103 protein-coding genes (2 of these 103 only partly in view) are annotated in these 114,997 nt (G+C 70.7%); 43 read left to right on the forward strand and 60 right to left on the reverse strand.

The window, feature by feature from the left end:
- The 3 genes from CLV68_RS11825 to CLV68_RS11835 all read left to right on the forward strand — a co-directional run.
- On the forward strand, positions 1 to 492 hold the 3' portion of the coding sequence (locus tag CLV68_RS11825; protein ID WP_121390397.1) for a methyltransferase domain-containing protein. It extends 531 nt beyond the left edge of the window; the window shows 492 of its 1,023 coding nt (coding positions 532-1,023); its start codon lies beyond the left edge, outside the window; it ends in the stop codon at positions 490 to 492.
- On the forward strand, positions 489 to 4,244 hold the full coding sequence (locus CLV68_RS11830) for a multicopper oxidase domain-containing protein (RefSeq protein ID WP_121390398.1): 3,756 nt from the start codon (positions 489 to 491) through the stop codon (positions 4,242 to 4,244). Before CLV68_RS11825 ends, CLV68_RS11830 begins: the two co-directional genes overlap by 4 nt.
- A 300-nt stretch (positions 4,245 to 4,544) precedes the next feature.
- Positions 4,545 to 8,336, forward strand: coding sequence for a response regulator (locus CLV68_RS11835; protein ID WP_246009771.1), 3,792 nt, complete (start codon positions 4,545 to 4,547; stop codon positions 8,334 to 8,336).
- 85 nt (positions 8,337 to 8,421) lie between these two features.
- On the opposite strand, the gene CLV68_RS11840 is transcribed toward CLV68_RS11835, so the two are convergent.
- Positions 8,422 to 9,237, reverse strand: a complete 816-nt coding sequence (locus tag CLV68_RS11840; RefSeq protein WP_121390399.1) for a hypothetical protein — start codon at positions 9,235 to 9,237, stop codon at positions 8,422 to 8,424.
- A gap of 211 nt (positions 9,238 to 9,448) precedes the next feature.
- Here CLV68_RS11840 and CLV68_RS11845 point away from each other — a divergent pair, with 211 nt between their 5' ends.
- From CLV68_RS11845 to CLV68_RS11855, 3 genes are all read left to right on the forward strand, one after another.
- Positions 9,449 to 11,719 carry an LPXTG cell wall anchor domain-containing protein gene (locus CLV68_RS11845; protein ID WP_147459953.1) on the forward strand — a complete coding sequence of 757 codons (2,271 nt, stop codon included), beginning with the start codon at positions 9,449 to 9,451 and terminating at the stop codon, positions 11,717 to 11,719.
- 140 nt (positions 11,720 to 11,859) lie between these two features.
- On the forward strand, positions 11,860 to 12,177 hold the full coding sequence (locus CLV68_RS11850) for a YciI family protein (protein WP_092782871.1): 318 nt from the start codon (positions 11,860 to 11,862) through the stop codon (positions 12,175 to 12,177).
- Between the two features lie 4 nt (positions 12,178 to 12,181).
- A complete protein-coding gene (locus CLV68_RS11855) occupies positions 12,182 to 14,041 on the forward strand; it encodes a sigma-70 family RNA polymerase sigma factor (RefSeq protein ID WP_121390401.1) in 1,860 nt (619 codons plus the stop codon).
- An 86-nt stretch (positions 14,042 to 14,127) separates the two neighbouring features.
- Here the strand turns inward: CLV68_RS11855 and CLV68_RS11860 are convergent, their stop codons facing one another.
- Both CLV68_RS11860 and CLV68_RS11865 read right to left on the reverse strand, forming a co-directional pair.
- On the reverse strand, positions 14,128 to 14,937 hold the full coding sequence (locus tag CLV68_RS11860; protein WP_121390402.1) for a class II aldolase/adducin family protein: 810 nt from the start codon (positions 14,935 to 14,937) through the stop codon (positions 14,128 to 14,130).
- A 28-nt stretch (positions 14,938 to 14,965) separates the two neighbouring features.
- Entirely contained in the window at positions 14,966 to 16,510 is a 1,545-nt protein-coding gene (locus tag CLV68_RS11865; protein WP_121390403.1) for an FAD/NAD(P)-binding protein, read from the reverse strand.
- Between the two features lie 343 nt (positions 16,511 to 16,853).
- Between CLV68_RS11865 and CLV68_RS11870 the strand changes: the two genes are divergently transcribed.
- Entirely contained in the window at positions 16,854 to 17,870 is a 1,017-nt protein-coding gene (locus CLV68_RS11870; RefSeq protein ID WP_170224230.1) for an AraC-like ligand-binding domain-containing protein, read from the forward strand.
- On the opposite strand, the gene CLV68_RS11875 is transcribed toward CLV68_RS11870, so the two are convergent.
- The gene (locus tag CLV68_RS11875; protein ID WP_211346468.1) at positions 17,833 to 18,321 is read right to left on the reverse strand and encodes a TIGR03618 family F420-dependent PPOX class oxidoreductase; all 489 of its coding nucleotides are present in this window, start codon (positions 18,319 to 18,321) and stop codon (positions 17,833 to 17,835) included. The two genes, CLV68_RS11870 and CLV68_RS11875, sit on opposite strands and share 38 nt — an antisense overlap.
- A 226-nt stretch (positions 18,322 to 18,547) precedes the next feature.
- On the opposite strand from CLV68_RS11875, the gene CLV68_RS11880 reads away from it, so the two are divergent.
- The 3 genes from CLV68_RS11880 to CLV68_RS11890 are packed head-to-tail and all read left to right on the forward strand — an operon-like array spanning position 18,548 to position 21,767.
- Positions 18,548 to 19,051, forward strand: coding sequence for a flavin reductase family protein (locus CLV68_RS11880; RefSeq protein WP_211346469.1), 504 nt, complete (start codon positions 18,548 to 18,550; stop codon positions 19,049 to 19,051).
- Complete coding sequence (locus tag CLV68_RS34680; protein WP_211346470.1) at positions 19,048 to 20,553, forward strand: FAD-binding oxidoreductase; 1,506 nt, start codon at positions 19,048 to 19,050, stop codon at positions 20,551 to 20,553. The genes CLV68_RS11880 and CLV68_RS34680 overlap by 4 nt, the downstream gene beginning before the upstream one ends.
- 17 nt (positions 20,554 to 20,570) lie before the next feature.
- The gene (locus tag CLV68_RS11890; protein WP_121390406.1) at positions 20,571 to 21,767 is read left to right on the forward strand and encodes an acyl-CoA dehydrogenase family protein; all 1,197 of its coding nucleotides are present in this window, start codon (positions 20,571 to 20,573) and stop codon (positions 21,765 to 21,767) included.
- A gap of 241 nt (positions 21,768 to 22,008) precedes the next feature.
- On the opposite strand, the gene CLV68_RS11895 is transcribed toward CLV68_RS11890, so the two are convergent.
- From CLV68_RS11895 to CLV68_RS11910, 4 genes are all read right to left on the reverse strand, one after another.
- Positions 22,009 to 22,500 carry a nuclear transport factor 2 family protein gene (locus CLV68_RS11895; RefSeq protein ID WP_121390407.1) on the reverse strand — a complete coding sequence of 164 codons (492 nt, stop codon included), beginning with the start codon at positions 22,498 to 22,500 and terminating at the stop codon, positions 22,009 to 22,011.
- A gap of 53 nt (positions 22,501 to 22,553) precedes the next feature.
- Complete coding sequence (locus CLV68_RS11900; RefSeq protein WP_121390408.1) at positions 22,554 to 24,050, reverse strand: AMP-binding protein; 1,497 nt, start codon at positions 24,048 to 24,050, stop codon at positions 22,554 to 22,556.
- A 67-nt stretch (positions 24,051 to 24,117) separates the two neighbouring features.
- Positions 24,118 to 25,596 carry an MFS transporter gene (locus tag CLV68_RS11905; protein ID WP_121390409.1) on the reverse strand — a complete coding sequence of 493 codons (1,479 nt, stop codon included), beginning with the start codon at positions 25,594 to 25,596 and terminating at the stop codon, positions 24,118 to 24,120.
- A 113-nt stretch (positions 25,597 to 25,709) separates the two neighbouring features.
- Positions 25,710 to 26,288, reverse strand: coding sequence for a TetR/AcrR family transcriptional regulator (locus tag CLV68_RS11910; RefSeq protein WP_092782904.1), 579 nt, complete (start codon positions 26,286 to 26,288; stop codon positions 25,710 to 25,712).
- 60 nt (positions 26,289 to 26,348) lie between these two features.
- Here CLV68_RS11910 and CLV68_RS11915 point away from each other — a divergent pair, with 60 nt between their 5' ends.
- Positions 26,349 to 27,317, forward strand: coding sequence for an LLM class oxidoreductase (locus tag CLV68_RS11915; RefSeq protein WP_211346471.1), 969 nt, complete (start codon positions 26,349 to 26,351; stop codon positions 27,315 to 27,317).
- Between the two features lie 152 nt (positions 27,318 to 27,469).
- Here the strand turns inward: CLV68_RS11915 and CLV68_RS11920 are convergent, their stop codons facing one another.
- The 4 genes from CLV68_RS11920 to CLV68_RS11935 all read right to left on the reverse strand — a co-directional run bounded on the left by CLV68_RS11920 (position 27,470) and on the right by CLV68_RS11935 (position 30,599).
- Positions 27,470 to 28,570, reverse strand: coding sequence for an amidase family protein (locus CLV68_RS11920; protein ID WP_211346472.1), 1,101 nt, complete (start codon positions 28,568 to 28,570; stop codon positions 27,470 to 27,472).
- 55 nt (positions 28,571 to 28,625) lie between these two features.
- A complete protein-coding gene (locus CLV68_RS11925) occupies positions 28,626 to 29,405 on the reverse strand; it encodes a coiled-coil domain-containing protein (protein WP_121390410.1) in 780 nt (259 codons plus the stop codon).
- Positions 29,406 to 29,417: 12 nt separating this feature from the next.
- Positions 29,418 to 30,029 carry a GAP family protein gene (locus CLV68_RS11930; protein ID WP_246009772.1) on the reverse strand — a complete coding sequence of 204 codons (612 nt, stop codon included), beginning with the start codon at positions 30,027 to 30,029 and terminating at the stop codon, positions 29,418 to 29,420.
- A gap of 84 nt (positions 30,030 to 30,113) precedes the next feature.
- The gene (locus CLV68_RS11935) at positions 30,114 to 30,599 is read right to left on the reverse strand and encodes a DUF1269 domain-containing protein (protein WP_121390411.1); all 486 of its coding nucleotides are present in this window, start codon (positions 30,597 to 30,599) and stop codon (positions 30,114 to 30,116) included.
- 171 nt (positions 30,600 to 30,770) lie between these two features.
- On the opposite strand from CLV68_RS11935, the gene CLV68_RS11940 reads away from it, so the two are divergent.
- Positions 30,771 to 33,962, forward strand: coding sequence for a S8 family serine peptidase (locus CLV68_RS11940; RefSeq protein WP_121390412.1), 3,192 nt, complete (start codon positions 30,771 to 30,773; stop codon positions 33,960 to 33,962).
- 56 nt (positions 33,963 to 34,018) lie between these two features.
- On the opposite strand, the gene CLV68_RS11945 is transcribed toward CLV68_RS11940, so the two are convergent.
- Complete coding sequence (locus CLV68_RS11945) at positions 34,019 to 36,085, reverse strand: ATP-binding protein (protein WP_121390413.1); 2,067 nt, start codon at positions 36,083 to 36,085, stop codon at positions 34,019 to 34,021.
- Between the two features lie 178 nt (positions 36,086 to 36,263).
- Between CLV68_RS11945 and CLV68_RS11950 the strand changes: the two genes are divergently transcribed.
- Together CLV68_RS11950 and CLV68_RS11955 are read left to right on the forward strand one after the other, a co-directional pair.
- A complete protein-coding gene (locus CLV68_RS11950) occupies positions 36,264 to 37,139 on the forward strand; it encodes a WD40 repeat domain-containing protein (RefSeq protein WP_147459954.1) in 876 nt (291 codons plus the stop codon).
- Positions 37,140 to 37,148: 9 nt separating this feature from the next.
- Positions 37,149 to 37,877 (forward strand): DUF899 family protein, encoded by a 729-nt coding sequence (locus CLV68_RS11955; RefSeq protein ID WP_121390415.1) that lies wholly within the window; start codon positions 37,149 to 37,151, stop codon positions 37,875 to 37,877.
- A gap of 44 nt (positions 37,878 to 37,921) precedes the next feature.
- Here CLV68_RS11955 and CLV68_RS11960 read toward each other — a convergent pair whose 3' ends face one another.
- Positions 37,922 to 38,722, reverse strand: a complete 801-nt coding sequence (locus CLV68_RS11960; protein ID WP_121390416.1) for a DUF1684 domain-containing protein — start codon at positions 38,720 to 38,722, stop codon at positions 37,922 to 37,924.
- Positions 38,723 to 38,814: 92 nt separating this feature from the next.
- Positions 38,815 to 39,630, reverse strand: a complete 816-nt coding sequence (locus CLV68_RS11965; protein ID WP_246009773.1) for an NHL repeat-containing protein — start codon at positions 39,628 to 39,630, stop codon at positions 38,815 to 38,817.
- A 389-nt stretch (positions 39,631 to 40,019) separates the two neighbouring features.
- On the opposite strand from CLV68_RS11965, the gene CLV68_RS34685 reads away from it, so the two are divergent.
- Both CLV68_RS34685 and CLV68_RS36065 read left to right on the forward strand, forming a co-directional pair.
- The gene (locus tag CLV68_RS34685) at positions 40,020 to 40,388 is read left to right on the forward strand and encodes a hypothetical protein (protein ID WP_211346473.1); all 369 of its coding nucleotides are present in this window, start codon (positions 40,020 to 40,022) and stop codon (positions 40,386 to 40,388) included.
- Positions 40,389 to 40,402: 14 nt separating this feature from the next.
- Positions 40,403 to 41,191, forward strand: a complete 789-nt coding sequence (locus CLV68_RS36065; protein WP_483902887.1) for a restriction endonuclease — start codon at positions 40,403 to 40,405, stop codon at positions 41,189 to 41,191.
- Positions 41,192 to 41,317: 126 nt separating this feature from the next.
- Here CLV68_RS36065 and CLV68_RS11975 read toward each other — a convergent pair whose 3' ends face one another.
- Genes CLV68_RS11975 through CLV68_RS11985 form a run of 3 tightly spaced genes read right to left on the reverse strand, consistent with a single transcriptional unit; the run spans position 41,318 to position 45,095 of the window.
- Entirely contained in the window at positions 41,318 to 41,941 is a 624-nt protein-coding gene (locus tag CLV68_RS11975) for a response regulator (protein WP_121390418.1), read from the reverse strand.
- Positions 41,938 to 43,008 (reverse strand): sensor histidine kinase, encoded by a 1,071-nt coding sequence (locus tag CLV68_RS11980; protein WP_121391133.1) that lies wholly within the window; start codon positions 43,006 to 43,008, stop codon positions 41,938 to 41,940. Before CLV68_RS11980 ends, CLV68_RS11975 begins: the two co-directional genes overlap by 4 nt.
- 5 nt (positions 43,009 to 43,013) lie before the next feature.
- Complete coding sequence (locus CLV68_RS11985; RefSeq protein ID WP_121390419.1) at positions 43,014 to 45,095, reverse strand: MMPL family transporter; 2,082 nt, start codon at positions 45,093 to 45,095, stop codon at positions 43,014 to 43,016.
- Between the two features lie 251 nt (positions 45,096 to 45,346).
- Between CLV68_RS11985 and CLV68_RS11990 the strand changes: the two genes are divergently transcribed.
- Complete coding sequence (locus CLV68_RS11990) at positions 45,347 to 46,540, forward strand: MFS transporter (RefSeq protein ID WP_121390420.1); 1,194 nt, start codon at positions 45,347 to 45,349, stop codon at positions 46,538 to 46,540.
- On the opposite strand, the gene CLV68_RS11995 is transcribed toward CLV68_RS11990, so the two are convergent.
- The 4 genes from CLV68_RS11995 to CLV68_RS12010 all read right to left on the reverse strand — a co-directional run bounded on the left by CLV68_RS11995 (position 46,528) and on the right by CLV68_RS12010 (position 50,356).
- Complete coding sequence (locus CLV68_RS11995; protein WP_121391134.1) at positions 46,528 to 48,228, reverse strand: serine/threonine-protein kinase; 1,701 nt, start codon at positions 48,226 to 48,228, stop codon at positions 46,528 to 46,530. The two genes, CLV68_RS11990 and CLV68_RS11995, sit on opposite strands and share 13 nt — an antisense overlap.
- A gap of 109 nt (positions 48,229 to 48,337) precedes the next feature.
- Positions 48,338 to 49,093 (reverse strand): dienelactone hydrolase family protein, encoded by a 756-nt coding sequence (locus CLV68_RS12000; RefSeq protein WP_121390421.1) that lies wholly within the window; start codon positions 49,091 to 49,093, stop codon positions 48,338 to 48,340.
- A 31-nt stretch (positions 49,094 to 49,124) separates the two neighbouring features.
- Positions 49,125 to 49,964, reverse strand: a complete 840-nt coding sequence (locus CLV68_RS12005; protein WP_121390422.1) for an NAD(P)H-binding protein — start codon at positions 49,962 to 49,964, stop codon at positions 49,125 to 49,127.
- On the reverse strand, positions 49,961 to 50,356 hold the full coding sequence (locus tag CLV68_RS12010; protein ID WP_147459955.1) for a hypothetical protein: 396 nt from the start codon (positions 50,354 to 50,356) through the stop codon (positions 49,961 to 49,963). Before CLV68_RS12010 ends, CLV68_RS12005 begins: the two co-directional genes overlap by 4 nt.
- Positions 50,357 to 50,439: 83 nt before the next feature.
- Here CLV68_RS12010 and CLV68_RS12015 point away from each other — a divergent pair, with 83 nt between their 5' ends.
- Positions 50,440 to 51,303, forward strand: a complete 864-nt coding sequence (locus CLV68_RS12015; protein WP_121390424.1) for a LysR family transcriptional regulator — start codon at positions 50,440 to 50,442, stop codon at positions 51,301 to 51,303.
- A gap of 79 nt (positions 51,304 to 51,382) precedes the next feature.
- Here the strand turns inward: CLV68_RS12015 and CLV68_RS33805 are convergent, their stop codons facing one another.
- From CLV68_RS33805 to CLV68_RS12050, 9 genes are all read right to left on the reverse strand, one after another.
- Complete coding sequence (locus CLV68_RS33805) at positions 51,383 to 51,532, reverse strand: hypothetical protein (RefSeq protein ID WP_170224231.1); 150 nt, start codon at positions 51,530 to 51,532, stop codon at positions 51,383 to 51,385.
- A gap of 1,152 nt (positions 51,533 to 52,684) precedes the next feature.
- The gene (locus CLV68_RS12025; protein ID WP_121391135.1) at positions 52,685 to 53,929 is read right to left on the reverse strand and encodes an RNA polymerase sigma factor; all 1,245 of its coding nucleotides are present in this window, start codon (positions 53,927 to 53,929) and stop codon (positions 52,685 to 52,687) included.
- A 103-nt stretch (positions 53,930 to 54,032) separates the two neighbouring features.
- Positions 54,033 to 54,488, reverse strand: coding sequence for a YciI family protein (locus tag CLV68_RS12030; RefSeq protein WP_121391136.1), 456 nt, complete (start codon positions 54,486 to 54,488; stop codon positions 54,033 to 54,035).
- 160 nt (positions 54,489 to 54,648) lie between these two features.
- Positions 54,649 to 56,067, reverse strand: a complete 1,419-nt coding sequence (locus CLV68_RS12035) for a lipopolysaccharide kinase InaA family protein (protein WP_121390426.1) — start codon at positions 56,065 to 56,067, stop codon at positions 54,649 to 54,651.
- 40 nt (positions 56,068 to 56,107) lie between these two features.
- Complete coding sequence (locus tag CLV68_RS33810; RefSeq protein WP_170224232.1) at positions 56,108 to 56,248, reverse strand: hypothetical protein; 141 nt, start codon at positions 56,246 to 56,248, stop codon at positions 56,108 to 56,110.
- Complete coding sequence (locus CLV68_RS12040; RefSeq protein WP_170224233.1) at positions 56,245 to 56,913, reverse strand: protein phosphatase 2C domain-containing protein; 669 nt, start codon at positions 56,911 to 56,913, stop codon at positions 56,245 to 56,247. Before CLV68_RS12040 ends, CLV68_RS33810 begins: the two co-directional genes overlap by 4 nt.
- A 34-nt stretch (positions 56,914 to 56,947) precedes the next feature.
- Positions 56,948 to 57,499, reverse strand: a complete 552-nt coding sequence (locus CLV68_RS34695; protein WP_211346475.1) for a vWA domain-containing protein — start codon at positions 57,497 to 57,499, stop codon at positions 56,948 to 56,950.
- Complete coding sequence (locus CLV68_RS34700) at positions 57,421 to 57,834, reverse strand: hypothetical protein (RefSeq protein WP_211346476.1); 414 nt, start codon at positions 57,832 to 57,834, stop codon at positions 57,421 to 57,423. Before CLV68_RS34700 ends, CLV68_RS34695 begins: the two co-directional genes overlap by 79 nt.
- A 133-nt stretch (positions 57,835 to 57,967) precedes the next feature.
- Positions 57,968 to 58,168, reverse strand: a complete 201-nt coding sequence (locus tag CLV68_RS12050) for a DUF397 domain-containing protein (RefSeq protein ID WP_121390428.1) — start codon at positions 58,166 to 58,168, stop codon at positions 57,968 to 57,970.
- A gap of 299 nt (positions 58,169 to 58,467) precedes the next feature.
- Here CLV68_RS12050 and CLV68_RS12055 point away from each other — a divergent pair, with 299 nt between their 5' ends.
- Both CLV68_RS12055 and CLV68_RS12060 read left to right on the forward strand, forming a co-directional pair.
- Positions 58,468 to 59,346, forward strand: a complete 879-nt coding sequence (locus CLV68_RS12055) for a helix-turn-helix domain-containing protein (protein ID WP_170224234.1) — start codon at positions 58,468 to 58,470, stop codon at positions 59,344 to 59,346.
- A 55-nt stretch (positions 59,347 to 59,401) separates the two neighbouring features.
- A complete protein-coding gene (locus CLV68_RS12060; protein ID WP_147459956.1) occupies positions 59,402 to 59,764 on the forward strand; it encodes a hypothetical protein in 363 nt (120 codons plus the stop codon).
- 940 nt (positions 59,765 to 60,704) lie between these two features.
- Here CLV68_RS12060 and CLV68_RS34705 read toward each other — a convergent pair.
- Positions 60,705 to 61,181 (reverse strand): carboxymuconolactone decarboxylase family protein, encoded by a 477-nt coding sequence (locus tag CLV68_RS34705; RefSeq protein ID WP_211346477.1) that lies wholly within the window; start codon positions 61,179 to 61,181, stop codon positions 60,705 to 60,707.
- A gap of 129 nt (positions 61,182 to 61,310) precedes the next feature.
- Here CLV68_RS34705 and CLV68_RS12070 point away from each other — a divergent pair, with 129 nt between their 5' ends.
- Together CLV68_RS12070 and CLV68_RS12075 are read left to right on the forward strand one after the other, a co-directional pair.
- Positions 61,311 to 62,168, forward strand: a complete 858-nt coding sequence (locus tag CLV68_RS12070; protein ID WP_121390432.1) for a sigma-70 family RNA polymerase sigma factor — start codon at positions 61,311 to 61,313, stop codon at positions 62,166 to 62,168.
- A gap of 52 nt (positions 62,169 to 62,220) precedes the next feature.
- A complete protein-coding gene (locus tag CLV68_RS12075; protein ID WP_121390433.1) occupies positions 62,221 to 64,194 on the forward strand; it encodes an FAD/NAD(P)-binding protein in 1,974 nt (657 codons plus the stop codon).
- Positions 64,195 to 64,263: 69 nt separating this feature from the next.
- Here the strand turns inward: CLV68_RS12075 and CLV68_RS12080 are convergent, their stop codons facing one another.
- The 4 genes from CLV68_RS12080 to CLV68_RS12095 form a co-directional block, all read right to left on the reverse strand.
- Complete coding sequence (locus tag CLV68_RS12080) at positions 64,264 to 65,784, reverse strand: FAD-binding oxidoreductase (RefSeq protein WP_246009774.1); 1,521 nt, start codon at positions 65,782 to 65,784, stop codon at positions 64,264 to 64,266.
- 99 nt (positions 65,785 to 65,883) lie between these two features.
- Positions 65,884 to 66,378: a dihydrofolate reductase gene (locus tag CLV68_RS12085; RefSeq protein WP_121390434.1), complete on the reverse strand. Its 495-nt coding sequence runs from the start codon at positions 66,376 to 66,378 to the stop codon at positions 65,884 to 65,886.
- Positions 66,375 to 67,187: a thymidylate synthase gene (locus CLV68_RS12090; protein ID WP_121390435.1), complete on the reverse strand. Its 813-nt coding sequence runs from the start codon at positions 67,185 to 67,187 to the stop codon at positions 66,375 to 66,377. The genes CLV68_RS12085 and CLV68_RS12090 overlap by 4 nt, the downstream gene beginning before the upstream one ends.
- A gap of 33 nt (positions 67,188 to 67,220) precedes the next feature.
- On the reverse strand, positions 67,221 to 67,697 hold the full coding sequence (locus CLV68_RS12095) for an RrF2 family transcriptional regulator (protein ID WP_092782959.1): 477 nt from the start codon (positions 67,695 to 67,697) through the stop codon (positions 67,221 to 67,223).
- A gap of 93 nt (positions 67,698 to 67,790) precedes the next feature.
- On the opposite strand from CLV68_RS12095, the gene CLV68_RS12100 reads away from it, so the two are divergent.
- The 5 genes from CLV68_RS12100 (at position 67,791) to CLV68_RS12120 (ending at position 73,827) form a co-directional block, all read left to right on the forward strand.
- Positions 67,791 to 69,038 (forward strand): MFS transporter, encoded by a 1,248-nt coding sequence (locus CLV68_RS12100; protein ID WP_121390436.1) that lies wholly within the window; start codon positions 67,791 to 67,793, stop codon positions 69,036 to 69,038.
- A gap of 68 nt (positions 69,039 to 69,106) precedes the next feature.
- Positions 69,107 to 70,306: an FAD-dependent monooxygenase gene (locus tag CLV68_RS12105; protein WP_121390437.1), complete on the forward strand. Its 1,200-nt coding sequence runs from the start codon at positions 69,107 to 69,109 to the stop codon at positions 70,304 to 70,306.
- A 55-nt stretch (positions 70,307 to 70,361) separates the two neighbouring features.
- Positions 70,362 to 71,981, forward strand: a complete 1,620-nt coding sequence (locus CLV68_RS12110; protein WP_121390438.1) for a class I adenylate-forming enzyme family protein — start codon at positions 70,362 to 70,364, stop codon at positions 71,979 to 71,981.
- Entirely contained in the window at positions 71,978 to 72,991 is a 1,014-nt protein-coding gene (locus tag CLV68_RS12115; protein WP_121390439.1) for a methyltransferase, read from the forward strand. The genes CLV68_RS12110 and CLV68_RS12115 overlap by 4 nt, the downstream gene beginning before the upstream one ends.
- Complete coding sequence (locus tag CLV68_RS12120) at positions 72,988 to 73,827, forward strand: AfsR/SARP family transcriptional regulator (RefSeq protein ID WP_121390440.1); 840 nt, start codon at positions 72,988 to 72,990, stop codon at positions 73,825 to 73,827. The genes CLV68_RS12115 and CLV68_RS12120 overlap by 4 nt, the downstream gene beginning before the upstream one ends.
- Here CLV68_RS12120 and CLV68_RS12125 read toward each other — a convergent pair.
- Positions 73,751 to 75,613, reverse strand: a complete 1,863-nt coding sequence (locus CLV68_RS12125) for a hypothetical protein (protein ID WP_121390441.1) — start codon at positions 75,611 to 75,613, stop codon at positions 73,751 to 73,753. The two genes, CLV68_RS12120 and CLV68_RS12125, sit on opposite strands and share 77 nt — an antisense overlap.
- Before the next feature lie 86 nt (positions 75,614 to 75,699).
- Here CLV68_RS12125 and CLV68_RS33820 point away from each other — a divergent pair, with 86 nt between their 5' ends.
- On the forward strand, positions 75,700 to 75,876 hold the full coding sequence (locus tag CLV68_RS33820; protein ID WP_170224235.1) for a hypothetical protein: 177 nt from the start codon (positions 75,700 to 75,702) through the stop codon (positions 75,874 to 75,876).
- A gap of 448 nt (positions 75,877 to 76,324) precedes the next feature.
- Here the strand turns inward: CLV68_RS33820 and CLV68_RS12130 are convergent, their stop codons facing one another.
- The 11 genes from CLV68_RS12130 to CLV68_RS12180 all read right to left on the reverse strand — a co-directional run bounded on the left by CLV68_RS12130 (position 76,325) and on the right by CLV68_RS12180 (position 86,779).
- Positions 76,325 to 77,059, reverse strand: a complete 735-nt coding sequence (locus CLV68_RS12130) for a S1 family peptidase (protein WP_170224236.1) — start codon at positions 77,057 to 77,059, stop codon at positions 76,325 to 76,327.
- On the reverse strand, positions 77,046 to 77,342 hold the full coding sequence (locus tag CLV68_RS12135) for a trypco2 family protein (protein ID WP_147459957.1): 297 nt from the start codon (positions 77,340 to 77,342) through the stop codon (positions 77,046 to 77,048). The genes CLV68_RS12130 and CLV68_RS12135 overlap by 14 nt, the downstream gene beginning before the upstream one ends.
- Positions 77,343 to 77,406: 64 nt before the next feature.
- Complete coding sequence (locus CLV68_RS12140) at positions 77,407 to 78,438, reverse strand: AMP-binding protein (protein WP_121390444.1); 1,032 nt, start codon at positions 78,436 to 78,438, stop codon at positions 77,407 to 77,409.
- A 73-nt stretch (positions 78,439 to 78,511) separates the two neighbouring features.
- Complete coding sequence (locus CLV68_RS12145; RefSeq protein WP_121390445.1) at positions 78,512 to 79,609, reverse strand: 3-dehydroquinate synthase II family protein; 1,098 nt, start codon at positions 79,607 to 79,609, stop codon at positions 78,512 to 78,514.
- Positions 79,606 to 80,469, reverse strand: a complete 864-nt coding sequence (locus tag CLV68_RS12150) for a 2-amino-3,7-dideoxy-D-threo-hept-6-ulosonate synthase (protein WP_246009775.1) — start codon at positions 80,467 to 80,469, stop codon at positions 79,606 to 79,608. The genes CLV68_RS12145 and CLV68_RS12150 overlap by 4 nt, the downstream gene beginning before the upstream one ends.
- A gap of 239 nt (positions 80,470 to 80,708) precedes the next feature.
- Positions 80,709 to 81,464, reverse strand: a complete 756-nt coding sequence (locus CLV68_RS12155; RefSeq protein ID WP_121391138.1) for an AfsR/SARP family transcriptional regulator — start codon at positions 81,462 to 81,464, stop codon at positions 80,709 to 80,711.
- 218 nt (positions 81,465 to 81,682) lie between these two features.
- Positions 81,683 to 82,912, reverse strand: a complete 1,230-nt coding sequence (locus CLV68_RS12160; protein WP_170224237.1) for an MFS transporter — start codon at positions 82,910 to 82,912, stop codon at positions 81,683 to 81,685.
- The gene (locus tag CLV68_RS33825) at positions 82,909 to 83,649 is read right to left on the reverse strand and encodes a class I SAM-dependent methyltransferase (RefSeq protein ID WP_170224239.1); all 741 of its coding nucleotides are present in this window, start codon (positions 83,647 to 83,649) and stop codon (positions 82,909 to 82,911) included. The genes CLV68_RS12160 and CLV68_RS33825 overlap by 4 nt, the downstream gene beginning before the upstream one ends.
- Positions 83,646 to 84,854, reverse strand: a complete 1,209-nt coding sequence (locus tag CLV68_RS12170; protein WP_121390448.1) for a JmjC domain-containing protein — start codon at positions 84,852 to 84,854, stop codon at positions 83,646 to 83,648. The genes CLV68_RS33825 and CLV68_RS12170 overlap by 4 nt, the downstream gene beginning before the upstream one ends.
- A 32-nt stretch (positions 84,855 to 84,886) precedes the next feature.
- Positions 84,887 to 85,975 carry a SagB/ThcOx family dehydrogenase gene (locus CLV68_RS12175; RefSeq protein WP_121390449.1) on the reverse strand — a complete coding sequence of 363 codons (1,089 nt, stop codon included), beginning with the start codon at positions 85,973 to 85,975 and terminating at the stop codon, positions 84,887 to 84,889.
- A 381-nt stretch (positions 85,976 to 86,356) separates the two neighbouring features.
- On the reverse strand, positions 86,357 to 86,779 hold the full coding sequence (locus tag CLV68_RS12180) for a VOC family protein (RefSeq protein ID WP_121390450.1): 423 nt from the start codon (positions 86,777 to 86,779) through the stop codon (positions 86,357 to 86,359).
- 211 nt (positions 86,780 to 86,990) lie between these two features.
- On the opposite strand from CLV68_RS12180, the gene CLV68_RS12185 reads away from it, so the two are divergent.
- The 7 genes from CLV68_RS12185 (at position 86,991) to CLV68_RS12215 (ending at position 94,608) form a co-directional block, all read left to right on the forward strand.
- A complete protein-coding gene (locus tag CLV68_RS12185) occupies positions 86,991 to 87,461 on the forward strand; it encodes a MarR family winged helix-turn-helix transcriptional regulator (RefSeq protein ID WP_170224240.1) in 471 nt (156 codons plus the stop codon).
- Positions 87,462 to 87,522: 61 nt separating this feature from the next.
- Positions 87,523 to 88,977: an MFS transporter gene (locus CLV68_RS12190; protein WP_121390452.1), complete on the forward strand. Its 1,455-nt coding sequence runs from the start codon at positions 87,523 to 87,525 to the stop codon at positions 88,975 to 88,977.
- A gap of 464 nt (positions 88,978 to 89,441) precedes the next feature.
- Positions 89,442 to 89,717 carry a hypothetical protein gene (locus CLV68_RS12195; protein WP_121390453.1) on the forward strand — a complete coding sequence of 92 codons (276 nt, stop codon included), beginning with the start codon at positions 89,442 to 89,444 and terminating at the stop codon, positions 89,715 to 89,717.
- Positions 89,710 to 90,318 carry a DUF6879 family protein gene (locus CLV68_RS12200; protein WP_121390454.1) on the forward strand — a complete coding sequence of 203 codons (609 nt, stop codon included), beginning with the start codon at positions 89,710 to 89,712 and terminating at the stop codon, positions 90,316 to 90,318. The genes CLV68_RS12195 and CLV68_RS12200 overlap by 8 nt, the downstream gene beginning before the upstream one ends.
- Before the next feature lie 92 nt (positions 90,319 to 90,410).
- Positions 90,411 to 92,741, forward strand: a complete 2,331-nt coding sequence (locus CLV68_RS12205) for an ATP-binding protein (RefSeq protein ID WP_211346478.1) — start codon at positions 90,411 to 90,413, stop codon at positions 92,739 to 92,741.
- 94 nt (positions 92,742 to 92,835) lie between these two features.
- The gene (locus CLV68_RS12210) at positions 92,836 to 94,002 is read left to right on the forward strand and encodes an L-histidine N(alpha)-methyltransferase (RefSeq protein WP_147459958.1); all 1,167 of its coding nucleotides are present in this window, start codon (positions 92,836 to 92,838) and stop codon (positions 94,000 to 94,002) included.
- A 6-nt stretch (positions 94,003 to 94,008) separates the two neighbouring features.
- Entirely contained in the window at positions 94,009 to 94,608 is a 600-nt protein-coding gene (locus CLV68_RS12215; protein ID WP_121390456.1) for a hypothetical protein, read from the forward strand.
- Positions 94,609 to 94,774: 166 nt separating this feature from the next.
- Here CLV68_RS12215 and CLV68_RS12220 read toward each other — a convergent pair whose 3' ends face one another.
- Together CLV68_RS12220 and CLV68_RS12225 are read right to left on the reverse strand one after the other, a co-directional pair.
- A complete protein-coding gene (locus CLV68_RS12220) occupies positions 94,775 to 95,431 on the reverse strand; it encodes a response regulator (protein WP_121390457.1) in 657 nt (218 codons plus the stop codon).
- Complete coding sequence (locus tag CLV68_RS12225) at positions 95,428 to 96,591, reverse strand: sensor histidine kinase (protein ID WP_170224242.1); 1,164 nt, start codon at positions 96,589 to 96,591, stop codon at positions 95,428 to 95,430. Before CLV68_RS12225 ends, CLV68_RS12220 begins: the two co-directional genes overlap by 4 nt.
- 256 nt (positions 96,592 to 96,847) lie before the next feature.
- On the opposite strand from CLV68_RS12225, the gene CLV68_RS12230 reads away from it, so the two are divergent.
- Complete coding sequence (locus tag CLV68_RS12230) at positions 96,848 to 98,296, forward strand: multicopper oxidase family protein (RefSeq protein WP_121390459.1); 1,449 nt, start codon at positions 96,848 to 96,850, stop codon at positions 98,294 to 98,296.
- A 137-nt stretch (positions 98,297 to 98,433) separates the two neighbouring features.
- Here the strand turns inward: CLV68_RS12230 and CLV68_RS12235 are convergent, their stop codons facing one another.
- The gene (locus CLV68_RS12235; protein WP_121390460.1) at positions 98,434 to 98,955 is read right to left on the reverse strand and encodes a DUF4386 family protein; all 522 of its coding nucleotides are present in this window, start codon (positions 98,953 to 98,955) and stop codon (positions 98,434 to 98,436) included.
- A gap of 242 nt (positions 98,956 to 99,197) precedes the next feature.
- Complete coding sequence (locus CLV68_RS12240) at positions 99,198 to 99,788, reverse strand: TetR/AcrR family transcriptional regulator (RefSeq protein WP_121390461.1); 591 nt, start codon at positions 99,786 to 99,788, stop codon at positions 99,198 to 99,200.
- Positions 99,789 to 99,858: 70 nt separating this feature from the next.
- Here CLV68_RS12240 and CLV68_RS12245 point away from each other — a divergent pair, with 70 nt between their 5' ends.
- Together CLV68_RS12245 and CLV68_RS12250 are read left to right on the forward strand one after the other, a co-directional pair.
- Entirely contained in the window at positions 99,859 to 100,422 is a 564-nt protein-coding gene (locus CLV68_RS12245; RefSeq protein ID WP_121390462.1) for a DUF2867 domain-containing protein, read from the forward strand.
- Positions 100,407 to 100,826 (forward strand): hypothetical protein, encoded by a 420-nt coding sequence (locus tag CLV68_RS12250; protein ID WP_246009776.1) that lies wholly within the window; start codon positions 100,407 to 100,409, stop codon positions 100,824 to 100,826. The genes CLV68_RS12245 and CLV68_RS12250 overlap by 16 nt, the downstream gene beginning before the upstream one ends.
- A gap of 620 nt (positions 100,827 to 101,446) precedes the next feature.
- On the opposite strand, the gene CLV68_RS35605 is transcribed toward CLV68_RS12250, so the two are convergent.
- Positions 101,447 to 101,572: a hypothetical protein gene (locus tag CLV68_RS35605; protein ID WP_281274658.1), complete on the reverse strand. Its 126-nt coding sequence runs from the start codon at positions 101,570 to 101,572 to the stop codon at positions 101,447 to 101,449.
- A 197-nt stretch (positions 101,573 to 101,769) separates the two neighbouring features.
- Here CLV68_RS35605 and CLV68_RS12255 point away from each other — a divergent pair, with 197 nt between their 5' ends.
- On the forward strand, positions 101,770 to 102,342 hold the full coding sequence (locus CLV68_RS12255; protein WP_246009777.1) for an EF-hand domain-containing protein: 573 nt from the start codon (positions 101,770 to 101,772) through the stop codon (positions 102,340 to 102,342).
- 204 nt (positions 102,343 to 102,546) lie between these two features.
- On the opposite strand, the gene amaB is transcribed toward CLV68_RS12255, so the two are convergent.
- On the reverse strand, positions 102,547 to 104,076 hold the full coding sequence (amaB, locus tag CLV68_RS12260; RefSeq protein WP_121390464.1) for an L-piperidine-6-carboxylate dehydrogenase: 1,530 nt from the start codon (positions 104,074 to 104,076) through the stop codon (positions 102,547 to 102,549).
- A gap of 295 nt (positions 104,077 to 104,371) precedes the next feature.
- Here amaB and CLV68_RS12265 point away from each other — a divergent pair, with 295 nt between their 5' ends.
- A complete protein-coding gene (locus tag CLV68_RS12265; protein WP_121390465.1) occupies positions 104,372 to 105,361 on the forward strand; it encodes an aminotransferase class III-fold pyridoxal phosphate-dependent enzyme in 990 nt (329 codons plus the stop codon).
- 228 nt (positions 105,362 to 105,589) lie between these two features.
- Positions 105,590 to 106,438, forward strand: a complete 849-nt coding sequence (locus CLV68_RS12270) for a class I SAM-dependent methyltransferase (RefSeq protein ID WP_211346479.1) — start codon at positions 105,590 to 105,592, stop codon at positions 106,436 to 106,438.
- A 626-nt stretch (positions 106,439 to 107,064) separates the two neighbouring features.
- Here CLV68_RS12270 and CLV68_RS12275 read toward each other — a convergent pair.
- From CLV68_RS12275 to CLV68_RS12300, 6 genes are all read right to left on the reverse strand, one after another.
- A complete protein-coding gene (locus CLV68_RS12275) occupies positions 107,065 to 107,832 on the reverse strand; it encodes a hypothetical protein (RefSeq protein WP_121390466.1) in 768 nt (255 codons plus the stop codon).
- A gap of 209 nt (positions 107,833 to 108,041) precedes the next feature.
- On the reverse strand, positions 108,042 to 108,338 hold the full coding sequence (locus CLV68_RS12280) for a hypothetical protein (protein ID WP_121390467.1): 297 nt from the start codon (positions 108,336 to 108,338) through the stop codon (positions 108,042 to 108,044).
- 170 nt (positions 108,339 to 108,508) lie between these two features.
- Positions 108,509 to 108,754, reverse strand: a complete 246-nt coding sequence (locus CLV68_RS12285) for a hypothetical protein (RefSeq protein WP_121390468.1) — start codon at positions 108,752 to 108,754, stop codon at positions 108,509 to 108,511.
- Complete coding sequence (locus tag CLV68_RS12290) at positions 108,751 to 109,860, reverse strand: sigma-70 family RNA polymerase sigma factor (RefSeq protein WP_211346480.1); 1,110 nt, start codon at positions 109,858 to 109,860, stop codon at positions 108,751 to 108,753. Before CLV68_RS12290 ends, CLV68_RS12285 begins: the two co-directional genes overlap by 4 nt.
- 800 nt (positions 109,861 to 110,660) lie before the next feature.
- Complete coding sequence (locus CLV68_RS33345; protein ID WP_147459959.1) at positions 110,661 to 112,073, reverse strand: hypothetical protein; 1,413 nt, start codon at positions 112,071 to 112,073, stop codon at positions 110,661 to 110,663.
- A 41-nt stretch (positions 112,074 to 112,114) separates the two neighbouring features.
- A complete protein-coding gene (locus tag CLV68_RS12300; protein ID WP_121390471.1) occupies positions 112,115 to 112,693 on the reverse strand; it encodes a hypothetical protein in 579 nt (192 codons plus the stop codon).
- A gap of 295 nt (positions 112,694 to 112,988) precedes the next feature.
- Between CLV68_RS12300 and CLV68_RS12305 the strand changes: the two genes are divergently transcribed.
- Both CLV68_RS12305 and mmuM read left to right on the forward strand, forming a co-directional pair.
- Positions 112,989 to 114,083: an exonuclease domain-containing protein gene (locus CLV68_RS12305; RefSeq protein WP_121390472.1), complete on the forward strand. Its 1,095-nt coding sequence runs from the start codon at positions 112,989 to 112,991 to the stop codon at positions 114,081 to 114,083.
- Positions 114,084 to 114,304: 221 nt separating this feature from the next.
- Positions 114,305 to 114,997: the 5' portion of a homocysteine S-methyltransferase gene (gene mmuM / locus CLV68_RS12310; protein WP_121390473.1), read on the forward strand. Its footprint extends 201 nt past the window's final position; the window shows 693 of its 894 coding nt (coding positions 1-693); the start codon lies at positions 114,305 to 114,307; its stop codon lies beyond the right edge, outside the window.

Genomic DNA, 114,997 nt, shown 5'->3' on the forward strand with positions numbered 1-114,997 from the left:
GTGCACGGCGCGCAGTCGATCGCGGGCAGCGACGGGGGACTCGGGTCGCGCGACCCGTTCTCGCTCTACTACGACACGATCGTCCCGATCTCGACTCACCTGGCGTCGCCGCGCGTGGTGACCTCCCAGGTGTTCGGCGCGGACGCGGTCGCCGCGGGCACGGTGTCCACTCCGTACACGGTCCGCAGGGACGGGGTGTTCACCGGGTTCAAGGGGTACTTCGTGTCGACCCTGTCGCCTTCGGTGGCACTGGACCTGTCGGGCGACGACATCGCCACGGGGTCTACTTCGGACAGTTGGAAGCACGCTTACCTGCCGGTGCGGGAAGCGGTCGAGGTGCGACAGGGGGATCGGTTGGTGCTGGACTACTCGTGGACGCCGCGGGGTTCGCTGGGCAACGACTACCGGTGGAGCGGGCGGGTGCTGCGCCGGGGCGAGGTGGTCGCGGAGTTCGACCACGGGACCGCGGCGCTGGTGCGGGGTGCGGCATGATCGACAGCCCGACCTCGATCGACAGCGCCGTCCTGGCCGAGAGCGGCGAGGTGACCGTCGCGGAGCGCAGGCCCCGGGTGCGGGAGTACGACGTCGTCGCGCTCCAGGTTCCCATCGCCTACAACGCTTTCGGCGACCACGACCGCCGCGGCGCGCTGTACGTGCTTGCCGAGAACGCCCCGGTGTTGCGGGCGGTCGCGGCGGACTGGCCGGATCCGTTCCCCAGCTACCTGACCGACCCCGACCTCGTGCCCACACCGCACCCCCTGGCCGTGCCGCTGGTGCTGCGCGCCCGCCGCGGTGAGTTGGTGCGGGTTCGGCTGACCAACGAGCTGCCGCGCCCGGTTGGCATCACCGCGCAGGGCGTGCGTTACGACGCCCGCCGCCACGACGGACTCGACGCGGGCGCCAACCCGGACAGCTCGGTCCGGCCGGGCGGGACCAGGGTGTTCGAGTGGCTGTGCGAGCACGAGGGCGTGTTCCACTTCGGCGACATGGCCGACGTGCGCGGTGAGGGCACCCAGAGCCGCGGCCTCAACGGCGCGCTCGTCGTCGAGCCGCGCGACGCCACCTGGACCGACCCGCGCACCGGAGGTCCGTTGCCCAGCGGCATTTCCGCCGATGTGCACACCCCGGGCCGCAGCTTCCGCGAGCACGTCATCTCCATGATGGAGTACCCGAGCAACGACAACCCGGTCACCCCGCCCGCCGGTCACGACCACGGCGGCGGGCACGATCACGGGGCGCCGCTGCTGGCGGGGATGGCGCCCTTCGCGGTGCCCACCGACGAGCGGCCGGACGACATCGGTGACCTCGAGCCGGTCAGCAACGCGATGCTGCCGGTGAACCTGCGCATCGAACCGCTGGGCTGGCGCCAGCACGTCTACAACCAGTTGATGGAGCAGCACCGGCTCGACCCGGTGCGCGACGCCCAGACCGGCGAGGAACTGCACCACAGCTCCTGGGTGTTCGGCGACCCGGCCACGCCGGTGTTCTTCGGCTACCGCGGCGACGACGTGGTGCTCCGGTTGGTGCACGGCGGGATGCGCGACACGCACGTCTTCCACACCCACCTGCACCAGTGGCGGGTCGACCCGGACGACCACGGGTCGCCGGTGGTCGACTCGGTCAGCCTCGGCCCGCAGCAGGGGCTGACGCTGGACCTGGTCGGCGGGGCGGGATCCACCCAGCACGCGGTCGGCGACGCGGTGTGGCACTGCCACCTCTACCCGCACTTCCACATGGGCATGTGGGGCCTGCTGCGCGCGTTCGACGCGCTGCAGGACGGGACCGGGCACTATCCCGATGGGACGGTCATCGAGCCGCTGATTCCGTTGCCGGGCAACCAACCGCCTGTGTCGACGGCGCAGCGACCTGGGTGGCCCGCGTTCATGCGGGAGGCGGCGACCTTCCCGCAGAAGTCGCCGCGACCGCCGCGCACACCCGGGATGCCTGTGGGGATGGGCCGTGAGCCGACCGGACTGGAGTCGGCCGCGTTCGTGCCGGACGCGCAGCCGGGGGAGGCGTTCACCAAGATCGGGCCGGTCGGTGCCCCGGTGCGGCGGTACCACCTGGTGGTCACCACTGCGACCCTGGTGCAGACCGGTGACGTCCACGACCACGACAGTCCACTGTGGCACGACCACAGTGGACACTTCTTCGCGCTCAACGACGACGTGGAGGCCGCGGGCGGGATCGAGGAGTTCCGGCGGCAGGTCAACGCCGGTGAGCGCGAGGTCGAGCCGCTGGTCATCCGGGCGCGCAAGGGCGAGGTCCTGGAGATGACGCTCACCAACCACCTGCCGACCGGCAAGCAGGCGGCGACCGCGTTCGACCCGGAACTGCCCTACCAGGCCGAATGCGGCCTGCACTCGCACCTGGTCAAGTACGACCCGCTGGTCTCCGACGGCGCCTGCATCGGCTGGAACTACCTGTCCGCGACGACCACATCGGACTTGCGCGACGAGCACGCCGACGGCTACCGCTCGTGGGTGTTCCGCTGGTACGTCGACGACGACTTCGGCACCGTGCTGTTCCACGACCACCTGCTGCCCAACTACCGGCAGCGGCACGGCCTCTACGGCGTGCTCGTCGCCGAACCCGAGGGCGCGACCTGGGTCGACCCGGCCGACCACAGCCGGGAACTGCCCTCGGGCAGCCAGGCCGTGGTGCGGCTGCCGGACGGCTCGGCGTTCCGCGAGGCGGTGCTGGCGGTCGCCGACTACGTGCCGTCGTTCGAGCACTCCGAGCACGGCCACGGTGGAGCCATCAACCCGCCGCTGGCGCCCGGCGGGATGGACGAGCAGGGCGTCATGACCGTCAACTACCGCAGCGAACCGCTCGACCTGCGCGGCGGCGACCCGGCCGACTGGTTCTCCAGCGAGGTCCACGGCGACCCGACCACCCCGCTGCTGCGCGGCTACCCCGGCGAGTCGATCCGGCTGCGACTGGTCGACGGCTCGTTCGACAAGCAGCACAGCTTCACCACCCACGGCCTGCGCTGGCGCGACTGGCCGGACCGCGCCGACACCCCGTGGCGTTCGCAGCAGACCCTCGGCGTCTCCAACGCGGCCGACCTGCACCTGGAACCCGCTGCGGCGCCGGGTGATCACCTGTGGTCGTTCGCGGCCGCGGATGACCTGTGGCTGGGGTGCTGGGGGCTGATCCGTCTACATGAGACCGAGCAGGGCGACTTGCCCGCGCTGCCCGGCGCGCACCACGGCGGCGCCGTGCTGCCCGAGCGCGGCCCGGTGCGGCGGTTCACGGTTCGGGCGCGGGCGCGGACCCTGGAGTACAGCGGGGAGCGGTTCGACCCGTTCGGCCTTGTGTACGAAGTGGATGGTGCGGAGTTCGACGGCCCGCTGGTGTTGCGGGCCAGGGCGGGGGAATGGGTCGCGGTCACGCTGGTCAACGAGCTCGACGGGCCACCGCCCGCCAGCGAGTTCGACCCGGTGCTGCTGGCCCGCGACAACCCGGCCCGGCGCGTGGTGTCCGAGCGGGTGTCGCTGCACCCTGTCGGGCTGCGCTACGACACCGCCGAGCACGACGGCACGCGGGTCGGTGAAAACCCTGACAGCACAGTGAAACCGGGCAGCTCGCACACGTACTGGTGGCATGTGGACGAACCGGGCGTCGTCCTGCTGCGCGACCACGCGGACCCGATCACCCACCTCCGACGCGGCCTCATCGGCGCGCTCGTCGTGGAAGAGGCGGACGCGACGCCCTACGACCTGCACGGCCACCGCTCGTGGACCGGCGCCCAGGCGGTGATCCGGCGGCCAGGCAAGCCCAGGGTGGTGCAACAGGTGATCATCGCCCAGGACGGCCTCCGCCTCTTCCACGACGGCGACCTCACCCAACCGGTCCGCGACCTGGTGTCGGAGGCCAAGGACGACCTGGGGCAGAAGGCGTACAACTACCGCTCCGCCCACCTGCACCCGGTCAGCCCATCCCTCGACGACCGGACCCCGCCGACGCCGCTGGTGCGGGCCGAGGTGGGCGACGAGGTGGTGCTGCACCTGGTGATCGCCGGGTCGCGCATCCGCAACCAGGGCTTCTCGGTGCACGGCCAGGTGTGGGACGTGTCCGAACGCGGCCGAGGGCCCTTCGTGTCCACCCTGGGCGCACTGGCCACGGGATCGGCCCGGACCGCGCGGTTCACACCGCGCCACCCCGGGGACTACGTGTACCGCACACCCAACCTGCACTGGGGCGTCAGCGAGGGCTGGTGGGGCCTGATCCGGATCTCCTAGCGCGCGACAGCCTCCCCTGTACCGCTGCGGTGGTGCGGGGGAGGCGGCCGTAGGAGACCTACCAGCTCCCCCACGCCCTGAATCACCGTCGTCCCGCCCGCACCACCCCCGGATCCGTGCCCACCCGCGCCCCTCCTTCGGGTGGAGTCCCACCACCGGGGTCGGGAGTGTGGTCCCCTGGAGGGACCGACCCGGGTCGAGCCCCGGGGCGTCACCCAGGGACGGCACCAGGGGGTGAATGTCTCACCCGGTCGGGTAACCCCGCCCGCCGTGGCGGCAGGGGTGGCGCACGCTCGGGTGGTGACAGCATCACCGGTCAAGCGGGTGCGCGGGCTGCAGTGGACCTGGGTCCTGCTGCACGGGCTCGCGGTCGTGGTCGCCGCCCTGTTGCCGGGGGATGGGGCCAGGGTGGCGCTGGTGGTGGCGCTGGTCGCGGTGGACCTGGTGGCGGTGAAGCCGTACGGGTTGTTGGTCGGGGAGCGCGGGTGGCGGCGGCCGTGGGGGTTGTTGGTGCTCGCGCAGGTCGTGGCGACCACGGCGTGGGCGGTTGGTGGGGTGTGGGTGGCGGCCGCCGCGGCGGTGGCGGCGTTGGGCGCGGTGCTCGTGCTGGGGAAGGCGTACCGGGCGCGGCACGGGGTGCTCACGTACATGGACGCGTGTGTCGTCGTGGTCGCGGTCGGGGTCCTGGTGTGGACGGTCCCGGGCACCGGGTCGACGGTGCCGCTGTGGCTGTGGGTGCCGGTGTTCGCCGGGATGGCCGCGCGGTTCGCGCACACCGGGTGGCGGGCGGCGCCGTGGCTGCTGGCGTGGACCGCGGCCTGGCTGTTGGGCGCGGTGCTGGCGCGCGCGGGCCTCGGCGGGCAGTTCGCCTGCGTGTTGCTGTCGGCGGCGTTGCTGGTCGGCGCGCGGTTCGCGGTGCGGGTGCCCTCGGCGCGCAACCGGCCGGAGTGGGCGACCCAGACGACGCTCACCCTCTGCGTGCTGCTGCTGCCCGTGGTGCTGCTGCTGCGCGCCTCGCACGCGACCACCAGGGACATCGTGGTGATCGCGGCGGGGTCGTTGGTGGTGACCGTGCTGCTGCTGGTCCGGCTGCCGCTCTCGCACCGCAGCGGACCCACGGACCCGGCGCTGCGGGCGGAGCTGCGCAGGCGGCTGGTCCGGCTGTGCGCGTTGTTCGTCCTGCTGGCGATGCTGCCGGTGGTGCTGCTGGCGTACCTGTCGATCAGCGTGGCGAACGGGATGGTCAGCGGGGAGGTCGACCGCAGGCTCACCCACAGCACCGACGTGGTCGCCGCCGAGCTGGAGGACCGGCTGACCGGGATCGGGTCGCTGGTCAACGCCTACGCGCAGCGCCCGACCCTGCGCGCGGCCTCGTTCTCCGCCACCGCCCCGGATCCGGCGATCTTCGACGCGGTGCGCTCGCTGCAGGGCCAGCAGCCGCCGTTCCTGGCCGCCTGGGTGCTCGACGCGAGCGGCCGGTTGATCACCATCGCGCCGCCGACGGTGGTGGTGCAGGGCACCCAGTTCGCCGACCGGGACTACTTCCGGGGCGCGATCCGCCGCGGCGGGCCGTACGTGTCGAGCGCGTTCGAGTCGGCGGTGGTGGGCAACCCGGACGTCATCGCCATCTCCGCGCCGATCACCGACCTGGGTGGCCGGGTGCTCGGGGTGATCGCGGTCAGCTACCCGGTGGGTCCGCTGACGAACCTGGTGGACCGGGTGGCCGCGGCGCAGGACGTGTCGGTGGTCGTGGCCGACACCCGGGGCACGGCGGTCGGGCGGGACCCGGGGCCCGGCCTGGTGTCCGCGTTGGGCACGGCCGGGGTCGAGGCGGCGCTGAGCGGCAGGAGCGGTGCGGCGACCACGGCGGAGGGCGAGACCGAGTACCAGGCGGTGTACCGGCCGATCCCGGCGTTGGGCTGGGCGGTCGTGGCCAGGATCGACGCCGCGAAGGCGTACGCGGGCACGGCGTTGCTGACCGGTCGGATCGTGGCGATCACGACGCTCATCGTGCAGGTGCTGCTCGGCGCGCTGGTGCTGGCGGCGCGGACCGAGCGGCGCAGGCGGTTGGCCGAGGTGCGGCTGGCGGCGCGCGGCGAGCAGGTGCGGGAGATCCTGCAGGCGGCCGGGGACGCGTTCATCGCGATGCGGCCGGACGGGCGGGTGTCGTCGTGGAACGCCCAAGCCGAGGTGATCTTCGGGTGGACCGCGGCCGAGGCGCTCGGGGTGCTGCTGGTGGACCTGGTGGTGCCACCCGAGCAGCGCGACGCGCACACCGAGGGGGTGCGGCGGGTGGTGGGCGGCGGTGACCCGCACCTGCTGGGGACCACCAGCGAGGTCGTCGCCCGGCACAAGGACGGGTGGACGTTCCCGGCCGAGTTGACCGTGTGGCGGTCGGGCGACGGCGCGGAGGTGGTGTTCAGCGCGTTCGTCCGCGACATCACCGAGCGCAAGCAGCACGAGCGGGACCTGGCCGACGCCCGCGACCAGGCGCTGGCCGCGTCCAGGATGAAGTCCGCGTTCGTGGCGAACATGAGCCACGAGATCCGCACCCCGATGAACGGCGTGCTCGGCCTGTCCACGCTGCTGCTCGACACCGACCTCGACCAGCGCCAGCGCGACTACGTCTCGACGCTGCGCCGCTCGGCGGACGCGCTGCTGGAGGTGATCAGCGACATCCTGGACTTCTCCAAGATGGAGGCGGGCAAGCTGGAGATCGACCCGGTGGACTTCGACCCGAGGTCGGTGGTGGAGGACGTGGTCAGCCTGCTCGCGCCGACCGCGCGCACACCCGGCCTGGAGATCGCCGCGGTGGTGCACCCGGCCATCCCGCCCGCGCTGCACGGCGACGCGCACCGGATCCGCCAGGTGCTGATCAACCTGGTGTCCAACGCGATCAAGTTCACCCCGGGCGGCGAGGTCGTGGTGTGGGTGTCGATCCCGCCTGCCGACCAGTCCGACGGCAGGCACCGGGTGACCTTCACGGTGACCGACACCGGCATCGGCATCCCGGCCGACCGCCAGGAGCACCTGTTCGACGCCTTCACCCAGGTCGACGTGTCCACCACCCGCCGCTACGGCGGCACCGGGCTGGGCCTGGCGATCTGCAGGCAGTTGGTGGAGCTGATGGGCGGCACCATCGGGATGCGCAGCAAGCCGGACGAGGGCAGCGCGTTCCACTTCACCCTGCCGCTGCCGCCTGCCACCGCCCCGCTGCCCGCCACCCGCACCAGCGGCGCGGTCACCGGCGCCGCGGTGCTCGTCGTCGACGACAACGCCACCAACCTGCAGGTCGTGGCCCAACTCCTGCGCACGTGGGGCGCCCAGGTCGCCACCGCCTCCACCGGCGCCGAGGCGATGGCCGTCCTGCGCGCCGCGGCCGAGGCAGGCCAACCCTTCGACGCGGCCCTGCTCGACATGCGCATGCCCGACCTCGACGGAATCCAACTGGTGGCCCGGATCCAGGCCGACCCCGCCACCGGCTCCCCCCGCCTCGGCATCCTCAGCTCCACCACGGAAGCGGAGGAATCCCGCCGAGCCCGCCGCATGGGCGTGGACGTGTACCTGTCCAAACCCATCCGGGCCGCGGCCCTGCGCGACGCCCTCGGCCGCTTGCTGGCCGACGAGGGGCCGGTCGTACCACCCCAACAGGCACCGGCGCCCCGCCTTGAGCCGCGCAGGCCGAGCGCGGGGCGGGTGTTGGTGGCCGAGGACAACGACATCAACCAGCAGGTGGTGGTGCAGATGTTGAGCACACTGGGATACAGCGCGGATGTGGCGGAGAACGGCGAGCAGGCTTTGAGCATGCTCAGCACGGGGGATTACGACGTGGTGCTGATGGACTGCCAGATGCCGGTGCTGGACGGGTACCAGGCCACGACGCAGATCCGGCAGTTGCCCGCGCCGCGCAATCAGGTGCCGGTGATCGCGTTGACGGCCTCGGCGTTGGCCTCGGATGAGAAGCGGTGTCGGGATGTGGGGATGGATGACTTCCTGACCAAGCCGTTGCGACGGGAGCAATTGGAGGCCGTGCTGCGTCGGAACGCGATGCCGGGGGCGCCGCAGCCCCGGCGGGAGAATGACCAGACGTAAGTGGGTGGCCGTTCACTCGGCTCGGTGGGTCTCGGGTCGGGCAGGGTTGGCGCTGTCCCCGGTGCCAGGGGCCAGTGGGTCTCGGTCAGGCGACCAGCCAGGCGAAGCGGGTGCGGGTGGTGCCGGGGGTGGCGGTTTTCACCGCTACGCGCAGGACGGACACCGGGATGACGCTGTGGCCGTCCGGGCCCGGTTGGGAGATGTAGGGCTTGCCAGCCCAGGCGTCGCCGGAGACCTCGTAGCCCAGGGGGTCCTCGTGGTACTCCCAGGTGGTGGCGCGGTGTTTGCGGGCCACCTCGCCGAGGTACCAGGCGGCGCCTTGGACGAAGTCGGCGTTGGCGGGGGCGGTGAAGTCCGCCAGGGTCGGGGTCCTGGTGAGCACGAGGTCCTCCACGGCGTCGAGTGACTCCACCGAGAAGTCCCACGCACGCCCCGAGTCGGCCGCCCACCGGTCCCACTTGGCCGCGCGCTCGTCGAGCCACGCCGCCAGCCACGGGTGCGTCGAGCGGGTGACCGCGCGCTCCGGCAGCGGCGGCAGGCTCTCGGCGACCTCGGTGAAGATCGTGCCCGCGCGGGTCTGGACCGCCTGGCCCATCAGCAGCGTCGGGACGATCAAGCCGGGGCCGACGTGCGCGCCGGGCACCACCACCGGCACGTCCGCGCGCTCGTCCCACTCCCACTCGCCGCCGCTGAGCCTGCGCAGCGCCTCGCCGAGGTAGGCCACGACCGACTCGGTGAACGACGGGTCCGCGCCCGGCACGAACCGCTCGACGAACGCCGATTCCAGGTGCCGCAACGACTCCACCGAGTAGTCGAGCGGGAATCCGCCGCACACGTAGAAATCGCGCAGGCGGTCGACGAACGGGTCGACGTCCGCGCGCCACTCTTCCCCGGGGTCCACACCCGCGAGCCTACCAACTTCCCGCCACGCCAAGGTGTCCGAGCGGATACCGGGCGCTGACCAGTGAATGGGACCCCGGTCCGCGAAACTGCCGGTGGGAACGGCCGAAACCGCCTGCCCCGGCCGGGGTGGGGGGTGTACGGTCCGGTGATTCATCGAGGTGGCAGGGGGTGCCGCCGTCGACGACGCCCCGTGCCGGAGGGGACCCGCTGTGAGTTCTGCCAAGGGGGGCTCGCTGTCCCGGCGAGTCAGAGGAGCCGCTGCCGCGCTGGCGGTGCTGGCCACGGTCATCACGTGGTCGCCGCCGGTGGCCGACGCCCAGTCGGCGCAGCGGTGCGCGGACATGTTCAACGTCACCAAACCGACGCCCGCGCGCAACCAGCTGCCCGGGTTCGGCAACACCGTGCCCGCGCCCAAGAACGCGAGCCGGTACGACTACGACAACCCCGGCGAGGCGGCGCGCGGACTCGGCCTGCCCGACCCGGAGGACCTGGCCGACTACGGCGAGGACAGCTCGCCCTACAAGCCCGGCAGCAAGGAACACGTCTACACCACCTGGAACGCCTACCAGAAGCGCAAGGCCAAGGAACTCAAGGACTGGAACGACGGCGGGCAGGTCGGCAAGAAGCCCAGCGAGGCGCTGACGTACCAGAAGTGGCTCAACCGGTACGTGCCGAACATGGGCAACGACAACAAGGGCACCGCGTTCGAGGGGCACGCCACCCGCGACATCGGGCTCGGCGGCGCCGACTGGATGTGCCAGGACCGCATCCGCGACGCCCAGGGCCGCCCGGTCAGCGGCCGGTTCTACGACGCCATCAACCACCGCGAGAAGCTGATCTACGAGTTCAAGGCGGGCAGCGGCGTCGACCGCGAGCAGGTGCGCCGCGACCAGGAGTTCGCGCGCCGCCACGGCTACCGCATCCAGTACGTCTTCGGCCGCAACCCGAGCCGGGCCGCCCGGCAGGCGCTGATCGACGCGGGCCTCGAGCCCGCCGAGACGCGCCGGGCGACCGGGCGGGTGCTCAAGCCCGGTGTGCCGACGCCGGGACCGTCGTCCGGGCTGCTGAACCCGACCCCGGCCAACCCGGGCAAGGGCGCGGCGACCGACCTGTTCGACAGCGCGGGCCGCAACCGCGAGCAGGCGCGCTCGGTGCAGGACGTCGACGACGACTTCGCCCGCCGGTCCGCGAGGCCCGACGGCAAGGTCGACGGGCTGCCCCGGCGCCCCGGCGGCATCGACTTCTCGACCATGGAGCTGCGGTACCTGGCCGAACTGCCCGATGGCGGCGCGGTCGAGTTCGCGTTCGAGGCCGACGAGAACCTCGACGAGGAAGAAGAGCCGTCGTTCGGCGGTTTCGAGGTGGCGCAGCTGACCTCGGACTCGCTGTTCACCTGGCTCGCGCTCCCGGAGTCGTCGTTCTGGGTCAACCTCAACCCCGACCAGCCCGACCAGATCCTCGACGACGAGCTCGCGAGCACCGACGCCGGTCGGGTCCTGTTGGAGGCGGACCTGCGGATGAAGCGCGTGCTGGCGAAGGTGATGGTGCCGGACAACCCGATCGGCACCCGGTTCTGGGACTCGCTGCGCCACGTCAACGGCGCGCCCTGCTGGGTCACCTACCGGGTGTGGGCCGAGGCCGCGCCCGCGTCGGTGCGCGAGGACGGCGGGCAGCTCTACATCCTCGACGCGCCGCTGAAGGTGCAGGCCGAGCCGCTGGCGATCACCGTGCCGCCCGGCCAGGTGTGCACCCAGCCCGAGGACGTCCAGGAGTACAACTTCGGGCGCATCAAGGAGATCTTGATCCCCGAGGTGGAGAAGGCGGTCAACACGACGCCGGACTTCCAGGACCTGCGCAGCGTTTACCACGCGCGGGTCGCGGCGGCCTGGCTGCGGCAGCGCAACGAGGCCAAGCCCAACGCCTACGCCCCGATCATCGACAGCGGTGACGTCACCAAGTGGCCCGCGCGCACCCCGTGGAGCAAGCAGAAGGTCTACGAGGACTACCTGAAGTCCTTCCGCGAAGGCGATTACACCTTCACCCGGGAGTACGAACAGGACGGTGAGGTGCTCACGTTCACCTTCGCCACCGGTGGCGTGGACTTCGGGAAGTCGCCGCGCGCGCCCATCCCCGCGGAGACCTTCACCGCGCAGTACCCGACGCTGCCGGACACCGTCACCGACGCCCGCGCCGACGTCGTCGAGTACGAGGACACCACCGCGTCCTGGCTCGGCGCGGACAACGCCCGCCGGGTCGAGCCGCCGACCACCCAGCCGCCGACCACCCAACCACCCACGCAGCAGCCGACGGTGAACCCACCGGCACCGAACCCGCCGACCCAGCCCGCGCCGCAGGGCAGCCCGTCGCCGCCGCTGGCGCAGACCGGGGCGGCGCCGTTGGGGCTCATCGGCGTGGCGGCCCTGCTCTTGGTCGCCGGTACCGCGCTGCTGGTGTGGCAGCGCCGCCGACGCAAGAGTTGACCGAGCGCTAGGGAGAGGGGGCGGCCCGTCTGGGTCGCCCCCTCTCGCGTTGACGCAGGTCAGGCGTGCGTTCCCTGTCACATGGACTCCGTCGACGGACAGGTGTAGGCAGAGAGCCAACCGAGGACTGGAGACCCGACATGCGGTACCTGATGACGAGCAAGGCAGGCGGCCAGGCCCCCGACGAGCGCCTCTACCAGGAGATGGGCAAGTTCGTGGAGGAGCTGACCGCGGCCGGTGTGCTGCTGGCGACCGGGGGACTGGCGCCCGCCGGGATCCGGGTGTCCTCGGTCGGCGACGAGATCACCGTGACCGACGGCCCGTTCGCCGAGGCCAAGGAGGCGGTGGCCGGGTTCGCCCTGGTCGAGGTGCGCTCCGCCGAGGAGGCCCTCGAGCTGACCAAGCGGTTCCGGCGCATCGTCGGCGACGGCGAGAGCGTCATCCAGCAGGTCTTCTAGTCCCGTGGTCGACGTCCACCGCACCCTCGACGCCGCCTGGAAGCTGGCGGCGGCGCGGGTGGTCGGTGCCCTGACCAGGATGGTCGGCGACGTCGGGCTCGCGGAGGAGTTGGCACAGGACGCGCTGGTCGCGGCGCTGGAGCAGTGGCCGCGCGACGGGGTGCCGGACAACCCGGGGGCGTGGCTGACCACGGTCGCCAAGCGCCGCGCGCTTGACCACCTCCGGCGGGCCAAGCGGATCGTGGCGGCGGGCGAGGAGGAGCGGGCGCAGGACGCCGACAGCGGCGACGACGTGCTGCGGCTGGTGTTCCTCGCCTGCCACCCCGTGCTGCCCACGGTGCAGCGGGTCGCGTTGACGCTCAAGCTGGTGTGCGGGTTGACGACCGAGGAGATCGCCAGGGCGTTCCTGGTCGACGCGCGGACGATCGCGGACCGGGTGGCCCGCGCGAAGCGGGCCCTTGCCGCCGAACCGCCGCGTGCGGCCGGGCAGCTCGGGTCGGTGCGGGAGGTCATCTACCTCGTGTTCAACGAGGGCTACTCGGCGACCTCGGGCGATGACCTCCTGCGGCCCGGACTGTGCCTGGAAGCGTTGCGGCTGGGCCGGGTGCTCGCCGAACTCGTCCCGGACGACCCCGAGGTGCACGGCCTGGTGGCGCTGATGGAGCTGCAGGCGTCCAGGTCGGCGGCGCGGACCGGGCCCGGCGGCGAGCCGGTCCGGTTGCACGAGCAGAACCGCGGGCGGTGGGACCAGTTGCTGATCCGGCGCGGGTTCACGGCTCTGCTGCGGGCTCGGGGGAGCGGGCCGCCCGGGCCGTACGTGCTGCAGGCCGCGATCGCCGCCTGCCACGCGGGGGCGCGATCGGCCGAGGAGACCGACTGGGCGCGGATCGTGTCCCTCTACGACGCGTTGGTCCACTTGGTACCGACACCGGTGGTCCGCCTCAACCGCGCCGTCGCCGTCGGCATGGCCGACGGCCCCGAGGCCGGTCTGGCCCTGGTCGACTCCCTCACCGACGACCTGCGCGACTACCACCTGCACCCCAGCACCCGCGGCGACCTGCTCCTGCGCCTGGGCCGCCACCCGGAAGCGGCCCGCGAGTTCGAACGCGCCGCCACCCTCACCGACAACGCCTCAGAGCAGGCGTTCTTGCGCCGCCGCTCAACCGAGGCCGCCACACCTGTCGGCCGCGTGTTGGTCGACACCGCCGCTGGCTTCCTCACCAGACCCGACCTCGACCGCTCAACCCTGCGCTCTTATGCCCAAACCCTGGCCAGACTCCGCAAGGCTGTCGGCGACCGAACCCCGATCGCGGCCCTGACACCCCAGGACATCGCCGCCATGTTCACCGCGGCGTGGTCCACCGCGTCCCCGAAGACCTGGAACCGGCACCGGGCTGCCCTGCGCTCGTTCTGCTCCTGGGCGGGCATCCCGGACCTGACTTCCACTGTGGACAGGCGAAAGGAGGTCAAGAGGCCCACGGCTGTCGTCGACCTCGATCACGTGTGGCAGCTACCCGACGCCCCGCCACGTGAGCGCCTACTGTGGACACTCTTGCGCGAGTCCGGCGCCCCCGTCCGGGCAGTCCTGGATCTCAACGTCGAAGACCTCGACCTACCCGCCCGCCGCGCCACCGGCCCGATCTCCCTGCGGTGGCGCGAGGACGCGGCCCACCTCCTACCGCAAGTCCTGGCGGGCCGGGCCGCGGGCCCGCTGTTCCTCGCCGACCGCCGCCCCGGCCCCGGGCGTCCGCCGCGGGAAGGAGACCTCTGCCCCGTCACCGGTCGAGGCCGGTTGTCCTACGAGCGGGCCGAGTACCTGTTCAAGCGCGCCACCGGTCTCACGTTGGGCGCGCTGCGGAAGTAGCCACCACCGGTAGGGGCGCGGGAAATGGGGATGAACCACACCCCTACCGGCGCGACACCGCAGGCGGGCGGTGTCGGCGGAGGTGGCTATTCGTCGAGGAAGTCGGGCTGCTCGGCGACGATCTCGTCCCAGAGGAGCTGGAAGCTGAACCAGCCAAGCTGCCGGTCGCCGAAGCCGTCCTTGGCGGCGATGGCCTGTTCGTGCGCCATCGGCTTGGGGTCACCGGCGGCCAGGGCCAGCAGTTGGACCTCGGCGCAGCTGTCGAAGGTGAAGAACCAGTGCACTGCCTCCTCCAGCGACCCGCCCACGGTGATCAGACCGTGGTGGCGCAGCAGGATCGCCCGCTTGTCGCCCAGCTTCTCGGCGATGTCGCGGCCCTGCTCGACGGCGACCGACGGGCCGCGGTAGTCGTCGTAGAGGACCTGGTCCTGGTAGAACGCCGCCGACTCCTGGTCGTAGGGCTCCAGCAGCCTGCCCAGCGCGCCCAGCGCCCTGGAGTGCGCGGTGTGCGCGTGCGCGGCGGCCTCCGCGTGCGGGCCGAGGTCGTGGATCGCCGAGTGGATGACGAACGCGCTCGGGTTGACCGGGTGTTTGCCATCGACCACGGTGCCGTCGCTGTCGACCAGGATCAGGTCGCTGACCTTGACCAGCTTGAACGACACGCCGAACGGGTTGACCCAGAACAGGTTCGGCTGCTCGGGGTCGCGCACCGAGATGTGCCCCGAGATGCCCTCGCCGAAGCCGTACTTGCCGAACAGCCGCAGCGCGGCCGTTAACCGCTGCTTGCGGTGCTGTCGTTCAGCGGCTGGGTCCTCGAAGGTGGCTGCCGAGGGCATCGGCAGGCCGGTGTGGGTGTCGGCGAGGTAGCCGGGCTTCGCTTGCTCCACAGTGGACATCAGAGAACTCCTCCAAGCTCGGGGGGTGTCATGCGGGCAGCAGCTCGTCGGCGCGGACCGCGGTCGCGCTGCTGTGCTCGCTGATCGCGGCGGCGATGTCCACCGCGCGGTCCACCAGCGACTGCACGCCGAAGGTGAAGAACAGGCTGCCCAGGGTCGGGTCGCCGAGGCCGTAGAGCCGCGGGTTGGGCACGCCGTCGACGGTCAACCGGCTGGTCGCCCGCTCCACGTGCAGGCCGCCGCGCGGGTGCGGCTCGGCGGCGCCACCGGCGACCAGCGAGCTGAACAGCGGGGTGGCCTTCTCCGAGAGCTTGCGCAGCCGGGCGTTCACCGCGTTGACCACGACATCGGCCCGGTGCTCGGTGGTGTGCTCGCCGCGGGCGGTGGCGAGTCGGAAGCCGTGTCCGGTCGGCTCGATCCCCACCAGCCCGCTGACCAGTTCCACCTGGCCCGCGTCGATCAGCCGCAGCAGCACCGCCGCGTTGCCCGGCGGCATCGGGCAGCACAGGCTCATCAGCGCGCGGTCGTTCTCCGCCAGGACGAGGTTCTTGTCCTGCTCGGTCAGCAGCGGCCAGATGTCCGGCCCCGCCTCGGGCACCGCCTGCTGCACGATCCGCATCGCGATGCTCGGCGAGTCCACCTCGGCCAACTGCCTGCGCAGCCGGTCGACGGCGTCCTCCGAGCGCACCGCGTCGATCTCGCGGCGCACGGTCGCGATGTCCTCGCCCGCCTCAGCCAGTTCCGCGGCCATCACCGCGACCAGGTCGGTCAGGGTGAGCCGCTCGCCCTGCGCGGCCAGCGCGCGGAACCGCGCCGGGGTGAAGTGGCGCAGCACGTGGTGCACCGGCCGCTGGCGGACCCCGGGCAGCACGTTGCGCCGGGAGAACAACCGGATCCGGCCCTGGTGACCGCGCGCGGCCAGCGCCAATACCACGTCCACCGCGGTGAGCCCAGCGCCGATCAGGGCGATGTCGGCGTCGGGAGCGATACCACTCAACGAGTCCCGAACGGGATACGGTTCCCCGATGAATCCAGGATGTCCGGAAAGCGCGTACAGGTCGGCCGGTCGGCCCGCTCCCACGCTGAAGACAGCGTAGTCGACATCGTGCCGGACCCCCTTGTCCGTCCACATGCTGAGCCCGTCCGGAGTGGACTGCGCCCGCTCCACCCGGTTGCGTACCAATTCCACCCGCCAGCCGCGCCGCACTAGTGCCAAAAGCGCAGCGCGGGCCGACTGTTCGAGGTAATCCCCGTAGACCGCGCGGGGGACGAACTGGGCCCCCGACAGCGGGTCGCTATAGGCCGAACGTGAACCCTCGAACAGGTTCCGGCCCGCCAGCCAGTCCGCCATGTGGTGATCATCACCCGCCCGCACCGACATGTCCTGCGGGGTCGCGTTGACCCGGACGACATCGAGATCAGGCTGGTACGGCCTGCCCCGCCACAGGTGCTTCGACGGCTCGAACACGGTGATCGCGCCCGGTGCCAAGTCGGTCCGCGCCGCGAGCGCGTCGAGCAGGCACACCGCGGACGCACCGCCGCCGACCACGCCAATTCTGGATAAGGACGACATGTCCCCCCTTTGTTATCCGAACCCCCGGTGGTGTCAAACGCCAGCCCGGCGTAATCAGTGCGCGCAAAAAGAGCATCCTTGTCGCACTGTTCGGCCTCACATTACCGCCGGGGTTGGGGTCGGGTTAGCGATCTCGCGCGCAGTCAGTTGCGAATAAGCGCAGCGGTACCCCTGTAGACGACGAGTTACCCCCTGTATACCTACAGTGATCGTATTGTGATGCATCTGGCTGTACGGTTTTGGGTGATTCCCAAAAACCAGTCACCGGGTTAGTCGGCTCCGGTACGCTCGCGGGCGGAGTTTGCCCGGCCATGGTCCAACAGAAGATCCCGGGGGTCGGCCAGTGACCAATGCGTCCGTCGCGGTTGCCGCGTCGCCGGTTATCGAACCGGCGCGCGCGTTCGACCTGTGGGGCGACGAGGTCCGCCGGGTCTGCGGCACGCTGCAGGTCATCGGCGACCGGGACCGCTTCGGCGCGGGCACCATCGCCACCAGGGTGTTCGGCACCATGCGGGTGTCGCGGATCACCGCGGACCCGCACGCGGTGGTGCGCCACGACCGGGTCGCCAGCAACGAGGGCGGTCACGTCTACGTGGTGACCCTGCTCAACGGCACCGCCCGGCTCTGCCAGGACGGCACCGACATCACCGTGCGCACCGGCGACCTGGTCGCCTTCGACAGCAGCAGGCCCTACACACTGGCCATGCCGCAGCCGTTCACCATGGTCGGGGTGCGCGCCCCGCACCGCTCCCTGGGGATGACCCCGCAGAAGACCAGCTCCATCACCGCGGCGCCGTGGAACGGCAAGACCGGGGTCGGCGCGCTGGCCAGCCACACCTTCGCCGCGCTCGGCTACCACCTCGCCGAGCTCGACGACGCCGCCCGCGAACCGCTGGGCACCACCGTCGGCGGGATGATCACCACGCTGTTCGCCGAGCGGCTGTGCTCGTCGGTGGTCGACCCGGCCGCCGCGCGGCAGCTGCTGGTGCTGCGGATTTGCGGATACGCGCAGGAGCACATGGGCGACAGTGCGCTGAGCCCGGCGATGCTGGCCCGCCGCCACAACATCTCCTTGCGCTACCTGCAGGTCCTCTTCGCCGAGCAGGGGTCGAGCCCGGCCCGCTGGATCCGCGACCAGCGGCTGGAGCGGCTGCGCACCGACCTGGTCAACCCCCGCTACGACCACCTCACCGTCTCGGCCATCGCCGAGCGCTGGGGCCTGGTCGACGCCTCGCAGGTCAGCAGGCTGTTCCGGATGAAGTACGGGGTCTCGCCGCGCGAGTACCGCAGGACGCGCGGCGAGACCGCCGGGCTCAGCCCGCTCAGTCCTCTCGGTCGTGTGGCACCGGGTTGGCGGTGAACCGCTCCGGCCGCACGAACACCGCGGCCCTGCGGTCGGCGGCCATCTCCCGGTCGTAGACCTCGAAGTCGTCGTGCTGCCCGCCCGCCGCGGTGTAGATCTCCCGCAGCAACGACGGCAGCCGTTCGGCGGACACGCCCTCGTGCGCGTCGTCCGGTCCGGCGATCTCCACCCCGCCCGCGACCGCGATCCAGTCCCAGCCCGCGCGGAACACCAGCGTCGCCTTCGGGGTTCGCCGCAGGTTGCGCAATTTGGTGGTACCGCCGCGCGAGACCAGTGCCAGCACGCGCTCACCGGTGACCGGGTGCTCGACCACCCCGACGTTCACCACCGATGTCGCGGGCTCCCCGTCGGCGCGCCGCGTCACCAACACCGCCAACCAGTCCTGTGTGGACGCCAGCGCGACCACCCTGGCCAGCCCTGACTCCGTGTCGATCCCCTTGCCCGCCATGCGGACCACACCCCTCGTCCTGTGCGTGAAATGAGCAGAGAGCGTGCGCGCAAGCACCACGGCAGGCGCACCCCGCGCGGATACTATCGGTGGCGACGGGATGGGGCAGCGCAGGTGATGGGGATCGCCTGCCGCCCACGGCGCGCACGCGGCCCCCGGTACGGCATCGACCGAGCACAAGACTTCCGAGTAGGAGCCTGCGGTGGGCGTTGACTTGCGCGTAGCCATGCGGAACTTCGCAACCGGTGTGTGCGTGATGAGCACCAAGGTCGACGGTCCGAACGGTCCGGAGCACGACGCGGTGACCGTCAACTCGCTCACCTCGCTCTCTCTGGACCCGCCGCTGGTGTCGGTCTGCCTGCGCCAGGACTCGGTGTTCCTGGCAGACCTGCTGGTCAGCGGCAGTTGGGCGGTGTCCATTTTGGACATCGGGGCGTCCGACGTCGCCAGGGCGTTCGCCACCAAGCGCGAGCACCGCAGGGCGGCGCTGGCCACGGTGTCGGCGGTGCCCGGTGAGCACACGGGCGCGCTGGTGCTCGACGGGCCGAGCTGGCTGGAGTGCGGCCTGCGGCAGGTCGTCGAGGTCGGCGACCACACGCTGCTCATCGGCGACGTGCTGGCCACCGGCAGCCAGGACCGGCGCCCACCCCTGGTTTTCCTGCACGGCGAGTACCACGCCGTTGGCGCAGGCGGCGCCAACCGGCACGACAGGGAGGTTCGGACCCGATGACCGCATCGGAGACAGCAAGCGCGACATCGGAAACGGCAAACGCGACGTCGCACAACGGCGCCGAGTCGCAGGCAGCCGGTGCGGCGGCGGCACTGGCCGCGGCCGAGGGCATCGTCGGCGCCGACCGGGTGAGCAGGGGCGGACCGGGCGACAACACCGGGCTGTTCCGCCAGCGCGACATCGTCGCCACGGTCCGGCCGAGCACCGCGGACGAGGCCCAGCGCGTCGTGCGGGCGTTCGCCGCCGCCGCGGGTGGGGTGTCGCTGCACGCCTACAGCACCGGGCGCAACTGGGGTCTGGGGTCGCGGGAGTCCGCGACGGACGACGTCGTCGCGCTCGACCTGTCCGGGCTCTCGGCGATCCGCGACATCGATGTCGCCGCGGGCTGGGCGGTCGTCGAGCCCGGTGTCACCCAGGGTCACCTGGCCGGGCTGCTCGCCGACACCGACCGGATGGTCAACGTGACCGTCTCCACCGCGCACTCCAGTGTCCTGGGCAACGCGCTCGACCGCGGTGTCGGCCTGCGCCACCAGCGGGTCGAGGACCTGGTCGGCCTGGAGGTCGTGCTGCCGGACGGCGAGTTGGTGCACGTCGGGTGGTGGCCGGAGGCCGAGCGCAAGACCCCGGTGTACCCGCACACCCTCGGCCCGTCGCTGGTGCAGCTGTTCGTCCAGTCCAACCTGGGCATCGTCACCGGCGCGACCGTCCGGTTGCTGCCGCGGCCCGAGGCGCTGCGCGTGGTGCGGCTCAACCACACCCCCGAGAACCTCGGCCCCGCCACCGCGCTGCTGCGCCGCTGGGTCTCCCAGGGGCTCGCCTCTGGCGTGCCCAAGTTCTACAACCCGACCGCCGCGCGCGGGTACGGCAGCGCTCCCGGTCAGTTCCTCGCGCACGTCCCGGTCGACGGCACCGAGGCGTCGGTGGCCGCGCTGAGCGCCATCATCGCCGACGAGGCCGTCAAGTCCGGTGTGTTCACCGAGGTGTCCACCACCGACGCCACCGACCCCGACGCGCCGCACCACGAGGTCACCAGCCTCGTCGAGCGCTCCTACCTCGGCGACCCGGACGTCTCCGACCGGGTGTTCGAGCAGAAGATGGGCATGCGGGCCGACCAGCTCGACACCGACCTGGGCTTCCTGTTCTTCCTGCCGCTGCTGCCCTTCACCGCCGAGGCCGTGGTCACCGCCGAGCGGCTGCTCGGCCAGGTGCACGCCGAGACCGGGATCCTCGCGGGCGGCACCGGCAACGTCCTCGGCGACGACCTGGTCGACCTCGTGGTCGCCATGAAGTTCGACCGCGCGGACGCCCAAGCGGCGCACCGGGCACTGGACCGGTTGTACGAACTGTTCGCCGAGCAGGGCTTCCTGCCCTACCGACTCGACGTCGACCACCACGAGTGGATCGACCGGGTCGGGGGCCGACCGAGCGCCAGGGCGTTCGCCAGGCGGCTCAAGGACTCCCTCGACCCGACCGGGGTCATCGCGCCCGGTCGCTACCTCTAGGCCAGGAAGGGCACGCAATGACCATTGTCGACACCGTTGAGACCACCGCGCCGCTGACCGCGCAGGACGTCCTGGCCAGGGCCAGGGCCGCGGTGCCCCTGCTGCGCGAGCGGTCGGTGGACATCGAGCGCGAGCGCTGCCTGCCCGCCGACGTGGTGGAGCTGCTGCGCTCGACCGGCGCCTTCCGGGTGGCACTGCCCAAGGACAAGGGCGGCCCCGAGCTCAACCCGATGGAGCAGACCCAGTTCATCGAGACCCTCGCCACCGGCGACATCTCCGCGGCCTGGTGCGCCATGATCGGCATGGACACCCCGCTCTACGCCCGCTTCCTCGGCGAGGAGGTCTCCGCCGAGCTGTTCACCAACGACGACACGGTGACCGCGGGCCTGATCCTGCCGATCGGCCGCGCCGACCGCGTCCCGGGCGGGTTCACGCTCAACGGCCGCTGGGGCTTCGGCAGCGGCATCACCCACGCCGACTACGTCGTGGCCGGTGCCTTCGTCCACACCGACGGCGAGCCGGAGCCCAGCCCCACCGGGCAGCCGATGCACTGGCGCATCCTGATCGCCAAGCGCGACCAGTTCGTCGTGCACGACACCTGGCACACCACCGGTCTGGCGGGCAGCGGCAGCCGCGACTACGAGGCCGTCGACCTGTTCGTCCCCGAGGCGCACTCGTTCAGCTTCGCCACCGCCACGGTCTCCGGCCCCAACTCCACCCCGGACGCCATCCTGCGCAACATGCCCGGCGTCCCGCTCGGCCTGGCCCGCGCCGTGCTCGACTTCGTCCGCGAGCTCGCGGTCACCCGCACCGACCGGATGAGCGGCGTGCCGTGGTCGGAGATCTACCGCATCCAGTACACCATCGCCGAGGCGGAGATGGAGCTCGGCGCGGTCCGCGAGCAGGTCTACGGCTCGCTGCGCACCCAGTGGGAGCTGCTCAACGCGGGCATCGAGCTCACCCCGGACCAGCGGGTCGCCACCGTGCTGGCCCGCACCAACGCCTTCCGGGTCGCCCGCTCGATCGTCATCAAGCTCGCCGACCTGGTGGCCACCGCGTCCATCTACAAGCCGTCCCCGCTCGACCGCTGGCTGCGCGACGCGCAGACCATGCGCCAGCACGTCATCGCCCAGGACCAGGTCCTGCAGTCGGTCGGCGCGCACCTGCTCGGCGGCACGCCCAGCAACCCGTTCAGCCTCGGCATCGTCCAGTAGACACTGTGCAGTAGGCGTCGTCCTTGTGGACATCAGTGCGCAACGCAACGGCCCCGCGATGGTCATCGCGGGGCCGTTGTGCTGCCCGTCCCCGGCGGGAGGACGGCAGACCTCGTTGGTGCTACTGGGCTATCACAGCGGTGTGGTCGGGAACCTGTTCATGTGGCTGGGTTCCGTTGCCTGTATCGGTTCCGGAACGCTTCGCTGTCCACTCCAGCTCCCGTAACACTCCGTTGTCGCGTTACGCGCCGACGATGACCTGCGGGTCGCCGGTGTACCACACGTTGTCGATCGTGACGTGCTTGATGCGCCAGCGCTTCCCGTCGCGCACCAGGGTCGCGGCGTAGAGGTTCTTCAACAGCGCGTGCCTGCTGTGGTCGTCGGCGGGCAGGTGCTGCGCCTCCACGATCGCCGACAGGCTGGCGGTGTCACCGTCCACGCTGACCCGGGTGTTGGTGACGCTGTGCGTGGTGTGCAGCCGCGGGTCGAGCACGATGCCCGCGATCATCTCGATGCCCTCGAACAGCGGCACCTCCAGCCCGCACTTGGTCGCCGCAGGCCGGAAGTCGAACTCGGCGTCCGCGGTGAACGCCGACTCGAACAGCGCCCGGTCGCCCAGGTCGCGGCCGAAGGCGAAGCGGTGCAGGGTGTCGACGATCTCCTGCCGGTCGACCAGTTCCTGCAGCGCGGACGCGGTGTCGGCGGCCAGCGCGGTGTCCGTCGTGACGTACACGGTTCTCCTTCTTCGGTGGGGGTGTGTTGCTGACTGACTGTCCGGTGTGGAGGTCAGATCGCGGCGAGACCGCGCAGTGCGGCCCGCCGCGGCTTGCCGGTGCGGGTCTTGGGGAACTCCCCGTCGGCCAGGTAGACCACCCGGCTCGGGTCGACCCCGTGGCCCTCCCGCACCGCCGAGCGCACGGCACCTTCGTCCGGCGCGCCCTCGACGAACAGCACCAGGCCGTCCGCGCCGACCGCCGCGCCCACGGACCCCTTGCGGGCACCGGGGAGCTCGGACACCGTCGCCTCGATCGCGCTCGCGTGGTGCGACCGCCCGCCGACGCGCAACGCGCCAGCGGTGGTGCCGGTGATGGTGAGCAGTCCGTCGCGCACCAACGCGATGTCACCGGTGTCGAGCCAACCGTCCACGGTGAACGGTGTGCTCCCGATGTCCGCGTAGCCGGGGGTCACCGAGTCGCCGCGGACCTGCATCCGCCCCTCGGTGCCGACCTCGACGACGACGCCGTTGTCGTCGACGACCCGGACGGAGATCCCCGCGTGCGGCCTGCCGACCGGGACCGGGTCGGTCACCGCGGCCGGGTCGACCCGCAGGTCGATCACCCCGGCCGAGGTCTCGGACATGCCCCAGCCCGGCCGCACGGCGTCCGACGGGAGGCCGAACGGCGCCAGGGCCGCGGTGAACCGGCGCAGGGTGGCGGCGCGCACCGGCTCGCCGCCGTTCATCACGTAGTGCAGGCCGGTCAGGTCCCAGGTGCCGGTGCCCGCGCGCTCGGCGATCGCCTCCAGCGCGGACGTGGTACCCCAGGCGACCGTGACACCGAACCGGTCGGCGATGTCGAGCCAGCGCGCCGGGTCCTCGGTGATCCACAGCCGGTGCGCGTGCACCTGCGTGCAGGCCAACTGGGTGTCGCGCAGGTGGAACATCACCAGGCCGCCGACGTGGTCGAGCGGCATGGAGTTGAAGGTGACCTCGTGCTCGTCGAGGCCGTTGTCCTCGATGGTGGCCGCCGACCGGCTCAGTACGTTGCGGTTGGTCAGCGGAACCGACTTCGGCTCCCCCGAACTGCCCGCGGTGCTGGTCAGCAGGACGGCGTCGTCCAGCTCGGTCTGCACCCGGTCCTTGTCCGGCTGGCCCTCGACGAGCTTGGCCACCGGGCCGACCCACCTGGGGCCGCGCGGCAGCGGCTCGTCGGACACCAGCCAGCGGTACTCGGGACCGAGCCCGGTCGGCGCCGCACCCGTGGGCACGGCGACGAAACCCCCGAGCACGCAGGCCCAGAACGCGGTCACCAGGTCGCGGTTGTCCGCCTGGTGCACCACGACCCGCTCGCCGACGCGCACCCCGGCCCGGCGCAGCCCGCCGAGCACCCGGCAGGCGGCGTCGAGCAGGTCGGCGTAGGACAGCCGCGACTCGGTGCCGTCCGCGGCGATGAAGTGGATCGCGGTCCCGATCGAGCGGGCCGCCGCCCTGGTGAGCACCTCGCCGAGGCCGTGCGCGTCCAGTTGCGGGGACGGCCCGCCGTGGATGACCGACAGCTCCGACATGGAACCCCTCCTTCTCCGCAGCAGTGCGGGGCGCGCCGGTCGGCACGCCCCGCACCGCGGTGGGGTACTAAGCGGCGACGCGCTTGCGGCGCAGCGCCGAGACCAAGGTGGCCAGCAGCGTCAACGCCGAGACACCCGTGATCACGTACATGCCGTTGTGGTAGCTGTCAATGGTGTTCGTCGCACCGGCGCCGCCCTGGCCCGCCGCCATGGTGGCGGTGACCACGGCCAGCAGCAGCGCCGCGCCGACCTGGTAGCCGGTCTGCAGCACACCCGCGGCCAGGCCCTGCTCCGAGTCGGCCACACCGCTGGTGGCCTGCACGTACGAGCCGGTGAACGACAGCGGGAAGGCCACGCCGATGAGCAGCATGGTGGGCAGCAGCACCGCGACGTAGCTGGAGTCGGTGTCGATGCGCAGGAAGGAGATGTAGGCCAGCGTGTAGGCGACGAAGCCCGCGAACATCATCCACTTCGGGCCGAACCTGCCGAGCAGGCCACCGGCGCGCGGGGCGATGATGGCGATCAGGACGCCGCAGGGCAGGAAGGCCAGCGCCATCTCCAGCGGCGACCAGCCCCGGGTGTCCTGCAGGTAGAGCGAGCCGATGAACTGGAAGCTCATGTAGGTGCCCAGGATGGCCGCCGCGGTCAGCGCCGCGCCGATCAGGCCGCCGTTGCGCAGGAAGCCGAGTCGGATCAGCGGGTTGGCGGTGTTGCGCTCGATCAGCACGAACGCCACGACCAGCACGATGACGCCCGCGAACTGCAGCAGCGTCTGCGCCGAGACCCAGCCGACCTCGGGGGCGCGCACGATGGTGAAGACCAGCAGCAGCATCGCGCCGGTGACGCTGATGGCGCCGGGGATGTCGTAGTGGCGCTTGCCGGTGGCCGCCTCGTCCTTGCGGACCAGGACGGAGGCACCGATGAGGATGGCCAGCGCGATCGGCACCGGCAGCAGGAAGGTCCAGCGCCAGCCGATCTCGGTGAGCAGACCACCGGCGACCAGGCCGAGCGAGAAGCCGAACGCGCCGCAGGCGGTGTAGATGGCGACGGCCTTGTTGCGCGCGGCGCCCTCGGGGAACTGGGTCAGGATGATCGCCAGACCCGCGGGCGCGGTGAACGCCGCGGCCACACCCATGACGAACCGGGCCGCGATGACCAGGAACCCGTCGGTGGCCAGGCCGCCGATCAGCGAGGCGATGCCGAAGATGGCGACGGCGACCAGGAACACCTTGCGCCGCCCGACCAGGTCGGCCATCCGGCCGCCGAGCAGCAGGAACCCGCCGAAGCCGAGCACGTAGGCGCTGACCACCCACTGCACCGACGAGGTGGACATGCCCAGCTCCTGCTGGATGGGCGGCACCGCGATGCCGACCATGGCGTTGTCCAGCGCGTCGAGGAACATGGCGCTGCACAGCACGATCAGGGTGGCCCAGAGCCTGCCACTCCACTTCTCGCCGTCGGTGGCCTTCGGCTCGGCCACCTCGGACTTCGGGTCCACCACCGGCGGCGGCGTCTCCTGCGGCGTCGCTTCCTGTGACGCGGTCATGGCTTTTCCCCACTCCAGGTTGAACTACAGGGTCTCGGGCGGAAACAATTTTTGAACTTGAGGTACAAAACTCTCGCGCGGTCAGCCGCCCCGATGACCGTGCGGGATGACCGTCAGATCGCCATGATCGCGGCGTCGATCGCGGCGTCGAACCGGGAGCGGTCCACCCTGGCCTTGGCCAGCACCCGCAACCCGATCATCGTGCTCTGCATGAGGCACGCCAACGCCTTGGGGTCCTTCTCGGCCGCGATCTCGCCCGCCTGCTGCGCGGCGATGAACGCCGTGTGCAGCACCGCCTGGGACGAGTCGAACGACCGACCGAGCAGCCGGGCGGCGTGCTCGTCGTGCGGACCGATCTCCACCGCGCTGTTGACCACCAGGCAACCGCACCGGTCCGGGTCGGCCAGGTCGGCGTCGACGAACCCGGTGAGCATCGCCCTGATCCGGTCCCGGATGGTCCCCTCGGTGTCGAGCACGGCCCTGAGCTCGTGCAACGACACCCCCGCGTAGTGCTCCAGGCTGCGCAGGAACAGCTCGTGCTTGCTGCCGAAGGTGTTGTACAGGCTGCCCTTGCCGATCCCGATGCTGTCGGCGAGGTCCTGCGGGGAGGTCTCGGCGTAACCGTTGACCCGAAAGGTCTCGGCGGCCTGCGCCACCGCCCGATCAGGGTCGAATTTCCGGGGTCTCCCCATGGTCGGGAACGGTAGACTGTTTTAGACCTTGAGGTCAAGTATTCGGCGAGGAGAGCGCTCATGACCTACACCTTCAGCGACCGACCCGGGTGGGACGCGATGTTCCGGCAGGGCGAGCTGACGCTGGGGCTGATGTACCCGCTGGAGTCCTACTCCGGTGCCGTCCCCCGGCTCGACGTCGCCGAGCAGGTGGAGCAATCGGTACTGGCCGACCAGCGCGGGTTCGCCGCGCTCTGGGCGCGCGACGTGCCGCTGCTCGACCTGTCCTTCGGTGACGGCGGGCAGCTCCACGACACCTGGGTCTGGCTGACCCACATCGCCGCCAAGACCAGCCGCATCGCGCTGGCCACCGGCTCGACCGTGCTGCCGCTGCGCAACCCGATCGACGTGGCCAAGGCCGCCGCCTCGCTCGACCAGCTCAGCGGCGGTCGGCTGGTCATCGGCGCCGCGACCGGCGACCGCGGCGTGGAGTTCCCGGCCTACGGGCTCAACCGCGACCACAGCGGCCAGTTGTTCCGGGAGTCGGTCACCACCATCCGGCGGCTGTGGGCCGAGGACTTCCCGGACGTCGACTCCGTCTACGGCACCCTGCGCGGCACCGACCTGCTGCCCAAGCCGGTCGGGCGGCGGATCCCGCTGCTGGTCACCGGCAACAGCCGCCAGGACATCGAGTGGATCGCCGAGCACGGCGACGGCTGGCTGATGTACCCGCGCCCGATCGTCCAGCAGCGGATGATCACCACCGCCTGGCAGCAGGCGACGCCGGAGTGGAAGCCGTTCGCCCAGTCGCTCTACATCGACCTGGAGGAGGACGCCAACGGCGTGCCCAAGCCCATCCACCTGGGCTTCCGCTCCGGCTGGCGCGCGCTGGTCGACCACCTGGGCCAACTGCACGACATCGGCGTCAACCACGTCGCGATCAACCTGAAGTACGGCCGCAGGCCAGCGCCGGAGGTGTTGCAGGAGATCGCGGAGAACGTCCTGCCGCACTTCCCGACCGTTTTCCCGGAGGCAGCGAAGGTCCACTGAGGGTCCCCGCCGGGTCGGGGGAGCGGGGTTCCCCGACCCGGTTCGGCATTCGCCGGACGTGGCGGCCGTCACTGTCCGCGAATGCGAACGACTGTGCACCGCGGGCCAATTCCCGCCATTTCCGCACGTCACGAAACAAAGGGCGGGCGGTTTCAGCAGGGCGCGAGCGGATTTCGTGAACCAGTGAAATCAAGTACGCCCAGCAGGTCCTGTTCGCGGTGCCCGCGCGCGATGACCTGCACCCCGACCGGACACCCATCGGCGGCGAACCCGACCGGCACACTCGCGGCGGGGTGCCCGGTCAGGTTGAACAGCCAGGTGAGCGCCGTGCTCATCCGCCCCCCGGGGCCCCCGTGCCCATGCGGCCCACCCGGCGTCGTCGGCGTGAGGATGAGGTCGACCCGCTCGAACACCTCCGCCAACCGCCGCCGGTTCTCCGCCAGGTCCACGGCCTCGCCCGCCCGGTACGCGAACCACGCCTCCCGCGGATCGAGCAACTCCACCGACACCTCCACCAGCGGCACCCCCACCGCCGCCCTCGCAACCGCCGCCTGCCCATCCTCGGTATCAGCAAACCCCAGATCCGCCGACCACGCCGCCGTCAGCCCACCAGCGTCGGTGCGTGTCATCCGGTCGCGTAGGGGTAGTCGACGGCGTAGTAGCAGTTCGAGGCTGGTTCGGATGTCTGTTGACCACGCGCCGAGGATGCCGGGGGTGACCAGGGTGTCTGAGGTGATCTTCACGCCGGTCACGCCGCACCACGCTGCTGGGATTCGCACCGATCCCGCGCCGTCCGCGCCCGTGGCCAGTGGGACGACCCCGGCCGCCACTGCCGCGCCCGAGCCCGCGGAGGAGCCGCCCGGTGTCCGGTCCGCCCGCCACGGGTTGCGGGTCAGGCCCCTGTCCGTGCGCCCCCAGGTCCGCCACGGCGTGCCCGGGCCTGGGACGCTCGTGGTTCCCAGTACCACGCATCCTGCTGCTACCAAGGCTTTCCCCACTCGGCGCTCGCCGAGCTTCACCCCGATCGGTACTCCGGCGAGCGGCAGCACCTCCCCGTCCCGCAGTCGCCGGTCGACCTCCCGCGCCGCCGCGATGACCTCGTCCGGCGCCACCCGCTGGAACGCGTTGAGCCGTCCGTCGACCTCCCGCCACCGCCCCAGCGCCATCCGCGCCACCTCGACCGCCGACACCTGGCCGGTGGTGACCAGCCGGGCGATGTCGGTGCCCGAGGTGGCCAGGTAGTCGGCGATCACCGGGGCTCCTCCGTCGCGTGTGGATCGACTCACTGTCCACACGCGACTGAACGGGTCAGGCTCCCGCGGTGGGCAGTGCGCGGACGGTGCTCGTCCGGCGGCTGAAGCCTAGCTCGGACTCGGCCTCCACCAGCAGTTCCCGCACCTCCCGCAACCGGCCCGCCACCGAGTCGCGGTGGCGGTGCAACGCGCGGACCTGTGCTTCCGCGCTGGAAACCACCCGCAGTGCCTGCTCCTCGGCCCGCTCTCGCGCGCGGGCCAGCTCCGTGGTCTGCTCGGCCCGCCGCGCGGACATGGCCAGGTCGAAGTCGGCCATCACCCTGCCGCGCAGGCTCTCGGCTTCCTCGTCGAGCTCCTGCCGTCGGCGTTCGGCCGCCGCGGACTGGGCGGTGATCAGCGTGTGCGTACGGGCCGTCAGCGCGGTGTGCTCGGCTTCGGCGACCCGGTTGAGGCGTTCGTGGCGGTCGCGGGCCGCGGTCTCCATCGCGCGGACCGTCGACCAGCTCCGCGCGGCGACGGCCCGTGCTCGCGCCAGCAGTTCCTCGGCCTCCGCCTGGGCCAGCTGGATGACCCGCCGCGCCCGGTCCTCCGCCCCCGCCAGGTCGACCGGCGCCCGGCAGATCCGATCGATCCGTTGCCGCAGCACCAGGTTCTCGCGCCTGACCCGCTCCAGCTCGTCCGCGACCCGTTGCGCCTTCTGCAATGCCGCGTCCCGGTCCTCGCTCACGTATCGCAGATCCTCTTCCGCGCAACGGATGTACTCGCGCACCTGCCGCTTGCGGTATCCGCGCCAGGCGAGGTCGAAGCCGGTGGACAGCGGCACTATCTCGGACATCGGGAGCCTTCCTCAGAGCAGGATGAGCAGGACGAAGAACAGGCACACCACCACGTTGACCAGCCACGTGTGGCTGGTCAGCCACTCCCGCACCCGCGGCATCGCCCGCCGGGCCCGGTCGCCGAAAGCCAGGTAGGCCAGCAGGGGCAGCGCGGCGATGACCGTGGTCGCCAGCACGAACGGCCACGCGGCCAGCGCGGGCGACCCGGTGCGGGCCAGGTCGGTGCCGACGGTGAGCAGGACGACCGCGTCGGACGGGAAGAGGGTGATCAGCAGGGCCGCGGTGAGGAACGCCCTGGCCGCGCCCGCCGCCATCATGCCGGTCAGCCACCTCGGCGGCTCGACGCTGTCGCGCTGCACGAGGTTCCACAGCGCCAGGCCGAGCAGGATCGCCACCAGCGTGATCTCGATGCCCAGCCCCATCGGCTCGACGTCGACCAGGACGCGCCCCGCCAGCCACGACGTCACCACGACGCCCGCGCTCGCCCCGACCGCCACGCCACCGATGAACGCCAAGGACAGGGCGACCGGCCGCCGCGCGGTGACGAACACGAGCGCCGACAGGATCTGCGGCCCCGCCATCATGGTGATCGCCAACGGCAGGATCGCCGTACTACCGGACACGTCCACCTCCTGCCACCAGGGAGCGGGGACCGGTCGACAGGTCCCCGCCCCGGTGCCCGCGCGCGGCGCGGACCGTCGTGGTCATCACGCGAACGCGGCGCGCAGCGCGGTCTCCTGGTCCTCGCTCAGGTTCGTGTGCACCAACTCGGCCTGGTCACCGGGGAACGCGGCGCGGACGCGGTCGACGACGACGTCCTCGGTGAGCAGGAACAGCGCGGAGGTCCCCGGGGTGACGGTGGCCCGCACCTGCCCGATGAACGCGTCGTCGATGCCGATGTCGGTGAACTTGCCGCCGAGCGCGCCCGCCGCGGCGCCGACCGCGATGCCCAGGATCGGCATGAAGAACAGGATCCCGAACAGCAGCCCCCAGAACGACCCGGTCAGCGCGCCCGATCCGGCGAGGCCGTGCAGCTGCTTGGTCTTCGGCTTGTTCGCGTCCTCCGGCCAGGTCACCACCGCCGCGTCGACGAGGGTGACCGTGCCCTCCCGTTGCAGTTCCGCCAAAGTCTCCTGCGCCCGCGCCGCTCCTTCTGCCGTGCCGAACTTCCATACCGTCAAGGTCGCTGACATGCGGTGTTCCCTCCTCCTCGGCCCTGCGCCGTCGACACCCAGTCTCGCCGCGCCGCCGGTGCCCGCGCATCGCATCCGGCAGGTGAGGTCCGCGGGGCAACGCCGAAGATCACTTCGGCGTCGTACCGGTGCGCGGCGAGCAGCGCCGCCCGAGCTTGGGGGAGATGTCCTATGCCACAACGACCTCGACGGCACCGGACCGGGGTGGTCGCCGCCGCCCTCGTCGCGGCGGCCACGATCGCGGTGGGGCCGGTCAGCGACGCCAGGGCCCAACCAGCCCCGGATGCGGGATCGACCACCGGAGCGCAGGGCCAGGTGACCCTGGTGACCGGCGACCGCGTCACGGTCGTGGGCAAGCGCGCCATCGTCCGACCCGGTTCCGGGCGCGGGCACGTGCGGTTCGTGCAGCGCCTCGACGAGCGGGGCGACCTGCACGTGTTCCCGTCCGACGTGCTCGCGGACCTCGGCGCGGGCAGGCTCGACCGGCGGCTGTTCGACGTCACCGCCCTGATCCGGGACGGGTTCGACGACCGGTCGACCTCGACCACCCCGCTGATCGCCACCTACGACGCGAACACCACCGCGCCGAAGATCGCCGCCACCGAGCAGCGCGCGCTGCCCAGCATCGGCGGCGCTTCCTTCGCCCTGCCCAAGGGAACCCCGCTGGTGGGCACCCGGGCCGCGGGCTTCACCAAGGTGTGGCTCGACGGCCGCGTCACCGCGTCGCTGGACCGCAGCGTGCCGCAGATCGGCGCCCCGGAGGCGTGGAAGGCCGGGTTGACCGGCAAGGGCGTCACCGTCGCCGTGCTCGACACCGGCGTCGACGAGACCCACCCGGACCTGGCGGGCGCCGTCACCCGGTCGCGCAACTTCAGCGACTCGCCCGACACCGACGACCGGGTCGGCCACGGCACGCACGTCGCGGCCACCGTCACCGGGTCCGGCCGCTACCAGGGCGTCGCGCCGGACAGCACCCTGCTCAACGGCAAGGTCCTGGGCGACGAGGGCGGCGGCTACGAGTCCGACGTCATCGCGGGCATGGAGTGGGCGGCCGCCGAGGGCGCGGACGTGGTCAACCTCAGCCTGGGCAGTTCCAGCCCGTCCGCCGGTGACGACCCGGCCTCGCTGGCGGTCAACCGGCTCACCGCCGAGACCGGCACGCTGTTCGTCATCGCCGCGGGCAACACCGCGGGCCAGGTCGGTTCACCCGCCGCCGCCGACGCCGCGTTGACCGTCGGCGCTGTCGACCGCGACGAGTCGCTCGCGCCGTTCTCCTCCCGCGGCCCGCGGGCAGGCGACGGGGCGATCAAGCCCGACATCACCGCGCCCGGCGTCGGCATCGTCGCCGCCCGCGCCGTCCACGGCCAGATCGGCGACCCGGTGGGCGACAAGCACGTCGCGCTGTCCGGCACCTCCATGGCCACCCCGCACGTCGCGGGCGCCGCGGCCCTGCTGGCCGGGCAGCACCCGGACTGGAAGGCCGACCGGCTCAAGGCCACCCTCGTCGGCACCGCCAAGCCCAACCCGGCGCTGACCCCGTTCGAGCAGGGCGGCGGCCGCGTGGACGTGGTTCGCGCGACCACCCAGCAGCTCACCGCGGAGGTCGGGTCGCTGAGCCTCGGCATCGCCCGCTGGCCGCACAACGACGACCCGGTCATCACCCGGACTCTTACCTACCGCAACGCGGGTACGAACCCGGCCACTCTCGCTGTCACCGCTGACATCCGCGGTCCTGGAGCAGCTCCTGGCTTGCTGACCGTGTCGCCGTCCCAGGTTGTCGTACCTGCGGGTGGCACGGCGTCGGTGACGGTCACCGCTGACACCCGGGTCGCCGGTCCTGACGGCGTCTACTCGGGCGCTGTTGTCGCCACCAGCGGCTCTAGCGTCGTCCGCACGCCGTTCGCGGTGGACAAGGAGGTCGAGAGCTACGACGTCACCGTCGAGTTCAAGAACCGGTCCACCGACCCGGCAGGCTACTTCTACCGGTTCGTCAACCTCGACCAGCCGCGGGGGTACGGCAGCTTCGACAGCCCGGCCAAGTCCGTCGTCCGGCTGCCCAAGGGCGTCTACTTCTTCGACGGCGACTCGTTCGGGCCGAACGACGTGGTGGTCGCGTACGAGCCCAGGGTCGAGATCACCAAGGACACGCACCTGGTGGTCGATGGCAAGAAGGGCACCGAACTCGCGGTCACCACCGACCGCCAGGACGCGCGGATCGGCAGCGGTCAGACGCTCTTCGAGGTGGACACAGCGTACTCGACAACCGGCAGCGGCATCATCACCTCGACCTTCGACTCGTTCTACTTCATCCCCTCGACCACGGTGGCGAAGAAGGGGGCCGCGCGGTTCACCGTGCAGGCCAGGCTCGCGAAGCCGGACGCCGAGGGAGGGTTCGCCGGAAGCCCTTACCAGTACTCCGTCGGTACGACCTACCCCGACCGTGTCCCCAACAACCTCAAGCGGCACTACCGCGACCGCGACCTGGTCAGCGTGCGCGGCGAGGCGGCGGCTCAGGGCAAGGGCGGCTTCGGCACGTTCAACGGTGTTGCGCGGCTTCCGCTGCCCGCCAAGCTCGACCAGCTCTACAGCCCGGGTATCGAGTGGTACGAGTCGTTCTCCCAAGGGCCTTCCGATTGGGAGGCGCAGGCAGTCCAGGCAGTCGACCGGCCGGTGGTCTACCAGGCAGGTAGGCCCACCGTCCAGAAGTGGAACTCGGGCGTGTTCGGCGCCGCGCTACCCGACTCCGACTACACCGGTGTCTTCCGCGAAGGCGACGAGATCGGTGTCCGCATCCCGCTCTACTCCGACCAAGACCCCACCCACTCCGGCTACTCCACCACGGCGGCGTCGAAGACCGAGCTGTTCCGCGGCACCGAACTGGTGGCCAGGTCCGACTACGGCGGCGACCTCCGGGCCGTCCTGCCGCCGGAGCGAGCCGCGTACCGCCTGCGCGCCGAGGGCACCCGCGAGGCCCCGTTCGACCTGACCACCAAGCAGACCGTCGAGTGGACGTTCACCACCGAACACGCCCCCGGCGACTCGGCGGCCCGCGTCAAGCTCCCCGTGGTCCGGTTCGCCCCGTCGCTGGACGACCACAACCAGGCCAAGTCAGGCCGCCTCTTCGTACTTCCCATCTACACCCAGCGCTCCGGTGACGCTGGCGTCTCCACCCCGACCCTCAAGATCTCCTACGACGACGGCGCCACCTGGCTCCCGGCCCCCGTCATCGCCAACGGGGCCAACCCGTTCGCGCTCCTCTACCACCCGGCATCAGCGAAGTACGTCTCACTCAAGACCACCGCCAAGGCAACGGATGGCGCCACGGTCGACCAGACCATCATCCGCGCCTACGGGCTGAAGTAGCTCTCTAGCTCTGTCCTGGGGCTGTGGTCGACCTCTGTGGTCGGCCACAGCCCTTATTACTGAGCGGCGGTGAGCACCGCGCGGTCGGCGGGCCTGAGGGTGGTACCGACGGCTGGCAGGGTGAAGGTGAAGCGGGAGCCGCCGATGGGGTTGTCGGTGGCAGTGATAGTGCCACCGTGCCGTTCGACGATGCGCTTGCAGATGGCCAGCCCCAGGCCGGTGCCCGCGTAGTCGGCGGTGTGGTGGGCGCGGTGGAAGTTGTCGAAGATGGCGTCGTGTTGGCCGGTGGGGATGCCGATTCCGTTGTCGGTCAAGGTCACTCGGACAGTGTCGCCCCGGCGCGTTGAGGCCAGGTGCAGCCGAGGGGTGATCCCGGGGGCGGTGTACTTGATCGCGTTGCCGATGAGGTTGTCCAGGAGTTGGCGCACCAGCACCAAGTCTGCGTGCACCGGCTCCAGCGGCTCTACATAGAACTCGGGCACCGCTGCGTCAGTCGCTAGAGCTGTGTCGATGCGCGTGGCGGTGATGTCGTCCACCAGGGCAGTCATGTCTACCGCCACCGGTGCCACGACAGCGTCCCGCGCGGTCGTGTACGCCAACAGGTCGCTGATCAGCCCGCGCATCCGGGTCGCCGCGCGCGTAACGCGACCGAGCCCGGCTTGCGCGCGATCCAGCGCTGGGTGAGCGGGTACGGCATCTAGCGACTCACTGGCTGCGTCAGTCCAACCCTGTACCACTGTCAGCGGGCTCAAGAGGTCGTGCGCCACTACTCCGGCGAAGGTGGCCAACTCGTCGCGGTGACGACGCTCGGCGGTGACGTCGTGGAACAGAACGACAGCGCTACCGTGCCCGTGGCCGTCAGGGAGCGCGGTCGCGTTGACGCTGATGATCCGTCCGCCCGGCACACCGTCGTTGCGCACCAAGATGTCCATCTCGTGCACGTCGTGGCCTGCCAGCACCCGCGCGTAAGGCGTGTCCTCGGTGGCCATAGGTGTCCCGTCGAGGTGGAACAGTCCATAGTGCTCACTGTCCCGCACGGTGTCATCGGGGCTGATGCGCCCACCGATCAGCCGCGTCGCCGCCGGGTTGCGCAGGGTGACCCGCCCGTCGGCGTCCACCACGGTGAGCCCGTCGCCCATGGAGTCGATGATCGCGGCCATCAGCTCGGCCCGGCGCGTCGCCTCCTGCTGGCTGGCCGCCAGCTCCCGCAGCAGCGCGACCCGCTCGTCGCGGCCGAGGGCCAGGGCGAGCCCGACCACGGCCACCAGGGTGATGAACAGCTGGACGATCAACGCCTTGGCCGCGTGCGAGCCGACCGAGGCGAACGGCCCCTCGCCCTGCAGCGTGGAGACCACCGCGATCGTGCCGACCGCGAAGTTGTGCACGACCACGAACGCCGTGGGCAGCCGGTTGGCCGCCCACACGGTCAGCGTGATGAGCGAGAACGCCAGCGGCAGCGTGTGGTTGATCGCGAACACCACGAGGTAGGCGGTCATCGACCCGGCCGCGATCGCGAGGTACTCGCCGATCCGCCACGGGGACGTCCGCGCGAGCCGGGACCTGGCCGCCGCTACCCAGCCGGGCGCGCTGACGGCCCGGCCGACGAACAGCCCGAGGGCGCCGACGAGCAGGACGCCCGCCGTGTTGCGGGCGAGCCACACCGCGGCGGCCATCCACGAGTAGTGCCCGGTGATGATCCACAGCGCGGTCGGGCCGACGGCGACGCCGCTGAGGGTGGCCAGCGCGGCGGCGCCGAGCAGCCCCCACAGGTCACGCGGGCCGACGGTCGAGCGCCGTGTCCACAGGTCCGGGTTCCAGCGGGCGAGGACGGCGACGAACACCCCGGCCTGGATGAGGTTGGCGGCGACGGCGACCACGGCGAGCCCGAGACTGGCGCCGGTGGACATGTTGACCGCGATGGTGACGGCGGCGAGCACCGAGGCGTCCACCCACAGGGTCCTGGCGCCGCGCTGCACGCAGAACCACACCACCGCGACCCCGGCGGCGGGCCAGACCATGCTCAGGTTGGTGCTGTCCATCACCGTCAGCCGCCCCGCGACGGACGCCACGAGGTACAGCACGGCGAACAGGGCCGTGCGCGCCAGTGAGGTGCCCACCATCATGCGCGGGTCATCGGCGCGCGCTGGTCACTGCTGAGCGCTTTCCCCGCACGGGTGATGGCCGAAATGCTCGATCACGCTCGGTTGACACGCTCGGTAAGGTCAGGAAAACCCTTTTCCGGCCGGGGTGGGAAAGGGGTCGCAGTACCCTATCCGGACGGTATCACCGCAGGTGAGGCGGGTGGAAATGGATCAACTCGGCTCTTTCGGCCGAACCGGGACGACGGTGGCGGAATTCAGCGCCCCCTTTCTGGAACACGCCTGGTGCGACTCCGCGCCGACCGCCATCACCACACTGGGGGACGCCGTTCTGACCCTCGAACGCTGCGGCACCGTCCGTCGCGACGGCATCCCGGTCTCGACGCTGGACCGCCCCTCGGGCTTCCTGCACCAGGTAGGGCCAACGGTCGTTGCAGGCGGACGCAGCGGCACCCTGTTCGACGCCCTCACCGGCCGTCCGCTCTACCGACATCGGTCAGCCCTCACGAGTGCGGCCACGTTCACCGATCACATCGCGATCGGCACCAGCACCGGCGAGGCGGTGGTACTCACCGCCAGTAGCTTCCAGCCCGTCACCACGGTCACCCCGCCTGGAAGCCCACTCATAGACCTGGCTGTGGCCAACGGTGTGGTTCTCACGCTAACGGCGGACGGCAGTGTCACCTGGTGGGACATGACCACCGGCGAACGGTTGGGCCATAAGCATGATGTGCACGCCAACGCCTGCATTGCCCTGCCGGACAACCGTTTCGCAACCGTCGGCACCGAACTACGCTTCTGGACCGAGTCGGAGGCGACAACAGTCCAGAGCCCCCATGTCCTCACCACGCTCGCGGTGACGACCGACGGCATGTTCATCGCCACCGGTTCCCCCACCGGTCCGCTGGCCCTGTACGACCTACCCACCCGCGATTGGCTCACCACACCCATCACCGGTGTCGCGGCCCTACACAGATCCGCCGACCTCTTCATCGCCTGCACCACCGACGGCCGGTTACACGAGATCTCGCCCCATGCCCTGCTCGACGGGGTTGTGCCGCGCTCGGCACCGAGCTAGACACGTCCCATGACAGCAGGTGAACACCCCCTTCCGCAGGTCACGGACCGGCAGGCGTGGCAGGCGAGAATCGACGAACTGCGGGTCGGGGAGAAGGCCCACACCAGGGCCGGGGACGCGCTGGCCGCCGAACGCCGTCGACTGCCGATGGTCGAGGTCGACCCGGCGACCCAGCTGACCGGCGCCCACGGCCCGGTACCGTTGATCGACGTCTTCGACGGCCGGTCCAAGCTGGTGGCGTACTTCCACATGTGGCACACGGGCAAGCCCGCGGCGGACCAGTGCGAGGGGTGCACCTTCTCCACCACCCACATCACCGAGCTGTCTTACCTGCACTCGCGCGACGTCAGCTACGCGACCTTCTGCCAGGGGCAGTACGAGGAGAGTTCGCGCTACCGCGACTTCATGGGCTGGACCGTCCCCTGGTACTCCGTGCCACCGGAGTCAGTGGACCGGCTGGTCGCGGACCGGCACTTCGGCATCCTGGTCAGCTACCTGCGCGACGACGACAAGGTCTACGAGACCTACTGGACCACCGGCCGCGGCAACGAACCGATGTCCCCGTCGTACGGCCTGCTGGACCTGACCGTCCACGGCAGGCAGGAACTGTGGGAGGACTCGCCCGAGGGCTGGCCGCAGCGGTGGGGATCGCGGGGTGGCCAGTTCCAGCAGGACGGGCGCCCGACCGCCCAGTGGTCCCGGATCAAGGCAGGCCGCGACGACGACCTCGGTACGTGAACGCCGAAGGGGGGTGACCCGGTGCCGGATCACCCCCGTGTCGACTAGTGCGCCAACGCCTCCTGCTCGTAAGGCGTCTTCTCGCCCGCCTCGACCGGGAACGGCAGCCGGTTGCCCTCTGGCGGCAACGGGCACGTGGCGTAGGCCGTGAACGCGCACGGCAGGTTCACCGCGCGGTTGAAGTCCAACACCACCGCTCCGTCGGCGTCAGCGTCGCCTACCTCCAGCGACCGGTTCGCCGCGTAGGTGGTCACGCCGCTGGTGGCGTCGGTGAACAAGACGCTGAAGCCGCCCTTCTTCCCGTTGAACGCGGTCAGTGTGTGCTCGACCCCGCCCACCGTGAACCGGATGACCCCCGGCGCGGTGTAGACGTGCGTCAAGCCCGCCACCACCGCGCCCACCGTCGTCGGCCGGGGCTCGTCGAAGGGCTCGAACACCCCGCGCACCACCCAGCGCTCGTCCGGCTCGTAGGCGGGCACGCCGCGGAAGCCCGCCAGCACCTCCGCCGCCGGGTCGTGCACCCGGATCAGGTACCCGCCGCGCCGGGCGATCTCCACCTCGACGTCCCCGGCCCGCACCCGCGTCCCCGGGCCGCTGAGCACCAGGTCGAACCGCGTGACCTCGGTGAGCGTCGTGCCGTCGTGGCTCAGGTCGCCGCCCGCCGGGTCGACGTAGGCCGCGTCGTCGTCCTGCCACCACAGGCCGGGCAGGCCCTGGTAGGCGGTCGGCTGCTCGGTCAGCCAGTCCAGCGACACCAGCGCCAGCCACCCGACCGGGTCGACCAGGTTCCGCTCCCGCTCGGCCTTCCACGCCTGCCACTGCCCGGCGAACTCGTCGGTGCTCATCCCGCCCGTCCCTTCCCTGGCTGGTAGATCTACGTCACCAGCCAATAGCCCCGGCGGGGGAGCCGCTATTCCGGCTCCCACATGCCGGGAGATCAGAACCGGGGCACGGCCACGGCGGTGTAGGTGGTCGTGGGCGTCGGCGGCGTCGAGAAGCGCGCGTTGACCGCGTAGAGGCGGTCCCCGTAGGCCGCGACGGTGGTGGCGACGTCGAACCGGTGATCGGTCAGCCGCCGCTCGAGGACCCCGGCCGACCCGTCCGGCCGCAGCCCGACCTTGGCGATCCGGTTGCTGCCGTTCTCGACCACGTACAGGTCACGCCCGAGCCGCAGCAGCCCATCGTTGCCGACCACGCTCTCCCCGCCGAGATCGACCGCCTTGGCCACCCCGGTCGCCGGATCGACCCGGAACAGCTTGCCCGACGAGGTGTGCCCGACGATCAGCGCCCGCCCGTCCGGCGTGCTCGCGATCCCGTTGGCGTTGAACGAGTTCGGCGTGTTCACCCACTCCCCACCCAACGGCACGGTCACCGCGGCGGCGGGCAACGTCCCGTCGCGCCCCAGTGGGACCTTGTACAGCTGCCCCAGGAACGAGTCCGTCACCCACACCGCGTCCCTGGTGACCACGACGTCGTTGAGGAACCCGCCCGCCACCTTGTACTTGGCCAGCACCACCCCGTCCCTGGTGTCCACCACCCTGATCTCACCGCTGCTCCCACCCGCCACGAACAACCGGTGCCGCCCCGACTCGACCTTCAACCCCACCGCCGACCCCCCGACCGGCGCGCTCAACTGCCGCCCCACCCCCGTCCGCAGATCGACCTGCCGCACCCGCCCATCCGCCAACGACCCGAAGTACCCCACCGGCCACTCCCCGACCGCGATCCCCTCCGGCCGGAACCCGTCCGGCAACCGCAACTCCTCCGGCCACCCCCGATCCCCACTCCCACTGGCCGGAACAGCCCCACCCCCCACCGCGAGAACCACCAAGACCCCCACCACAACCCGCATCCACCTCGTCATCCCCCAGACTCTGCCCCGCCACCCACCCCACCCCAGACCACCACCCGGGTGACGCCATCCCCAGAACACGGCTTCGCGCCGGTCGAGATGATCGCGAACGCAGCTACTGCACAGTCACCGTCTGCCATCATCCTGAGGTGAGTGCAACCCCACCGAAGATGATTTCCATGACCGCAACAGTGCGTTCTGCTTACGGTGCGTCAGCGGAGGACCCCGTAGTCGACGGGTACCCTAATTTCCACTACCTCACTGCGGCGGTCGACGGGACCCGGATCCCGATGTCCAGCGGGATCAACCTGACCAGGATGGTGGCCTCTTCGGACGGGGTCCGCCGTCCTGTGCTCGTGCTGCGCTCCAGCCCGTGGAAGGCCGGGCAGGAAAGCAATCCCTGGCACGACATCTACGACCTCGACAACGGCTACGTCCGGTACTTCGGTGACCACAAGATCGACGACGGCATGCCGTTGGGGCGCAGCAGGGGCAACGCCGCCTTACTCGACGCCTGGCCTGCCCACCGGGGCGGGACCCAGCAGGAACGCCTTGCTGCGCCGCCGATCCTGTTGTTCCGCTCCATCACGGTGAACGGTGTCGTGAAGGGCTACATGCAGTTCTGCGTGTCGCCATCATGGAGCGCCTCGAGCACGTGATCCAACGTGACCCGGTGACGGGGAGGAGCTTCGCCAACTTCGTCTTCGACCTCGCGGTGCTCAGTCTGGCCGAAGACGGTGAGCAGGTGGACTGCCGGTGGTTGGACGATCGCCGTGACCCCGACCTGACCGGTGCGCAGACCCTGCGGTTCGCGCCGAGGGCGTGGCAGGAGTGGATCAAGCTCGGGGATCCGGTGCTGACCAGGATCCGCCGTCGAGTGGCCGCGAGCCGGGTGCGCACGGCGGGTGAGCAGCGCCCGGTTCCCGGCTCGTCCGAAGACCGGTTGCTGGAGAAGATCTACCGCCAATTCGACGGCAACAAGGTCCAGTTCGAACTCCTCGCTTCCCGCGTCGCCGGTGCCGTGTTCCGGAATCGGGGTGGCGGGTACGCAGAGGGTTGGCTGACCCGCGGATCGGGAGACGGTGGGGCCGACTTCGTGGGCCGTCTGGACATCGGGACCGGCGGCGCGATGGTTCGATTGGTCGTGCTGGGCCAGGCCAAGTGCGTCGCGCCGACCAGTTCCATCAGCGCCGAGCAGATCGCCCGCGTCGTGGCCCGATTACGCCGCGGTTGGATCGGTGTGTTCGTGACCACCGGCGCTTACAGCCGCGCGGCCCAGTTGGAGATCATCGAGGACCAGTACCCGATTCTCCTGATCGACGGCCGCCACCTCGCCGAGGAGGTTCGGCGGCTGTCGTTCGAGAGCCATGGGGGAGACGTCGACGCGCTGCTCGCGGCGATCACCACGGGCTATCCGGCTGCGGTGAGTGCTCGCCGCCCCAAAGAAGTCCTGAACTTGTGACAGGTGCTGCCCTGACCCGGGGGGCATCGAGCCCACTGACGTCAGCAGCCCGGATCCCCGAACTCCCACTCCACGTCGTCAGTGTCGACCACTGTGACGTCAGCGCGGGTCTGGCATAGCTGCCGATCACCCGTCTCGATGGGGAAGCAGGCCCCGTTGGAGTGCGGAGACCACCGCGGCCGTGCGGTCGTTGACGTTGAGTTTGGCGAAGGCGCGGAGCAGGTGTGTTTTCACCGTCGCCTCCGTGATGTGCAGGCGGCGGCCGATGTCCGGGTTGGACAGTCCATCCGCGACCGCGAGTAGTACATCCACCTCGCGCGGGCTGAGGGTGATGCGGCGGCGGGTGATGAGGCGGGTGGCGATGGTGGGGGCGAGGGTGGTCTCGCCGCGGGCGGCGGCGCGGACGGCGGCGGTGAGTTGGTCTCGGCCCGCGTCCTTCAGGAGGTAGCCGAGGGCACCGGCGGCGATGGCGCGTTCGATGTCGTTGTCGGTGTCGTAGGTGGTGAGCATGAGGACCCGGGTGGCCGGGTGTTCGGCGACGATCCGGCGGGTGGCGGCGACCCCGTCGAGCACCGGCATGCGCAGGTCGAGCACCGCGACGTGCGGCCGGAGCCGGGCGATGAGGGCGAGTGCGTCGTCGCCGTCGGCCGCTTCGCCGACGACGTCGAGGTCGGGGGCGGTGCCGAGCAGGGCGACGACGCCCGCGCGCATGGCGGGGTGGTCGTCGGCGACGACGACGCGCACGGTCATGTGTCCTCCGGGATCTCGGCCAGGACCCTGGTCCCGTCGCCTGGTGAGCTGGTCACGGTGAGGTCGCCGCCGAGTTCGGCGAGCCGCTGCCGCATGCCGGTGATGCCGAACCCCCGCGCGTCGCCGACCGTGAACCCGCGGCCGTCGTCGGTGACCTCCAGTTCGACGCCGTCCGCCCGCGCCGCGAGTACCACCGTGACCGTCGAGGCGGCGGCGTGCTTGCGGACGTTGGCCAGCGACTCCTGCGCGCACCGCAACAACGCCCCCCGAACGCGCGCCGCCGGTTCCACCTCGGCCAGGTCCGCGTGCACCACGATGCCGGTGTCCTCGGCGAAGCGCGCCAGCAGGTGCCCCACCGCGCCGGTCAGCGACCCCTCGTCGGAGGGCGCCGCCCCCACGAGCACCCGCGCCTCGGCGAGGTTCTCCCGCGCGGTCGCCTCGATCGACGCCAGGTACCGCCCGCGCCGCTGCGGGTCCGCGGCGATCCGCGCCGCCTCGGCCAGCGCGACGATCGAGGCGAACCCCTGGGCCAGCGTGTCGTGGATCTCCCGGGCCAGCCGGTCGCGTTCGCGGACGGCCCCCTCGCGCCGGTGGGCCTCAGCCAGTTCCCGCCTGGTCCGCGCCAGTTCGGCACCGAGCGCCCGGTTGCGCAGCCACCACAGCCCGACCGGCACGGAGATCAAGAAGGCCCCGGCGGCCACCACTGCGTTGCCCGCGCCGTCATCCCGCGCCACCGCCCCGACCACCACCGCCACCGCGGCCGCACCACTGAGCCAGCCCGCGAGCGTCCGCGCGAGGAGCCAGAACTGCGGCAGCGTCAGCACGAACAACGCGGCACCCCCGCCCGGCAGAAACCCCATCGCCCCGAGCGCGGGGATGAGCAGGACGAGGTAGGTCAGCCGGATCGCCCGGTGGTCGGGCAGCAGGGTCACCAGCGCGTACCCGACGCCCATCGCGCCCAGGACGACGACCGACCAGAACCGCCGCGTCCCCGTGTCCCCGAGCACCGCGACCAGGCCGGGGCACAGCCCGAACACCACCCAGACCAGGGCGTACCACCCGCGCATGTCGCTCAGCGTACGGATCTCGGCCACCACACCCGGTCCCCGAGCACCAGCAGCAGCGACGGCAGGACCAGCGTCCGGACCACGAAGGCGTCGACCAGGACGGCCACCGCGAGGCTGAGCCCGGTCTGCTTCACCTCGATCAGGTGCACCCCGACGAACGCGGCGAACACGGTGACCATCACCAGCGCGGCACTGGTGATCACCGACGCCGACCGGCGCATCCCCTCGAACACCGCCCGCCGGGTGGGTACCCCGGCCAGCACCGCCTCGCGGACCCGGCTGATGAAGAAGAACTGGTAGTCCATCGACAGGCCGAACAGGATCACGAACAGGAACAGCGGTACCCGGGAGCCGATCGACCCGGTCGAGGTGAAGTCCAGCAGCCCCTCCGCCCACCGCCCCTGGAACACCCACACCAGCACGCCGATCGCCGCCGCGGCCGAGAGCAGGTTGAGCACCACTCCGATCACGCCCAGCACTACCGACCGGAACGCCACCGCGGTGATGAGCAGCGTCACGAGCAACAATGCGCCGATTACCCAAGGCAGCCGTTCTTGTTGGTGCCGCGGGTAGTCGACATACCGTGCGACGTCACCGCTAACCGCGTACTCGACGCCCTTCATCTGCCCGAGCACGGCCGGGACGTACTGCTCGCGGAGGCGCCGCAGCGAGTCTTGCGCTGCCTGTTCGCTGACGAAGTGCGGCACCGCGAGATCCAAGACCTGGGTGCGGCCATCGGCTGACGTGCGCACTGTGGCCGGTCCGCTGATAGAGGGATCGCGCAGGGCTAGATCCGCGATCGCCTTGGTCGCTTCAGGACCAGCCCCGCGCACTACGACCTGGTGGATCGCCTTCACCTCGGGAAACGTGTCGGTCAACTGGTGGTATGCCTGCACGGCCGCCAGTTCGCGCGGGTGGGTCTCCGGCCCCATGTCCGTGATGCGCATCCCCAGGATCGGCGCGGCCAACGCCAGCAGCACCAGGGTCGCGGCCACCAGTGTGCGGACGGGGTTCCGCTCGATCCCGCGGATCAGCGCCCCGGTGACCTTCCCGGCGGGTACCCGCCTGGCCCGCCGTTCGCTGGTCCTGCCGAGCAGGACGAGCGCCGCGGGCAGGACCGTCATCGAGCTGACCACCGCGACCAGGGTGACCAGGACCGCCCCGGTGGCCAGCGAGGAGAAGATGACGTCGTCGACCAGGTAGAGCGTCGCGCTGGACACCACCACCGCGAGCCCGGACGTCACCACCACCCGCCCGGCCGTCGCCGCGGCCAGGTCGACCAGGGCGACGGCGCAGAGCCGACCACCCGCGCGGGCGCGTTCCTCCCGTTCCCGCTTGAGGTAGAAGAGGCTGTAGTCGACCCCGACCGCCATCCCGATCAGCAGGATGACGTTCGTCCCCACGCCCGCGTCGGGGAACACGTGCGAGGCCACCATCGACAACCCGACCGCGGCGGCGATGGACGACAACGCCAGCAGCACCGGCACCAGCGCCAGCCCGAGCGAGAAGAACACCAGTACCAAGGTCACCAGCGTGACCGGCAGCGTGATCATCTCGACCCGCGCGATGTCCTGCCCGCGCTGCTGCTCGACCGCCCGGCCGATCGACGCGCGCCCGGTCTGCGTCACCACCACCTCGGGACGCGCCCGCTGCACCGCCTCGGTCCGCGCCCGCACCTCACCCGCGGCCCGCGCCGCCTCGCGCTCGTCGACCCCCAGCGTCAGGTCGATCCGCACCGCCCGCCGATCCCGCGACCACACCGGCTCGCCCACGGCCACGACCCCGGGAACCCCCGCCAACCCCTGCGTGACAGCCGTGACCACCCCAGCGTCCACTGGCATCTCAGCGCCCACCGCCCGCCCGGTGATCATCACGTACTCCACCGGCCGCCGCCCGACGCCACCCTCCGCCGCGATCCCTTCGGCCCGCCCCGCCTCCCCGACCCGGTAGTCCGCCGTCACCGCGGGCCTGTTCCCGACCCCCAGCCCGACCCCGAGGCACAGGGCCACCAGCACCACCCAGCCACCGACCACCCACCACGCCCGCCGCGCGCACCACCCAGCGACCCGAACCGAGAAGTTCCCCATGTCCCAAGGCTCGCGCCCCACGACCCCCACGCACCACGCCCGACCCACCGACACCCGTTGTCCCCCAACCGGTGGACACGAGCGTCCTCGTCAGCCGTGGATTCCGATCACCGGCCGACTGCCCCGCCCGTGGAAGCTCTACTGTGGACTGATTGTCGCCGGTGCGCCGGACGTCCTCCACCCGCTGGGAAGCGTTGCCGCCGCGCGGTATTCGAGTTGACCAGCGTGCGGGGTCTGGGAGCATCCTGATCATGACTGACGCCTTCGCGGCCAAGGCCACCTACGGTCAGGTCCTCGCCGTCCCGAGGTTTCGGGTGCTGTTCCTCGGGCGGGTGCTCGGCATCTCGGCGGACACGCTGCGCTCCGTCGCGCTGGCGGTGGTGGTGTTCCGGCGGACGGACTCGCCGTTGTTGGCGGCGGTGGCGTTCACGGTCGGGTTCCTGCCGCAGGTCGTCGGTGGGCTGTTCCTGGGGGCGATGGCGGACCGGTTCCCGCCGCGCGCGCTGATCACCGCGGGCTACGCGCTGCAGTGCGTGGTCGGGCTGGTGCTCGCGTTCGGCAGCCCCTCGGTCGCGGGCAGCCTGGTCCTGGTCGGTGTCGTGGCCTGCCTGGCGCCGGTCACCTCCGGGGCGTTCGGCCGGGTGCTGGCGGAGATCCTCACCGGTGACGCCTACGTGCTCGGCCGGTCCCTGTCCTACCTGGTCGCGGTCGCGGCGCAGCTGATCGGGCTGGCCGCAGGCGGAGCGCTGATCGCGTGGCTGGGGGTGGAGCGGACGATGCTGGTCACCGCCGGGATGCACCTGCTCGCGTCGGTGATCAGCCGCCTGCTCTTGCCGCGCACGGAGACGGCCCGGTCCGGCGGGTCGATCGTGCGTAAGAGTTGGCAGGGCAATGCGGCGCTCGTAGCCGCTCCCGGCGTCGTCCCGCTGATCCTGGCGCAGTGCCTTCCCGCCGCCTACATGGCAGGAGCCGAGAGCCTGCTCATCCCTTACTCCGTGCAGCGCGCTTTCAGCCCGGGGGAGACCGGACTCCTCTTGGCCTCTCTACCGGTAGGCATGCTCGTCGGCGACATAGTGGTCGGTAGAGCCTTCGCGCCAGCAACACGGGAACGCCTGGTCTTACCGCTACTGCTGGTGCTAGGCGCGCCCCCAGTCGCGTTGGCTCTAGTGCTGCCGTACGCGGGTGTCGTCGCGGTGTTCGCGGTCGCGGGCTTCGGGTCGGCCTACCTGCTGGGGCTGCAACGCCGCTTCCTGGAGGCGGTTCCGTCCGACCTCCAGGGGCAGGGCTTCGCGTTGCTCTCGACCGCGACCATGACCGTCCAGGGCATCGGCCCCCTGGTGTTCGGCGCGGCCGCCGAGTTCGTCCACGTCGGCCCGGCGATGGCGCTGACCGGCGTGAGCAGCCTCGTCACCACGGTCCTGCTGCGCCGCGTTCACCGGGGGTAGAGCCTGATCACCTTGCCCTCGATGGTGGCCAGCAGGTACCCGCCGCCGTAGTCGTCGGTGACGTAGAGCTTCAGGGCCGGGACGTGGTCGATGAGGCCGGTGTCGACGATGATGTAGCGCATCGACGGCTTCTCGACGCCCAGTTCCTTGTTGGCCCGCTCCCACAGGGCGGGCAGCGCGTCCCAGTTGACCTTGTTCAGGTCGACCACGGCGCGGTCGTTGTCCACCCCGTCCGGTCCCTTGCGGGTCGCTGTGCCGTTGCGGTACTCGAAGTCGTCGAACCCGTTCTTCACCGCCGCGGTCGGCGCGGTCGCCATCGCGTACTTGCCGTAGATGGTCAGGTCGGACACCTTGGTCCCGCCCATCACCTCGCTGAACGCGCTGACCACCTTGCGCGCGCCCGCCGTGGTGAGCAGCTCGTCCGGCGCCGCCGCGACCGTGGTCGTCGTGGTCGTCCGCGCTGCTTGGCTGGTGCGCTCGGTGGTCTTCTGCCCGATCGTGGTGGTGGCGGTGACCTGCGAGGTTGTCTCCTCCGGTGGCCCCCCGCTGCCCGCCGGGGTGTTGCCGCTGTTCAGGACCTTGATGAGCACCAGCGTGACGGTGAGGACGAGTGCGGCCGCCACCACGCCGACGATGGCGCGGGTGCGCGCGGTCTTGCGGATCGGCTGCGACACCTTGTCCGGCAGCCGGTACGCGGGGTATTGGTGCTGCCACGGACCTGTGGACGGTGCGGACAGGACCGGCCGGGCGGGCGTGGGCGGCCCGTGGGGTCCGGTGGGGATGGGCCTCGGGGGCGTGTGGGGTCCCGGGAGGACTGGGCGGGCCGGGGTGGGCGGCCCGAGCGGCGTCCCCTGCTCGGCCGCGGCCAGCATCCGGTCGAGGACCTCGGCGGCGGGCCGGGCGTTCGGGTCGGGCACGAGTACCGCGCTGAGCACGGGCCCGAGCGCACCCGCGCGCCGCGGCGGCGGGACCGGCTCGGTCATCACCGCGGCCAGGGTCGCCATCGTCGTCGCGCGCCGCATCGGGTGGTAGCCCTCGACGGCCACGTACAGCAGCATCGCCAGCGACCACAGGTCCGACGCGGTCTTCGTCTCGTCACCGAGCAGCCGCTCCGGGGCGATGTACTCCGGCGACCCGATCACCTCGCCGGTCGCGGTGAGCTGCCCGGAGTCGTTGAGCGCGGCGATCCCGAAGTCGGTGAGCACGGCACTGCCGTCCAGGCGCAACAGGACGTTGCCCGGCTTCACGTCCCGGTGCAGCACCCCGGCCGCGTGCGCGGCGCGCAACGCCCCGAGCACACCGCGTCCGATGCGCGCGGCCTCGGCGGGCCCGAGCGTGCCCTCCAACAACCGCGCGTCCAGCGAGGTGCCCCGGACCAGCTCCATGACGATCCACGGGTACGGCGAGTCGTCCGACTCGATGATCTGGTAGATCGAGACCACGTTCGGGTGCTGCAACCGGGCCAGCGCCCGCGACTCCCGCAGCACCCGCTCCCGCTGCTGCGCCGCCAGGGCGGGGTTGTGGTCGAACAACGCGGCGTCCGCGGGTCGCATCTCCTTGATCGCGACCTCGCGCTCCAACCCCACGTCCCTGGCGCGCCAGACAGTGCCCATACCGCCACTGCCCAGCCGCCCCAACAACTCGAACCGGCCACCCACCACGCGCCCGGTCTGCCCTCGCTCCGACACCGCGCACACGCTAGCAACCCCAGCACGCCACCCCGCCGACGCTGGCACATTCACACAGGTGAACGCCCCGATCGCCCTGCGAACCGGGTGCCGATCCGACCACCCAGCGTCACCCCCGGCCTGCGCCCAGGGCGCGGTCGAGGAGTGGGAGCAGACGATCCCAGTGCCGCCGCAGCCCGGCGGGGTCGAAAGCGTCGGTATCGGACATCGTGTAGCCGTGGACGGTGCCCGGGTAGACCTCGGTCGAGTAGCCGACCCCCGTGGCGTCCAGCGCCTGGTCCAGCTCGGCGATGGTCTCCGGCGTCATGTCGTTCTCGGCCAGTCCGAGGTGGACCTGGGCGGTGAGGTCCCGCAGGAGGCGGTGCGGGCTGTCGGGCGCGTCGGTGACCAGGAACCCGGGGTGGAACCCGGCGACCGCCCCCACCAACCCGGGACGCGCCGCCGCCGTGCGCATCGCGAGGGCGGCGCCGACGCAGTACCCGATCACCCCCACCGGCCCGGTGCCGACCTCGGGCAGGGCGCCGAGGAACCCGAGGTAGGCGTCGGCGTCGCGCAGCACCCGCGCGGGCGTGTGCGCCTCGATCAACGGCATCACCCCGGCGATGATCGAGGACCGGACGTCCTCCCCGATGTGCTCCGGGAGTTCCACGACCGGCGCCGGGCCCGTCCGGTAGTAGATGTTGGGGACGAGCACGCAGTACCCGTGCCCGGCCAGCTCCCGCGCCCTGTCCTCCAGGACGGGCCGCACCCCGAAGGCGTCGGTGTAGAGGAGCACCCCCGGGTGCCGCCCGGGCCCTTCGGGAACGGCGACGAAGGCGTCAGCCTCCCCGTCGGCCGTGGGGATCCGCACCGTCCTGGTAGCCATGGGTCTTCCTCTCGATCACGAACTCTGCCCGTCAGCGCAGGATAGGAGAGGCGCGGAACGCCGGGGCGTGTTCGTGGAGGAAGGCGTCCAGGGTGCGCGGGGGGCGGCCAAGCAGGTGGGTGATGGTGTTGTTGGGGTGTTCCGGGTGGGTGGTGGCCAGGTGCTGGATCTCCAGGACGTGGTCGACGAGCCAGGGCGGGGCGCCTGCCAGTTCGGCGCGCAGTTCCGCCGGGGTGAGGGTGACGCAGCGGGTCGGGGCGCCTGCCGCGGTGAGTCGGGCGGCGATCTCGGGGTAGGAGATGGCTTCCGGGCCGGTGAGGACGTGGGTGCCGGTGGTCTTGGTGATCAGGGCGGCGACGGCGACGTCGGCCACGTCCCTGGCGTCCACCATGTTCAGCGGGGTGTCGCCGGTGGTGGTCGGGAACCAGCCGGTGGCGCGGACGCGGTCGGCGTGGAAGAGCAGGTTCTGGAAGAACGCGTACGGCCGCAGGAACGTGTGGCCGATCCCGGACGCGCGGACCGCCTCCTCCACGCGGTGGTGCATGCGGGCGATGGCGACCGGCGAGTCGGCCGGGCCGGGCGCGGACAGCTTGACCAGGTGGTCGACGCCTGCGCGGGCGGCCTCGGCGACCACGCCGAGTTCGATCTCCTCCTGGCGCGGGCCGTTGCCCATGGCCAGGAACACGCCGGACGCGCCCGTCAGCGCGGCCCGCAGCGCACCGGGGTCGGCGGCGTCCCCGACGACCTGCTCGACGCCCGGCGGGACGGTGCCCGGGGTGCGGACGAGTGCCCGGGTCGGCACCGCGCGGGTGTGCAGGGCGGGCAGGACGGCGCGTCCGGTGGTGCCGGTGCCGCCGATGACGAGGATCATGAATCCTTCTTCCGGTTGGAGGTGCGTGCGGCTGTGATGACCCCGCCGAGCGCGGCTGACGGCACAGCGTCGAGGAACAGCGTCGATCCGGCGAGTCCGGTGTGGACCAGCGCGAGACTGGCCACGAACGCCAAAGCCGCGCACAAGCAGGCGGCGACCAGCATCCGGACCGGGCGACGCCCACCGCGCGGTCCGAAGGTGACGGCCAGCGCGGCGAGCGCGGAGGGGATGGCGATCGTGGTGACCGAGGCAGCCGCCAGCCGGTGGTCCGCCAAGGCCAGGGCACTCGCGTAGCTCATGGCGGCGGGCATGACGTACGCCGGGATGACGTTCGCCGCGACCGTCGCGAGGGTTGTTCGGGGCACCGTTGCGCTCTTGGGGGTTGTTGCCACGCCGTCAACGCTAGGTTCGTTGTCCCAGGTGCACTAGTGGGTGAGATCCGAACGGACTGTTCCATCCATGGGACAATGACCGCATGGAAGAACTGGGTGACGTCGCGATCTTCGTCCAGGTCGTGGCGGCGGGGAGCTTCTCGGCCGCCGCGCGGGCGCTGTGGATGCCGAAGTCGTCGGTGAGCCGCCGAGTGGCCCGGCTGGAGAACCGGCTCGGCGTGCGGCTCCTGCACCGCACCACGCGGTCACTCGCCCTGACCGATGCCGGACGCGCCTACCACGCGCGAGTATCGGTGGCACTGTCCGAACTGGACTCGGCAGCGGGCGCCGCCGCGGACACCAGAGAGGCACCGCGCGGCGTCGTGCGGTTGGCCGCCAGGCCGGACGTCGGCGCGGAGGTGCTGCCGGAGTTGGTGGCCGCTTTCCTGGCCCGCTATCCGGAGGTGCGGGTGGACATGACCCTGTCGCCGTCAGTGGACTTGATCGAAGGCGGATTCGACCTGGCGCTGAGAGCGGGACCCGAGAGCCGCGGGTCGACCCGCCTCCAAGACACCCGCTTCCGGCTCTTCGCATCGCCGGTCTACTTGGCGCGCAAGGGAATCCCGCAACGCCCGGCAGACCTGAGTGGACACCTCTGCCTCCGGTTCGGCGACGCGGACCACTGGCACCTGCACGGCCCGCGCGGCGAGATCTCCGTCGCTGTGACAGGCCCCCTCGCGGCCGACGACCTGTCGTTCGTCCGACGGTCGGCAATCGCGGGCGTGGGCATCGCCCTTCTGCCGGACCCCGCGGTGGCCGCGTCCGTGCGGTCCGGCCTGCTCACGCCAGTACTGCCGGACCACCACGCCGAAGGCCAACCACTGCACCTGGTGGTCCCCTCGAACCGCCACCTACCCCTGCGAGTGGCCGTACTACGTGACTTCTTGCTGGCCAACTTCCCCCGGTGAAAAGACCGCGGCGCACAAGTCGTGCGCGCCTCGGCTGGTGCCACGGTCACGCTTGGTCCACAGTGGAGCTTTTGTCCTGCTAGCTGGGCAGCTCGGGGGCATACAGGGTGCGGAAGTACCAGCCCGCCGGGAACTGCGCCGTGCTCTTGTGCAGGCACTCGCTGGCCCACTCGACCCGCCCGGGGCTGGAGTCCCGGTACGCCTGCGCCTGGACCTCGCACTCGGTCACAGTGGCATAGGGCCCCACATAGGTGAACGGCGGCGGCGCGGCCACAGCGGGCGTGACCGCCCCCGCGACACCACGACGGCGAAGCAGAAAGCGAGGACCAGTCGACGCATGGTGGAGACCCTTCGGTGATCAGCACCCGGACCCGCCGAACGTACAACGCCGGACTCCACCCACGACCCCTTCCCACCAGAGTGCGGCCGACCGGATCACCCCACACCCCCGCTCGGCGGGGGCACCTCGGACCCACCGCCCCACCGGGTGGCCGCACTGGACCTGTCCCCCTGCTCGCCGCTCTTCCACCCGGGTCGCGGTGATCATCGGCGGGCATGGATCCGGGAGTTGTCCACAAGGTCGTCAGCCATCCACAGCCCGCGCGCGACGGCTATTGACAGGGCAGGGAAAGCGATAGGTTCAGAGATGGGGCCCCGGGCCCCGGGAGGGTGGGCCCCGGAGTGGAGTTGATCTTGATCGGGCCGGGTGGCCGGACTGGACTGCTCAAGCCGAGCCTGCCTGCCGAGCCGAGCGGCCGAGCTGGGCGGGCTGAGCCAGGTGTGGTCGAGCAGGGGGGTTGTTGGGTCAGTGGCCGAGTTGAGCGGTTGAGCTGGCTGGTTGAGTCGGGTGGTCGAGCTGGCTGGTCAAGCCGAGCTGGCTGAGCTGGCTCGTCGAACCCGAGCGATCAAGCCGAGCGGCCGAACCGACCGCCGAACCGAGCGGCCGAGCTGGCTGGTCGTGCCGGGTGGCCGGCTGGGCTGGTCGAGCCGAGCTGGCCGGGCGGGATGGTCGAGCTGAGCGGTTGAGCCGGGTGGTCGAGCATGTTGGCCACGCCGAGCTGGTCGAGCTGGCTGGTCGAGCTGAGCGGTCGTGCCGGGCGGTCGTGACGGGCGGCTGAGCCGGGTGGTCGGGCCGAGCGGCTGACTGGGGTGGCTGAGTCGGGGGTGGTCGAGCACGGGGTGTCTGCCGGTGGCCGAGTTGAGTGGTTGAGCGGGGAGGTCGGCTCAGCTGGTCGGGCAGGTGGCCGAGCTGGATGGTCGAGCCGGTGCGGTCGAACCCGTGCGGCTCAGCTGGCCTGCCGAGCCGAGCGGCCGAGCTGGGCGGGCTGAGCCAGGTGTGGTCGGGCTGGGTGGCTGGGGTGTTCGAGCGCCGTGCCGGGGGTTAGGGCTCCTGGGTGGAGCACTCCGCCGCCCGGCTCAGCAGCAAGGCGCGCTCGCGGGCGTTGTCGGTCAGGGTGGCGGCTCGTTCGAACTCGGCGCGGGCCTCGGTGGGGCGGGCGAGTTTGGTCAGCAGGTCGGCGCGGACCGCGGGGAGCAGGTGGTAGCGGGCGAGGGTTTTCGCGGCGACCAGGGCGTCCACCAGGTCCAGTGCGGCGGCCGGGCCCTCGGCCATCGACACGGCGACGGCGCGGTTCAGGTCGATCACGGGGGAGGGGGCGACGTGGGCCAGGACGGTGTAGAGGGCGGCGATGCGGGCCCAGTCGGTGTCCTGGGGTGTGCCTGCGCGGGCGTGGCAGGCGGCGATCGCGGCCTGCACGGTGTACCGACCGGTGCCCCCGCCCAGGGCGACCGCCCGGTCGAGTGCGGCGAGTCCGCGTTGGATCAGCAGCCGGTCCCAGCGGCCGCGGTCCTGGTCGAGCAGGGTGACGATCTCGCCCGCGGCGTCGGTGCGGGCGCGCAGCCGGGACGCCTGCAACTCCATCAGCGCGGTCAGCCCGTGCACCTCGGGTTCGTCCGGGGCGAGCGCGGCCAGGACCCGGCCCAACCGCATCGCCTCCGCGCACAGTGCCGGGCGGACCAGGTCGGGTCCCGCGGTGGCCGAGTAGCCCTCGTTGAACAGCAGGTAGACCACACCGAGGACGGACGCGAGCCGGGGCGCGAGTTCGGCGCCGGTCGGCACCTCGAACGGCACCCGCGCGTCGGCGAGCGCCTTCTTCGCCCGGACGACGCGCTGGGCCATCGTCGCGGTGGGGACGAGGAACGCGCGGGCGATCTCCTCGGTGCGCAGCCCGGCCAGCATCTTCAACGTCAGCGCCGCGCGGGCGGGCGGGGTGAGGACCGGGTGGCAGGCGGTGAACATCAGCCGCAGCACGTCGTCCTCGACCTGGTCGTCGTCCTCGACCCCGTCGGCGCGCTCGGCGGTGCGGCCGAGTTCGGCGACCTTCTCCGCCAGCCGGACCTCGCGCCGGACGCCGTCGACCGCGCGCCGCCGGGCGATCGTCATCAACCAGGCGCCGGGTTTGTCCGGGATGCCGGTCACCGGCCACTGCTCGAGCGCGGCGACCAGGGCGTCCTGGGCCAGGTCCTCGGCGACGCCGACATCGCGGACCACCCTGGCCAGCGCGCCGATGAGCCGGGCCGCCTCGATCCGCCAGACCGCCTCGACCGCCCGGTGGGTGGCGGGCATCGGCTCGTCGACTGGCACGCCCGGACTCAACCCGACCCGGCCGACCCGCGCAACCCGCCGCGTCCTCGCCGGTACCGGCCGAGAACGCGGCGGGTCGCGGGAGTCAGTCCGCGTTCTCGGCGCGCCACTTGGCCACGTTGGCCCGCCCCTGCTCACCCACACCGTCGACGAACGCGGCCACCTCCTCGGTGGCGTTGTCGCCGAAGTCCGCCGCCTCGAAGATCTGCCGGATCTCCACCTCGCCGACCCCGCCGGGGATCAGGTTGGGGCTGCGCTTGACCCACTCGACGGCCTCCTCCTTCGAGGCCACCTCCAGGATCGTGAACCCGGCGATCAACTCCTTGGTCTCGGCGAACGGCCCGTCGACCACCGTGCGGTCGTCCCCGTCGAACAGGACCCGCGCCCCCTTCGAACTCGGGTGCAGGCCGTCGCCAGCGAGCAGCACACCGGCCTTGACCAACTCCTCGTTGTACCGGCCCATCTCCACGAGCATCTCGGTGCTCGGCAACACCCCAGCCTCGGACTCAGCCGTCGCCTTGCCCATCACCATGAACCGCATGATCACAGCCTCCACGTCATCCGAACCCCGAGCCGTCCGCCCGGTCCACCACACGTCGAACGGGCACACCCGTTTTCGACATCCCGGCCCGACAATCTTCCAAGATTCTTCCCGGGGCCCAGTCGCGGCCGGAATGTCCGTTATGGACGAATGGTCTCGGCTAGAAGCCCATGTCCTTCAGCAACTTCCGCCAGAAGCCCAGTTTCCTTGGTGGCGGCTGCGGTGCGTGGACGGGCTGGGGCGGGGAACCACCCGCGGATGCGGGATACGGGGGCGCGGCCTGCCGTGGCTGTGGGTTGTGCCTGACGGGCGCGGGCATGGGCTGCCGCGTCGATGGCTGCGCGAACCCAGGCGTCGAGTAGAGCTGCGATGCCCGCAGGAGCACGTCGTCGGGGGAGTCCTGCGTAGTGGGCGGCTTCGCGGGCGTCGACATCCGGTAGACGCCACTGGTGGCGCCGCGGTCCACAGGGGTACCCGCCAACCTCGCCTTGGCCCGGTCGGCGCTGAGCGTCTGGAGGGACAACGCCCGGTCCAGTGTGATCTGGGGGGTCGCGGGCTTGCGGCCACCTGCCGTGTACGAGGTCACCAGGCTGGTGACGGTCACCCAGCGGCCCTTGAGGCCCTCGCAGCGCTCGCCGTGGATGCCCGCGAGCGCGCGGCTGGTGCGGGTGAAGGCGACGATGGTGAACGCGCCCGCGCAGAAGTTGCCGAAGTTGATGAACGTCATCGTCTTGCCGCCCGCGTGGTGCACGTGGACAGCGGTCACCTTGCCCACGACCGGAACCGTGTCGCCCACCCTGGCGAGCAGCGCCGTGCGGTCGGCGCACGACAGCGCCTGGGGACCGCTGGGGCGCTGCCGGGGAGTCGCGGGAGCCGCGTGCACGGCGGGCCGCTGTCCCGCGAGGATCCCCGGCACGCTGGAGAAGGGCGCGCCGCACGCGTCGCGCAGTCGCCGGGCGCGCTCGCGCAGTGCCGGGACGCGGTCCAGCGCGGCGAACACCCTGGAGGTGCCCGGGGCGGCGAAGTCGTCCTGCTCGAACAGCAGGTTCTCGCCCGTAACCCGCCACAGCCGAGGGTCGTGCCGAACCGCGTCGAGGGACAGGTCGATCACGGCTGAGGCGAAGAGGTCCAGGTCGGCGTGGTAGCTCTGGCCCCGGTCGGGGTGCTGGTAGTTGCGGTGCCCCGACTCGGAGGCACCCAGCGCGGCCAGCGACGGCAGGTACATCCCGTCGTAGTCGATCAACCACACCTTGGCCGACGGGTCGACCAGGATGTTGCCGTGCTGCAGGTCGCCGTGCGCGACGCCTGCCGCGCGCATCCTCGCCACGGCGTCCTGGACCTGCCCGCGCACGTGGTCGACCAGGTGGGGCTTGGTGAGGTTGTCGTCGATCCAGCTGTCTAGCCGCTGCCCGGAGATCCACGGCATGCGCACGATCGGGAAGCGGGCGCCGTTGACCAGGATCCCCTGCGGGACGTAGCGGACGTCGATCAGGAAGCCCATGGTCGGCTGGTTGGCCCGGATGAACTCGGCGATGGCCGCGTAGCGCTCTGCAGGTGGTTGCCCAGTTTGTGGAAGCACCGCACGGCGTGCAGCCGACCGCCGGTGGTGATGGTGAAGGTCAGCGCGAAGCCCCCGACGCGGAGTCGGGTACCTGCAGCTGGTTGCGCCGCACCTCGCCGCGCCGCAGGTCCGGCTCCGCGAACGACACCTGCGGGATCTGCAGCGCCTGCTGGTAGTCGACGAGTTGGGGCAGCTTCACGTCAGCACCACGCACACCGTCGAGTCGTCGTTGGCCAGCCCGCGCCCGCGTTCCCGCTCGACGTACGCGGCGAAGTCGGCCGCGCTGTCGAGGTGTTCGTGGACCGCGGGCACCACGTCGTCGCAGGCGTGCGACCGCAGCAGGTGCTGGGCGACGGCGTCGGTGGCCAGCACGAACACGTCGCCGTCGGCGGCCTCGCCCTCGGTGCGCCAGATCGCCGCCGCGTCCAGGTCGCCGCTGGTGCTGATCAGCGCCGGGAACCGGGAGAACTGCGTCCAGTCCTCGAGCGGGCCGACGGAGACCAGCCGTTCGCCGCTGAGGTGGAACAGGCAGCTGTCCCCCACCCCGGTCGCGGCGTAGCGGTCGCCGTCGACGCGCAGGCCGAGGAAGGTCGCGGCAGACCCCTCGGCCAACTTGGCGACGGCGTACCAGGGCAGCGCGTCATCGCGCACCGCCGCGTGCCACCGCTGCCGCAGTTCGGCGAGCACCTCCGGTGTCAGCGGATCGGCGCCTGCCGTGTAGGACTCGGTGAGCAGTCTGCTCCAGACCTCGGGCCGGGCGGCGGTGGAGGCGCCGTCGGATATCGCGACCAGGCCGAGTGCGGCGTCGCAGGCCACACTGTCCTCGTTCTCCTCCGGCTGCCTGCCTTGGGCACGGTCTGCCACCTGACGACGAGCGAGCGGGTGGTGGCCATGCCGCTCAGCCGGTGCCCGCAGTGAGCTCGTTCAGGCCGCCCGGCGTCACCGCGCGGGTGCCGATGTCGAGGAACTCCGTCACCGCGACCGCCTTGGCGTTGTAGAGGAACCCCCGCGCGCCCGGCCCGATCCGGTAGCCCGCCACCCCCGCTGCCTCGGCGAGCTGCGCGGGCAGTTCGCTGGACATCTCGAACAGCATGGTCGCGTAGGCGTCGGGCAGCGACTTGGCCGAACTCGGGAAGGCGACCTCGCCGACCGGGCCACCGGACAGGTGGACGTTGAACAGCAGCACCTGCCCGTCGTCGGTCCGCGTCGAGCGCAGCGCGGCAGCCGCCTGCCGCGGGTCGCCGTCGGTGCTGACCCCGTCGGTCAGGTTGATCACGATCGGCGGGAAGCTGTCGCGGAACCTCGCCGTCCACGCGGTCACGACCTTGGTGGCGACCTGCAGGGCGCGCACCATCGGGGTACCGCCGTCGCTCACCGGGTCCAGCCACACCGGCATGGCGAGCGGGGCCTCGATGATGCCGCCCGCGCCGTCCGGGATCTTGCGCAGCACTGGTCGATCCGCCTCGGCTCCCGTCCGACCTGGCTGATCGGCAGCACCGGGTTGGCCGTGTCGGCCCCGTGCAGCGCGAGGTCCACGTCGGTGCCGTAGCCGATCACGCCGACGTGGAAGTAGTCGTGGATCGTGTTGTCGCCCTTGCTGCACTGCACGACCGCGCTGCTCAGCAGCCGGTTGACCACGTCGGCCAGCGCCTTCGCCTTCGCCTTCGACGTCCCGTCCGTGCCCCACTGCTCCGACATCGAGTACGACTGGTCGATGAGCAGGAGCAACAACGCCGGCTGCCGCCGGTTGATTTCCGCGTGGTACACCGACATCCTCCTGGTCACCGCTGGGCCACCGATGGTAGCCGGCCACGGCCACCCCCGGTGCCGTACCGCCGGGAATCCCCGCACGGCGTCGCGTAATCGCCACTACCCAACCGGGGAGGCCCACCGCGTCGCGCCTCCGGATCTGGCGCGGTCATCCTCGCGCGCGTTGTACCGATCCGGACGAGATGAACGCGAGGAACCGAACGGCGGTCGGCGCGGAAATGTCCACTGTTTGTCCAGGATTCTTCGAGTCCCGTATTCCCAGACCCCGGGAGGTCCGGCCGAGTTCGACGCAGTTGGCGAACGCGTCACTACGCCTGCTTTTTCGCCAGACTGTCGTGAATGATGTCATCAAAGCCTCCAGGCTGAGCCGAGCAAACGGCTCGTCAAGTATTCCGCCGGCTCGCCGGGAATGGCATCCGCTGGTCGGGTGGTGCGCAATCCTCGCACTTGCGTCCACGCTGTGTGCTCGGGCGTGCGTCGTCGGTGACCGGCGACAAGGCGGGCGCGGTGTCGGACGCGCGCCGCGGCCGGTTCCCGGTCACCGCGTGCTAAATTCGCTGTCACTGACAGGTTGACCGTGACTCGATGGAGTGGATCCCATCCGTGGCGCGGCGAGCACGCCGGATTCCCCGACCCCGGAGGCTTCACGTGAAAGACACCCATGTCCCCGCGATCCAAGCCCTGCGCCTGGGCGCGGAGTTCCGGCGGCTGCGCACGGTGTCCGGGCTCACCCAGCAGCAGGCCGCTGACGCGCTCAACTGGTCACCTCGAACGCTGATCCGCAGGGAGAACGGCCTGGACAAGGTCACCGCCGCGACCGTGCACGCCCTGCTCGGCGTGTACGGGGTGACCGACCGGACCGAGCAGGACCGCCTCCTCGGACTCGCCGAGGAGAGCAGGCGCCCCTCGCCCTTCAGCGAGTACCGCGGCGCCGTGCAGCCGCAGCTGCTCACCCTCCTGGAGTTGGAGGGGGCAGCGCAGGCGATTCGCCAGGTCCACTCCGTCCTGCTGCCCGGGCTGTTGCAGATCGGCGACTACACGCGCGCGCTCCAACCGATCGACTGCACCCCCGAGGACCACCTGGTCAAGCAGCTCGAGCTCCGGCGGAGGCGGCAGCGCCTGCTGGAAGCGGACCGTTCTCCGGCGTACACTGTCCTGCTCGATGAGTCCGTCCTGCACCGCCACGTGGGAGGCGCGGCCGTGATGGCGGCGCAACTGCGCCACCTGCTCCGACTCGGCGACGCGGGGAAGGTGGACGTGCGGATCATCGAGTACTCGGCGGGTGCGCACCCGGGTCTCCGGGAGTCGTTCGCGATCTTCGACCTGGCCCCGGAGGGTGACGGTCTGGTCCTGGCGAACACCATCGTGTTCGTCGACCATCCCGTGCACAGCGCTTTGGTGCGCGACGACGAAGACCGCATAGCCGGTTACGGCAAGACGTTCGACGCGCTGACGCGCCTCGCCCTCTCCGCCGAGGAGAGCGCCCGCCGCATCGCCGATGAGCTTTCCCGGTACCCCAGCCCGTAACCGCCTCGGAAATCGACGACACACCCGCGTCGCGTCTTTCCTCACCAGGAGTGTGATGAGCGAGCAGGCTGGTACTTCGCAGCCACCCGCCGAATCGGGGGGCGAGCAGAAGTCCGTCGAACAACGGCGGGATTCTCTGCCCGCCAAGGAATCCGATCAGCGCCCGAGGCTGTACGAGATCGTGGCCAAGGCGTTCGGCAACGCCATCAGCTCCGATGCCAAGACGCGTCGTGCCAAGTCGATCGTGAACACGATCATGGCCTGGCCGACGGCGATCCTCCTACTGGCGGTGATTTTCCTGAGTCAGCATGACATGCCGTGGAGATGGATTCTTCCGTCCGCGGCCGGGGCGGCGACGGCGGTCGGGGTGATCCTCAAGGTGGTCCGGTGGTACAAGAGGAAGCCTGATCGGAAATGAGGGGGCCATCGACGCGATGACCCGGTCGCCGAACAATCCGGCGAGCAGGGTGACCGTCAAGCCGATTCCCAGGGGGACGCCCCAGCTGTCCGGTCTGATGAGGTCGTGGCTCAGAACCGCCGCGGCAACGGCGGCAAGCCCCGCGGCCGAGCAGTAGACGACGGCCGCCACTGTCCGATGTGGATTCCTGCCGGTCATGACCTCGGACTCCGGGTGATTGTGTCGGCGACTGGCACGGAGGACTTCCTTTCCGCAGGCCCGTGTCCGCGCCTCCCCCGGCGCGGACCACCTCCCGGCGACGAGACTACTGCACACGGCGGCCGGAAACGCCGTGCGCGAGCGGCAACCGCCCGCACGATGGGGTGATCGTCGACCACCCCGGGCCCGTTCATCCAACCACCGCCCACCGTCGATAGTTGATCTTGGCACGGGCGTCGCCGATATTCAACGCCGACGCCCACGAAGCAAGGGTCGCGCGGGGGTGCTCCTGCGTTACGCCATCACCCCGCCACCTGCGAGAACAGGCAGGTGCCCGCAGCTGCGGACGGCAAAAGTCCTGGTCAATTGTCACAATTGAGCAAGAATCGATTGTGTCCAGCGCATGACCATTAGCACGCGCACGCCTGGAATGGCGGATTCTCGCTGAACGGTGCCGTGGCGCGGCCGAACGTCCGCCCATCCGCGGGCCAGTGGTGCGACGCGCGAACGGCATCTGCCTGTGTGCTGCGGCAACCGAGTCCCAGCAGCGGCCGCCCGAACCTGGGTCTGGCGACCAGCTGCCGGTCCGCAGTCGGTGCGGCCCCGGTCCGTCGCGCGCGACGGACCGGTTGATGGCCCACCTCAGCGCCAGGACCGCCTGTCCTGTCTTGGGAATCAGCTAGGCAGGGTTCGTCATCAGTACCTGCACGATTTGCGCTTCGCGCCGGAATCGGTGGGTTCGTCAGTCCCGCCACTGCTCCGCGACGGGCTTGCCGGGGAACGGTTTGCCGATGAGGGCGAGGGGGATGAAGAAGCAGACCTGGCCGATGGCGGTGGTGAGGGTGGTGAGGGCCTTGTCGTCGTAGTGGGTGGTGGCCCTGGTGTAGAGGTCGTCGGTGACTCGTTCGGTGTGGGGGTTGGGGGTGAGGACGGCTTCTACCAGGGCCAGTGCGGTTCGTTCGGGGGCGGTGAAGTGGGGTGAGTCCTGCCAGGACGCGACGGCGGTGATGCGGTCCTCTGGCTCGCCCGCCGTGCGCAGGCCCGTGGTGTGCCGGACGGTCAGGTAGGTGCTGCCGACGATCTGCCCGGCGCGCAGTTGCACCAGGCCGATGGTGGTCGGGGAGACCGAGCCGTTGGCGGTGGCCGCGAACAGGGCCGCGCCGACCTGGTCCAGTTCGGGGATGAGCTTGGTGGGGTCGGGCAAACGCGACGTGGTCATGGTTTCCTTCCCGGAACTCGCGGTGGTCACTGCCATGACGGGTCGCGAGCGGCGGAGGTGACCGTGCCCGGGCTGTCACACCCGGGGCGCCCGGTTCGTCATGCGCACGACCGACCCGAGAGGCGACCCGTGGACGAACACGACTTCCTGGCTCACCGGTTCGAGGGGCACCGCGCGCACCTCAAGGCGGTGGCCAACCGGATGCTCGGCTCGCCGACCGACGCCGACGACGCCGTCCAGGAGGCGTGGCTGCGGCTCGCCCGCACCGGGACCGCGGGCATCGACAACCTCGGCGGCTGGCTGACCACCGTCGTCGGCCGGGTCTGCCTGGACATGCTGCGCACCCGCAAGCAGCGCAGGGAGGACCCGCACGACGCCCGGCTGCCGGACCCGGTCGTCACCGGTCCCGAGGACGAGGTGCTGGTCGCGGACGCGGTCGGGGTGGCGCTGCTGGTGGTGCTGGAGTCGCTGAACCCGGCCGAGCGGTTGGCCTTCGTCCTGCACGACCTGTTCGGCGTGCCGTTCGAGCGGATCGCCCCGATCATGGACCGCACCCCGGCCGCGGCCAGGAAACTCGCCAGCCGCGCCCGCCAACGCGTCCAGGGCGCCCCCGTCCCCGACCGGGCCGCACAACGCCGCGTCGTCGACGCCTTCCTGGCCGCCGCGCGCGGTGGCGACCTGACCGCCCTGATGGCAGTCCTCGACCCCGATGTCACGCTGAGAGCCGATGGCGGGAAGACGCGTCCCAGCCAGGTCCTGCGCGGCGCCGACGCCGTGGCGGGCCGGCTCGCCACCTTCCACCGCATGGCCACCACCACGACCAGCCGCGCCGCAGTGGTCAACGGCACCGCCGGACTGGTCAACACCGCCGGAGACGCGCTCGTCTCCATCATGGGCTTCACCACGGCCAACGGGAAGATCACCGGGATCGACATCCTCGCCGACCCCGACCGCCTCGCCGGTCTCGACCACTGCTCGGTCTTTTAGGCAGCCCTGCCAGCATCGGGCGGTCGGGTGGTCGGGGCACTTCGGAGGAATCATGGCGGTCGACGAGAACCCCAGCGCGTTCACCGTGTGCGTCGTCGGTGCCGGGCCGCGTGGGGTGGCGGTGGTGGAGCGGATCTGCGCGAACCTGCGCGCGCTGGGCGGTGCCGCGCCCCGGGTGGTGGTGCACCTGGTGGACGCGGTCGGTGACGGTGGCGGTCGGGTCTGGCGGACCACGCAGCCGCGGGAGCTGGTGATGAACACCGTTGCCTGCCAGGTCACCATGTTCACCGACGAGACCGTGCACTGCGCGGGACCGGTGGCGCCGGGGCCGAGCCTGTACGACTGGGCCCGGTTCGTCACCGAGGGCGTCGACGACTACCCGGAGCCCGTGCGCTCCGAGGCCGCCGCCCTCGGTCCCGACTCGTACCCGTCGCGCTCCTTCTACGGCCACTACGTGGGTTGGGTGCTGCGCGGACTCATCAGCACCGCGCCCGCGTCGCTGTCGGTACGGACCGTTCGCGCCACCGCGGTCGCGCTCGACGACGACGCTGACGGGACCCAGGTGTTGACCCTGGACAACGGGGATCGGTTGCGCGGCTTGAACTCCGTGGTCCTCGCGCAGGGCCACGTCGACCGTGAGCCCATCGGCCCGGAGTCGGCGCTGATCGGGTTCGCCGCCCGCGCGGGCCTGCGCTACATCCCGCCGAACAACCCGGCCGAGGTCGACTTGAGCGGGATCGAGCCCGGTGAAGCTGTTGCGCTGCGCGGGATGGGGCTGAACTTCTTCGACTACATGGCTTTGCTGACCACCGGCCGCGGCGGCCACTTCACCGAGACCCCGGAAGGCTTGGCGTACCAGCCATCCGGACGCGAACCCCTGCTGTACACCGGTTCTCGCCGCGGCCTGCCGTACCACGCCCGCGGCGAGAACCAGAAGGGCGTCGCGGGCAGGCACGAACCGATGTTCCTCACCGAGGAGCGCGTCGAGCGGTTCCGCGCCAGGGCCGCGGCGGGTTCCCCGGTGCACTTCCGCCGCGACCTCTGGCCGCTGATCACCTCCGAGGTGCGGCTCGCCTACCACGCGGCCCTGATCGCCGAACGCGACGGCCGGTGGATGGCCCGCGCGTTCACCCTGGAGTACGTCGACGTCGCCACCACCGACCGCGCCACCGCTGTGGAGTCACGACTGCTGGACCGCTACGGCGTCGCCAGGTCCGAGCGCTGGGACTGGGATCGGGTCGTGCGGCCGTGGGGGGAGCGGACCTTCTCCTCGCACGCGGAGTACCAGGGCTGGCTGCTGACCCACCTGCGCGAGGACGTGGCGCAAGCCGAGCTCGGGAACGTCCGCGGGCCGCTCAAGGCGGCCATGGACGTGCTGCGGGACCTGCGCAACGAGATCCGCTTGGTGGTAGATCACCGGGGTCTCGCCGGAACGTCCTACCGCGACGAGCTGAACCGCTGGTACGGCCCGCTCAACGCCTTCCTGTCGATCGGGCCCCCGGTGCGGCGGATCCGGGAGATGATCGCCCTGGTCGAGGCGGGCGTGCTGACCGTGCTGGCCCCGGGCGTGCAGGCGCGACCGGCCCCGGGCGGCACCGAGTTCCTGGTGGGCGCGAACACCGTGCCCGACACGGTGACGGTGACATCGCTGATCGAGGCCCGCCTGCCCGAGCCGCACCTGGAGCACACCACGGACCCGTTGCTGCGCTACCTGTGGATCACCGGCCAGTGCGCCCCGTACCACATCCCGGACGACGCCGACACGGCCTCCGCGGGCTTCGACACCGGCGCCGTCGCCGTCACCACCCGCCCCTACCACCTGGTGGACGCCACCGGAGCCGCCCACCCCCACCGCTTCGCCTTCGGCGTCCCCACCGAGTCGGTCCACTGGCTCACCGCCGCGGGCATCCGCCCCGGCTCCAACTCCGTGATCCTCACCGACGCGGACGCCATCGCCCGAGCCGCCCTGAACTTGACTGATGAGTCCGCCGTGGACTCGATTCCGGCCGCCCGCCTGACCAACTAGAGATCCGTAGGTCCGCTGTGGACCTAACCTCCACACAAACCGCCCGCCCTCGCCAGCTGGGTAGGGCGGTCAGGAGCCCACGCTCTGGGAGAAGTGGAAGACGTTGTCCGGGTCGTACGCGTGCTTGACCTGGGTCAGGCGGGTGTAGTTGGGGCCGTAGTAGGCCGTTTGCCAGTCGGGGAGGCCGTTGTGGCCGTAGTTCTGGTAGGTGTGGCCGGTGGAGTGGGGGGTCATGGTGGTGAAGCCGGTGTCGGCCCAGTGGGTGGCTGTGGTGTGGTCGTCGGGGGTGGTGGCGGTGGTGAGGGCGGCTGAGAAGCCGAGGGCGAACTGGGCTGTGCGGTGGGGCCAGGCGGTGGCGGTGACCGGTACTCGGATGGCTTGTCCGCCCCAGGCGACGAAGTTGAGGGAGCGGTTCTGGCCGGGGCGGCGGTTCGCCTCGAAGGCCGTGAGGATCGCGTCGATGCCGGTGCTGGGGATCGCGCGGGCGAACGTGCGGTAGCGGTGCGCCACGAAGGTGGTGCGCGGCAACAGGGCGTCCGGGGTCTGGCCGGTGATGTGGCACTGCGACGCCGTTTTGTCCGAGCAGCCGAACGCGCGCATCATCGCGGTGGCATAAGGGAGTTCCTCGGCGGTGTTGCTGGTGGGCGCGGCGCCGACGGCGGAGACCAGGCGGGCGATCGCGGCGTCGGCCGCGGCCTTGGTGCCCAGGTGCGCGCCGACGACCTGCAGCAGCGGTACGGCGGCGGGTGCCGAGTCCGGCAGCACCGCGACCAGGACCGACGCGAGCTCGTCCTCGCCGGTGATCACCCACCGCTGCCACGCGGCGATGACCTCCGCCGCCCGGTCCCAGCTCCAGGTCAGCCGGTAGCTCACCACCCGGCTCAGCCGGGTCGGCAGGCTCTCGAACTCGGTGACGACGCCGAAGTTGCCGCCACCGCCGCCGCGCAGGGCCCAGAACAGGTCGCTGTGCTCGGTGGCGCTGGCCCGGACCGCGCGCCCGTCGGCGAGCACCACGCGGGCCGAGACCAGCCGGTCGGACGCGGTGCCGTACTTGCGGGTCTGCCAGCCGAGGCCGCCGCCGAGGGTGAACCCGCCCGCGCTCACCGTGGGGCAGCCGCCTGCCGGGAGCGCGATCCCGTGCGGGGACAGCGCCGCCACCGAGTCGACGCCGCGCAGCCCCGGTCCGAATCGGACGGTCGAGCCGGGGACCACGTGCGCCAGCCGGGACGTGTCGACCACCAGGCCCGGGGTGGTGGACCAGCCGTTGAAGCTGTGGCCGCCGCTGCGCACCGCGAGCGGGATGCCGCGCTCGCGGGCGAACCGGACCGAGGTGCTGACGTCCGCGGTGCTCGCGCAGTAGACGATCGCGCGCGGGTTCACCGCGTCGAACTCGGCGCTGACGAGCTGCTTGGCGCTCGGGTACGCGGCGTCCGACGGCAGCACCACGGTGCCCGCGATCCGCTCGCGCAGCGCCGAGACGTCCTTTGTGGACCGAACGAGCGCCGCGCCTGCGGCGGGCGCGGCGAGCAGACCGGTGGACGCCAGCGCGGTCCCGGTGCCCAGCCGCAGGAATGACCGTCGAGTGCGCACGCGCGTGCCCCGCTTTCGTCGAACGACCGGCAATGGCCTTTTCGCGCGACCACGCTAGCAGTGATCCACGGCGGTGGCACCGGTGTCTTGCTCGATATTCTAGGTCCTGGTGTATTCGCAGTAGCGGTATCGCAGACCGGTGGAGGAATTCAGCCAACCGGTGCTCGGTTCCACCTCGGTGAGTTGCCACCCGGTGTCCAATGACGGGGCGTGTGCGTCGCCGCGGAATGTGCCTGCCACATGGGTGACGTGCACCTGGGTGGCCCATTCGATGGCCACCCGGTAGATCTCCCCACCACCAATCACCCACCGCGGTCCGGATGGGACCATGGCCAATGCCGCCGCCAGCGAGTCGGTGACGTCCGCGCCCTCGGCCCGCCAGTCGTCTTGCCTGGTCAGGACGATGTTGCGGCGCCCGGGCAGTGGCCGGAACCGTGCGGGCAACGAGTCCCAGGTGCGCCTGCCCATGATGACCGCGGCACCGGCAGTTTTCTGCCGGAATCGGGACAAATCCTCCGGCAGGTACCAGGGTATCGTTCCATTGCTGCCCAACACGCCATTGGTCGATTGAGCCCAGATCAATCCCACGCTCATACTGCTACCGGCGCCGGAATCGCGGGGTGGTGTCGGTAGGACACGATCCTCAGGTCGGCGTAGGTGTAGTCGAACAACGACGGCGCCGGGGTCAGTCGGAGTTCGGGGAAGGGGAACGCGGCGCGGCCGAGCTGTTCGCGCACCTGGGTCTCGTGGTTGTCGTACACGTGGCAATCACCGCCGCACCAGATCAGCTCGCCGGGGACAAGGCCCACCTGCTGGGCGACCATCGAGGTCAGCAGCGCGTACCCGGCGATGTTGAACGGCAGCCCGAGGAACAGGTCGGCGCTGCGCTGGTAGAGCTGGCAGGACAGCCTGCCGTCGGAGACGTGGAACTGGAACAGCACGTGACAGGGGGGAAGGGCCATCTTGTCCAGATCGGCGACGTTCCAGGCGGACACGACCATCCGCCGCGAGTCCGGGTCGGTGCGCAGCGTGCGCAGGACCTGCGCCAGCTGGTCGACGTGGCCGCCGTCCGGGGTGGGCCAGGACCGCCACTGCACGCCGTAGACCGGACCGAGGTCACCGTCGGGCCCGGCCCACTCGTCCCAGATGGTCACCCCGTGCTCGGTCAGCCAGCCCACGTCGCTGTCCCCGCGCAGGAACCACAGCAACTCGTAGGCGATGGAGCGGAAATGGACGCGTTTGGTGGTCACCAGGGGGAACCCGGCCGCCAGGTCGTAGCGCAACCGGTGGCCGAACAGCGACCGGGTGCCGACGCCGGTGCGGTCGCGTTTGCGCGTGCCCTCGGTCGCCACGAGGCGCAGCAGGTCCTCGTACTGGGTGTCGGGTGGGGGCGAGTCGGTCATCGGGGTGTCGTCGTCTCCGGGGTCGGGGCGGGGTCAGTGCTCGCGCAGCCAGTCGCGGACGCCGACCAGGGCGTCCCCGCCGCTGGCGGCGTCGATGTCGGTGGCCAGTTCGGCGATCGTGACGGTGCCGAGCGCGGCGCGCCAGGCCAGTTCCGCGGCGCCCATCGCCCTGGCCACCGGGCAGCGGTTGGCGCACCTGGCCGGGTCCGCCGCGAGCGGGCCGCGCCTGCGGATCTCGGTGCAGCGGAAGAAGGGCGCCGGTCCGTCGATGGCCGCCACCACGTCGAGCATGGTGATCTCGGCGGCCGGCCTGGTCAGCGTGTAGCCGCCGTCCTGGCCCTGGGTCGAGCGCACCACGCCCGCCCTGGCCAGGGCCTGCAGGTGCTTGGCGAGGTAGGCGGGCGGGACGTCGTGCAGTTCGGCGAGGCGCAGGGTGGGCACCGGGTGCTCGGTCTGGCTGAGGCTGACGCAGCAGTGCAGCGCCCACTCCACCCCGTTGGACAGCTTCATTCGCCCGATCCTAGATCTCGGACGAGATGTGTCCAAGTTGATCGCCGTGTGCTAGGTTCCGGACATTCCTTGTCCGAATTGAGAGGTAGCGTCGTGACCGACACCGAAAACCCGTCCAGGACAACGGGAACACCCGTTGACCGGGCCAGCGCGACCAGTGCCGACCGGGCCGCGCTCGGCCTGGCGGCGGTGGCCCTGTTCGTCGCGGCGGTCAACCTGCGCCCCGCCATCGCCGCGGTCTCCCCGCTGGTCGACACCATCCGCGCGGACCTCGGGCTGTCCGCGACCGGCGCCTCGCTGCTGACCACCATCCCGACCCTCGCCATGGGCCTGTGCGCGCCGCTGGCCGCCGTCGTCGCCCGCCGCCGCGGCCTGCACGGCGGCGTCACCATCGGCCTGCTGATCGTCGGCATCGGCACCCTCGCCAGGGTCCTCGGCAGCGCGACCTGGCTGCAGTTGTTGTGCGCCTTCGCCGTCGGCGCGGGCATCGCCATCACCCAGACCCTGCTGCCCGCCGTGGTGAAGTCCCGCTTCTCCGCCCGGCCCGGTCTGGTGACCGGTCTCTACACCGCGGGCCTCGGCCTCGGTGGCGCGGTCGCCGCAGGAGCCACCGCCCCGCTCGCGGATGCCTTCGGCTCGTGGCCGGTGGCGCTGGGTTCCTGGGCGGTGCTGGCGGTCGCGGGTATCGCGCTGTGGTCGGTGGCCAAGAACTCGCTCAACCTGGGTGATGCCTCCGGCGTGCGCCGGTTCACCACCGTCGGACTGCCCTGGCGCAGCTCGACCGCGTGGCTGGTGACCGCGGTGTCGGCGGGCAACTCCGCGCTCTACTACTGCGAACTGGCCTGGATCGCGCCGCTGCTGACCAACGACGGCGGCCGGACGGAGTCTTCCGCAGGCGTGCTGCTCACCGTCATGATCTCCATCCAGGTGGTCGCCATGATCGCGGTGCCCGCCCTGCTCGGCGAGCGCCGCGACCAGCGCGCCGGCCTGGCCGTGACGACGGTGCTGACCGCAGCCGGGTTCCTCGGCTTCGCCATCGCGCCGGATTCCACCGCGGTCGTCTGGCTGTCCATCGCGCTCATCGGCATCGGCCACGGCGGGCTCTTCCCGCTGGTGCTGACGCTGCCGGTCACCGCCGCCCGCGACGCCGCGGAAGCGGGCCGGATCAGCGGTATGGCGTTCTTCGTCGGTTACGGCTGCGCCGCTGCCGGGCCGTTGCTCGTCGGCCTGCTGCGGGACGCGACCGGCAACTTCGAGTTGGCGTTCGTCCTGCTGGCCGTGGTCACCGCGGTGCTGGTGGTGCCGATCCTGGCGCTGTCGCCGCACAAGCTGGAGGAGTAGTCGCAAGCACCCGGCCGCCCCCCGGCGGCCGGGTACCCGATCGTGTCGCAACCCTGGGGGGATTGAGCATGGTGTTGACGCATGCCCGCGTCGCCGTCATCGGCGCGGGGATCGCCGGACTGGTCATCTCGACCGCGCTGCGGGCGGCGGGCGCCGAGGTCGCGGTGTTCGAACAGGCGGCGGAGTTCAGCCCGATCGGTGCCGGTCTGCAACTCTCACCCAACGGGGTCCGGGTGCTGCACGCCCTCGGGCACACCGAGGGGCTGGCCGAGAAGGCCGTGCGGGCCGGGTCGATCGAGATCCGCCGCTGGGACGACGGTGCCGTGCTCTCCGCTGTCTCGCACGGCGACGACTGCGTCACCACCTTCGGCGCCCCCTACTACCTGATCCACCGCGCCGACCTGCACGAGTTGCTGGTCAGCAGGGCGGGCGAGCACAACGTCCACATGGGACACCGGCTGGAGCGCGTCGTGGAGTGCGGCGGCGGCGTCGAGCTGCGCTTCGCCAACGGGGCCCGGTTCGGCGCGGACCTGGTGATCGGCGCGGACGGCACCCACTCCGCGGTGCGGGCCGCGATCGTGTGCGACGAACCCGTCTTCTCCGGCTACTCGGTGTACCGCGGGCTCATCCCGGCCGGTGTCGTTCCCTCGTTAGCCACCGATCCCCGGGTCTTATTCTGGTTCGGCCCCCAGCGGCACGTGACGTACTACCCGATCCGCTCCGGCCGAACGATCCACTTCAGCGCCGTGTGCGCCACCGCCGACGGCAGGCCGGGGTCGAGCACCACCGGCGCCGAGACCGCGGAACTGGCCGCCGCCTTCACCGACTGGCACCCCGAGGTGCGCCGCGTGGTCACCGCCGCGCGGTCGGTCACCCGTTGGGGCCTGTTCGACCGGGACCTTGTGCAGCGCTACCACGCGCACCACGCCGTCCTGGTCGGCGACGCGGCCCACCCGATGCTGCCGTACCTGTCCCAGGGCGCCAACCAGGCCCTGGAGGACGCCGCCGCGCTGCTCGACCGGCTTGGCCCGTGGCTCGCGGGCCAGGTCAGCCTGGACGACTCGCTGGCCCGCTACGAGGCCGACCGCGGCCCGCGCACCGCCGAGGTGCACCGCCAGTCCCGGTTGCGCGGCGAGGCGTTCCACCTCTCCGACGGCGATCGGCAGCGCGAGCGCGACTTCGAACTGGCGCACGAGCAGGACCTGGACCACCTCGCCTGGATCTACGGCCACGACACCCGCGCGGCCGATCTCGAGCTCACCGAGTGAGGTCGCGGGACCCGCGACCCCGACCAGTCACTGTCCCGTCGGCACTGGAGGACCCATGCACACCCTCGTTCGGCGATTACTGCGCGGCAACGGCTTCTACCTCGGCCTGATCTTCGAGACGGCGGCGCGGCGCCGACCGGACCTGGAGATCACGTTGGACCGGCCGCTGGCCTGGGCGCCGGACACGGGCACCCGGTTCACCGCGGCGGGCCTGGCCGACATGGTCGACGACATCGCGGCCCGGTTGTGGGCGGCCGGGGTGCGCCCGACCGAGCGCGTGGCCATCTACAAGACCAACAACTTCGACATCGCCCTGTTCGCCTGCGCCGCCGCGCGCATCGGGGCGGTGCCCGCGCTGCTCTCGCCCGCGCTGGACGGGGAGACCGCGTTCGTGCTGCTGCACCGGCTGGACCAGCCGTGGCTGATCACCGACGGGGACACCCTCGACGGCGCGCTCGACGACGTCCCGGTCGCGGGCGCCACCAGGGGCGTGCTGCTCACCGCGGGGGAGAGCAGGCTCGGCACCGGCCACCTCGCCGACCTGGCTGGCGCGCCGCGCAGGCCCGCCGTGGTGCTGCACCCAGGTGAACCGTCGCTGATCTCGCACAGCTCCGGCACCACCGGCATCCCCAAGCTCGCCGTGCACTGCCCGGAGGCGGGCTACCACCGGCTCATCCCGCAGCAGTTGGCCGCGTGGCCCATCCGCGGCCGGGAGAAGGCCGCGCTGTGCATGACTTTCGTGCACTCCCGGTTCTACCAGGGCCTGGCGATGTGGCTGAGCCTGGGCAACCCGCTGGTGATCGCGGTCGACCCGGACCCGCGCTCCGTTGGCCCGCTGCTCATCCAGACCAGGCCCGGCTACGTCGAGACGCACCCGAACAACTACGTCGACTGGGAGGTCCTCGCCGACGCCGATGGCGCGCCGCTGTCGAGCGTGCGCTACTTCGGGGCGACCTTCGACGCGATGCACCCGCGCACCATCGAGCGGATGCTGGGGGCGTCGCGGCGGCCGAGACCGCTGTTCCTGCAGGCGTACGGCCAGTCCGAGATCGGTCCGGTCGCGGGCCGCTGGTACACCCGGCGCACCGCGGGCGACGCCGACGGCCGCTGCGTCGGCGTGCCGCTGCCCGGGTTCATCTCGCTGCGGGTCGTCGACGACCAGGGCAGGCGGGTGCGCCGCGGCACCGTCGGGCACCTGCAGGTGCGCAGCCGCACCAGGATCCTGACCTACCTCGGCGAGCACGAGCGCTACACCAGCCAGCTCGACGACGGCTGGTGGCGGCTGGGCGACATGGGTTACCTGGACCGCAAGGGTTTGCTGCACCTGCTCGACCGCGAGGCCGACCGGATCGCCACCATGGAGTCCAACCTGGAGGTCGAGGACGTGCTGATGTCGCGGCTCGAGGAGCTGCGGGAGATCGTCATCGTCGCCGGGCCGACCGGGGAGCCGGTGCCCATCGTGTCCACTCGCGACGACGCGCCGCTTGACCTGGAGCGCTGGACCAGGGCCGTGCGCGACCTGCCGGAGATGGCGCAGCCGCGGCAGATCGACTTCGACCAGCTGCCGCGCACCTCCACCTGGAAGATCCAGCGCCACCAGCTGGCCAAGCGGTTGCGCGCCGAACGGTCCGCGCCACCGCAGCGGGCCACGCGCGAAGAGGGGGCCGGGGCATGAGCGACGCGACGACCGCGCAGCGGGAGCTCATCGAGCTGCTCACCGGCTTCTGGCGCAGCCAGTCGCTGTACGTGGCCACCGAACTGGGGATCATCGACCGGCTCGACCCGCTGCGGCCCACCGCCGCCGCCGAGGTCGCGCTGTCGCTGGGGTTCGACACCGACGCCGTCACCCGGCTGCTCGGGTACCTCGGCAGCGTCGGGGTCCTCGCGGGCGACGAGGCCACCGGCTACACCCTCACCGAGGTCGGCGCGCTCGCCCGCACCGACGCCGACGGCACCATGCGCGACCACATCACGTTGTACGGCAACCAGTTCTACCGGGCCTGGGGCGAGCTGGCGCACTCCATCCGCCACGGCGGCTCGTCCTTCGCCCAGGTGCACGGCGCCGACCTGTTCACCCACCTCAAGGCGAACCCGGACCTCTCGCACGCCTACGAGCGGATGATGGTCGCGGGCGCGCCGTTCTTCACCGCGGTCGCCGAGGCGTTCGACTTCTCGGCCGCCTCGCTCGTGGTGGACGTCGCCGGTGGCCACGGCGCGCTGCTGGAGCACGTGCTGCGGGCCACCCCGGCGTTGCGGGCGGTCCTGTTCGACACCCCGCACGTCATCGCGGAGGCGGCGCGGCACCCGATCGCCGAGCTGGCCGACCGGTGCGAGCGCGTCGGCGGCGACTTCTTCGCGGGTGTGCCGGAGGGCGGCGACGTCTACGTGCTGTCGCGGATCCTGCACTGCTTCGACGACGAGGCATGCCACCGGATCCTGACCACCATCCGGTCCGCGATCGCGCCGGGCGGGTCGCTGCTGGTGCTGGAGCGGCTCACCGGCGCAGGCGCCTCACCGCTGTCGCACGGGTTCAACATGCACATGCTGGTCGTGCTCGGCGGTGGCCGCGAACGCGACGAGCCGCACTACCGGGACATGCTGGACAAGGCCGGGTTCAGCCTCGGGGCGGTGCACCCGCTGCCGCTGGACACCCGGCTGCTGGTCGCGACCCCGCGGCAGCCATGATCTTCAAACTGCTCGGCGCGCTCTCGGTCGGCCACCGGGGCAGCCTCACCCCCACCGCGACCAAGCAGCGCCAGGTGCTGGCGCTGCTGCTGGTCAACGCCAACACGACCGTCCACCAGGCGCACCTGATGGAGGAGCTGTGGGAGTGCTCGCCACCCGCCCACGCGATCGCGGCGCTGCAGACCTACGTGATGCACCTGCGCAAGGCGTTGCGCCCGCTGGCGGGCGGGGAGACCCGGCTGCGCACCCGCAGGGGCGGCTACGAATTGGTAGTGAACGACGGCGAGCTGGACGTCGACCTGTTCGACGCGCTGGCCCGTTCGGCGGGCACCGCGGACCCGGGCACCGCGGCCGAACTGCTGCGCGAGGCTCTACGGCTGTGGACGGGTCCCGCGCTCGTCGACGTCACCGCGGGCCCGGTCCTGCGCGCCGCGGCCTGCCTGCTCACCCGCCGACACCTCGACGTGGTGGGCGACCGGGTCGACCTGGACCTGGCGCTGGGCCGCCACCACGACCTGCTCGGCGAGCTGAGCGCGCTCGTGCACGGCCACCGCACCACCGAGCGGTTCACCGCGCAGCTCATGATCGCCCTGCACCGCTGCGGCAGGCGCGTCGACGCCCTGGCCGCCTTCCACCGCCTGCGCCAGGCCATCACCGAGGACGGCGGCGGCCCGCTGTCGCGATCCCTGCACGAACTCTACTCCGACATCCTCTCCGCCGACCCGAAACTCGACCCACCGCCCACCCCGCGCCCCACCCTCACCCTCGACGTGGTTCCCCGCCAACGCACCTGCCCCATGGAACGGACCTCCCCCAAGGAATGGGCAGCCATCTAGCCCGGCTGGCTGCCCGCCCAGACCCGCAGGTCGACTCACCCCCCTGGTCGGCCTGCGGGTCCTCCCCCGTTGACGGTGGGGCTTTCCGCCGCCGCCAACAACACCTCGGCCAGCGCCGCGAGGGCGGAACTGTCCACAGTGGCCACAAGGGGGATGGCGTCGCGGTGGTTGCCGCCGTTGATGGCCTTGACGAGCAGGAGTTCGACAGCCACCGGGTCGTCAATGCCCGCGACCGCCTCGGCGAGGTCTGACGCGGTCCCTGCCAGGCAGGGGGTTCCCCGCCCTCGACCGCGGCAGGGAGGTCGAGACCTGCCTTGGTGAACAACACCGCCAGTTCCCCACTCGATCGATCGGTCTCGCGCCTGATGCCCATTTCGAACTCGGCCAACGCGGCGCGGGACAGTCGAGCGGCCAGATCGCGGAATCCGGCGTCGGCGAGCGCGGTTCCCACGTCGATGAGCAGGGGGAGGTTGTCGGGGTCGGCCATCGTCCTAGCCGCCACCGCGGCGGATGCGGCGAGTTCGCGGGCCCGGTGCCGGTCGGGTTCGACCGCCGCACGGATCGCCAGGTGCCTGGGCCTGGAGAACCGCTCGGGCTCCCGCAGCGCGAGCAGGCGGGCCGCGACCCCGGGTTCCCCCATCGCGAGCGCTGCCGCGTCGGTCGCGGCGAGCGCGCCGTACCACTGGTCACCGGCGAGTCCCACCATCTTCTCGACGGCGTCGACCCGTCCCGCTCGGACGAACGCCACGCACAACTCGCTGAGCCCGTAAGGCGAGACCCACCACATCCCCTGGAAGAGGCGGTGGATGATCGAGTCCCGCCAGGCCGGATCACCGACCGCGGCGGCGTACTCGACGATCATCGCCTCGGTCGGCTGGTCGAGGGACTCCTCCCGGATGCCCATCAGCCGTTCCAGTTCGGCGCGAGCGCTCGCGACCCCCTGGACGAGCCACCGGGCGTGCGCGGTCAGGATCATCGCCTTGGTGTCGAACGCCCAGGGTGACCGCTCGGCGATCTCGACCAGTCCGGCGGCGCACTCGGTTCGCCCGCACCTGGCCGCGGTCCTGGCGAGTGCCGCCTGACCGCGCAGGACGAAGATCGGGTCCGGTTCGCTCTCCAGCAACCGTTCCGCGCGGTCCAGCAGTCCGTCCACTTCGGATTCCCAGCCGAGTGGCGCGCGGTCGGCTGCCGCGTCGAGGATCGACAGCACCGCGGTGGCCGCCGCAGCTCCCGTGTCGAGCGCGGCGGCAACGGTCAACGCCCGATCGAACAGGACCCGGGCGCGCTCAGCGCTGTTGGTGACGCGCATCATCTCCACCAGCGGCCCGACCCGGCCGGTGCCCTCGGCCAGCGCGGCGGCGCGGTCCCGGTGGCCCAACGCCTCCCACACCGCGGGCAGCTCATCCGGGATGTTCCAGTTCCGCGCGACCACGTCGCTGCTGGTGTGGGCCAGCACCAGCAGCGATCCCAGATCGGGCGGATCGACGAAACGCGTGGCCGCCGTCGTCAGTTCCGCCATCGCCAGGGCGTCGCCGCCGGTGTGGTCGAGCATGCGGTCCCGGCGGACGGGATCGGTGACCAGGGCGAGCAGGCGAGCTCGGTCGGGGATGTCGGCGAGCATCCGGGAGTAGCCGCGCAGGAGGTACACGGGGGTGTTCGGCGGCCATCCCCGCGACCGGTAGGCGTCGGCCCAGTCGTGGAGTCTGGCGCGGTACTCGGCGAGAGCGGGGCCGAAGGCGTCCTCGGCGGCCTCGCGCAGGGTCTCGTGGGCGAACAGGTGGACCACGATGCCGTGGGAGGACAGTCGGCCGCGGATGCTGCGACCGAAGAGGCCGCGGGTGAGGCGGTCGACCTCCCACCGGCTGCAAGCCGGTGAGCTCGTGCACGTCCTCGCGGGTCAGGCCACCGCCGGACGCGGTGATCAAGCCGAGCACGGGGCGGTTCGGGCCCGCCAGCAGTGCGTGCAACTCCTCGGTGGCGCTCGCCCGGACATCGCCGGCCGCCGAGGACATCCGCAGCGGCGACGGCGACACCGCGCGCAGGGCGTGACCGGGGCGGACGTCGGTGGGCAGGTCGGGGGACAGGCGGCTGGCGACCACGACGTGTACCACGGGCCGCTCGGGCAGCAGACTGGCGATGCTGCGTTTGCGGGCCGCCCCGCTGGTGTCCTCGTCCAGTCCGTCGACCACCAGCACCAGCCGACGACCGGCAGACCTGGCACGCACCGCCGCCGCGTCGAGCAGCCGTCGCGGCTGACCGGCGCGGGCGTGCAGCACCGTGCCCGCCGACTCACCCACGTACGCCGCCAACTGCTCAAACGCCGCGTCCAGGAACGCGTCGCTGTCGGACTGGCCCGCGTACCGGCTGGTGATGAAGAACGACACCACGTCCACGCCCGCGGGCGGGTTGGTCGCGAACCACGACAGCAGTGCCGACTTGCCCGCCCACGGCCCTGCCTGCCACCACAGGTACGCCTCCGGTCCCGAGCAGAACCGGGTCAACTCGTCCAGTTCGTCCTCGCGGTCGAGCAACTGCACGGGGCGATCGACCGCGGTTCATCCTGGTAGGCGGCTCGCACCACCCGAGCGGGCTCCGGCGGGACCACGTCGCGCGGCGAACCGCTCCACCCCACCGCCGCCTGGACGTCCGCGGGTGCCCGGTGCAGGTGCTCCACCCGGACCGCCGCCAACCGACCAGGTCCGTCGGACGCGTGGTGCCGGGCCAGCACGCCCACGATCGCACCGTCCACCCACACCGCCGCCCCGGACATGCCCTCCCACGGCGACCCCGAGGACACCCGCTCCGGCGGCACCGGCACGGTGAACTCCAGCGTCTCGCTCCGCCAGCCCGACAGGCCGGTCACGGTTCCCGATGCCTGGTGGGAGTCCCGGAAGTCCCCGCGCAGCTTCCACAGCGGGAACCCCACCGCGTGCGCGGGCAGGAAAGCCGCGTGCCGCCCGTCGATCACACCGAACTCCACCGGTGGCACGGTGTCCGGCGGGTCGATCCGCAGGACCGCGACGTCCCCGGCCGACCACACGACGGTCGCGGGGGATGTCCACTCGCCGGGGAGGTCCGACAGGAATCGGACGGTCACCTCGACCGCGTCCAGCACGACGTGCGCCGCGGTCAACACCGCCCCGGTCGACACCCGGTAGCCGGATCCGCGCCGCCTGCCCGAGTGGCCGGTGACGATGAGCTCGGCGACCCGGGCCCGTTCAGCGCTCGGCACCGCGCTCGGCGCCCGTGATCGCCACCGACCCACCCGCGTGCGTGGGTGTCAGCGACAGCTTGACCCGCTGGGTGTGGTGGCGCGCCACCTTGGCGTCGGTACCGACCTCCACCACCCAGAACTTCGCCTTGCCGCCCGCCTTGGCCTCGCGCTCGACGACGACCGACACCTCCACCTCGACCGCGCCGACCTCGAACCGCAGGTCCGCGCCCGCCCCGGCGGTCATCGCCTCGGCCAGTTGCTCCCGCAGGTGCCCCACCAGCTCGACCAGGTCCATCCTCATCCAACGCCTCCTCCCGGCACACAGTGCTATCGGTCGGGGATCGGATTTGGTCTCGGCACCCGCGTCACGCCGACAGGGCGTCGCGCTCCACCAGTCTGCCCAGCGCCAGCGATCCGCCGTGGTCGACGCGCACCGCGTCCAGGGTGGACAGCCAGCCGCCCCGCCAGTCGGCGTGCGCGAACGGGTAGGGGGAGCGGGCGAGGTGCACCTGCAACACCCCGTCGACGACCCTGGTCCGCACCCCGGGCAACGGCACCCCCAGCGAGTCGGGGCCGAGCCGACCGCACGCGTCGGTGGCGACGAACCCGGTCTCCGCCGTGCCGTACGCCTGGCCGACCAGCACCCCGTAGCGGGCGGCGAAGTCGTCGTACACCGACTGCGCCAACACCCCGCCTGCCGACACCGCCAGCCGCACGCCCAGCCGGACCTCGGCGTCGACCAACCCGGCGAAGGCGGCAGGCTCGCCGAGCACCACGTCGACCCCGGTCGCCGGGGTGAACACCAGCGAGCCGCCCGCGGCCATCGCGTGCAGGGTGAACGCCAGGCCCGCGAACCGGGTCAGCCTGGTGGCCACCAGCACCGCGTCCCCGGGCGCCACCAGCGCCAGTCGGTCCACTTCGGACAGCAGGGACTCCGGGGAGCGGCCGACGGCGGCCAGCCGCCCTGGGGTGAACTGCACCAGGCAGTGCTCCGACGCCGCGGCCCTGCCGCCGGGCAGCCGCCCCACCAGCACCCCGCACTCGTCGACGAACCGGCCGGGTGCCCGCGGGCCGCTGCCGATCACCACCTGGAACTGCGGCCGGTGGCGGACGAGCAACCCGGCCCGGTCCGGCACCCCCGGGTCGACGTGCAGCACCTGGGCGCCCAACGACCACAGCGCGAACAGCGACCACAGCTGGGTCAGGCTCGCCGTGCCGTGCAGCGCGACGGTGTTGCCCTGGCCGATGCCCTGCGCCCGCAGGACACGGGCGAGCCCGGCCACCCGCGTGCGCATCGCCGCGTAGGTGACCGGGCTCGCCGCGACGGCCCACAGCGCGTCGTCGGCACCGCCGAGCAGTTCGGCACCCCACCAGGAATCCGCCGACACCGCGTCCATGCTGTCCCTCCCTCGGGGAACCGGTCCGCCGGTGCGCGCGGGGCAGGGCGCGGTCACCGGCGGACCGGTGCGGTCACTTCTCCACGCAGAACTCGCCGACCGGCCAGCCGACGTGCCGCTTGTCGGTGGCCAGGTAGCCCAGCACCTGGTCACCTGGCTTGAGTTCGGTGACGTTGAGGACCTTGGCACCCGGGCCGAGCACCCGCACGTGCCAGTCGTCCTGCACGATCAGGTTGATCCGGCTGCCGTCGGGGCCGACCGCGGTGATGCTCAGCAGCGGGCGGGACTCCAACTTGGTCCGCCCCACCACGATCCGCCTGGTGCGCCCGTCGGCGCCGACACCGAGCACCTCGCTGCCGGACTTGAGCTCCGAGAGGTAGTTGGTGCGGTTGTCCTGCCCGAGCACGTAGGAGTGCAGCGCGCCCGCGTTGATCCGGAACGGCCTGGTCGGCATGTACGGCAGCGGGTGGGTCTCGCTGCAGCACAGGATGAACCCGTGCGCGTACGAGCCGATCAGCATGCCCTCGTCCTCCTCGAACTGCGAGCAGGTGTCGACGCACACCCGGTCGCCGAGGCCGCGGTGCTCGATGGACTCGATGGTGAGCGAGTCGAGCACCAGCGGGGCGCTCTCCTCGGCCAGCAACCGGACCAGGGCGAACACGTCGTTCGCGGTGCGCGGCGCGAGCAGCACGCCGTCGGAGCCCTTCTCCAGCACGTCCACGATGATCCGCGCGTCGTCGACGTCCTCGGCGTGGCAGATCAGCATCCCCGGCGCCGGGTCGGCGGCGGCGATCACGATCTCCAGCGGGATCTTGGTCGGGTCCTTGAACCGCACCACGGTGTAGGGCAGCGCCACCGCGGCCGCGCAGGCCAGGGTGAGCGTCGGGTCGTCGACGACGTTGACGAACGCCCCGACCGAGCCCCGCACGCCGCGCACCGCGGTCAGGTCCTCCTCGGTGGCGACCTCGCGCAACTCCACGAGGTCACCGGTGGCCGCGGCGTCGTGGCCCGGCCGCGGCGCGAGCACCCGGCGCACCGTGTTGGGCAGCGTGGCCAGCAGCGCGGGGTCGTCGCCGACGATGGCGTCGACCCTGGCGTGGATCGCCGCGTCGAGCACCGCCTCACGCTGCTGCTCGGCGACGGAACGGATGTCGATCCAGGCGTGTTTCACCGCGCACCTACCATTCGGTCGTCATCGATTCGGGGGTTGTTCCCCTTGGGTACCGGCAGTTCGAGCGCCACACTGTCCACAGTGGAGCTATCCGGGTTGCCGCCGTGGATGACAGCGGCGATCTCCCGCACGGTCTGGCGCGGCGACGCGCTGGTGAACACCCTGCGGCCGACGGCGAGGCCGTGGCAGCCCGCGGCCAGCGCCGTGGTCGCCAACTCCGGCCCGCTCAGGTCGGTCAGCACGCCACCGGCCACCACCACCGGCAACGGGGAGGCGGCCACCACGTCGGCCATCGCCGCCGCGGGCGCGGCCAGCGGGAGCTTCACCAGGTCCGCCCCCAGGTCGGCGGCCACGGTGGCCACGTGCGCCAGCAGGTCCGGGTCGAACTGGCTGCTGATGCGCGGCCCGCGCGGGTACATCATCGCCAGCAGCGGCACCCCCCAGCGCTCGCACTCGTCGGCCACCGCGCCCGCGTCCGCCAGTTGCCTGGACTCGGTCGCCGAGCCGATGTTGACGTGCACGCTCACCGCGTCCGCGCCCAGCCGCACCGCGTCGGCCACCGTGCCCACCACGACCTTGGCGTCGGAGTCCGGGCCGTGCGCCGTGCTCGCGCTCAGGTGGACGATCAGCCCGCAGTCCGCGAGCACGGCGGCGGGCAGCGTCCTGGCCCGGCCCTTGTGGACCACGATCGCGTCCGCCCCGCCCGCCGCGATGTCGCCGACCAGCCGCCCGAACCCGTCGGCGGTGCCGATCGGGCCGTCGGTGATGGTGTGGTCGAGCGGCACGATCAGGAACCTGTTGTCGGCGCGGCGGGACAACCTGGCCAACCGCAACAGCTTCCCCGTGAGTTGCACCGGCACGGCGCACCTCCCCCTCGGCATCTGTCGGAAGTCGTGCTTGCCTCGATTTCACCGTCGCATTCCCCGCTAAAGAACCGAGCGACAGCGGGTTCCGGTGGAATGCGGGTGGTGCCGCGGGCAGCCCACAGCGGACCACCGGTGCTGGTCCACTTTCGCTTTCGATGCCGGGAATCGACGGCGGTCGGGGTGAATTGCCCGCCGAGAACCGGGAGAGCGGCTCCTCGGCGGTCGAGAAAACGTCAGCCGGTGCTGAGCACGGGCGGCGCGAGCACGGCGTCGGCGGTGCGGACGGCCTCGCACAGCCGCTGCAAGCGCGGGCTGGGCAGCATGCCGAGCTGGTCGCCGAGCAGGGCGCCGAGCCGCTCGTAGACCCGCAGCGACTCCGCGGTCCGCCCGCACCGGTGCAGGGCCACCATGAGCTGGGCGTGGGTGTTCTCGTGCGTCGGGTGCGCCTCGACGAGCGCGCGCAGCTCGCCGACCAGCTCCGCGTGCCTGCCCAGCCGCAGGTCGGCCTCGATGCGCTGCTCCAGCACGCCGCGCCGGTGCTCGGTCAGCTCCACCTGGAACGCGGTGATCGACGGGCTCGGCGCGACATCGGCCAGCACCGGACCGCGCCACAGCCGCAGCGCCCGCTCGAACTCGGCGGAACCGCGCAGGTCGTCGCCCGCGCGCACCGCGTCGCGGCCGGCCAGCACCGCCGCGGCGAACAGGTGCGCGTCGAAGTCGTCCTCGGCCAGCAGCAGTTGGTAGCCCTGCTTGCGGGTCACCAGCAGCTCACCTCGGTCGGCGCCGGACAGCGCGCGCAGCAGCCTGCGGATCTGGAACACGTAGGTCTGCAGGGTCGACATCACGGTCTTGGGCGGGTCGGCCGACCACAGCTCGGCGATGCAGCGGTCCACCGGGACGAACTCCCCGGCGTCGATCATCAGCAGCGCCAGCAGCTGCCGCGACTTCGGCGCGCTCGGCACCGCGCACGCGACGCCGTCGGTGGCCATCAGCGCACCAAGGACCCCGAATCGCATCCATTCCCCCACTGGCGTCGACCCCGCCGCGATCCGGCACCCGGAAACGGTCCCCGCGTGCTCGGACAAAGCGGACCGGGAATCGGGAGGGGCCATTGTTCCGCACTGCTGCGATCGCGTTGTGAAATCCCATCGTAGCAGTGCACCGGTGCGCCATCAGGGTGATTCCGCTGGTCGTGGACCCCCGCCGATCAGCCCCGGCTACCCGCCGCGGCGACCTCGTCGACACCGGTGTCCGGATCGGCGAAGCGCGCCACCCCCGGTACGACGAGGCACAGCGCGCTGGTGGCCGCGACGACGACGGCCGCGCCGACCAGCGTCGGGCCGGTGCCGACCGCGCCGACGACCGGACCGACGAGCAGGTACCCCACCGGCAGCAGGGCGAACGCGCCGAGTTGGTCGAGGGCGAGGACCTTGCCCAGCACCTCACCGGGAATACCGCGCTGCAACGCCGAGAGCCAGTAGACGAAGAAGAACTCGACGGCGAAACCGCCGATCGCGAAACACGCCATCACCACGGGCAGCGGCAAGGGGACCGCGAGGCTCAACGGCACCAGCGCGTAGCCGGACAGCACGCACATCGACGCCACACCCTTGGCCCTGGGCCGCCACCGGCCCGCCAGCGCCAGCCCGGGCAGCGCGCCGATCGCCATCGCCGCCAGAACCGCGCCGTAGGCGAGGTCGCCGCCGAGCCGGTCGTGCGCGATCAGGGGCAGCAGCGTCAGCGCCGCCGCGGTCCCGGTCATCAGGTGCACGCTGGCGGTGGACATGACGGCCAGCACCCAGGGCCGCTCCCGCATGGCCCGCACCCCGGCCGCCGCGTCGGCGAGCACCGAGCGCCCCAGCGCGGCGGGAGCGGTGTCGTCGAGGCGGAGCACGGTCAGGCCGCTGATGGCGAACACGGCGCCCGCGGCGAACAACGCGGCGCGGGGGCCGACGAAGCTGACCACGGCCGCGCCCGCCAACGCACCGAGCACCGCGGCACTGCGTTGCGCCGCCGACACCAGGGCGTTGCCGCGTTCGAGCATGTCGCCGGGCAGCAGCGTGGGCACCATCGAGCGGAAAGCCGGGCGCGACAACGCCTCGCCCGCGGCCACCAGCGCCACCACCACGGGCATGACCAGCAACGGCAGCGAGGGCAGTGCCACCGCGGTCGCCAGCAGCAACGCGCCGCGGAACCAGTCCGCGCCGAGCAGGACCCGGCTGCGGCGCACCCGGTCGGCGAGCACGCCGCCCACCAGCAGGCACAGCACCAGGGCGACGGCGCGGGCACCGAGCACGAGGCTCACCTCGGCCACCCCGCCACCCCGGCTGATCACGTAGAGGCTGACCGCGACCGGCAGCAGTTGGTCGCCCACCGCGCCGCACGCCTGACCCAGCCACACCCGCAGGAACCGCGGGTGCGCGCGCAACCCGCTCACCGCGAGTACACCGAGACGTGCCCGGTGCTGCGCGAGTCGAACGGGCGGCCTTCCCAGCCCGACCAGCGTTCGCCGAGCCCCAGGCCGCCGAGCCGGGCCATCAGGTCCAGTTCGGCGGGGGAGATGTAGCGCTCCACGACCGGCAGCACCGTGGGCGGCCCGCCGTCGAGCACGACCGTGGTGGTCACCTGCCGCTGGGTGGCGACGTCCACGCGGATCTGGGTGATGGCCACCCGGTCGGCGCCGACCTGGCGCACGCCGTGCTTGCTGCCCGAGTGCAGCAGCGCGACATCGGGGACCGACGCCTCGACGACGAGGACGCCGTCGGGGCGCAGCGCCTCGGCCGCGCGCGCGATACAGTCCACTTGGGACTCCTGGGTGCACAGTTGGAACAGGGTGTTGCAGCTGAGGTAGACGAGCCCGAAACCGACCGCGGGGCCCAGTTCGGCGAGCTGGATGACCGCCGCGTCCCCGTCGACCACCCGGATCGGTTCGTCGACCACCTTATCGCGCAGCTTGCGGGCCATGCTCGGCGAGGCTTCGACGGCGGTCACCTCGATCCCGGTGCGCGCCAGCGGAAGGGTCAGCCTGCCGGTGCCGGGGCCGATCTCCAGCGCCTCCCGGCCGTCGGCGAGCTCGGCGAGCACCGCCACCGCGTACTCGGTGTCGTCGAGTCGGCCGAACCACTCGTCGTAGACCTCGGCCCAGTGCTCGCCGTACGCCGCCGACCCGGTCACCGCGCCACCGGCCCGGTGGTGAGCAGGCCGATGTCGGTCAGCACCCGCACGAGCTGCTCCGCGCCGGGCGGTGTCAGCTCCTCGTCCCAGCGGCCGCGGTCGAGCGTGCCGGTGTCGCGCAGCTCGTCCAGCGCGCCGCGCACCTCGACCGGCAGCCGCACGCGCTTGCCGGAACCGTGCAGCGCCAGGGAGTCCCCGTCGTCGACGACCCGGAACCGCACGCCCTCCCGCACGCGCAGCGCCTGCGGTGGCGTGGCGGGCGGCAGCACCGGGACCGGCTCGGCGGGCATCTCCGCGAACGCCCGGGACCGGATGGCCCACAGCAGGTCCGCCGGGTTCGCCGACTCCGCCGCCGCGGCCAGCCGCTGCGCCAGGTCGCGCAACGCCGCCCGCGCCACCTGGTCGTCGTCCTCCAACTCCGCCAGCGACACGCTCTCGCGCAACCACTCGTCGCCGGGGCCCGCCACCGCGACCAGCTCGGTCAGCAGGTCGTGCCGGGTGATCTGCGGGATGGCGAAGGTCAGGTGGATGGACAGCTCGTCGGTGGTGCGCGGGGAGTGCATGGTGCCGCGCGGGAAGTACAGCGTGTCGCCGGGGCGCAGGGTCAGCTCGTCGAGCGGCGTCGACGCGGCCGCCAACTCCGCGCGCCTGCTCGCCGACACGTCGAACCACGCCTGGCTGGGCAGCGGGTGCGCCAGCGGTTGGGCGCGCAGCTCCCAGTGCTTCTCGCCCGCGATCTGCAGCACGATCACGTCCTGGACGTCGAAGTGCAGGTCGACGCCCTGCGAGTGCGGCGGGGTGACGAACGCGTTGACCCGCACCGGGTGCCCGACGTCCGCCGAGAGCGCCTGGGTGAACCGGCGCAGCGGCGGGTGGTAGCGGTGCAACGCGCGCAACACCAGCGTGTGCCCGGACGCCAGACCGGCGCGGACCGCCTCGGTGCTCAGGAACGGCGCCGAGCCGGGCCGGTCACCGGGGTCGGCGTGCCCGGCGTCGATGAGCGCGGACTCCTTGCCCGCGCGGACCAACCGCGCCGAGGTGGTGCGCAGACCGCCGTCGGCGAGCAGGTTCTCCAGCACCGCGGCGGAGAACAGGTCACCGAAACCGCCGGGGAGCTCGGCCGCGGTGGTGTGCAGGTGCCGCCGGTGCTGGACACCGGCGCGGAAGGCCATTGTGGACAGAGTGGTGCAGCGCGCCAGCGCCATGGGTGCTCCCGGGGTCGTGGATCGGGTCGGCTTCAGACCGCTGCCGGGCCGGGGAAGGCGAAGTCCACCGGCAGCGCCAGGTCGGCCCGCTCCGGGACACCCGCGCCGAGCAGGTACACCGCGAACTCCTGCTCACCGTCGACACCGAGGTAGCGCTCGACCTCGGTGTCGGGGAACGCGACGGTCTGGAACGGGCCGAGCCCCAGCGCGGTGCAGACCAGCGCGAAGGTCTGGCCGTAGTGGCCCGCGTCGTACATCCACAGCCGGTACGCCCTGGGGTGCCGGTACTTCCACGCCAGCCTGCCCGCGACCGCGGTGGTGAACACGGTGAACGCACCCTGATAGGAGGCTTCCTGGTGGTAGCTCAACTCGGCGACCCGCTCCCGGGTGGCGTCGGTACGCAGCAACTCCAACGCGTGCAACCTGGGCGAGTAGTGATAGAGCCCCGGCGCGACACCCTCCACGGCGTAGACCGCCAGATACGCCTCGACCTCGTGCCTGCCACCCGCCGACGCGCTCACCCTGGCCTGCTGCGGGCCGAACACACCACCGTCGAGGAACCGCTGGGGAGCGAAAGCATAGAACAGCACGGTGCCGAGCTGGTCGAGGCTCACCGGGTCCGCGCTGAAGCGGCGGTGCGTGCGCCGGGAGGTGAGGACGGACTCGACCGGCTCGCGCAACGGCAACGGCGCCCTGGGCAACATCACCACCCTCGCGCCGGGGTAATCCTTGAACACCGGCGGCGGCGCGCCATCAGCCGCGATCGCACTGGCCTCGGCGTCGCGCTCAGGGGAGTCGACCAGGTAGTTCGCGTCCCGCGCGTCGGTGTGGAACCGGCGCGCCACCGCACCCCAATACCGCCACAACACCGGGGTCTCGATCTCCTCGGTGACCAGGATCCCGAGGTCGACCATCTTGCGCAGCGCGGCGTCGGCCTGCGCGGCGGTGTCCGGCCCGAGCCCGTCGGTGAGCGCGTCGAGGTCGGTCCACTCCCCGGCCCGGTCGAGCAGCCCGAACAGCGCGGGCGGCACCCGCACCCACTGGTGCCGGTCCGGCAACCCCACCTGCAACCCCTCCGGCTGCCACCGGCACACCAACCCCTCCAGGCGCCGAACCTTCACCGCGAACTCCTCGGGTCTTCGGCGATCGCGCCGCACGGATCGTAAAATGGAGATCCGGCCGCGGGGCGCCACATACGCCCCGCGACCGGCCCTCGACTACCCGACTCAGGTGCCGGGGTGGTGGAGCAGCGTGGCCGCGTCCTCGACGATCTCGATGTCGTACATTGGTGACCCTCCCCTCAGTCAGCGTCACTGTTCGTGCGAACACAGCCATCACAACACCGCCCCGCACACCTGTAAAGCGATCACCGCGCGCCCTTGCGCATTCCTTTAGTCGGCGCCGCTGACCTGCGTTTCCCGGCCACGTGCCTTAGCAGAACTCGAATCCCCGACCAATTGGTCAACCCCAATCTGCCGGACCCTTTTCCCACCGCGCGCCGCTCACCCGGTCGCCTCGGCCAGCGCGACGAGGATGCCCGCAGGACCGCGCAGGTAGCAGAGGCGGTAGCTGTTCTCGTACTCCACCAGCTCACCGAGCAGCTCCGCCCCGTGCGGCCGCAACCGCTCGACGACGTCCTCGATGTCCTCGACGGCGAACATGACGCGGTGCGCGCCCAACACGTTCGCCGGAGCCCACGAGTCCCCGACCCGCACCGACGGCGAGTGGTACTTGGTCAACTCGATCCGCCCGTGCCCATCCGGCATCCGCATCATCGCGATGTCCGACCGAACCCCCGCCAGCCCGACCAACCGATCCACCGCGGCACCCTCGACCGTCGCCTCGCCCTCGAGTTCCAACCCCAACTCGACGAAGAACGCCTTCGCGGCGGCCAGATCGTCGACAACGATGGCGATGTTGTCCATCCGCCGAATCCCACCACGCCCAGAGGTGTCGCCCACGGTCATCTCCATTCAGCAGTCATCCCGGCGGCCAGTGTCCTCGTTGACCTCGTTGGCAGGCAGGCGCGGGCAACACCGCGTCCGCGGCGTCGCGGACGGCCTGCCCGGCGGTGAGGTGACGTCTCTCACACAAGATAACTAATCTAGTTAGTGACTTAGCTAGTAAGCTGATGACATGACACCCCCAGCAAGCACCGCGCCCGGCGTGGGCAACCCGGTCATGGAGCGCCTGCAAGAGGTGGGCGCGCTGACGCGGGTGATCGAGAAGGGGTTGGGCGGGGTCCTGGGTGTCAACGGCACGGGCCTGTCCGCGATGGAGCACCTGGCCGGCGAGGGCCCGTTGACCGCGAAGGACATCGCCGACCGGCTGCGGGTCTCCACGGCGGCGAGCACGCACATCGTGGACCGGCTGGAGAAGGCCGGGCACGTCGTCCGCCGCCCGCACGCCACCGACCGCCGCAAGGTGCTGGTCGAGCCGGTCCAGGAGTCGGTGACCCGGCTCTTCGACCACCTCGACCCGTTGCTGCGCGGTGTGGAGGGTCTGGTCGAGGCGCTGAGCCCCGGCGACCGGGACGTGGTGGCGAACTTCCTGAACGAGGTCGTGCGGATCTACACCGACACCGCCGACTCCCTGCCCCGGGGCTGACCCCGTCTCGACGACCCCGCCCTCGGGCGGGCGCTGATCACCTCAGGTCGGAGAAGAAGACATGGCTGTGCAAGAGAAGAAGACGGCGCGATCGATGTGGTGGCTGCTGGCCACGGTGCTGGTCGTCGAGCTGATGGACCTGCTGGACTCCACGATCGTCAACGTGGCCGGTCCCGCGCTGGAACGGTCCCTGGGGGCGAGCCCGGTGGGCCTGCAATGGGTGATCGGCGGCTACGCGTTGACGCTCGGTGCGGGCCTGGTTCTCGGCGGGCGCCTGGGTGACCGCTACGGCCGCCGCCCGATGTTCCTCATCGGACTGATCGGCTTCATCGCCGCGTCGCTGCTGTGCGCGATCGCGCCGAACATCGGTCTGCTGATCACCTTCCGGTTGGTCCAGGGCGTGGCCGGGGCGATGATGCTGCCCCAGGGGCTGGGCATCCTGCGCGACAACCTCACCCCGCGCGAACTGACCAAGGCCCTCGCCGTGTTCGGCCCCGTCCTCGGGCTCGGTGGCGTGCTGGGCCCGGTGCTGGGCGGCGCGCTCGTCGACTGGGACCTGTTCGGCCTCGGCTGGCGGCTGGTGTTCCTGGTCAACGTCCCGGTCGGCATCGCCGCGCTCGCTCTGTCGTGGCGGCTGGTGCCCCGTGCGGAGCAGACCAGGACGTTGCGAGTGGACATCGTGGGCGCCGTCCTCGTCGCCGCCGCGTCCGCGCTGCTTGTCTTTCCGCTCAACGAAGGGCAATCCGCGGGGTGGCCACTGTGGACATGGCTGTCCCTCACCGCGGCGGCACTCGGCTACGTGGCGTTCGCACTGTGGCAGCGCCGCGTGGTGCGCCTCGACCGCGCCCCACTGGTCACGCCGAGCCTGTTCGGCAAGTCCGCGTTCACCGTCGGACTGGTCGCGGTCGCGCTGTTCTTCGGCGGCCTGATCGGCACCCAGTTGGTGCTGACGTTCTTCCTGCAGATCGGCCAGGGCTTCACCGCGGGACAAGCCGGACTGGGCAACCTCCCCGTCGCCCTCGGCACGGCAGTCGGCGGTGGCATCAGCGGCGGACTGCTCGCCGCGAGACTCGGACGCGCGGTGCTGCAAGCCGGTGCCGTGGTCCAGTTCGCAGGCATCGCCTGGCTATGGCTCGCCCTGGCCGACACGACCGACTTCACCATCTGGCACATCGTCCCCGGCAGCGTGGTCACCGGCATCGGCGCCGGAATCGTCATCGCCGCCGTCTTCAACACCGTCCTCGGCGCTGTCGCCGACAACGAGGTCGGCTCCGCCTCCGGAGTCCTCACCGCAGTTCAGTCCATCGGCGGCTCAGTAGGCGTAGCCATCTTCAGCACCGTCTTCTTCGCCGGTGAAGCCACCCCCAGCTTCCGCAACGCCCTCATCATCCAAGCGGTCATCATCGCCCTATTCCTCCTCATCTCCCCCCTATTCCCCCACCGAGCCCGCCCCGACGACCCAGCGGCCGACGTGGACACACCGACCACAGCGGGAGAGGTCAGCCTCCATCGGTGACCGGACCCCACTGAGCCGCCTCGAAGCAGGCCGCCTGCCACTGCCCCTCGGCCGGGCTCAGTATCGTGTTCCCCACCACCGGTACACCGCGAAACAAGTGCCGTCGTTCGGGCCACCGGCTTGTTTGCCTACCCGTTTGAGTGGTGTTGTCAATGCGGAGTTGCGAGTTGGCCTCATCGACGACGCCGCAGCAGCCCCAGCGGGGAGGTGCTGGCAACAAGCGTTCATGCCGAAATGGGTCGCCCGGCCGCCGAGTCCATGTGTACGTCGAACAGCAAGCACACCGCCCCCACCTGCCACTTTCCCCTCTCGTTCACCGCGCTCCTCCCCGGTCTGCTGACCCGGCGCGCACCTTGTACCAGTGTCGTCAATCTGTCATGTGTTCGGCCTCGACCGGGTGATTGAGCTCACCCCGTCCGCGGCGATACTGTGTACGGGCTTCGTCGTCGGCGTGAGGGAAAATCATGAACCGCATCTGGGAAGCAGATCCGTCAGCCGGATTCGCCCGGCGCCTGGGCAAACCGGCAGCCTTGCTGGACCCGCCGCAGAGCGGCGTTCGTGATGGTTGTCCGGAGATCTGGGCGATGGACAACGGCGATGTCGCGGTCATCGGACGAGACCTGACCGATGTCTATCGGTCCTACCTTCCCGACAATGTGCGAATAGCGGACGACGAGCGGCTCGTTATCATCCCGGGCAACCTGCTCAGTTCCGCGAAGCCGGACATCGCTGATGCTTGAACTCGAACGAGCTTCCCTCGCGCTGGACCCGGGGTCAGGCGAACGGCTGGCTCTGGCGCAGTACCGCGCCGATTTCGCGGAGCGACAGCGCGCCATCCGGGGCGGTGACTCGTGGAAGTTCGAGCGAAGGCAGTATTTCGAGGAACACCACCTGGGTAGCGACGAGTTCCGCCGGGGTGATCGGAGGGCCGCTCGTCGAGCTATCGACGCGGGCCGGGCCGAGTTCGCGAATTGGGTCACTCAGGATAACGCGAACGGTACGACTTTCTACCGGGTTCGCGTAGTGGAAGAGCCGCTGACGTCCTACCTTCAATGGGAGATCCTCCTACTGCGGGCGCAGGCCGAATGTGGGAACAAGATACGGGTCGTCCCTGCCGAGGTGATCAGGAATCTGGAGGTCCACGGCGTCCTCCCTGAAGTGGTCACCCTTGGTGGCCAAACTCTCTATGAAGTCGTCTACACCCCGTCGGGCGTTCTGGACGGCGGCGTGCGCTATTTCGATCAGCGCAAGATCGAGCACTGGCAAACCTTCGTCGAGCGGCTGTACGAATCCGGCGAAGACGTCGTCAACTACGCAGCTCGAACGCTGAAGGATGTGTAGATTCCAGGGTGAGTGGGCGACGTGACGAGGGGGCTCCGGAAACCCGGTCGGAGATCACCGGGGGCTCGCGGGATGTGGTACAAGCCGGTGAGGTGAGCGGTGGGATCCACTTCCACCACGCCAAAGCCGAGATCGAGCACCCGGTCGCGCGGCGCCCGCGGCAACTCCCCGCGGACATCTCGACGTTCATCAACCGCGCCAAGGAGATGCGGCTGATGGACAAACTGGCCGCCGAGCAGTTGGGCAGGCCCAACGCGGGCGCTGTCCACGTCATCACCGGGATGGCGGGCGTGGGCAAGACCGCGCTCGCCATTCGGCAAGCCCACCGGTTGGCACCCCGGTTCCCGGATGGGCAGTTGTACATCAACCTGCGCGGATACGACCCGGGCATCCCGATCAACGCCCTCGTGGCCCTGAGCAGGTTTCTGGTCGAACTGGGGGTACCGGTCGCCGCGGTACCCGGGGATACCGACACCGCGGCCGCGACGTACCGATCTCTTGTCGCGGATCGGGCGATTCTCATCGTCCTCGACAATGCCGCATCGGTCGCCCAGGTGCGTCCACTGATACCAGGTGGCGCGAACTGCGTCACCTTGATCACCAGTCGCAACCAGTTGTCCAGCCTCACCATTCACGAAGGTGCCAGGCGAATCACCATCGGCACGTTGACCGAACGCGACAGCGTCACCCTGCTGCGCAAGACCACCGCCGGGTACCGCACCGAGGACCCGCCGCACAAGGTGGCCGAACTCGCCCGCCTCTGCGCCCGGCTCCCACTCGCCCTGCGCATCGCCGCGGAACGGGCGGTGAGCCACCCGCACACCTCCATCGACGAACTCATCGAGGGGCTGCGCGGCGAGTCGTCGCTGTGGGACATGCTCAGCGTCGGCGACGAAGGTGAGGAGGAATCGGTTGAACCGGTCTTCTCCTGGTCCTATCGCGCGCTCTCCGCCGATTCGGCGCGGCTCTTCCGGCTGCTGGGCGTACACCCGAGCTACGACCTGAGCATCAACTCGATAGCGGCGTTGTCGGAAACCCCGGTCCGCCGCACCAGGCAACTGCTGGACAGCCTGGTCGCCGCGCACATGATCGAGCAGATAGTCCCGGGCCGCTACGAGGTCCACGACCTGCTCCGCGCGTACGCCCTCGACAAGGCCAACGTCGACGAGACACCCGGAAGTCGCGAGAAGGCGCTGGTGCGTGTCCTCGACTGGCACCTGCACACAGCAGGCGCGGCCCGTGAACGCCTCACGCCCGCGTACGGACACGTGCCGTTGGAGGATCACGGCGGTGAGATCACCCCACAACTGTTCGCCGATTACGACAGCGCCGCCGACTGGGCCGAGGCGGAAGACGCCAATCTTCCAGCGCTGGTCGCCGCGGCCGTCAAAGCCGGGCTGGACGGCCACGCCTGGCGGCTCGCGCTGCTGGCCGCGAACGCCAGGGCACCCTCGGCGCCTGCCACGACCTGGCCCGCCGTCGGTCTCGCGGGGGTGGCGGCAGCGCGCCGCACCGGCGACCGGATGGGCGAGGCCGACCTGTACCGAGCCCTCGGGTACGCCCACGTCGAACTCAACCAACTCGACGAGAGCCTGGTGAACCACGGGAAGTCGGTGGAGCTGTACCGGACGTTGAACGATCCGGAAGGCTTGGCGGAATCGCTGAACGCCCTGGGTGTCGCGAACATGCGATGGCGCAAACTAGCCGTGGCAGCACGGTGTTTTCAGGAGGCAAAGGAGATCGTCGATCGCGGCGGTTCACTTGACTGGCAAAACCTGCTCGTCGTGAACATCGCGAGCGTGCACCTGGAGGCGGGTCGACTCGACGAGGCCCGCAGGGGAATGGAGCAGTCGTTGCGCTTCAACCGGGCCGTCGGCAACACGCGCGACATCGGCCACGCGTTGCGGCAGCTCAGCGCCATCCACCTCGACCAGGGCGCGGCCGCCACCGCGTTGCGCCTGGCGAAGGAGGCCGTCGACCTGGCACTCGACCTGCGCAACCACATGGTCGAGGGCTACTGGCTGCTGGCCGTGGCCGACGCGCACACCGCGCTCGGGCAGTTCGACGACGCGCTGACCGCGTACCAGCGTTCAGCCGCACTGCACCGACGCCTCGGTGATCGTGGCCGTGAAGCACGCGCGTGGCACGGCACGGGTGTGATCTACCAGCTCCTTGGCCGCACCGAGGAGGCAGCCGATTTCCACCGCACCGCGGCCAAGACCCAACACGAACTCGGCCACGCCTGGTACGAGGCCATCGCCCGCGACAGTCTCGCCACGGCCCTCGCCGACCGAAACCCCGCCCAGAGCCTTGACCAGCTGCGGTCGGCCCACGAACTGCTCCGCGCGTTCGACGACCCACGTGCACGGGCATTGCGCGACACCGTCGAAGCCAAGCTTCGAGAGATCCACGACCCGCGGTAGAGCGCCGATGTCCCCTGCTCGCGCCGAACTCCCCGGATCTGGCGACCCGTGGTCGGTAAGCTGCGCACAGCCAGCCAGCAGAGGAGGCCGACCGGTGACGGCGAGCGATGAGCGGATGGTCGGCGATCTCGCGAAGGCCATCGCCGAGTCCGACTTCGCCTGGTCGCTGGTGCTGGTCGGTGAGGACCAGCGCGACAAGCTCGCCGCGCTGACCAGTGACCTGCGCGGGAAGCTGTCGACCACCGGCGACGGCAAGCAGATCACCTCCGGGTACGCCTACTGGGGCATCGGTCCGACGATCGCGTGGGCGCACGCCTGCACCGACCCGTTCTACCTGGTCATGAAGCAGAGCCTGGACTCGTTCACCCGCCGCTGGGGCCGGGTGCGCGGCAAGCTCGGCGACGGCTTCCACTACGTCAGCTTCGGCGTCGGCACCGGCCACAAGGACGGGCTGATCGTCGAGCACCTGCTCGACCGCAACCCGGACATGGTCTACCTGCCGGTCGACATGAGCTCCGAGATGCTGCGCCTGGGCACCCAGGAGTCCACCCGCCGGGTGCGGCTGCCCGGTCACCGGGTGGTGCCGGTGCAGGTGGACTTCGCCATCCCGCAGAACCTGACCGAGCTGCGCGGCCTGGTCCACCGGCTCGTTGGCGACGAGCCGGTGCTGTACTCCTTGCTGGGCAACACGCTGGCCAACTTCGACGACGACGCCGAACTGCTCACCAACCTCACCGCGTTGGCGCGCCCGCAGGACCGGTTCCTGCTGGAGGTCGCCAGCACCGACGCGGTGTCCGACGAACTCGCCCAGGACGCGGTCGAGGAGTACTCGCGCAGCCGCGCCTACCGCGAGTTCGTCACCAGTGCGCTGCTGCACAACACCGACCTGACCATCAACACCGACGCCGTGCGCTTCCGCGGTGCGGTCGAGGGCGACCGCGCGCTGCGGGTCAAGGTGATCTACCAGAACCAGACCGGCGGCGACATCCAGATGATGCTGCCCGACCGCACCCGCGTGCCGTTCCCCGAGGGCGACACCATCCGGCTCTACCTGACCCGCAAGTACCTGCGGAAGGCGCAGGAGGAGATGGTCCACGCGGCGGGGATGCGCAAGGTCACCGCCACGCACTCGGACTTCTCCGCGCCGCGCAGCGCGCAGGGGTTCGGCATGGACCTGCTCCTGCTCGCGCCGGGCGAGGCGCCCGCACCGCCCGCCGAACCGGGGAAGCGGACCAGGGCCGACGAGATCTGGGAGAACTGACCCGGCATGACCCGGATCGTCATCACGGTCGTCACCTTCGGCGCGCTCGTGGTCGCGCTGGTCCTCGGCGTGGTCTGGTTCGCTGTCTCCCCGGACGGGCAGCGCTGGGAGCCCGCGGTCAACACCCTCGCCCTGCTCGCGGGCATGACCGGCATCTTCGCCGAGCGGTGGGCGGCCCAGCGCGAACGCCGCAACCAGGCACTGGAGTCCATCGGGGTCGAGCTGAACCGGAACCTGGAGACGCTGGCAGGCGAGGCGTTCAGCGCCGACGGCCCGGTGGGCAGGCGGCTCTACCCCCGGCTGATCCAGTCCGCTGTGGACTCCGCGTTCGCCTCCGGTGCGCTGAGCCCGCGCCGCGACGCCGAGCTGATCGACCTGCTGCACCGCTGGCGCAGCTCGGTCGGCTCGGTGAACCGGCGGCTGGAGCTGACCGAGACCCTGATGTTCACCAGCGCCTCGGCCGACGAGGTCGAGCAGTTCAACCGCGCCCTGCACAGCGCGGGCAGCTTCGTCCAGGGCGTGCGGACCCTGCTGGACGAGGTGCTGGCCTACCTCGGCACCATGCGCGGCGCGCCGTCGAGGCGGATCACGTCGCCGTTCCGGTAGCCCCGCCCGACGATCGACAGCGCCCGCACCGTGCCCGGGTTGATGACGAGATGGTTGACCGCTCTTCACGAGTACGCACAATCCCCCTGATCTCGCACGCAGGCGCTCCCGAGGTCTCGGACACGACCAGCGGAGCGATCTCCTCGTACCGCGAGGGCCCGGCGGGTCAGTCGGGTCGGACCAGGCCGTGCCGGTAGGCGAGGGTGACCAGTTGTGCGCGGTCGCGGGCGCCGAGTTTGCCCAGTGCGCGGCTGACGTGGGTCTTGGCGGTGGCGAGGCTGATGAACAGTCGCTTGGTGATCTCGTCGTTGCTCAGGCCCTCGGCGACGAGGGTCACCACTTCCCGTTCCCGGGCGGTGAGGTCGGCGAAGGTCGTGTCGTCCACCGCCGGTGGCGTCGGGGTGGTCAGCCGGGCGATGAGTCTGCGGGTGAGACCGGGGGCCAGTAGTTCCTCGCCGCCTGCCACCACCCGGATGCCGTGCAGCAGTTGCGCCGGGGCGGTCGTCTTGAGCAGGAAACCGCTGGCGCCCGCGGAGATGCCCGCGACCGCGTAGGCGTCGTCGTCGAACGTGGTCAGGATCAGGATCCGCACGGCCGCCAGGTCGGGGTCGGCGGTGATCCGGCGGATGCCCTCCAGACCGTCGGTTCCGGGCATCTGGATGTCCATCAGCACCACGTCGGGGCGGGTGCCGCCGGTCAGCTCGGCGGCGGTCGCGCCGTCACCGGCCTCGGCGACGACGACCATGTCGTCCTCGGAGTCGATCAGCACCCGGAAGCCCGCGCGCACCAGGGACTGGTCGTCGGCGATCAGCACCCGGATCATCCGCGGTCCCGAGCAGGCAGTGTGCACCGCACCTCGAAGTGGTCCCCCTCGCTCGACACCGCCACGGTACCGCCGAGCGCGGCGGCCCTGGCGCGCATGCCGTCGATGCCGTGTCCGCCCGCGGGCGCGCGGGGGGTGTCCGTCGCGGCACCGTCGTTGCGGACCACCAGGTCCACCGCGGTCGGACCGTAGGTCAGCCGCACGGAGACGCTGGTTGGTCGTGCGTGTCTGCGCGCGTTGGTCAGTGACTCCTGCACGATCCGGAACGCGGCCAGGTCCACCCGCGGTGGCAGCGGCAGGCGGTCGCCGCGCACGGTCAGCTCCACCGGGGTGCCGGTGGCCCTGGTGACGTCGAGCAGTGTGTCCAGCCGCGCGAGACCACCCCGGGTGGTGGCATCGCCGTCCACCCGCAGGACCCCGAGCAGCACCTGCACCTCCGCCAGCCCCTCGTCGCTGATGGTCTTGATGGTGCTGAGCGCGTGCGCCGCCTGCTCGGGCTGCCGCCGCATCACGTGCACCGCGACCCCGGCCTGCACGCTGATGGTGGCCATGGTGTGGCCGACCACGTCGTGCAGCTCGCGGGCGATCTCCAGGCGCTGCTCGGCCGCGCGCAGCCGCGCCTGTTCCGCGCGCGCCTCGGCGATCCGCTCGGCCCGCTCGCGGGACCCCGCGGCGTACGCGCGGTGGTAGTGCACCGCGGCGCCCAGCGCCACCGCCACCACCTCCAGGCACAGCGCGTTGACCGCGCGGTCGTCGAACCACGGCACGTCCAGGGTGGTGTGCACGACGACGGCCGAGACCGCGGCGGTGAGCAGCCCGCCTGCCGAGCCCCAGCGCCAGCCGCGCTCCGCGGCCACCGTGTAGCAGCCGATCAGCGCGGTGACGGTGACCAGACGGCCCGGGTACGCCAGCAGGAACCACGCGGCGGTGACGGCGTTGGTGCTCAGCAGCACGGCGAGCGGCGCCGACCGCCGACAACCGAGGGCGGCCCCCACGACGACGGCCAGCGCGACCGCCCCCGCGTCCAACTCCCCGGCCGGACCCTCGGGGCCGATGCCGGTCCGGCCCGCGATGAGCATGAGCACCGCGATGAGCAGACCGACCGCGCCGTCGGTCACCCGCGGGGCGAGCCTTGTCACCATGGCCTCCGTTCGGCGCACCACGCCGACGCGATCGTCGCCGGTGCGCGCACACCCTCCCGCACCAGCACAGCGCGGGGGACGGGCGGTCGGTGCCGGACCCGGTGGTGCCAGGGCGCGGTGGGAGTGGGGCAACCGTTCATCGGCCAGATCATCGCCCACTGTGGTGGGTACGCGCGTCGGTCTGCCGAGGTACCGCCGGGGGATGACGTGGACACCCGGCGATACCGTCCGCGGCTGATGTGCTCGCCCTTGGCGTGTCGGCAGGATTGCCGCCATGAGACGCCGCAGCTTCCTCACCGCCCTCGCGCTGGCCGGACTCGCGGGGTGCGACACCGCCGCGGGACCGGTCACGAGCGGGTTCGGCAACCGGCTGCGGATCCCGCCTCTGCTCGACCCGCCGGTGGACGCCTCGGGGGTGCGCCGGTTCGAGTTGGCCCTGCGGCGTGGACAGACGGAGTTCCTGCCGGGGAGGCCCGTTGATACCTGGGGGATCAACGGGACCTACCTCGGGCCCACGCTGCGGGCCCGCCGGGGGGACCGGGTCGCCTTCGCGGTCGCCAACCGCGTCGGCGACCCGACCACCCTGCACTGGCACGGCATGCGGCTGCCCGCGGTGATGGACGGCGGCCCGCACCAGGTCATCGCCCCGGACAGCATCTGGAGTCCGGAGTGGACGATCGACCAGCGGGCGGCGACCTGCTGGTACCACCCGCACCCGCACGAGCAGACCGCGCGCCACGTCTACCGCGGCCTGGCGGGCCTGTTCCTGCTCGACGACCCGGACGCCCCCGAGTTGCCCCGGCAGTACGGTGTGGACGACATCCCGGTGATCATCCAGGACAAGCGCTTCGACCAGCGCGGCGCGATGATCGAGAGCTTCGACGGCACCTTCGGGCTGACCGGGGACACCGTGCTGGTCAACGGCACCCTCGGCCCGTTCCTGGACATCACCACCACCAGGGTGCGGTTCCGGTTGCTCAACGCCTCGAACGCGCGGATCTACGGCGTCGGGTTCGCCGACCGCAGGACCTTCCAGGTGATCGCGACCGACAGCGGCCTGCTGCCCGCGCCGGTCGACGCGGACCGGGTGGTGCTCAGCCCCGGCGAACGACTCGAGATCGTCGCCGAGTTCACCCCCGGCGAGCAGGTCCTGCTGCGCAGCACCGGCGACACCTCCGACGGCGCCAACGCCATCGAACGCGGCGACTTCGACCTGGTGTCGCTCAACGCCGAACCGAGGCTCCGGCAGGTACCACCGGTACCGGCGGTGCTCTCGACGGAGCCACCGATCCACCCCGCCCCGAACGCCCGCGTCCGCCGGTTCGTCCTCACCGGCTTCGAGATCAACCACCGCCCGATGGACCTGACCAGGATCGACGAGGTCGTCCCCGCGGGCGCGCAGGAGATCTGGGAGATCGACAACACCACCTACACCCACAACTTCCACATCCACGACGCGGCGTTCCGCGTGCTCCAGGTCAACGGCGCCGAACCCGAGGCGTACCTGCGCGGCCCCAAGGACACCGTGTACGTGCCGAAGCTGGCCAAGGTCCGACTCGCGGTGCGCTTCGGAACGCACACCGACCCGCGGACCCCGTACATGTACCACTGCCACATCCTGCGACACGAGGACCAGGGCATGATGGGCCAGTTCGTGGTGGTCGCCCCCGGCACCGAGGACGGCGTGTCCCGGCAGCTACCGGCCCCCGCTCACCACCGCTGACGCGGCGGCGAGCGGGTCGACGACTGGCGCTTCAGGCGGACATTCCCGCACCCACCGCCGACCCGGAACACAGGTCTCACGGGAAGGGTCAACCTGCGCCGGAACAACTCCCGCTCGCACCGGCCGGGGACGCGCGACTAACGCGGAGTGGCGAAACCCCTGACGAGGAGCAGTACCGGGAGCGCGAGTTCGAAGAGGCCGCCGGGGACGTAGAACGCGATGCCGGGACCCGAGTCGAGTGAGGACAGGTTGAGCAGGTCGAGGACAGCGCCGACGAGGAGCGACAGGTAGCCGATGACGCCGAGCACCGCCAGCAGGAGCGGGACCAGGCGGGAGGTCACGAGAACGATGGCAAGGGCGAGGCCCGCGGCGCCGGTGAACGCGTAGACGAGCAGGGGCCCGGTGACCAGGTCGGCTGCTGCTGCCAGCAGGACCAGGCACTCGCCGAGTCGGAGCGCCAGGTAAGCGGTCGCGAGGATCGGGCTGTGCGGCCGCAGGATGGGCAGCAGCGCGATCCCGATCCCGGCGACGGCGAGGCCCGTGTAGGCGAGCAGGACCGCTCCGGCCGCGGTGCCCGGCATCGCGTCGGCCGCGGCGAAGGACGCCGTCGAGGTGAGGAACAGCAGGGCCACCAGGGTGGCCGTCGTTCTCGGTGACATCGGAGGTCTCCCTTACGACGTAAGTGCGGATAGATATACACTTACGTTGTAAGGTTGGTAAAGCGGTCGCTGTGGGGACCCTCAGGAAACGATCGGGTGCTCGGCCGACTGTCGGTACGTCAGGCCGGATCGGGACGCCGCCCGCTCGCGGACGAACTCCGCCGGGGTGGGGCTGCCGAGGTCTCGAACGCCCCCGGCAGCCGGATCCGCGTTGTCCGACCTGCTTGGGAGCATCCGGCCTGCTACTGCGCGGTGGGAGCGGTGATGCCAGCGGAACGCAGCAGGGCCGCGAGCGTCGCGTAGGTGCGGTCGAGGTCCACGGCCCCGGGGGCGACGCGCCACTGCTGGTGGATCCCTATCACGACGCCCAGCAGTACGGTGCTCAACTCCTCGGCGCCGACGCCGTCGGGGCGGGGGAGGCGGGTGACCCAGGCGCGGACCTGGGCGCGGATCGCGTTGTGCAGGCCGACGTACACCTCGCGCAGGGGTGCGTCGGGGTCTTCCGCCTCGACTATGAGCTTGGCGAACAGGCCGGTCGAGGGGGCTCGGGTGAAGGCCGTGAGGGTGGCGAGCACCTGGTCGACCGTGCCGGGGTCGAGGGCGCCCGCCGTGGTGGTGAGCCGGGTCGCGATGTCCTCGACCACGGCTGCCAGGAGGCCCTCCTTGCTGCCGAAGTGCCACGGGATGGAGCCGCGGCTGACGCCGGAGCGGGTGGCGATGTCCTCGAAGGTGGTCCGCCGGTAGCCGCGCTCGGCGAACAGCGCGGTGGCCGCCTCGACCAGCAGTCGGCGGCTCTGCCTGCTCGTCTCGGCGCGTCGCGTGCTTCGGGTCACAAGCGGTCAGCCTACCGAACGTCTGCCAGCTAGCATCTTCTGTGTTGGTCAACATAGAAGTGGGGGAGTGATGACCCGACTGGAGACCGCCGACCACGCGGTGCTGCCGTGGCGGATCCACGAGATGACCGCCGACTTCCGCGTCGAGGACACCTGGTCGTTCCGCACGCCGGGCGCCGGTCCCGACGACTTCCCGACGATGCTGGCGGCGCTGCGCTCCTCGGGCGACTACCAGCCGCCGTCGACGCGGTGGCTGTTCAAGGCGCGGTGGCGGCTCGGCGAGCTGTTCGGCTGGGACCGGGACCGCCTGCCGGGTGCCTCGCTGCGGGACCGGCTGCCCGCGGACCTGCGGGAGGCCCCGCGCGGCCGGGACAGCGCATCGATGCCGCTGAGGGCGGTGTACGAACTGGACACCGAGAGCGCGCGGGAACTGGCGAACAAGACCGTCCACGCGGTGATGCACCTGGGCTGGACCCGGCGACCGGACGGCGAGTACGAGCTGCGGATGACGGTCCTGGTCAAGCCGAACGGCTGGTGGGGGCGCGCGTACATGGCCGCCATCGCCCCGTTCCGGTACCTGGTGGTCTACCCGGCGATGACCCGGCAGTGGGAGCGCGCGTGGCTGGGTCGGTGAAGGCGAACCGGACCGCGGGTGCTCGCCGGTACGCGGTCGCGGGCGGAATCCTCGTGGTGCTGGGGATCGGGCACGCCGCGTTGATCCCGGTCGTGGCGTGGCCGAGTGTCAGCGGGTGGGTGCGCGACGGGCTGTGGTCGGTCGTGCCCTTCCTCGACGGGGCGGCGCCGTCGGCGGAGGTGGGGACGTTCTGGTCCGGTCCAGGGGGGTTCGCGGTGCCGCTGGTCCTGCTGGGCGGCCTGATCTGGCACCTGGGGCGGCTCGGGGTACGGGTGCCCGCGGTCGTCGGGTGGGTGCTGATCGGGTGGGGCCTGGTCGCCGGGGTCCTGTTGGGACCGTCGCCGTTCTTCGTCATCGCGGTGGCCGGATCGCTGCTCGTGTGGAGAGTCCGTCCCGGACGGTGACGCAGGCCCTGTGTCGGCGGGGGAGTGGTTGCCGTCGCGCGGCCCGGCCCTTGCGCCGGAAGCCACCCCAGGGCCAAGTGGGTTCTCCACCAAGGGGTAGCGGCGGCGGGCTTGGTCCGCGTGGTCCAGGGCGCGCTGCTCGTCACCCGACCGATCCCACGCCAGGGCGAGCAAGCCAGGGCGATCCGCCACGCGGCGAGCCGGTCGTGGCGGAGTCCACGTCGGGCGAGGTAGGTCTCGAACACCCACGCGAGTTGCCAGGCGACGCGGAACCGCTCGTGTGCGACGGCGGCGTGCTGCATGGCGGGCGGACCGGTGTGTTCGGCGTCGAACCAGGCGAGAGCGCGGGCCTCTCAGGCAGCGGTGGGACGTGACCGCCGTGCGCCGGAGGATCCAGGTCGGGGGGCGACCGGTGCTTGTCCAGCAGCCGGTTGGCCAGGTGGGCGTGGGCGCGGCCCGCGACGATGCCCAGGGCGAGCGGGTACCCGTGGCACAGCCGGATCAACTCGGTCACCGCCGTGGCCTCGGCCGCTGACCACCCAGGCGTCGGTCCAACAGTTCGCGCGCCTCGGTGTCGGACATGACGTCCACGGCCAACCGCCGTCCACCGTGCCGGGCGATCAGGTCTTGCCGGTACCACCAGCGCCGTGGATGGCGAAGATCAGCGGCGAGGTGCCCGCGACACGTGGCCTTCGATTCGACGTAGCCAGCACCGCGGTGCCCAGTCCACGGGCTTCCAGCGCCACCAAGGGCCACGATCTCCACCGCGGTACCGCCCGGATGCCTGCGGCGGACTTCCGGCAACGGTCCGGTCGACCGAGGACGGTGTTCCCAAGGTCGCCCGGGTTCGCACCCGATGCCGGTGTTCGAGAAGCCGTGGCACCGGCCGACCGGTGCTCGTCCGACCCGGTGACCACCCTTGAGCGGTGGTGCGACCCGACCCATGATCGTGATCATGGACCTGGGCGAGTTGCTGACCACGAAGATCGGCCGGGGGTTCGACCACCTGGACGCCGACGGTGACGGTGTCCTCGACGAGCGCGACCACGTGCTCATGGGCGAGCGGGTGGCCGAAGCCCTCGGGCACGTGCCCGGCTCGCCCGGCGAGCGGCGGATCGTCGACACGTACCTGCGGATCTGGCGCGAGGTGCACCTGCCACACGTGCCGGATGGCGAGACCGGGATCGCCCGCGCGAGCTTCATCACCTCCACCGGCGCGCTCACCGGCGACCCCGAGACCGCGCGCGCCACCCTGGGCGCGCTGGCCGAGGCGTTCCTCGACCTCGCCGACGTCGACGCCGACGGCACGGTGTCGCCCAGGGAGTTCCTGGCCTTCCAACGCGGCCACTTCCCCAACCTCTCCGCGGCTGACGCGGCCGCGGCCTTCGCCCACCTCGACACCGACGGCGACGGCACCCTCTCCACCGGGGAGTTCATCAACGCCACCATCGAGTACTGGACCAGCCCCGACCCCGACGCGCCGGGCAACTGGTGGCTGGGCGACCCCCACCGCTGAACCGCGGTCGCGGGCTGGGAACGCGGCGACCACTGGCCCCCCGACCCCGCCGCCTTCGCACCGCGGTCACGAGCCTGACCTGCACAAACTGTGGGTCAGGCAAGTTCACCATGAGGAACTGGCTGTCGCACGACAGCGCCATCACCTTGGTACGACTCGGTTTCGCGGGCATGGCTCCCGCCTCCGCTCGAGGCGCCGTTCGACTCAGCGGGAGAAGTCCACTCCCTGGGCGAGCGCCACCCGGCCGGAGAAGTTGACGGTGTTGGTGGCGCGGCGCATGTACGCGCGCCAGGCGTCGGAGCCGGACTCGCGCCCACCCCCGGTCTCCTTCTCACCGCCGAAGGCGCCACCGATCTCCGCGCCCGAGGTGCCGATGTTGACGTTGACGATGCCGCAGTCGGCGCCGTCGGCGGCCAGGAACCGCTCCGCCTCCGCCTGGTCGCGGGTGAAGACACCGGCCGAAAGCCCGTGCGGCACACCGTTCTGCAGGGCGACCGCCTCCGCGAAGTCCTGGTAGGACAGCACGTACAGCAGCGGCGCGAACGTCTCCTCGAGCACGACTGCGCTCTGTTCGGGCATCCGCAGGACGGCGGGCCGGATGTAGTACGCCTCCGGTGCCGCGTCCACCAACTCCCGACCGCCACCCGCCAGGACCACCCCACCTCGCGCCACCGCGCGCTCGGCGGCCGCCCGCATGGCATCGTGCGCCGCGCCCCGCACCAGCGGCCCGACCAGTGTGCCGTCCTGGAACGGGTCACCGACCGGGAGGGTGCGAAACGCCGCGGCGAGCCGGTCGGCGACCTCGTCGACCACGTCCTCGTGCGCGATGACCCGGCGCAGGCTCGTGCACCGCTGTCCCGCGGTGCCCGCGGCCGCGAACACCGCGGCGTTGACCACCAGGTCGAGGTCCGCCGACGGGGCGACCACGACGGCGTTGTTGCCGCCCAGTTCCAGCAGGCTGCGCCCGAACCGGGCGGCCACCTGCGGCCCGACCTCCCGGCCCATCCGGGTCGACCCGGTGGCGCTGACCAGCGGCACCAGCGGCGAGTCCACGAGCCGGGCGCCCGTGTCCGCCCCGCCGAGCAGGACCTGGTTGAGCCGCGGCGGCGCGCCGCACTCCGCGGCGGCCCGGTCGAGCAGCGCCGCGCAGGCGAGCGCGGTCAACGGGGTCAGCTCGGACGGTTTCCACACCACCGTGTCGCCGCAGACCAGGGCCACGGCCGCGTTCCACGCCCACACCGCGACCGGGAAGTTGAACGCGCTGATCACCCCGACCACGCCGAGCGGGTGCCACGTCTCCATCAGCCGGTGCTCCGGCCGCTCCGAGGGCATGGTGCGCCCGTAGAGCTGGCGGGACAGGCCGACGGCGAAGTCGCAGACGTCGACCATCTCCTGGACCTCGCCGAGGGACTCCGACTCGATCTTGCCAGCCTCGGCGGTGACCAGCGCGGCGAGGTCGGCGCGGTGCTCGGTGAGCAGGGCGCCGAACCGCTTGACGAGCAGGCCGCGCACGGGCGCGGGCACCGTCCGCCAGGCCAGGAACGCCCGGTGCGCCGCGTCGACGACCTCGTCCACCTCCTCCGGGCCGTGCGCGCGGAGGTCGAACAGGGCCGCGCCGGTGACGGGTGTGCGCGCCGTGAGGCCGTCGCCCGCGAACGCCGCCAAGTCGACCCCGCACCGCTTCAGCGCGGTCACCACTCGGGCGTTGACCTCCGCCGTGCCGCTGACGGCCATCACCGCGTGCCCGCCTTCTCGCGGAGGTTGACATCATTGCCGATCCAGTCGTCGACCGTGGGAACCGTTGTTTCCAACCGTTTTCGCCATACTGCGCGATCACCCCGATGGCGGTGTTCGTCAAGCCCCACCCTGTTAGCATCATTTCGGTTGGCAAGTACCAGACTAATCCACAATGGACGGATAACTGTCCACAATCGCCGGTGTGATGATTCCGCTCCACCACATACCTCTACCGGTTCCTGGGGATTCTCGACTCGGCGCCGCGCGGGGATCTCGATGCTAGGGGGGACTCATCGTCGAGGGCGGCGCGCTCGCCGTCGAGAACGCGCTCAAAGCCGCGTTCGACTGGAAGACGCAGAAAGCGGGCCTGGCCGAGGAGGAGGTCGACCGCCTCCAGGTCCTGCACCTGGAGCACTCGTTCCACGGCCGCAGCGGCTACACGCTCTCCCTGACCAACACCGAGCCCGCGAAGACCGCTCGGTTCCCCAAGTTCACCTGGCCGCGCATACCTTCGCCCGCCCTGCGACACCCGCCTGTCGAGCACGAGCGGGCCAACCGCGCGGCCGAGCGGCGGACGTTCGAGGCGGCCGAGGCCGCGTTCGCGGCGGCAGGCGGGATGATCGCGTGCTTCGTCGTCGAGCCCATCCAGGGTGAGGGCGGCGACAACCACCTCAGTGCCGGATTCCTCCGGTCCATGCAACGGCTCTGCCACGACAACGACGCGCTGTTCGTGCTCGACGAGGTCCAGACCGGCTGCGGCATCACCGGGACGCCGTGGGCCTACCAGCAGCTCGGGCTCAGCCCGGACCTCGTGGCCTTCGGCAAGAAGACCCAGGTGTGCGGTGTGATGGGCGGTGGGCGGATCGACGAGGTGCCCACCAACGTCTTCGCCGTCGCCTCGCGGATCAGCTCCACCTGGGGCGGGAACCTCGTGGACATGGTGCGTGCCACCCGCGTGCTGGAGACCGTCGACCGACTCGGACTCCTGGACACCGTCGCCCGCACCGGGAAGCACCTGCTCGACGGGCTGACAACCCTGGCCGCCAAGCATCCCGACGCGGTGCGCAACCCGCGCGGCCGCGGACTGATGTGCGCGGTCGACCTACCCGGCACCAAGGTCCGCGACGACGTGCTGGCCCGGATGCACCACGAGCACAAGGTGATCGTCTTGCCGTGCGGGGCGCGGGGGCTGCGGTTCCGACCCCCGCTGACGGTGACCGAGGACGAGCTCGACCTCGGTCTCGACGCGCTGGCGGAGTCCGTCCGCGCGCTGGGCGCCTGACCGCACCTCTCACCCCTGAGTGGCTCGGTGGTGCCGGTGGCGGTCGACCACGGCGCAGGCCCGGCCCGCCTGCGCGGCGTCCACTGTGGAACCGAGGTGTCAACCGCGATCGGCACTCCTCCGCGCGGCAGCAGCGGTCGCGGACATCGACCCGCGCCCCGCCGGCGTCTCCCCGAGGAGCGCGCCGCGGTAAGGGATTGTCACCCGGTTCGCGGTAGCGGCACCGCCGTGGATGGCACCAAGGTCGAGGACATGGCCCAGACACCGGTAGGCAGGACGCCGTTCGACGGGATCTATCTCCGGCCTGATCCTCGTGCCTACTTCGGCGGTCTCGGGCGTTTCGGCTACCAGACCCCGCACCACGCGCAGTCCGTGTTCCGCCGCCTGGTGGCGGCGAGGTCGGGGACGGTGTTGGACCTGTGTTGCTCGTACGGCGTCAACGCCGCCTTGCTCAACCACCACCTCACCCTCGACGACCTCTACGCCCGCTACACCGCGCCGTGGGCGACGGAGCTGGAAGTGGCCGACCTGGTCGAGCAGGACAAGGAGTTCTACGCGTCCCGTCGCCGTGACGACGCCGTGCCGGTGGTCGGCGTGGACATCTCCGCCCCCGCGATCGAGTACGCGGTGGCGGTTGGCCTGCTTGACGCCGGTTTCACCGAGAACCTGGAAACCGGCCCCGCCTCGCCTGCGCTGGTGAAGGCAGCCGGTGCCGTCAGCCTGATCACGGTCACCGGTGGCGTGAGCTTCCTGTCCGCGAGAACCTTCCACCAGCTGCTCAGCGCCGCAACCGAACCGCCGTGGGTCGCCGCGTTCGTCCTGCGCACGGGCTCCTACAGGCACATCGCCGACGCCCTCGCCGAGCACGGGTTGGTCACCGAGGCCGACGCGGAGCACACCGTGGTGCAACGCCGATTCACCGATCTGGACGAGCAGCGCTACGCGGTCGCCGCCGTCACCGCCACTGGGGCCGACCCGACCGGAAGAGAGACCGAGGGCTGCTTCCACGCAACGCTGCACCTGTCCCGACCACCGCGAGACCTGACCATCCCCTACAACAGTCTGACCAACACATGACCGCCCACGAAGACACCGGCCGGAATGCGATCGGCGCAGTCGTCGCCGAGTATCGCGGCATCCTACGAACTGCTGCCCGACAGCACCCGTCGCGCGTTCGCCTTAACCACTCCCGAAGTGCACCCGTGGCGGCCGGTCCAACTTCCGCCAGAGCTTCTGGAGCCTGGGACAGCGCAAACCCCGACGCTCCGGCCGCAGAGAATCACGCCCAGCGATCCTGCCGTGGTTCACCCTTCCACGAAGGCCACCACACCTACGCCACCTGTTGACCAAGGACGGCGACGGTAGAACACCGCTGTCTCTCCATCGTCTCCATTTGACCACTGAAGCCCCGCCCTCCGAGGTGGAGGACGGGGCTTGTCACCAGTGTAGATAACTGGTGGGCGATACTGGGATTGAACCAGTGACCCCTACCGTGTCAAGGTTGCCAAATGATGGGCTGACCTGCGGAAACTGCGGTTTCCGCAGGTCAGCATTACCAGTTGCGGCGAGTTGGTCGGCGTTGAGGCGCGTTGCATCTGGTTCCGATCCCCACCGAAACCCCATCTGATCTTGTTACCAGAGGCGCCGGAGGTCTAGGTCCCTGTTGCGGAGAGTTACTCGCCACTTGGCTACGTCGGGGTGGTTCAGGGCAGGGAGTCGACCCACCTTCGACTGAGGTCGCGGACGAATTGTTGCCCTTCCGCGAGCGACATGACTCGACCTGGTGGGGTTGCCGGTGGGCGTCGGGCGTGTCGCGCGTCTGTGCCGCTGGCGTCAGGGTGATTGGCCGCGTAGCCGAACTCGTCGAGGTCGTCAGAGGTTACCCAGCCTGTCGCTAGCAGCGCCGCCTTGCCGCCGCAGGCCACTTTGATGATCTCCATTGCTTTCCAGAGCTGGTCCCAGCCAATATGCTCGGCTCGACCGAGCAGCAGGAGAAGGTCGTCGACGTCGGGATGGTCGGTGGCACGCTTGAGTTGCCGATATCCGTCAGGCGTGGCTGGTTGGCTGGATGTGGCTCCGCCCACGGTCATGACCGGGAAGGCGCTCATGCGCGCTTCGGCAGTGCCCACAACCACCACCGTGAGGTCGTCGCGGAGCCTTGCTTGATCGCCAGCCATGAGGTGGGCGTCGGAGCCGCCACCTTGCGGGTGATCGCGGTGGAAGCGGTATCCGAGTTTGACCGGTCGGTAGCTGGGGTCGTCAAGCGTGGCCCAACCGTTCAGCCGAGCAAGGATGCCGGATGCGATCTCGACGAGTTGTCCGCCGTCGGTGAAGTCCGCGCTGCCGAGGGCGGACGCTTCGAGAAAGGTTCCCCCGTCGGCGACGATGATGCGAGGGTCGCCTTCGGAGAATCGGCGCGCGAGCGCGGCGAGGTCGAACTCGTGGCCGTCCAAGAGTGCGCGAGTATTCATGAGGTCACCTGGCTTGGATGCATAAGTTGAGCAGTGATGGTGACTCCGGCTGAAGTCGGTTGACGCTCTAGCTCATCGACTCTTGACATCTTGGTGGAAATCGCAATCTGACGCGCCGTATCCACATCACGCTGACTCATCCCGAGTCCGCACTGGGGTCGTGGCGCGTCATCGTCGTGAGTGGTAGAACTGCCCGATCGCCGCAGGGGCTACCCAGTCGACTTGGTCAGGTGCTCCCGCAGTTCCCGGGTGGCTCGACGCTGCGCATGAGGGTCTCCATCGTTGCTGTCGATCTCGTCGAGCAAGCGGATCAGGTCTTGCCTGGTGCTCTCGAACTCGATACGCAGCCCGATGGTCATGCTGTCGTCCTGGTCCGCACCGACGACTATCAAGGGCGTCGCCGAGTCTGCGCCTGCTTGGCGGGCGTGGTCAACGAAACGTTCCAGGTCACCCAGGGGCAACGTGTCCCCCGGGTAGGGCAGGTCGAGTTCTATGCGTGAGGTCACGACGTCAGCCTATCTCCGGCTCCATGCTGCAGCTCCGAATCAGTTCCGTTGTTATCTTGGCGTGCCCTGTCGGCGACGGGCGCGCCAGGTAGTTCTCAACGAGATCCAAGGTGATGCTTGGCGAGCCTTCTGATCTTGGTAAGGCGCTTGGAGATTGCGCTGCGGTTGGGCTAGTTGGACCGCGTTGGAGTGCAGTCATCGTTGGTCCTGCTCAGTTCATTGCAGGAGGTGTCGGTGTCCTGAACGTCCTCGGTCTTGATCTTATTCCAGTCGATCTGTACGCCAGTGATACCGATCTTGATACGGAACGACGTCCCCTGGTCGGCCAGCATGCCGACCAGCGACCGGAGGAGCAGGAAGGTTCCCAGGAGCGGGATGATCCAGTGCGTGGCGATATGGGTGCCGAGGATGCTCATGACGCCTCGAAGAAGCTGGCGGCGCGCTTGCGGATTCGGTCCAGGCGCTTGGACACCGCGCTGTGGTTGGCGTAGCCCATCTGATCGGCGATGTCGGTGAGGCTGGTCATGCCGCTGCGTAGGAGGATGATGAGTTCGCGGTCCTTGGGCTTGAGTAGCGTCATGAAGTCACCGACGAGGACGCGATCGATGACCTCCGTCTCCGGGCCGTGGACAGGCACCCCATCGGGCAGTTCGACGAACGTGACCTTGATCTTCAGGCGTTTGTGGTGGATCTTGCGCTCGAAGTCTTCTTTGGCGTAGCTCCATCGGTCCGAGAAGTCGTCGGCCACGCGGTTCGACTTGATCGCGTCGATGATCTCCCGCAACTTGCCGCTGGCATCCGCCTCGTCGACGACCATGTCCCTGACGTCTGCGGCGTCGGCCTCGCCTAGCCATACATCCCCACCTTGACGTGGAACGCCCCAGTAGGTGCCAGTCAGAGGCGAGCCGTCGGCCAGGCGCGGCGATTCCGGCGCTACGGCATCACCGACCTGGGGAAACTCGGACAGCAACGCCTGCACCACTGATGTCACCGCGGGCAGCCAGAAATCGAGGTTGTGGGCGAGCAGACGCATAGGGTCGTCCCGAGTGAACGCGGCCATCGATGACCCCGAAACCAGATCGCGCCACACGACCGAGGCCCACGCCCTGGATAGTGCCTCCGAGAAGTTGACGGGGAGGTACGGGTCCACCGGAGTGTGCTCAGCCACGAACGGCCACTGCCCACCGTGCAGGAGGGGCAGGCCATGCCGCTCGACCACCGTCCGCGGTAGCAAGTGGAACAGCGGCGCGTACTCGTGGTACCTCGACCTGGTTCGAGGGATGAACACGACGTTGATGTCACCCTGCTCCGCGATCGCCAGCATCCGCGGACTTAGATCCGCTTCGGCGATCACCCGCCTGCGGAACTGCGCCGCCTCCCACTGCATGTTCCACTTCGCGATCTGGCCGGTCATGGCCAAGGTCAGCTCGCTGCTACCACCGCTGATCGGCAACGTCACGAACTCCGGCGCCTCAGGTTCCCGTGCGCGCAGCATCCGGCGGTACAGCGGTGCCGGTGACATCGTCCACAATCTCGGGTACAGATCTGAGGTCGCGCGGTGGTCACTGGTGTCAAGTACGACGTCGGCACGACCACCGCGTACCCCCGTCACCGTGGCACCGACCGCGGCCTCAGCATTTGCCTGCTCTGCTCTCATACCCTGCTCACGACACTCGAACCGCGATCCGTTCCAGTCCTCCAGAGCTTTCCTCCCCAGGATCCCAGCCGCTCACCTTGAGCGGCGGTCCCCACAGAGTTGACGCAACGCGCGATGGTTCCGCACTCCCGTACCTAGAGGTCAGGCCGAGGACCGCTCGCTCATCCAGCCCGACCCCAAGGTCCACCCGTTCCCACCGCCCGCATCGAGCCTCCGGTCACCAGGCCGCGGACAAACCGCGTGACCTCGGCTGGCCCGCTTCGTCCGGAAGCCCGTGGCAGCTCCAAGGCTTGCCCGCATAGTAGATCGGGGAAGGGTCGTGGAGGCGGCGCACCGCCGTAGGAGTTGTACTGGCCTTCGGCCGGGTCGGTTGCCGGGGCGGGCCGCACGCCATCACGGCTTGCGCGAGTCGCTGGCCGGGCTGAGTCGCTGGTGCGTGTTACGCACAATTCCGGCAACTTCCGATCGCCACGAATCACTATTTGATCTTGATCGTGGAACGAAACTCTATCTGAGGTGCGACAACTGGAGCCGATGACCCAATCTAACTTTTAGGAGTCAGCCAGATAGTCCAGCAGGCGCACTGTGACGGTCTGCGACTCCGCTAACGGGTAACTGGTCCCGACATTTTGGTGACATGCTCGGAACCGATCGCACCAACGTGATCATGCTGGTGCTGAACGATCAATCAATGACGTGAAGTCGGCTGGCCAACGGTGAGCAAGTAGGTGAAGAGCGGAGACGATCGAGGAGATCGGAGCACCGTTGGTGGCCGAGACGGTCATGTCAGCAAAGTCAGTGCGCATGACCGAGTCTGCGGTGTCGTCGCCGATGCGTCGGACATGGACTTCGGTGACATGGAAGCTATCTTCGATGGAGTCGCGGATGAGTCTGACGTCTCCTCGGACGTCACCGCTCTGCTCGGCGCTGACCAGGATGCGACGCGACACGCCACGTAGATCGACAGCATCCAATGCGAACCCACTCAGCAGTTCAGCAATGTCGTCCCATCGGGCGGCCAAGCTTCCGTCTCTACCTCGCAGCCTGCGCGCGTCGGTCGTGACCAGCACGCGCCATCGGCCGACGTTGGCGATCAACATCCGGTTGCGGACACGCCACGTTGAAGTCTCGGAGTCAGTCTCGTCTTGGGCTGCCGGGTGTTCTTCTTGATCACCATCGAGTGCTTCCGACTCGTTGTCGATCACTAGTTGCGCTCGACGCGCTCGCCATATCTGTGCGTTCGCGACTACCAGCGGACTGACATCCACATCTTCGAGGATGTCGGTCATGTCTTCTAGGCGCTCAAGCGACATCATCGAACCGATACGAATCCACAGATCAGGTTTGGTGACCGCATTCAGGTTGTTGAGCAGGTACGGAAGCAATACTCGCAATTCGACATCTGACAACTCTCCGCCGAATGCGGTCTCAGAATGGCGGACATCTTCGGGCGAGATGCCGAGGTGGAGCAATTCGGCTGCACGTTGCAAACGAAGCGCAGCGTCTTCGGTGAAGACTTCCTCAGTCGACTCCTGAAACGAGTGCAGAAAGTCTGCATTGAAGTTGCTGTCCTCGGTTTCGGGTGTTGCGCTGCGGATGAGACGTCCGGCATCGTCGGCGGTCAGCAGCCCTCTGCCACCCTTGACCAGGTTGGTTTGAATAAGGCGCACCAGCGGCTCGCCAGGTCCGCCGAGGTTGGTGGATCCTTCACTGCTTGCGGGCGCAGCCACCTCAGCCAGGGATGCTAGATCCGTCACCAGCACACGGCGAGCCTCCTGCGCTTGGCGGCGGAGCGCGGACGGAGGCTCGATCCGAGAATCCAACGACACCATCATCGGCTCTCGCGCGGCGAGTGCTTGAACCTCAGCGGCGGTCGATGGCCTAAGTGTGTTTCGGATGAAGATCGGCCTGCTGTCCGACTTGCCTGCCTCGCGCCATTCGACAACCAGGTCGGGCATATACGAATGATTGAAGTATTCGGTTGCGACGATCTTTGCGTCAGGGGTCAGCGAGGCGACCTCTTCGGTGACGGCTTGCTTCACTCCTGTCACGATTTCGTGCGGGTTGGTCGACGCCATTGCCAACCGGACCCTCTCGGCCACAGCATCGCCGCGGGCATTCATTTCTTGCCCTTGCGGTTGAGTCGACTCTCAACGATCGACAACTCCTCCGCGCTGAGCATGAGCCCCTCCTGGCGCTGGTGGACGACAAGCAGCCAGAGGCGGTCGGCCACTGTCGACAGTAGGTCGATGTCAATCGCTTGACCGTCGAGAACTTCGGGATGCTTGCCCAGGGCCGCATTTATGCGCCCAGCCGAAGTCAACGCTGTCCAGTCTGTCTGATTGAAGGGATGCCGCGTAATCCACATGAACTCGCGTCGCCCGTCTTCACCGTTTTTAATATCGCGAGCAGTAATACTGTAGGCGTTGGCGAGAAACTCCCAATACTCCTCGCCCTGCTTACCTCCGGTCGATGTATAGTTCTTCACTTCAACATAGACCGGACTCGGCGGCGAGGTATGGATACTTCCGAACAGGTCGTACCTTTTCATTTTGTTATCGAGCCGCGTCAACGTGCAAATTGGAGCATTATTGTACGCGTCGAAGGGGAGATCAATCCAGGTCGTGCTTTCCAACCAACGCTTGGCGAAGTCGACGCCATCTATCCCGTCCTGTTGCACAGACTCGGCGGCCGACATGACTCAAGCTTAACGCGTGCGACGCGCATGAGCGTACTTGGACACCTTCGGAGTGTCGCTCGATGGGTCTGCCGTCGTGGACAGCAGCCACTTGAACGCCGACGCGTTGACAGGAGTCGTTCGATCACCCTCTTGGTTGAACTCGACGCCCCAGGTCAGAGGCACGCATCGGCTGACGGCGACCTCGATCGGACTTGCGCGCTTCGCGCGACCCAAGATCAAGATCTCGATCTTTCGCCCGATCGTGTGACGACCACAGTCCAGGATTGTCAGACCCTCTCGTTACTTTGCGCGCATGAACAACCCCGTAACGTCATGGGCGTCTGGGCCTATGATTGCGTTGGACCTGGAGACCACCGACGTCGACCCTCACCGGGATCGCATCGTGACCGCATCGATAGTCATCATCACCCCAGGTTTGCCCGGCGAAACAACCGAGGTGACCACGCTCAACTGGCTGGCCAATCCTGGCGTGGACATCCCGGTCGAGGCCACCAGGCTGCACGGCGTCACCACCGAACAGGCCCAGCATGATGGACGACCAGCAGCCGACGTTGTCGCTGAGGTCGCCGCGGATCTGGCTCAACTGTGGACGCCCACCACGCCGCTGTGCGCGTTTAACGCCTCCTATGACTTGACCATGCTCGACGCCGAGTTGCGTCGTTACCACGGTCGCGGTCTCCCGCTCGGAGGATCGGTGATCGACCCATTGTGCATCGATCGACATCTGCGCCCGGTTAGTGGCTGGGACGACAGGCGCACACTGGCCAACGTATGCGCGCATTACGAGGCTCGACTGGATGCGGCCCACTCCAGCGCGGAGGACGCGATCGCAACGGCCCGCCTGGCCTGGCTGCTGGCAAAGCGCCATCCGCAAGCAGTTGGCCTGCTTGACCTCCATGAGTTGCACAAGCGGCAAGCTGGTTGGTTCCAAACCCAGGAGAACACTTACGCCAACCGCCAGGAACGCAAACTCAAGCAACTCGTGGCCCGCGGTGCCAGTAGTGAGAAGACCGATCAGATGCGCGAGCGGATCGCCAAGATCCGAGCGTCAGCCAAATACTGGCCACTCCGACCTGACCTCGGCGACACTGCCCAGCCCGTACGCACACGACCAGCGGCACCCCAGCCAGGAGAACCGGCCAACGCCCGCGCCTCTTGGACTCCGGAGTTGGATGCCTCGCTACGCGAGGAATGGCTGGCAGCAGACCCCGGCGCCCTGGCTGAGACGCTACGCAAGGAGCTGGCCACCCAGTTCAGGCGGACCCCAGGCGCGATCCGGTCTCGTCTGTTGAAGATCCGGTGTGATCCCGAGTTGCCGAGTAGCACTTGTGACGAACAGCGCGCCGCGGAGCTCCAGCGAGTCTATGACGCCGAGTACGGGCGATAGTGGCTGCATCGGGTGCTGCCTGGACATGGTGACCTTGCCAGGCAGCACCCGGCTCGTCTCCATCGCCAAAGCGCAGATCGTCAGTCCCCACCCAGGATGAACTCTGCACAAGCCGCCAATTGTGGAACAAGCCCCAGTCCAAGTCAGCCGACACCTGACAGCAAGTTGCCTCCACGAGGCGCCAAGAGGCTCGGCCTCGCCTTCGCTCTAGACTTGATCGGGTGGACCTCTCCGACGCGATCTCGATCAGGACACTTGACGGGGGCCTGTCCACCGAGCTGCAGGCACGAGGTCATGATCTTTCTGACCACCTGTGGTCAGCTCGACTGTTGATCGACGATCCAGCCGTGATCGTTGCCGCTCACGTGGCGTTCTACCGGGCTGGAGCGTCGGTGGCGACGACGGCCACCTATCAGGCATCCTTCGACGGGTTCGCTCGCCGTGGTGTTGACTACGGTCAGGCCGAGCTGATGTTTCGGCGGGGAGTCGAGCTGGCGCAGCAGGCTCGTGCTGAGCTGGCGGAGGACGGGCATCAGCGTTGGGTAGCGGCGTCGATCGGCCCATACGGTGCGGCGTTGGCAGATGGGTCGGAGTACCGCGGTCGATACGGGCTCAGCGTGGGCGAGTTGACGGACTGGCATCGGCCACGGTTGAGCGTGTTGGCGGACGCGGGGGCGGATGTGCTGGCGTGTGAAACCGTGCCCGATGTTGATGAGGCTGAGGCGCTGGTGGCGGTGCTTGGGGAAATCGGCACAGCCGCGTGGTTGAGCTACACGGTGGAGGGCGGTCGGACTCGGGCCGGTCAGCCGCTGGATGAGGCATTCGGCCTTGTGGCGGCCAGCCGCGAGGTCATCGCCGTTGGGGTGAACTGCTGCTCGCCGGTAGAAGTCGGCCCTGCGATCGAGGTTGCCAGA

The organism is Actinokineospora cianjurensis, from assembly GCF_003663795.1.
GTDB lineage: Bacteria > Actinomycetota > Actinomycetes > Mycobacteriales > Pseudonocardiaceae > Actinokineospora > Actinokineospora terrae.

Bases quoted from the DNA above. Each gene is read 5' to 3' on its own strand.
- CLV68_RS11830 (WP_121390398.1), top strand. From the start codon at position 489: ATGATCGACAGCCCGACCTCGATCGACAGCGCCGTCCTGGCCGAGAGC.
- CLV68_RS11850 (WP_092782871.1), top strand. From the start codon at position 11,860: ATGCGGTACCTGATGACGAGCAAGGCAGGCGGCCAGGCCCCCGACGAG.
- CLV68_RS11860 (WP_121390402.1), bottom strand. From the start codon at position 14,937: ATGTCCACTGTGGAGCAAGCGAAGCCCGGCTACCTCGCCGACACCCAC.
- CLV68_RS11865 (WP_121390403.1), bottom strand. From the start codon at position 16,510: ATGTCGTCCTTATCCAGAATTGGCGTGGTCGGCGGCGGTGCGTCCGCG.
- CLV68_RS11875 (WP_211346468.1), bottom strand. From the start codon at position 18,321: ATGGCGGGCAAGGGGATCGACACGGAGTCAGGGCTGGCCAGGGTGGTC.
- CLV68_RS11880 (WP_211346469.1), top strand. From the start codon at position 18,548: ATGCGGAACTTCGCAACCGGTGTGTGCGTGATGAGCACCAAGGTCGAC.
- CLV68_RS34680 (WP_211346470.1), top strand. From the start codon at position 19,048: ATGACCGCATCGGAGACAGCAAGCGCGACATCGGAAACGGCAAACGCG.
- CLV68_RS11890 (WP_121390406.1), top strand. From the start codon at position 20,571: ATGACCATTGTCGACACCGTTGAGACCACCGCGCCGCTGACCGCGCAG.
- CLV68_RS11900 (WP_121390408.1), bottom strand. From the start codon at position 24,050: ATGTCGGAGCTGTCGGTCATCCACGGCGGGCCGTCCCCGCAACTGGAC.
- CLV68_RS11905 (WP_121390409.1), bottom strand. From the start codon at position 25,596: ATGACCGCGTCACAGGAAGCGACGCCGCAGGAGACGCCGCCGCCGGTG.
- CLV68_RS11910 (WP_092782904.1), bottom strand. From the start codon at position 26,288: ATGGGGAGACCCCGGAAATTCGACCCTGATCGGGCGGTGGCGCAGGCC.
- CLV68_RS11915 (WP_211346471.1), top strand. From the start codon at position 26,349: ATGACCTACACCTTCAGCGACCGACCCGGGTGGGACGCGATGTTCCGG.
- CLV68_RS11925 (WP_121390410.1), bottom strand. From the start codon at position 29,405: ATGTCCGAGATAGTGCCGCTGTCCACCGGCTTCGACCTCGCCTGGCGC.
- CLV68_RS11935 (WP_121390411.1), bottom strand. From the start codon at position 30,599: ATGTCAGCGACCTTGACGGTATGGAAGTTCGGCACGGCAGAAGGAGCG.
- CLV68_RS11940 (WP_121390412.1), top strand. From the start codon at position 30,771: ATGCCACAACGACCTCGACGGCACCGGACCGGGGTGGTCGCCGCCGCC.
- CLV68_RS11945 (WP_121390413.1), bottom strand. From the start codon at position 36,085: ATGATGGTGGGCACCTCACTGGCGCGCACGGCCCTGTTCGCCGTGCTG.
- CLV68_RS11955 (WP_121390415.1), top strand. From the start codon at position 37,149: ATGACAGCAGGTGAACACCCCCTTCCGCAGGTCACGGACCGGCAGGCG.
- CLV68_RS11960 (WP_121390416.1), bottom strand. From the start codon at position 38,722: ATGAGCACCGACGAGTTCGCCGGGCAGTGGCAGGCGTGGAAGGCCGAG.
- CLV68_RS34685 (WP_211346473.1), top strand. From the start codon at position 40,020: ATGTCCAGCGGGATCAACCTGACCAGGATGGTGGCCTCTTCGGACGGG.
- CLV68_RS11975 (WP_121390418.1), bottom strand. From the start codon at position 41,941: ATGACCGTGCGCGTCGTCGTCGCCGACGACCACCCCGCCATGCGCGCG.
- CLV68_RS11980 (WP_121391133.1), bottom strand. From the start codon at position 43,008: ATGCGCGGGTGGTACGCCCTGGTCTGGGTGGTGTTCGGGCTGTGCCCC.
- CLV68_RS11985 (WP_121390419.1), bottom strand. From the start codon at position 45,095: ATGGGGAACTTCTCGGTTCGGGTCGCTGGGTGGTGCGCGCGGCGGGCG.
- CLV68_RS11990 (WP_121390420.1), top strand. From the start codon at position 45,347: ATGACTGACGCCTTCGCGGCCAAGGCCACCTACGGTCAGGTCCTCGCC.
- CLV68_RS12000 (WP_121390421.1), bottom strand. From the start codon at position 49,093: ATGGCTACCAGGACGGTGCGGATCCCCACGGCCGACGGGGAGGCTGAC.
- CLV68_RS12005 (WP_121390422.1), bottom strand. From the start codon at position 49,964: ATGATCCTCGTCATCGGCGGCACCGGCACCACCGGACGCGCCGTCCTG.
- CLV68_RS12015 (WP_121390424.1), top strand. From the start codon at position 50,440: ATGGAAGAACTGGGTGACGTCGCGATCTTCGTCCAGGTCGTGGCGGCG.
- CLV68_RS12025 (WP_121391135.1), bottom strand. From the start codon at position 53,929: ATGCCCGCCACCCACCGGGCGGTCGAGGCGGTCTGGCGGATCGAGGCG.
- CLV68_RS12030 (WP_121391136.1), bottom strand. From the start codon at position 54,488: ATGCGGTTCATGGTGATGGGCAAGGCGACGGCTGAGTCCGAGGCTGGG.
- CLV68_RS12050 (WP_121390428.1), bottom strand. From the start codon at position 58,168: ATGACATCATTCACGACAGTCTGGCGAAAAAGCAGGCGTAGTGACGCG.
- CLV68_RS12060 (WP_147459956.1), top strand. From the start codon at position 59,402: ATGAGCGAGCAGGCTGGTACTTCGCAGCCACCCGCCGAATCGGGGGGC.
- CLV68_RS34705 (WP_211346477.1), bottom strand. From the start codon at position 61,181: ATGACCACGTCGCGTTTGCCCGACCCCACCAAGCTCATCCCCGAACTG.
- CLV68_RS12075 (WP_121390433.1), top strand. From the start codon at position 62,221: ATGGCGGTCGACGAGAACCCCAGCGCGTTCACCGTGTGCGTCGTCGGT.
- CLV68_RS12085 (WP_121390434.1), bottom strand. From the start codon at position 66,378: ATGAGCGTGGGATTGATCTGGGCTCAATCGACCAATGGCGTGTTGGGC.
- CLV68_RS12090 (WP_121390435.1), bottom strand. From the start codon at position 67,187: ATGACCGACTCGCCCCCACCCGACACCCAGTACGAGGACCTGCTGCGC.
- CLV68_RS12095 (WP_092782959.1), bottom strand. From the start codon at position 67,697: ATGAAGCTGTCCAACGGGGTGGAGTGGGCGCTGCACTGCTGCGTCAGC.
- CLV68_RS12105 (WP_121390437.1), top strand. From the start codon at position 69,107: ATGGTGTTGACGCATGCCCGCGTCGCCGTCATCGGCGCGGGGATCGCC.
- CLV68_RS12110 (WP_121390438.1), top strand. From the start codon at position 70,362: ATGCACACCCTCGTTCGGCGATTACTGCGCGGCAACGGCTTCTACCTC.
- CLV68_RS12115 (WP_121390439.1), top strand. From the start codon at position 71,978: ATGAGCGACGCGACGACCGCGCAGCGGGAGCTCATCGAGCTGCTCACC.
- CLV68_RS12120 (WP_121390440.1), top strand. From the start codon at position 72,988: ATGATCTTCAAACTGCTCGGCGCGCTCTCGGTCGGCCACCGGGGCAGC.
- CLV68_RS12135 (WP_147459957.1), bottom strand. From the start codon at position 77,342: ATGAGGATGGACCTGGTCGAGCTGGTGGGGCACCTGCGGGAGCAACTG.
- CLV68_RS12140 (WP_121390444.1), bottom strand. From the start codon at position 78,438: ATGGACGCGGTGTCGGCGGATTCCTGGTGGGGTGCCGAACTGCTCGGC.
- CLV68_RS12155 (WP_121391138.1), bottom strand. From the start codon at position 81,464: ATGGCCACCGACGGCGTCGCGTGCGCGGTGCCGAGCGCGCCGAAGTCG.
- CLV68_RS12170 (WP_121390448.1), bottom strand. From the start codon at position 84,854: ATGGCGCTGGCGCGCTGCACCACTCTGTCCACAATGGCCTTCCGCGCC.
- CLV68_RS12180 (WP_121390450.1), bottom strand. From the start codon at position 86,779: ATGGACAACATCGCCATCGTTGTCGACGATCTGGCCGCCGCGAAGGCG.
- CLV68_RS12185 (WP_170224240.1), top strand. From the start codon at position 86,991: ATGACACCCCCAGCAAGCACCGCGCCCGGCGTGGGCAACCCGGTCATG.
- CLV68_RS12190 (WP_121390452.1), top strand. From the start codon at position 87,523: ATGGCTGTGCAAGAGAAGAAGACGGCGCGATCGATGTGGTGGCTGCTG.
- CLV68_RS12195 (WP_121390453.1), top strand. From the start codon at position 89,442: ATGAACCGCATCTGGGAAGCAGATCCGTCAGCCGGATTCGCCCGGCGC.
- CLV68_RS12200 (WP_121390454.1), top strand. From the start codon at position 89,710: ATGCTTGAACTCGAACGAGCTTCCCTCGCGCTGGACCCGGGGTCAGGC.
- CLV68_RS12215 (WP_121390456.1), top strand. From the start codon at position 94,009: ATGACCCGGATCGTCATCACGGTCGTCACCTTCGGCGCGCTCGTGGTC.
- CLV68_RS12220 (WP_121390457.1), bottom strand. From the start codon at position 95,431: ATGATCCGGGTGCTGATCGCCGACGACCAGTCCCTGGTGCGCGCGGGC.
- CLV68_RS12230 (WP_121390459.1), top strand. From the start codon at position 96,848: ATGAGACGCCGCAGCTTCCTCACCGCCCTCGCGCTGGCCGGACTCGCG.
- CLV68_RS12235 (WP_121390460.1), bottom strand. From the start codon at position 98,955: ATGTCACCGAGAACGACGGCCACCCTGGTGGCCCTGCTGTTCCTCACC.
- CLV68_RS12245 (WP_121390462.1), top strand. From the start codon at position 99,859: ATGACCCGACTGGAGACCGCCGACCACGCGGTGCTGCCGTGGCGGATC.
- CLV68_RS12255 (WP_246009777.1), top strand. From the start codon at position 101,770: ATGATCGTGATCATGGACCTGGGCGAGTTGCTGACCACGAAGATCGGC.
- amaB (WP_121390464.1), bottom strand. From the start codon at position 104,076: ATGGCCGTCAGCGGCACGGCGGAGGTCAACGCCCGAGTGGTGACCGCG.
- CLV68_RS12275 (WP_121390466.1), bottom strand. From the start codon at position 107,832: ATGAATACTCGCGCACTCTTGGACGGCCACGAGTTCGACCTCGCCGCG.
- CLV68_RS12285 (WP_121390468.1), bottom strand. From the start codon at position 108,754: ATGAGCATCCTCGGCACCCATATCGCCACGCACTGGATCATCCCGCTC.
- CLV68_RS12290 (WP_211346480.1), bottom strand. From the start codon at position 109,860: ATGTCACCGGCACCGCTGTACCGCCGGATGCTGCGCGCACGGGAACCT.
- CLV68_RS33345 (WP_147459959.1), bottom strand. From the start codon at position 112,073: ATGGCGTCGACCAACCCGCACGAAATCGTGACAGGAGTGAAGCAAGCC.
- CLV68_RS12300 (WP_121390471.1), bottom strand. From the start codon at position 112,693: ATGTCGGCCGCCGAGTCTGTGCAACAGGACGGGATAGATGGCGTCGAC.
- CLV68_RS12305 (WP_121390472.1), top strand. From the start codon at position 112,989: ATGAACAACCCCGTAACGTCATGGGCGTCTGGGCCTATGATTGCGTTG.